108 protein-coding genes and 1 riboswitch (2 of these 109 running past the window's edge) are annotated in these 112,073 nt (G+C 72.5%); of the genes, 43 read left to right on the top strand and 65 right to left on the bottom strand.

Annotated elements, in window-relative coordinates; all coding sequences use genetic code 11:
- Positions 1-366 carry the 5' portion of an NfeD family protein gene (locus OG904_RS24495; protein WP_405494405.1) on the bottom strand. It extends 66 nt beyond the left edge of the window, so 366 of the gene's 432 nt are visible here — the first part of the coding sequence; its start codon is at positions 364-366; the stop codon falls past the left edge of the window.
- A gap of 95 nt (positions 367-461) precedes the next feature.
- Entirely contained in the window at positions 462-1,256 is a 795-nt protein-coding gene (locus tag OG904_RS24490; RefSeq protein WP_405494403.1) for an ABC transporter ATP-binding protein, read from the bottom strand.
- A gap of 144 nt (positions 1,257-1,400) precedes the next feature.
- On the opposite strand from OG904_RS24490, the gene OG904_RS24485 reads away from it, so the two are divergent.
- Positions 1,401-2,180 (top strand): hypothetical protein, encoded by a 780-nt coding sequence (locus tag OG904_RS24485; RefSeq protein ID WP_405494401.1) that lies wholly within the window; start codon positions 1,401-1,403, stop codon positions 2,178-2,180.
- A 320-nt stretch (positions 2,181-2,500) separates the two neighbouring features.
- Here OG904_RS24485 and OG904_RS24480 read toward each other — a convergent pair whose 3' ends face one another.
- The 3 genes from OG904_RS24480 to OG904_RS24470 all read right to left on the bottom strand — a co-directional run bounded on the left by OG904_RS24480 (position 2,501) and on the right by OG904_RS24470 (position 4,653).
- Positions 2,501-2,746: a chaplin gene (locus tag OG904_RS24480; protein WP_405498232.1), complete on the bottom strand. Its 246-nt coding sequence runs from the start codon at positions 2,744-2,746 to the stop codon at positions 2,501-2,503.
- A gap of 112 nt (positions 2,747-2,858) precedes the next feature.
- Positions 2,859-3,518 carry a response regulator gene (locus OG904_RS24475; RefSeq protein ID WP_405494399.1) on the bottom strand — a complete coding sequence of 220 codons (660 nt, stop codon included), beginning with the start codon at positions 3,516-3,518 and terminating at the stop codon, positions 2,859-2,861.
- On the bottom strand, positions 3,511-4,653 hold the full coding sequence (locus OG904_RS24470; RefSeq protein WP_405494397.1) for a GAF domain-containing sensor histidine kinase: 1,143 nt from the start codon (positions 4,651-4,653) through the stop codon (positions 3,511-3,513). The genes OG904_RS24475 and OG904_RS24470 overlap by 8 nt, the downstream gene beginning before the upstream one ends.
- A gap of 158 nt (positions 4,654-4,811) precedes the next feature.
- Between OG904_RS24470 and OG904_RS24465 the strand changes: the two genes are divergently transcribed.
- From OG904_RS24465 to OG904_RS24455, 3 genes are all read left to right on the top strand, one after another.
- The gene (locus OG904_RS24465) at positions 4,812-5,537 is read left to right on the top strand and encodes an SDR family NAD(P)-dependent oxidoreductase (protein ID WP_405494395.1); all 726 of its coding nucleotides are present in this window, start codon (positions 4,812-4,814) and stop codon (positions 5,535-5,537) included.
- Entirely contained in the window at positions 5,534-6,637 is a 1,104-nt protein-coding gene (locus tag OG904_RS24460) for an S-adenosylmethionine:tRNA ribosyltransferase-isomerase (RefSeq protein ID WP_405494393.1), read from the top strand. Before OG904_RS24465 ends, OG904_RS24460 begins: the two co-directional genes overlap by 4 nt.
- Positions 6,638-6,942: 305 nt before the next feature.
- The gene (locus tag OG904_RS24455; RefSeq protein WP_405494391.1) at positions 6,943-7,614 is read left to right on the top strand and encodes a transglycosylase SLT domain-containing protein; all 672 of its coding nucleotides are present in this window, start codon (positions 6,943-6,945) and stop codon (positions 7,612-7,614) included.
- A gap of 153 nt (positions 7,615-7,767) precedes the next feature.
- On the opposite strand, the gene OG904_RS24450 is transcribed toward OG904_RS24455, so the two are convergent.
- Complete coding sequence (locus OG904_RS24450; RefSeq protein ID WP_405494389.1) at positions 7,768-10,272, bottom strand: FHA domain-containing protein; 2,505 nt, start codon at positions 10,270-10,272, stop codon at positions 7,768-7,770.
- 374 nt (positions 10,273-10,646) lie between these two features.
- Between OG904_RS24450 and serB the strand changes: the two genes are divergently transcribed.
- Positions 10,647-11,852, top strand: a complete 1,206-nt coding sequence (gene serB, locus OG904_RS24445; RefSeq protein ID WP_405494387.1) for a phosphoserine phosphatase SerB — start codon at positions 10,647-10,649, stop codon at positions 11,850-11,852.
- A gap of 79 nt (positions 11,853-11,931) precedes the next feature.
- On the opposite strand, the gene OG904_RS24440 is transcribed toward serB, so the two are convergent.
- The 4 genes from OG904_RS24440 to OG904_RS24425 all read right to left on the bottom strand — a co-directional run bounded on the left by OG904_RS24440 (position 11,932) and on the right by OG904_RS24425 (position 14,455).
- Positions 11,932-12,450: a SixA phosphatase family protein gene (locus OG904_RS24440; RefSeq protein ID WP_405494385.1), complete on the bottom strand. Its 519-nt coding sequence runs from the start codon at positions 12,448-12,450 to the stop codon at positions 11,932-11,934.
- Between the two features lie 166 nt (positions 12,451-12,616).
- Complete coding sequence (locus OG904_RS24435) at positions 12,617-12,832, bottom strand: hypothetical protein (RefSeq protein ID WP_405494383.1); 216 nt, start codon at positions 12,830-12,832, stop codon at positions 12,617-12,619.
- A 172-nt stretch (positions 12,833-13,004) separates the two neighbouring features.
- The gene (locus OG904_RS24430; protein ID WP_405494381.1) at positions 13,005-13,124 is read right to left on the bottom strand and encodes an SGM_5486 family transporter-associated protein; all 120 of its coding nucleotides are present in this window, start codon (positions 13,122-13,124) and stop codon (positions 13,005-13,007) included.
- 5 nt (positions 13,125-13,129) lie between these two features.
- The gene (locus OG904_RS24425; RefSeq protein ID WP_405494379.1) at positions 13,130-14,455 is read right to left on the bottom strand and encodes a CynX/NimT family MFS transporter; all 1,326 of its coding nucleotides are present in this window, start codon (positions 14,453-14,455) and stop codon (positions 13,130-13,132) included.
- Positions 14,456-14,533: 78 nt separating this feature from the next.
- Here OG904_RS24425 and OG904_RS24420 point away from each other — a divergent pair, with 78 nt between their 5' ends.
- Positions 14,534-15,277 carry a FadR/GntR family transcriptional regulator gene (locus tag OG904_RS24420; protein WP_405494377.1) on the top strand — a complete coding sequence of 248 codons (744 nt, stop codon included), beginning with the start codon at positions 14,534-14,536 and terminating at the stop codon, positions 15,275-15,277.
- Here OG904_RS24420 and OG904_RS24415 read toward each other — a convergent pair.
- The 3 genes from OG904_RS24415 to fabG all read right to left on the bottom strand — a co-directional run bounded on the left by OG904_RS24415 (position 15,258) and on the right by fabG (position 17,404).
- Positions 15,258-15,689, bottom strand: coding sequence for a hypothetical protein (locus tag OG904_RS24415; RefSeq protein WP_405494375.1), 432 nt, complete (start codon positions 15,687-15,689; stop codon positions 15,258-15,260). The genes OG904_RS24420 and OG904_RS24415 overlap by 20 nt on opposite strands.
- 216 nt (positions 15,690-15,905) lie before the next feature.
- Positions 15,906-16,679 carry an enoyl-ACP reductase FabI gene (fabI, locus tag OG904_RS24410; RefSeq protein ID WP_328297920.1) on the bottom strand — a complete coding sequence of 258 codons (774 nt, stop codon included), beginning with the start codon at positions 16,677-16,679 and terminating at the stop codon, positions 15,906-15,908.
- A 5-nt stretch (positions 16,680-16,684) separates the two neighbouring features.
- Positions 16,685-17,404 (bottom strand): 3-oxoacyl-[acyl-carrier-protein] reductase, encoded by a 720-nt coding sequence (gene fabG, locus OG904_RS24405; protein WP_328297921.1) that lies wholly within the window; start codon positions 17,402-17,404, stop codon positions 16,685-16,687.
- Between the two features lie 185 nt (positions 17,405-17,589).
- Here fabG and OG904_RS24400 point away from each other — a divergent pair, with 185 nt between their 5' ends.
- From OG904_RS24400 to tyrS, 3 genes are all read left to right on the top strand, one after another.
- Complete coding sequence (locus tag OG904_RS24400; RefSeq protein WP_405494372.1) at positions 17,590-19,113, top strand: TldD/PmbA family protein; 1,524 nt, start codon at positions 17,590-17,592, stop codon at positions 19,111-19,113.
- On the top strand, positions 19,113-20,507 hold the full coding sequence (locus tag OG904_RS24395; RefSeq protein WP_405494370.1) for a metallopeptidase TldD-related protein: 1,395 nt from the start codon (positions 19,113-19,115) through the stop codon (positions 20,505-20,507). The genes OG904_RS24400 and OG904_RS24395 overlap by 1 nt, the downstream gene beginning before the upstream one ends.
- 121 nt (positions 20,508-20,628) lie before the next feature.
- Positions 20,629-21,894 carry a tyrosine--tRNA ligase gene (tyrS, locus tag OG904_RS24390; RefSeq protein WP_405494368.1) on the top strand — a complete coding sequence of 422 codons (1,266 nt, stop codon included), beginning with the start codon at positions 20,629-20,631 and terminating at the stop codon, positions 21,892-21,894.
- 89 nt (positions 21,895-21,983) lie between these two features.
- On the opposite strand, the gene OG904_RS24385 is transcribed toward tyrS, so the two are convergent.
- A complete protein-coding gene (locus OG904_RS24385) occupies positions 21,984-22,262 on the bottom strand; it encodes a GlsB/YeaQ/YmgE family stress response membrane protein (protein WP_405494366.1) in 279 nt (92 codons plus the stop codon).
- 232 nt (positions 22,263-22,494) lie between these two features.
- Here OG904_RS24385 and OG904_RS24380 point away from each other — a divergent pair, with 232 nt between their 5' ends.
- Together OG904_RS24380 and OG904_RS24375 are read left to right on the top strand one after the other, a co-directional pair.
- Positions 22,495-22,773, top strand: a complete 279-nt coding sequence (locus OG904_RS24380; protein WP_405494364.1) for a DUF3099 domain-containing protein — start codon at positions 22,495-22,497, stop codon at positions 22,771-22,773.
- Between the two features lie 136 nt (positions 22,774-22,909).
- Positions 22,910-23,191, top strand: coding sequence for a hypothetical protein (locus OG904_RS24375; protein ID WP_405494362.1), 282 nt, complete (start codon positions 22,910-22,912; stop codon positions 23,189-23,191).
- A gap of 35 nt (positions 23,192-23,226) precedes the next feature.
- Here the strand turns inward: OG904_RS24375 and moaA are convergent, their stop codons facing one another.
- The 3 genes from moaA to OG904_RS24360 form a co-directional block, all read right to left on the bottom strand.
- Entirely contained in the window at positions 23,227-24,216 is a 990-nt protein-coding gene (gene moaA, locus OG904_RS24370; RefSeq protein ID WP_405494360.1) for a GTP 3',8-cyclase MoaA, read from the bottom strand.
- A gap of 196 nt (positions 24,217-24,412) precedes the next feature.
- Entirely contained in the window at positions 24,413-26,068 is a 1,656-nt protein-coding gene (locus OG904_RS24365; RefSeq protein WP_405494358.1) for a cation acetate symporter, read from the bottom strand.
- The gene (locus OG904_RS24360; protein ID WP_405494356.1) at positions 26,065-26,430 is read right to left on the bottom strand and encodes a DUF485 domain-containing protein; all 366 of its coding nucleotides are present in this window, start codon (positions 26,428-26,430) and stop codon (positions 26,065-26,067) included. The genes OG904_RS24365 and OG904_RS24360 overlap by 4 nt, the downstream gene beginning before the upstream one ends.
- A gap of 256 nt (positions 26,431-26,686) precedes the next feature.
- On the opposite strand from OG904_RS24360, the gene OG904_RS24355 reads away from it, so the two are divergent.
- A complete protein-coding gene (locus OG904_RS24355) occupies positions 26,687-28,237 on the top strand; it encodes a S8 family peptidase (protein WP_405494354.1) in 1,551 nt (516 codons plus the stop codon).
- A gap of 99 nt (positions 28,238-28,336) precedes the next feature.
- Here the strand turns inward: OG904_RS24355 and OG904_RS24350 are convergent, their stop codons facing one another.
- The 3 genes from OG904_RS24350 to OG904_RS24340 are packed head-to-tail and all read right to left on the bottom strand — an operon-like array spanning position 28,337 to position 31,053.
- On the bottom strand, positions 28,337-29,380 hold the full coding sequence (locus OG904_RS24350) for a zinc-dependent alcohol dehydrogenase family protein (protein WP_405494352.1): 1,044 nt from the start codon (positions 29,378-29,380) through the stop codon (positions 28,337-28,339).
- 18 nt (positions 29,381-29,398) lie between these two features.
- A complete protein-coding gene (locus OG904_RS24345; RefSeq protein WP_405494350.1) occupies positions 29,399-30,142 on the bottom strand; it encodes a lysoplasmalogenase in 744 nt (247 codons plus the stop codon).
- Entirely contained in the window at positions 30,139-31,053 is a 915-nt protein-coding gene (locus tag OG904_RS24340) for a sterol desaturase family protein (protein ID WP_405494348.1), read from the bottom strand. Before OG904_RS24340 ends, OG904_RS24345 begins: the two co-directional genes overlap by 4 nt.
- 127 nt (positions 31,054-31,180) lie before the next feature.
- Between OG904_RS24340 and OG904_RS24335 the strand changes: the two genes are divergently transcribed.
- Positions 31,181-34,525: an NACHT domain-containing protein gene (locus OG904_RS24335; protein ID WP_405494346.1), complete on the top strand. Its 3,345-nt coding sequence runs from the start codon at positions 31,181-31,183 to the stop codon at positions 34,523-34,525.
- Between the two features lie 96 nt (positions 34,526-34,621).
- Here OG904_RS24335 and OG904_RS24330 read toward each other — a convergent pair whose 3' ends face one another.
- From OG904_RS24330 to OG904_RS24315, 4 genes are read right to left on the bottom strand one after another with little or no spacing between them, the layout of a single operon-like run.
- Positions 34,622-35,875, bottom strand: a complete 1,254-nt coding sequence (locus OG904_RS24330) for an amidohydrolase family protein (RefSeq protein ID WP_405494344.1) — start codon at positions 35,873-35,875, stop codon at positions 34,622-34,624.
- Positions 35,872-37,164: an amidohydrolase family protein gene (locus OG904_RS24325; RefSeq protein WP_405494342.1), complete on the bottom strand. Its 1,293-nt coding sequence runs from the start codon at positions 37,162-37,164 to the stop codon at positions 35,872-35,874. The genes OG904_RS24330 and OG904_RS24325 overlap by 4 nt, the downstream gene beginning before the upstream one ends.
- Positions 37,165-37,176: 12 nt before the next feature.
- Positions 37,177-38,061, bottom strand: coding sequence for an SDR family NAD(P)-dependent oxidoreductase (locus OG904_RS24320; protein ID WP_405494340.1), 885 nt, complete (start codon positions 38,059-38,061; stop codon positions 37,177-37,179).
- A 1-nt stretch (position 38,062) separates the two neighbouring features.
- Positions 38,063-38,860, bottom strand: coding sequence for an acetoacetate decarboxylase family protein (locus OG904_RS24315; RefSeq protein ID WP_405494338.1), 798 nt, complete (start codon positions 38,858-38,860; stop codon positions 38,063-38,065).
- Between the two features lie 125 nt (positions 38,861-38,985).
- Between OG904_RS24315 and OG904_RS24310 the strand changes: the two genes are divergently transcribed.
- From OG904_RS24310 to OG904_RS24290, 5 genes are all read left to right on the top strand, one after another.
- Entirely contained in the window at positions 38,986-39,609 is a 624-nt protein-coding gene (locus tag OG904_RS24310) for a TetR/AcrR family transcriptional regulator (RefSeq protein ID WP_405494336.1), read from the top strand.
- A gap of 166 nt (positions 39,610-39,775) precedes the next feature.
- Positions 39,776-40,756, top strand: a complete 981-nt coding sequence (locus tag OG904_RS24305; protein WP_405494334.1) for a DEDDh family exonuclease — start codon at positions 39,776-39,778, stop codon at positions 40,754-40,756.
- A gap of 148 nt (positions 40,757-40,904) precedes the next feature.
- Positions 40,905-41,138, top strand: a complete 234-nt coding sequence (locus tag OG904_RS24300) for a hypothetical protein (RefSeq protein ID WP_112453882.1) — start codon at positions 40,905-40,907, stop codon at positions 41,136-41,138.
- A 133-nt stretch (positions 41,139-41,271) separates the two neighbouring features.
- Positions 41,272-42,102: an SURF1 family protein gene (locus OG904_RS24295; protein ID WP_405494331.1), complete on the top strand. Its 831-nt coding sequence runs from the start codon at positions 41,272-41,274 to the stop codon at positions 42,100-42,102.
- A gap of 9 nt (positions 42,103-42,111) precedes the next feature.
- Entirely contained in the window at positions 42,112-42,867 is a 756-nt protein-coding gene (locus OG904_RS24290; RefSeq protein ID WP_405494329.1) for an SDR family oxidoreductase, read from the top strand.
- A gap of 27 nt (positions 42,868-42,894) precedes the next feature.
- Here OG904_RS24290 and OG904_RS24285 read toward each other — a convergent pair whose 3' ends face one another.
- The 8 genes from OG904_RS24285 to OG904_RS24250 form a co-directional block, all read right to left on the bottom strand.
- Positions 42,895-43,443, bottom strand: coding sequence for an alkaline shock response membrane anchor protein AmaP (locus tag OG904_RS24285; RefSeq protein WP_405494327.1), 549 nt, complete (start codon positions 43,441-43,443; stop codon positions 42,895-42,897).
- A complete protein-coding gene (locus OG904_RS24280; protein WP_405494325.1) occupies positions 43,440-43,970 on the bottom strand; it encodes a DUF6286 domain-containing protein in 531 nt (176 codons plus the stop codon). The genes OG904_RS24285 and OG904_RS24280 overlap by 4 nt, the downstream gene beginning before the upstream one ends.
- Positions 43,967-44,335, bottom strand: a complete 369-nt coding sequence (locus tag OG904_RS24275) for a hypothetical protein (protein ID WP_405494323.1) — start codon at positions 44,333-44,335, stop codon at positions 43,967-43,969. The genes OG904_RS24280 and OG904_RS24275 overlap by 4 nt, the downstream gene beginning before the upstream one ends.
- Entirely contained in the window at positions 44,332-44,562 is a 231-nt protein-coding gene (locus tag OG904_RS24270; RefSeq protein WP_405494321.1) for a hypothetical protein, read from the bottom strand. Before OG904_RS24270 ends, OG904_RS24275 begins: the two co-directional genes overlap by 4 nt.
- 10 nt (positions 44,563-44,572) lie before the next feature.
- Positions 44,573-45,007 (bottom strand): Asp23/Gls24 family envelope stress response protein, encoded by a 435-nt coding sequence (locus OG904_RS24265; RefSeq protein ID WP_405494319.1) that lies wholly within the window; start codon positions 45,005-45,007, stop codon positions 44,573-44,575.
- 230 nt (positions 45,008-45,237) lie between these two features.
- Complete coding sequence (locus OG904_RS24260; RefSeq protein WP_405494317.1) at positions 45,238-46,017, bottom strand: enoyl-CoA hydratase/isomerase family protein; 780 nt, start codon at positions 46,015-46,017, stop codon at positions 45,238-45,240.
- 172 nt (positions 46,018-46,189) lie between these two features.
- Positions 46,190-46,411 carry a helix-turn-helix domain-containing protein gene (locus tag OG904_RS24255; RefSeq protein ID WP_204357858.1) on the bottom strand — a complete coding sequence of 74 codons (222 nt, stop codon included), beginning with the start codon at positions 46,409-46,411 and terminating at the stop codon, positions 46,190-46,192.
- Positions 46,412-46,786: 375 nt separating this feature from the next.
- Positions 46,787-48,385: an ABC-F family ATP-binding cassette domain-containing protein gene (locus tag OG904_RS24250; RefSeq protein ID WP_405494314.1), complete on the bottom strand. Its 1,599-nt coding sequence runs from the start codon at positions 48,383-48,385 to the stop codon at positions 46,787-46,789.
- A gap of 295 nt (positions 48,386-48,680) precedes the next feature.
- On the opposite strand from OG904_RS24250, the gene OG904_RS24245 reads away from it, so the two are divergent.
- On the top strand, positions 48,681-49,571 hold the full coding sequence (locus OG904_RS24245; protein WP_405494312.1) for a neutral zinc metallopeptidase: 891 nt from the start codon (positions 48,681-48,683) through the stop codon (positions 49,569-49,571).
- 70 nt (positions 49,572-49,641) lie between these two features.
- Entirely contained in the window at positions 49,642-50,037 is a 396-nt protein-coding gene (locus OG904_RS24240) for a VOC family protein (protein ID WP_405494310.1), read from the top strand.
- Between the two features lie 33 nt (positions 50,038-50,070).
- Here OG904_RS24240 and OG904_RS24235 read toward each other — a convergent pair whose 3' ends face one another.
- The gene (locus tag OG904_RS24235; RefSeq protein ID WP_405494308.1) at positions 50,071-51,489 is read right to left on the bottom strand and encodes a hypothetical protein; all 1,419 of its coding nucleotides are present in this window, start codon (positions 51,487-51,489) and stop codon (positions 50,071-50,073) included.
- A gap of 153 nt (positions 51,490-51,642) precedes the next feature.
- Entirely contained in the window at positions 51,643-52,785 is a 1,143-nt protein-coding gene (locus OG904_RS24230; RefSeq protein WP_405494306.1) for an alpha/beta hydrolase family protein, read from the bottom strand.
- Positions 52,786-53,202: 417 nt separating this feature from the next.
- Here OG904_RS24230 and OG904_RS24225 point away from each other — a divergent pair, with 417 nt between their 5' ends.
- From OG904_RS24225 to OG904_RS24195, 7 genes are all read left to right on the top strand, one after another.
- Positions 53,203-54,477, top strand: coding sequence for an anion permease (locus tag OG904_RS24225; protein ID WP_405494304.1), 1,275 nt, complete (start codon positions 53,203-53,205; stop codon positions 54,475-54,477).
- A gap of 28 nt (positions 54,478-54,505) precedes the next feature.
- Positions 54,506-54,727: a hypothetical protein gene (locus OG904_RS24220; protein ID WP_328297956.1), complete on the top strand. Its 222-nt coding sequence runs from the start codon at positions 54,506-54,508 to the stop codon at positions 54,725-54,727.
- Between the two features lie 161 nt (positions 54,728-54,888).
- Positions 54,889-55,039: riboswitch (cobalamin riboswitch) on the top strand.
- Between the two features lie 38 nt (positions 55,040-55,077).
- Positions 55,078-56,052, top strand: coding sequence for a cobalamin biosynthesis protein (locus OG904_RS24215; protein WP_405494302.1), 975 nt, complete (start codon positions 55,078-55,080; stop codon positions 56,050-56,052).
- The gene (locus OG904_RS24210; RefSeq protein WP_405494300.1) at positions 56,049-57,569 is read left to right on the top strand and encodes a cobyric acid synthase; all 1,521 of its coding nucleotides are present in this window, start codon (positions 56,049-56,051) and stop codon (positions 57,567-57,569) included. The genes OG904_RS24215 and OG904_RS24210 overlap by 4 nt, the downstream gene beginning before the upstream one ends.
- 61 nt (positions 57,570-57,630) lie before the next feature.
- Positions 57,631-59,769: a putative cobaltochelatase gene (locus tag OG904_RS24205; protein WP_405494298.1), complete on the top strand. Its 2,139-nt coding sequence runs from the start codon at positions 57,631-57,633 to the stop codon at positions 59,767-59,769.
- Positions 59,769-60,368, top strand: a complete 600-nt coding sequence (gene cobO / locus OG904_RS24200; protein WP_053678569.1) for a cob(I)yrinic acid a,c-diamide adenosyltransferase — start codon at positions 59,769-59,771, stop codon at positions 60,366-60,368. Before OG904_RS24205 ends, cobO begins: the two co-directional genes overlap by 1 nt.
- Positions 60,369-60,379: 11 nt before the next feature.
- Positions 60,380-61,741: a cobyrinate a,c-diamide synthase gene (locus OG904_RS24195; protein ID WP_405498230.1), complete on the top strand. Its 1,362-nt coding sequence runs from the start codon at positions 60,380-60,382 to the stop codon at positions 61,739-61,741.
- Positions 61,742-61,803: 62 nt separating this feature from the next.
- Here OG904_RS24195 and OG904_RS24190 read toward each other — a convergent pair whose 3' ends face one another.
- On the bottom strand, positions 61,804-62,550 hold the full coding sequence (locus tag OG904_RS24190) for a ZIP family metal transporter (protein WP_405498228.1): 747 nt from the start codon (positions 62,548-62,550) through the stop codon (positions 61,804-61,806).
- Between the two features lie 257 nt (positions 62,551-62,807).
- Here OG904_RS24190 and cobC point away from each other — a divergent pair, with 257 nt between their 5' ends.
- Both cobC and OG904_RS24180 read left to right on the top strand, forming a co-directional pair.
- Entirely contained in the window at positions 62,808-64,232 is a 1,425-nt protein-coding gene (gene cobC / locus OG904_RS24185) for an Rv2231c family pyridoxal phosphate-dependent protein CobC (protein ID WP_405494295.1), read from the top strand.
- A 108-nt stretch (positions 64,233-64,340) separates the two neighbouring features.
- A complete protein-coding gene (locus OG904_RS24180; RefSeq protein WP_405494293.1) occupies positions 64,341-65,576 on the top strand; it encodes a CapA family protein in 1,236 nt (411 codons plus the stop codon).
- A 144-nt stretch (positions 65,577-65,720) separates the two neighbouring features.
- Here OG904_RS24180 and OG904_RS24175 read toward each other — a convergent pair whose 3' ends face one another.
- A complete protein-coding gene (locus tag OG904_RS24175; RefSeq protein WP_405494291.1) occupies positions 65,721-66,623 on the bottom strand; it encodes an SCO1860 family LAETG-anchored protein in 903 nt (300 codons plus the stop codon).
- Positions 66,624-66,918: 295 nt separating this feature from the next.
- Positions 66,919-68,034: an amidohydrolase family protein gene (locus OG904_RS24170; RefSeq protein WP_405494289.1), complete on the bottom strand. Its 1,116-nt coding sequence runs from the start codon at positions 68,032-68,034 to the stop codon at positions 66,919-66,921.
- Between the two features lie 87 nt (positions 68,035-68,121).
- On the opposite strand from OG904_RS24170, the gene OG904_RS24165 reads away from it, so the two are divergent.
- Positions 68,122-69,231 carry an aminotransferase class V-fold PLP-dependent enzyme gene (locus tag OG904_RS24165; RefSeq protein WP_405494287.1) on the top strand — a complete coding sequence of 370 codons (1,110 nt, stop codon included), beginning with the start codon at positions 68,122-68,124 and terminating at the stop codon, positions 69,229-69,231.
- Between the two features lie 49 nt (positions 69,232-69,280).
- On the opposite strand, the gene OG904_RS24160 is transcribed toward OG904_RS24165, so the two are convergent.
- The 8 genes from OG904_RS24160 to OG904_RS24125 all read right to left on the bottom strand — a co-directional run bounded on the left by OG904_RS24160 (position 69,281) and on the right by OG904_RS24125 (position 77,454).
- Positions 69,281-70,339, bottom strand: a complete 1,059-nt coding sequence (locus OG904_RS24160; RefSeq protein ID WP_405494285.1) for an aminotransferase class V-fold PLP-dependent enzyme — start codon at positions 70,337-70,339, stop codon at positions 69,281-69,283.
- Between the two features lie 83 nt (positions 70,340-70,422).
- Entirely contained in the window at positions 70,423-71,133 is a 711-nt protein-coding gene (locus tag OG904_RS24155; RefSeq protein WP_405494283.1) for a DsbA family oxidoreductase, read from the bottom strand.
- Between the two features lie 58 nt (positions 71,134-71,191).
- Positions 71,192-71,701, bottom strand: coding sequence for a GNAT family N-acetyltransferase (locus OG904_RS24150; RefSeq protein ID WP_405494281.1), 510 nt, complete (start codon positions 71,699-71,701; stop codon positions 71,192-71,194).
- Between the two features lie 112 nt (positions 71,702-71,813).
- Positions 71,814-73,268, bottom strand: coding sequence for a penicillin-binding transpeptidase domain-containing protein (locus OG904_RS24145; protein WP_405494279.1), 1,455 nt, complete (start codon positions 73,266-73,268; stop codon positions 71,814-71,816).
- Positions 73,269-73,330: 62 nt separating this feature from the next.
- Complete coding sequence (locus OG904_RS24140; protein WP_405498226.1) at positions 73,331-73,954, bottom strand: response regulator; 624 nt, start codon at positions 73,952-73,954, stop codon at positions 73,331-73,333.
- A gap of 50 nt (positions 73,955-74,004) precedes the next feature.
- Positions 74,005-75,399, bottom strand: a complete 1,395-nt coding sequence (locus OG904_RS24135) for a sensor histidine kinase (RefSeq protein WP_405498224.1) — start codon at positions 75,397-75,399, stop codon at positions 74,005-74,007.
- A 57-nt stretch (positions 75,400-75,456) separates the two neighbouring features.
- A complete protein-coding gene (locus tag OG904_RS24130) occupies positions 75,457-76,356 on the bottom strand; it encodes a hypothetical protein (RefSeq protein ID WP_405494277.1) in 900 nt (299 codons plus the stop codon).
- A gap of 315 nt (positions 76,357-76,671) precedes the next feature.
- The gene (locus OG904_RS24125) at positions 76,672-77,454 is read right to left on the bottom strand and encodes an IclR family transcriptional regulator (RefSeq protein WP_405494275.1); all 783 of its coding nucleotides are present in this window, start codon (positions 77,452-77,454) and stop codon (positions 76,672-76,674) included.
- Positions 77,455-77,620: 166 nt separating this feature from the next.
- On the opposite strand from OG904_RS24125, the gene OG904_RS24120 reads away from it, so the two are divergent.
- The 4 genes from OG904_RS24120 to OG904_RS24105 all read left to right on the top strand — a co-directional run bounded on the left by OG904_RS24120 (position 77,621) and on the right by OG904_RS24105 (position 81,064).
- Positions 77,621-79,144, top strand: a complete 1,524-nt coding sequence (locus tag OG904_RS24120; protein ID WP_405494273.1) for an aldehyde dehydrogenase (NADP(+)) — start codon at positions 77,621-77,623, stop codon at positions 79,142-79,144.
- 85 nt (positions 79,145-79,229) lie between these two features.
- The gene (locus tag OG904_RS24115; RefSeq protein ID WP_405494271.1) at positions 79,230-79,454 is read left to right on the top strand and encodes a hypothetical protein; all 225 of its coding nucleotides are present in this window, start codon (positions 79,230-79,232) and stop codon (positions 79,452-79,454) included.
- An 80-nt stretch (positions 79,455-79,534) separates the two neighbouring features.
- A complete protein-coding gene (locus OG904_RS24110) occupies positions 79,535-80,794 on the top strand; it encodes a TerD family protein (RefSeq protein WP_405494269.1) in 1,260 nt (419 codons plus the stop codon).
- A gap of 102 nt (positions 80,795-80,896) precedes the next feature.
- Positions 80,897-81,064 (top strand): hypothetical protein, encoded by a 168-nt coding sequence (locus OG904_RS24105; RefSeq protein WP_243338429.1) that lies wholly within the window; start codon positions 80,897-80,899, stop codon positions 81,062-81,064.
- 112 nt (positions 81,065-81,176) lie between these two features.
- Here the strand turns inward: OG904_RS24105 and OG904_RS24100 are convergent, their stop codons facing one another.
- Both OG904_RS24100 and OG904_RS24095 read right to left on the bottom strand, forming a co-directional pair.
- Positions 81,177-82,646, bottom strand: coding sequence for an alkaline phosphatase PhoX (locus tag OG904_RS24100; protein ID WP_405494267.1), 1,470 nt, complete (start codon positions 82,644-82,646; stop codon positions 81,177-81,179).
- A 165-nt stretch (positions 82,647-82,811) separates the two neighbouring features.
- A complete protein-coding gene (locus OG904_RS24095) occupies positions 82,812-84,356 on the bottom strand; it encodes a hypothetical protein (RefSeq protein ID WP_405494265.1) in 1,545 nt (514 codons plus the stop codon).
- A gap of 216 nt (positions 84,357-84,572) precedes the next feature.
- Here OG904_RS24095 and OG904_RS24090 point away from each other — a divergent pair, with 216 nt between their 5' ends.
- Positions 84,573-86,414, top strand: coding sequence for an endonuclease/exonuclease/phosphatase family protein (locus OG904_RS24090; RefSeq protein WP_405498222.1), 1,842 nt, complete (start codon positions 84,573-84,575; stop codon positions 86,412-86,414).
- A 371-nt stretch (positions 86,415-86,785) separates the two neighbouring features.
- On the top strand, positions 86,786-87,040 hold the full coding sequence (locus OG904_RS24085) for a hypothetical protein (protein WP_405494263.1): 255 nt from the start codon (positions 86,786-86,788) through the stop codon (positions 87,038-87,040).
- A gap of 94 nt (positions 87,041-87,134) precedes the next feature.
- Here OG904_RS24085 and dapD read toward each other — a convergent pair whose 3' ends face one another.
- Together dapD and OG904_RS24075 are read right to left on the bottom strand one after the other, a co-directional pair.
- Entirely contained in the window at positions 87,135-88,115 is a 981-nt protein-coding gene (gene dapD / locus OG904_RS24080; protein WP_328297985.1) for a 2,3,4,5-tetrahydropyridine-2,6-dicarboxylate N-succinyltransferase, read from the bottom strand.
- A gap of 9 nt (positions 88,116-88,124) precedes the next feature.
- Positions 88,125-89,459 carry an MFS transporter gene (locus OG904_RS24075; RefSeq protein WP_405494260.1) on the bottom strand — a complete coding sequence of 445 codons (1,335 nt, stop codon included), beginning with the start codon at positions 89,457-89,459 and terminating at the stop codon, positions 88,125-88,127.
- Positions 89,460-89,567: 108 nt separating this feature from the next.
- On the opposite strand from OG904_RS24075, the gene OG904_RS24070 reads away from it, so the two are divergent.
- Complete coding sequence (locus OG904_RS24070; RefSeq protein WP_405494258.1) at positions 89,568-90,443, top strand: winged helix-turn-helix transcriptional regulator; 876 nt, start codon at positions 89,568-89,570, stop codon at positions 90,441-90,443.
- A gap of 10 nt (positions 90,444-90,453) precedes the next feature.
- Here the strand turns inward: OG904_RS24070 and OG904_RS24065 are convergent, their stop codons facing one another.
- From OG904_RS24065 to OG904_RS24005, 13 genes are all read right to left on the bottom strand, one after another.
- The gene (locus tag OG904_RS24065; protein ID WP_405494256.1) at positions 90,454-90,972 is read right to left on the bottom strand and encodes a TetR/AcrR family transcriptional regulator; all 519 of its coding nucleotides are present in this window, start codon (positions 90,970-90,972) and stop codon (positions 90,454-90,456) included.
- Entirely contained in the window at positions 90,972-91,295 is a 324-nt protein-coding gene (locus OG904_RS24060) for a DMT family transporter (RefSeq protein ID WP_405494254.1), read from the bottom strand. Before OG904_RS24060 ends, OG904_RS24065 begins: the two co-directional genes overlap by 1 nt.
- Positions 91,296-91,405: 110 nt before the next feature.
- On the bottom strand, positions 91,406-92,746 hold the full coding sequence (locus OG904_RS24055) for a DUF3616 domain-containing protein (RefSeq protein WP_405498220.1): 1,341 nt from the start codon (positions 92,744-92,746) through the stop codon (positions 91,406-91,408).
- Between the two features lie 56 nt (positions 92,747-92,802).
- Positions 92,803-94,230, bottom strand: a complete 1,428-nt coding sequence (locus OG904_RS24050; RefSeq protein ID WP_405494252.1) for a hypothetical protein — start codon at positions 94,228-94,230, stop codon at positions 92,803-92,805.
- 172 nt (positions 94,231-94,402) lie between these two features.
- Positions 94,403-94,747 (bottom strand): metal-sulfur cluster assembly factor, encoded by a 345-nt coding sequence (locus OG904_RS24045; protein ID WP_215020285.1) that lies wholly within the window; start codon positions 94,745-94,747, stop codon positions 94,403-94,405.
- Positions 94,744-95,205, bottom strand: coding sequence for a Fe-S cluster assembly sulfur transfer protein SufU (sufU, locus tag OG904_RS24040; protein WP_405494250.1), 462 nt, complete (start codon positions 95,203-95,205; stop codon positions 94,744-94,746). The genes OG904_RS24045 and sufU overlap by 4 nt, the downstream gene beginning before the upstream one ends.
- 28 nt (positions 95,206-95,233) lie before the next feature.
- Positions 95,234-96,490 (bottom strand): cysteine desulfurase, encoded by a 1,257-nt coding sequence (locus tag OG904_RS24035; RefSeq protein ID WP_405494248.1) that lies wholly within the window; start codon positions 96,488-96,490, stop codon positions 95,234-95,236.
- Entirely contained in the window at positions 96,487-97,254 is a 768-nt protein-coding gene (sufC, locus tag OG904_RS24030; RefSeq protein ID WP_327307359.1) for a Fe-S cluster assembly ATPase SufC, read from the bottom strand. Before sufC ends, OG904_RS24035 begins: the two co-directional genes overlap by 4 nt.
- A 7-nt stretch (positions 97,255-97,261) precedes the next feature.
- Positions 97,262-97,579 (bottom strand): bifunctional 3-phenylpropionate/cinnamic acid dioxygenase ferredoxin subunit, encoded by a 318-nt coding sequence (locus OG904_RS24025; RefSeq protein WP_405494245.1) that lies wholly within the window; start codon positions 97,577-97,579, stop codon positions 97,262-97,264.
- Positions 97,579-98,757 (bottom strand): Fe-S cluster assembly protein SufD, encoded by a 1,179-nt coding sequence (gene sufD / locus OG904_RS24020; RefSeq protein WP_405494243.1) that lies wholly within the window; start codon positions 98,755-98,757, stop codon positions 97,579-97,581. Before sufD ends, OG904_RS24025 begins: the two co-directional genes overlap by 1 nt.
- Before the next feature lie 58 nt (positions 98,758-98,815).
- Positions 98,816-100,231 carry a Fe-S cluster assembly protein SufB gene (gene sufB / locus OG904_RS24015; RefSeq protein ID WP_328297992.1) on the bottom strand — a complete coding sequence of 472 codons (1,416 nt, stop codon included), beginning with the start codon at positions 100,229-100,231 and terminating at the stop codon, positions 98,816-98,818.
- On the bottom strand, positions 100,228-101,007 hold the full coding sequence (locus OG904_RS24010; RefSeq protein ID WP_405494240.1) for a helix-turn-helix transcriptional regulator: 780 nt from the start codon (positions 101,005-101,007) through the stop codon (positions 100,228-100,230). The genes sufB and OG904_RS24010 overlap by 4 nt, the downstream gene beginning before the upstream one ends.
- 101 nt (positions 101,008-101,108) lie before the next feature.
- Entirely contained in the window at positions 101,109-101,900 is a 792-nt protein-coding gene (locus OG904_RS24005; RefSeq protein WP_405494238.1) for a formate/nitrite transporter family protein, read from the bottom strand.
- Positions 101,901-102,033: 133 nt separating this feature from the next.
- Between OG904_RS24005 and OG904_RS24000 the strand changes: the two genes are divergently transcribed.
- The 4 genes from OG904_RS24000 (at position 102,034) to OG904_RS23985 (ending at position 105,949) form a co-directional block, all read left to right on the top strand.
- Positions 102,034-102,960 carry an ABC transporter ATP-binding protein gene (locus OG904_RS24000; RefSeq protein WP_405494236.1) on the top strand — a complete coding sequence of 309 codons (927 nt, stop codon included), beginning with the start codon at positions 102,034-102,036 and terminating at the stop codon, positions 102,958-102,960.
- A complete protein-coding gene (locus OG904_RS23995) occupies positions 102,957-103,739 on the top strand; it encodes an ABC transporter permease (RefSeq protein ID WP_405494234.1) in 783 nt (260 codons plus the stop codon). Before OG904_RS24000 ends, OG904_RS23995 begins: the two co-directional genes overlap by 4 nt.
- A gap of 79 nt (positions 103,740-103,818) precedes the next feature.
- Complete coding sequence (locus tag OG904_RS23990; RefSeq protein WP_405494232.1) at positions 103,819-104,955, top strand: hypothetical protein; 1,137 nt, start codon at positions 103,819-103,821, stop codon at positions 104,953-104,955.
- A 25-nt stretch (positions 104,956-104,980) separates the two neighbouring features.
- Positions 104,981-105,949 carry a COX15/CtaA family protein gene (locus OG904_RS23985; RefSeq protein ID WP_405498218.1) on the top strand — a complete coding sequence of 323 codons (969 nt, stop codon included), beginning with the start codon at positions 104,981-104,983 and terminating at the stop codon, positions 105,947-105,949.
- A 113-nt stretch (positions 105,950-106,062) separates the two neighbouring features.
- Here the strand turns inward: OG904_RS23985 and OG904_RS23980 are convergent, their stop codons facing one another.
- The 3 genes from OG904_RS23980 to OG904_RS23970 form a co-directional block, all read right to left on the bottom strand.
- On the bottom strand, positions 106,063-107,196 hold the full coding sequence (locus tag OG904_RS23980) for an amidohydrolase (protein ID WP_405494230.1): 1,134 nt from the start codon (positions 107,194-107,196) through the stop codon (positions 106,063-106,065).
- 131 nt (positions 107,197-107,327) lie between these two features.
- Entirely contained in the window at positions 107,328-107,678 is a 351-nt protein-coding gene (locus OG904_RS23975) for a hypothetical protein (RefSeq protein WP_405494228.1), read from the bottom strand.
- An 84-nt stretch (positions 107,679-107,762) separates the two neighbouring features.
- Positions 107,763-108,704 (bottom strand): heme o synthase, encoded by a 942-nt coding sequence (locus tag OG904_RS23970; protein WP_405494226.1) that lies wholly within the window; start codon positions 108,702-108,704, stop codon positions 107,763-107,765.
- Positions 108,705-108,978: 274 nt separating this feature from the next.
- Between OG904_RS23970 and tkt the strand changes: the two genes are divergently transcribed.
- Together tkt and tal are read left to right on the top strand one after the other, a co-directional pair.
- The gene (gene tkt / locus OG904_RS23965; RefSeq protein WP_405494224.1) at positions 108,979-111,066 is read left to right on the top strand and encodes a transketolase; all 2,088 of its coding nucleotides are present in this window, start codon (positions 108,979-108,981) and stop codon (positions 111,064-111,066) included.
- Positions 111,067-111,101: 35 nt separating this feature from the next.
- Positions 111,102-112,073, top strand: partial view of a transaldolase gene (tal, locus tag OG904_RS23960; protein ID WP_405494222.1) — the 5' portion only. It continues 147 nt past the right edge of the window; only the first 972 of its 1,119 coding nucleotides appear in the window; it begins with the start codon at positions 111,102-111,104; its stop codon lies off the right edge, out of view.

Here is a 112,073-nt window from a genome sequence, read left to right as displayed (position 1 = left end):
GCTCTCCGCGTCGAAGGACCGGGCCGACCAGATCTCGCCGGCGAGCTTGATCCGGCCGCCTCCCCCGGAGTCGACCCGTTTCAGGACCACGGCGCTGCGGCCCTTCAACGCGTCGATTCCGCTGCGGTGTTGGGGCCTCTGGTTGCGGTGGCGGTTGGCGATCGGCCGGACGACCGCGATGAGCGCGACCGACACGATCACGAAGACCAGGACCTGTGCGACCACTCCCCCGCCGAGGGCCGCCGTGACGGCGGCCGCCACGGCGCCGACGGCGAACATGCCGAACTCGGGCATCGCGGTCAGGACGAGGGGAATCCCCAGTCCGACCGCGCCGATGAGCCACCACACCCACGCGTCGATGTCCACATGGTCATGGTAGGTCCGGTGGGCGCGGTCAGGACAGGGTGCGGGGGCCCCGGCTGGTGGCGGGAGCCGAAGGGGTGGTCCAGGCCCGGGTCGGCCTAGCGCAGGGGCAGGCCCTGGGCGGTCCAGCGGTCGTTCCCGTTGCGCTCGACGACCAGCGGCAGCCCGAAGCAGAGGGAGAGGTTGCGGGAGGTCAGCTCGAGGTCGATGGGGCCGGCGGTGATCACCTTGCCCTGGCGGATCATCAGCACGTGGGTGAAGCCGGGGGCGATCTCCTCGACGTGGTGCGTGACCATGATCATCGACGGGGCGAGCGGATCGCGGGCGAGCCGGCCGAGGCGGCGCACCAGGTCCTCGCGGCCGCCGAGGTCGAGACCGGCGGCGGGCTCGTCGAGGAGGAGCAGCTCGGGGTCGGTCATCAGCGCGCGGGCGATCAGGGTGCGCTTGCGCTCGCCCTCGGAGAGGGTGCCGAACTTCCGGTCGAGGTAGTCCGTCATGCCGAGGCGGTCGAGGAAGGCGCGGGCCCGCTGCTCGTCGACGTCCTCGTACTCCTCCTGCCAGGTGGCCGTCATGCCGTACGCGGCGGTGAGGACGGTCTGCAGGACGGTCTGGCGCTTCGGGAGCTTGTCGGCCATCGCGATGCCGGCGACGCCGATGCGCGGGCGCAGATCGAAGACGTCCACCTTGCCCAGGGTGCTGCCGAGGATGGTGGCGGTGCCCTTGGTGGGGAAGAGGTAGCTGGAGGCGAGGTTCAGCAGCGTGGTCTTGCCGGCGCCGTTGGGGCCGAGGATCACCCAGCGCTCCCCCTCCTTCACCGACCAGGAGGCCTGGTCCACCAGAGCCCGGCCCTCGCGGACCACGGATACGTCCACCAGCTCCAGAACATCGCTCATGAGCGTGTTGTCTCCCCTTGCAGTGTCGGTTCGTCTGTGCGCGCCTCCCTGCCGTTCGGCGCAGCCCCAGGGGAAAACCTACGCCACTCGGGGAGAGCTCTGGGCCCGGCCCCGGGTCGGAGGGCCGATCCGTAAAGTAGGGGGATGCTTTTCGAACCACGTTCAGGGCGGCTGGCCGCCTGGGGGAACGCTCTGCTGGCCGGTCTCGTCTCGCCCGACGAGGCCGTGTTGTCGATCGTGGGCGAGGACGCCGTGCACCGGGTGGAGGGGCTGCCCGGGGAATCCGGACCGGTCGGGCTCACGCTCGCGCTGGGCCGGATGCGGGCGCTGGGGGTGACCGGGCTGCGGATCGCCCTGCCGGCGCCGGGGCATCCGCTGGGGCTGAGCGGGCCGCCGGAGTTCAACGCGCGGGCGCTGGACGCCGAGGAGGCGGTGGTCGCGGTGGGCGCGGCGGTCGGGCTGGTGCCGGAGGTCGCGGAGGCGGGCCCGGCCGGGGACTTGCACGTCTCGGTGACCTGGCACTGCCTGCCGGTACGGGAGGCCCCGCCGGCGGACGTGCCGTCGCTCGGCGAGGCGGAGCGGGAACTGGCGGAGGCGCTGCGCGAGGCCACGGTGGTGCTGACCCGGCTGGACGTGGCGGGGTCCGGGCCGGTGGCGGACGCGGCGCTGTCCGCGTACCGGGCGCGGACGGAGGCCGGACGGGACGCGCTGGCGCCGGGGTATCCGGCGCGGGCGGTACGGGTGCTCTCGCTGGCGCAGCGGGTGGACCTGATGGTGTCGCTGGCGTACGAGCGGGGGCACGGGGCGGCGGTGGCGGCGTCGGAGATGGCCGCGCGGGCGGAGGCCCTGCGGCCGGTGGAGCGGGTTGCCCGGCGGGCGTTGGTCGCGGCGTACAACTCGGCCGTCGAGGAGCGGCTCCGCTAGCCGCGGGGTGCGGGTATCGGCCCGGGCTCGGCTGCGCCGGTGCCTGCGGCAGTGGGCGGGGGCCGGGTGCGGCGCCGCGGCGCGAGCGGCCCCGGCCGCGCCGGGCTTTCCGGGGCTCCGCCCCGTACCCCGCGCCTCAAACGCCGGCGGGGCTGGAATTGCCCGGCTGCGCTGGAGTCGGGTGTGGCACCGCGCGAGCGGCCCCGGCTCCGGCGGGGCTGAATGTGCCCCGCGGGCAGCGCAGGGCGGAGCGGCAGTCGGCCCCGCTTCCCAGGGAGAGGGGGGAAGCGGGGCCGAGGGCCGTATCGGGGAGCGGAGCGTCAGTTGTTGACGCCCGTGTTGCCGAAGGCGCCGTTCAGCAGGCCGATCACGTTGACCGTGTTGCCGACGACGTTCGCGGGGACGTGGACGGGGAGCTGGAGCTGGTTCCCCGAGGCCACGCCGGGCGAGTTCAGGGCCTCGCCCTCCGCCGACGCACCGCCGTGCGCCGACGAGACACCCGCGCCGGCGGCGAGGAGGCCACCCGCGATCATGGTGACGGCGGTGGCCTTCTTGAAGTTCTTCACGTTCTCGTCCTCCAGTACGTCTGCCGCGGCCAGCCGCCGCGGCACGTCATGAAGAACGGTCATCCGACGAACGGGATACGCCATGTGGGCGACATACACCCGACCGTATGAATCATCCCGCGACACCGTGTCTGACCGCCCACAGCGCCGCCTGGGTGCGGTCCGCCAGGTCCAGCTTCATCAGGATGTTCGAGACGTGCGTTTTGACCGTCTTCTCCGACAGGACCAGCACGCGGGCGATCTCCCGGTTCGAACGGCCGTCCGCTATGTGGTGCAGCACCTCGCGTTCGCGGTCCGTGAGGTTGCCCCCGCGACCCGGTGACGGGCCCGTGCCCTCGCCCGAGAGCAGGGCTCCGGCCACCTCCGGCTGGAGCAGGACGTGGCCGGCGTGGACCGAGCGGATGGCGGCGGCGAGGGCGTCGGGGTCTATGTCCTTGTACACGTAGCCCGCGGCGCCCGCGCGCAGGGCGGGGATCACGGTCCGCTGCTCGGTGAAGCTGGTGACGATCAGCACGCGCGCCGGGTTGTCCAGCCCGCGCAGTCTGCGCAGGGCCTCGATGCCGTCGGTGCCCGGCATCTTGATGTCCATGAGGATCACGTCGGGGCGCAGTTCCCCGGCGCGGTCGATGCCCTCGTCGCCGTCGGCGGCCTCGCCGACCACCTCGATGTCGTCCTGGATCTCCAGGAACGTGCGCAGGCCCCGCCGTACGACCTGGTGGTCGTCCACGAGCAGGACCCTGATGCGGCCGCTACGGCCCGGTGTGTCAGCCACCGGGTACCTCCAGTTCGATCGTGGTGCCCGTGCCGGGCTCGGACCGCACGGTGAGGCGGCCGCCGACGCCGGCCGCCCGGTCCCGCATGGAGACCAGGCCGAGGTGCCGGCCGGCCCTGCGGACGGTGGGCGGGGAGAAGCCCGCTCCGTCGTCGGTCACCCGCAGCACCGCTCCCCCGGTCTCCCGGCGGGTCAGGGTGACCTCGATCCGCTCGCCCTGCGAGTGGCGCAGGGCATTGTGCAGGGCTTCCTGGGCGACCCGCAGCACGGCCTCCTCCTGGGCCGCGGGCAGGGCCCGTACGCCGTCGCAGGTGAAGGTGACTTGTGCGGTGTGGGCCCGGTCCAGGACGCGGACCTGGCCCCGGAGGGTGGCGATCAGGCCGTCCTCGTCCAGGGCGGCGGGGCGGAGCTCGGTGACGGCCGCGCGCAGTTCGTCGGCCGCTTCGGCGGCGAGGGTGGCGACCTGCTGGAGCTCGTCCTTGGCGCGGGCCGGGTCGCGGTCCACGAGGGCGGCGGCGGCCTGGGCGGTCAGGCGGAGCGAGAAGAGCTTCTGGCTGACCGCGTCGTGCAGCTCGTGGGCGAGGCGGGAGCGCTCCTCGGCGATGGTCAGCTCGCGGCTGCGCTCGTAGAGGCGGGCGTTGGTGAGGGCGATCGCCGCGTGCTGGGCGAGGAGGGAGAGGAGGTCCTCGTCCTCGTCGGTGAAACCGTGGGGACCGCGCTTGTTCGCGAGGAAGAGGGCGCCGAGCGTCTCCTCCCCGTCCCGGATGGGCAGTCCGAGGAAATCGGACATGTCGGGGTGGGCGGCGGGCCAGCCCTCGAAGCGGGGGTCCTTGCGTACGTCGGCCAGTCGCTCGGGGGCGTCCTGGTGGAGCATCGCCGCGAGGATGCCGTGCTGGCGGGGCAGCGGGCCGATCGCCCGCCACCGTTCCTCACTGATGCCGTCCACGACGAACTGGGCGAAGCCGCCGTGGTCGTCCGGAACCCCCAGGGCGGCGTACTCGGCGTCGAGCAGCTCGCGGGCCGAGGCGACGATCGTGCGCAGGACGTCGCGGACCTCCAGCCGGCGGCTCATGGCGAGTAGCGCGGTGCTCACGGCGGCCAGGCCGCTGCGGGGTCCTCGGGGGCCGGCATCCATGGCCTCACCGTACTCGGGGCGCCCCGTGGCGGGGATCGGGCCCGGGACCTAGGGCCAAGGGACCTGGCGGGGTGCGCCCCGCGGCCGAGGCGCTGGGGGCGGCCGGGTTCCTACGTTGGGGGCATCTGCTGATCGGTACGGAAGGTGCGGGTGGGGTCATGTCTGTGGCGGTGGTGACGGGATCGTCGAGGGGGCTGGGGCGGGCGCTGGCCGGGGAGCTGGCGGCCGGGGGCTGGGACCTGGTGCTGAGTGCGCGCGGTGCGGAGCCGCTGGAGCGGGCGGCGGCCGCGCTGCGGGCGACGGGCTCGCGGGTCACGGCGGTGGCCGGGGACGTGTCCTCGGCGGCGCACCGTGCCGAGCTGGTGGCGGCGGCGCGGGCGCTGGGCGGGGTGGACCTGCTGGTGAACAACGCGGGGGTGCTGGGGGCGGAGCCGCTGCTGCCGCTGGCGGAGCACCCGCTGGTCGGGCTGCGGGAGGCGTTCGAGGTGAACGTGGTGGCGCCGCTGGGGCTGGTCCAGGAGGCACTGCCGCTGCTGCGGGCGGCGACGGCCGGTGCGGTGCTGAACATCAGCTCGGACGCGGCGGTGGTGGCGTACGGGACGTGGGGTGCGTACGGGGCGACCAAGGCGGCGGGTGACCTGATGTCGGCGGTACTGGCCGTCGAGGAGCCGGGGCTGCGCGTGTGGTGGGCGGACCCGGGGTCGATGCGGACGCGGATGATGGCGGCGGCCGGGCCCGGGGAGGACCTGGCGGGGCTGCCGGCCCCGGAGGAGGTGGCTCCGGTGCTGCTGCGGCTGGTGGCGGAGCGGCTGCCGAGCGGGCGGTACACGGCGGAGGGACTCGCCGGGGCGGAGGGGCCCGTGGCTGCCGGGGTGCGGCCGTGAGCGGGGAGGGGGTTCGGGGGGTACGGGAAAAGGGACTGCATATAAGGGACATTCCGCCAGGTCTTTCAGCCCGGGTTCCGGCCGAGCAGCGCGGGCCGGGGCTGGGCCGGGACTCCGTGCGGCTGCTGGTCTCGCGGGGCAGCCGGGAGGTGTCGCTGCACGCCTTCCGGGAGCTGCCGGGGCTGCTGCGGGCCGGGGACCTCCTGGTGGTGAACACCTCGCCGACGCTGCCGGCCGCCGTGGACGCGCGGCTCGGCGGCGAGGAGCTGGTCGTGCACTTCTCCACCCGGGGCGAGGACGGCCGCTGGGCGGTGGAGCTCCGCGACCGGGACCGGGTCGCACGGGGGACGACCCGGCCCCGGCCCGGGGGGCCCGCCGGGGCCGGGGTGGAGCTGCCGGGCGGCTGGAGCCTCGTACTGGAGGAGCCGCTGGCACCGGGGGCGGACCGGCTCTGGTGGGCGCGACCGTCGGCGGACGGGGTGCCGGCGCTGCTGCGCTCGTACGGGCGGCCGATCCGGTACGCCCACACGGAGCGGGACCAGCCGCTGTCGGCGTACCAGACGGTCTTCGCGGTGGCGGGCGCCGACGGGGCGGGTTCGGCGGAGATGCCGAGCGCCGGCCGGCCCTTCACGGCGGAGCTGGTGGCGGAGCTGGTGCGCCGGGGGGTGGGGCTCGCCCCGCTGACCCTGCACACGGGGGTGGCCTCCCAGGAGGCGCACGAGCCGCCGTACCCGGAGCGGTACGAGGTGCCCGCGGCCACGGCCCTGCTGGTGGACGCCGCGAGGGCCGCGGGCCGGAGGGTGATCGCGGTGGGGACCACGGCGGTGCGGGCGCTGGAGTCCGCCGCCGGCCCGGACGGGGTGGTGCGGGCCGCCGGGGGCTGGACCGGTCTGGTCGTGACGCCGGAGCGCGGGGTACGGGTGGTGGACGGGCTGCTGACCGGGTTGCACGAGCCGCAGGCCTCGCACCTGCTGATGCTGGAGGCGGTCGCCGGGCGGGAGGCCGTACGCCTCGGGTACGCCGAAGCCGTAGCGAGACTGTGCCTTTGGCACGAGTTCGGGGACCTTCATCTGCTACTCAAGGATGAGATCGCTCACTGAATGAATTGCCTACGCAACGCTCGGTGAGATTGATACGCGCCCGATGTGAGCCCGCACATAGGACGCAGATCACTTACGAAGATGCTTAGTGGACGCATAAAGAGCTCGTCAGTGCTGCTCCACCTAGCGCCGGGCCCGGAATTCCGGGCCCGGCGCAATGGCGTGATCCACTAAGCAGGATCGTACGTCACACCTTTGCCACAGGTTTTTGCCACCGCTAAGAATTGCTCTCGCCGCACAGCGCCGCGGATCTCGGATCCGAGGCGCTTTCCTGTGGCCCCCGCTATTCGAAGAGGTTGCTACGCATGTCCGAGACCAGCACTCCCGGCCACAGTCGTCTGACGAAGGCGCACAAGCTTTCCATCGCCGGTGTAGCCACTCTGGGCGCCGCCGCCCTCGCCTTCTCCCTCGTCCCGGCCGGATCCGGTGAGGCGCAGGCCACCACCGTGGCCGCCGCCCCCGTGGCCTGGGCCCAGGTAGTCGAAGGCGTGCAGGCGAAGGCCGTGCAGCAGCACCTCACCATTCAGCAGGTCGTCGCCGACAAGCAGGCCAAGGACGCCGCGAAGGCCAAGGCCGACGCCGCCGCTGCCGCCGCGAAGAAGGACCGCGAGGACAAGGTCGCGGCGAGCCGCTCCGCGACCCGCACCCCGGTCTTCGCGAACAACCTCGACGGCTGGATCAAGGAGGCCCTCTCCATCATGAAGAAGGAGGGCATCCCCGGCACGTACGCCGGTATCCACAAGAACATCATGCGCGAGTCGAGCGGCAACCCCCGCGCGATCAACAACTGGGACATCAACGCCCAGAACGGCATTCCGTCGAAGGGCCTGCTCCAGGTCATTCAGCCGACCTTCGCCGCGTACCACGTCAAGGGCACGAAGTTCGACCTGTACGACCCGGTCGCGAACATCGTCGCCGCGTGCAACTACGCCGCCGACCGCTACGGCTCGATGGACAACGTCAGCAGCGCCTACTAGGCCACTGGCGTCCCCCACGCTCCCCCGTGCGCCTCAGGGCGGCCCCGGTGTTCCGGTGCCGCCCTGAGGCGTTTCGCGTGCCGTAGGCGCTCGTACGTGCCCGTACGTGCCCGTACGTGCCGTGTGGCGGTGTGAGGTGTCAGGCGTCAGGTGCTACTTGCGCATGACCTCGGGCTCGTGGCGGCGCAGCAGGCGCGCGACCAGGAAGCCGCAGGCGACGCCGAGGAGGACCAGGACGATGATGTCGAAGCTCCACTGGCCGACCGTGGCGTCCCAGAGCGGGTCGGTGTTCTCCGGGTGGTCGCGGTCCCACGGAGCCATGAGCTTGCCGAGGTGCAGGGTGGTGCCGGCGGCGGCGACGGCCCAGCGGGACGGCATCAGCCAGGCGACCTGCTCCAGGCCCGGGGAGTCGTAGACCTGGAAGAGGATGCCGGTGAAGACCACCTGGACGATCGCGAACATGACCAGCAGCGGCATCGTCTTCTCGGCGGTCTTCACCAGCGAGGAGATGACCAGGCCGAACATCATCGAGGTGAAGCCGAGCGCGGTGATCGACAGGCAGATCTCGACGGCCGGAGGCATGAACAGGCCCTCGGTCGGCATGTCGCGCGGGAAGAAGCCGATCCCGCAGATGATCACGCCCTGGATGGCCGTGATGAAGCCGAGGACGATCACCTTCGACATCAGGTAGGCCGACCGGGACAGGCCGGTCGCGCGTTCCCGCTCGTAGATCACCCGTTCCTTGATCAGCTCACGGACCGAGTTGGCGGCGCCCGAGAAGCACATGCCGACCGCGAGGATCAGCGTGATCGTGCCGGCCGCGCTGTTGAACATGGACGGCGGCTTCGGGGGTGCGAGGCCGAAGGTCGCCGGGATGACCGTGGAGACCACGCCCAGGACCGCCGGGAGGATCAGCATCAGCCCGATGAATCCCTTGTCGGACGCGATGACCGCCGTGTAGCGGCGGATCAGCGTCCAGAGCTGGGAGCCCCAGCCCTGCGGCTTGGGGGGCCGGGTCTGCTGCACGGCGGGCTGCACCGACTGCGGGGCGACCGCGTCGATGTCGGCGGCGTACAGCTGGTAGTGCTGGGAGCCCTTCCAGCGGCCGGCCCAGTCGTAGTCGCGGTAGCTCTCGAAGGCGGAGAACACGTCGGCCCAGGTGGAGTAGCCGAAGAAGTTCAGCGCCTCGTCCGGCGGGCCGAAGTAGGCCACCGAACCGCCCGGGGCCATGACCAGCAGCTTGTCGCAGATGGCCAGCTCGGCGACCGAGTGGGTCACCACCAGGACCGTGCGGCCGTCGTCGGCGAGGCCGCGCAGCAGCTGCATGACGTCGCGGTCCATGCCCGGGTCGAGGCCGGAGGTCGGCTCGTCCAGGAAGATCAGGGACGGCTTGGTCAGCAGCTCCAGGGCCACGGACACGCGCTTGCGCTGACCACCCGAGAGCGCGGTGATCTTCTTGTCCTTGTGGATGTCGAGCTTGAGCTCGCGCAGCACCTCGTCGATGCGGGCGGCGCGCTCGGACTCGGTGGTGTCCGCCGGGAAGCGGAGCTTGGCCGCGTACTTGAGGGCGGTGCGGACCCGCAGCTCCTTGTGCAGGATGTCGTCCTGCGGGACCAGGCCGATGCGCTGGCGGAGCTCCGCGAACTGCTTGTACAGGTTGCGGTTGTCGTAGAGGACGTCGCCCTCGTTGGCCGGGCGGTAGCCGGTCAGCGCCTTGAGCAGCGTCGACTTGCCGGAGCCGGAGGGGCCGATGACACCGATCAGCGACTTCTCCGGGACGCCGAAGGTGACGTCCTTGAGGATCTGCTTGCCGCCGTCGACCGTGACCGTGAGGTGACGGGCCGAGAAGGAGACGTCACCGGTGTCGACGAACTCCTCGAGCCGGTCGCCGACGATCCGGAAGGTCGAGTGGCCGACGCCGACGATGTCGTTCGGGCCGAGCAGCGCGGTGCCGGACTTGGCCAGCGGCTGACCGTTGACGTAGGTGCCGTTGTGGCTGCCGAGGTCGCGGATCTCGAAGCGGCCGCCCGGCATCGAGCGGAACTCCGCGTGGTGGCGGGAGACCTGGAGGTCGGAGACCACCAGCTCGTTCTCCAGCGCACGGCCGATCCGCATGACGTGGCCCAGCGCGAGCTGGTGGAACGTCGTCGGGCTGCGGTGGTCGCCGTAGCCCGGGGTGCCGCCGCCGCCCTGCTGCTGCGGGAACGGCTGGGCCTGCGGCGCCTGCGGTGCCTGCTGGTGCGGCACCTGCTGCGGCTGCTGTTCCCAGGACGGCTGCGGCTGGTGCTGGGGCTGGGCCTGCGGCTGCTGCGCGTACGCCTGTGCGGGCGACTGCTGCGCCACGGCCGGCTGCGGCGCCGGGGCGGCCGCGGCGACGGGATTCAGCCTCGGCCCGTCGGTGGCGTTGCCCAGGTACACCGGCGTGCCGGGGGCGAGCTCGGCCTGCTGGACCCTCGCCCCGCGCACGTAGGTGCCGTTGGTGCTTCCGTGGTCCTCGATTCCCCAACCCCGCCCGTTCCAGGCGATGGTGGCGTGCCGCCACGACACCCGGGCGTCATCGATCACCACGTCTCCCTGGGGATCGCGCCCCAGCGAGTACGACCTGGACGGATCGAGCGTCCAAGTTCTTCCGTTCAATTCCAGTACGAGTTCCGGCACTCCAGCCCCACTTAAGTCCCCCGAGAATCCCCCATGACGTCAGGGAGTCTAGGGATGGCGAACATCCGGGGGAACTATTTCAGGCGTACGGCCACAAGGGGAATCCGGGCCTGTCCGCGGGTGCTCCCGAGGCCGTCCTGAGGGGTGGAAAGCCGCCCGGAGCACCCGATTCCGGACTTCCCGCCCGCTCTCGCGCCCACTCCCGCCCCGCCCCGCGCCGGGTCCGGCGGCCGGCCCCGGGCCCACCGGACCACGCCGGAGGGGCGCGGCCGGTGCTCCGTGGCGGCGGCTCCGGCGCCGTAGGGGGAGAAACGATTCCGCCAGATGGGACGGGGCTCCGTGCGCGCAGGCCGGGGAGATACGGTGAAGGCACCATGAGCGCTTCGCCTTCGCAGACCTCCGACGTCCCCACCCTCCTCGTCAAGATCTTCGGCAAGGACCGCCCCGGGATCACCGCCGGGCTGTTCGACACCCTCGCGGCCTACTCCGTCGACGTCGTCGACATCGAGCAGGTCGTCACCCGGGGGCGCATCGTCCTGTGCGCCCTCGTCACCCACCCCACCGCCGGTACCGAGGGCGAGCTGCGGGCCACCGTCCACAGCTGGGCGGAATCGCTCAGGCTGCAGGCCGAGATCCTCTCCGGCACCGGTGACAACCGGCCGCGCGGCAGTGGACGTTCGCACGTCACGGTGCTCGGACACCCGCTCACCGCCGAGTCCACGGCCGCCATCGCCGCACGGATCACCGCGACGGGCGGCAACATCGACCGCATCTTCCGGCTCGCGAAGTATCCGGTGACGGCCGTGGAGTTCGCCGTCTCGGGCACCGCGACCGAGCCGCTGCGCACCGCCCTGGCCACGGCCGCCGCGCAGATCGGCGTCGACGTGGCCGTGGTCTCGGCCGGGCTGCACCGGCGGGCCCAGCGCCTCGTCGTCATGGACGTGGACTCGACGCTGATCCAGGACGAGGTCATCGAGCTCTTCGCCGCGCACGCCGGCTGCGAGGCCGAGGTCGCCGAGGTGACCGAGCGGGCCATGCGCGGGGAGCTGGACTTCGAGCAGTCCCTGCACGCCCGGGTCGCGCTGCTGGCCGGACTGGACGCCTCCGTCGTGGACAAGGTCCGCTCCGAGGTGCGCCTCACCCCGGGGGCCCGGACCCTGATCCGCACCCTCAAGCGCCTCGGCTACCAGGTGGGCGTGGTCTCCGGCGGGTTCACGCAGGTGACGGACGATCTGCGGGAGCGGCTCGGGCTGGACTTCGCGTCGGCCAACACCCTGGAGATCGTGGACGGGAAGCTGACGGGCAAGGTCACCGGCGAGATCGTGGACCGGGCGGGCAAGGCCCGGCTGCTGCGCCGCTTCGCCGCGGAGGCCGGCGTACCGCTGGCCCAGACGGTGGCCATCGGCGACGGTGCCAACGATCTGGACATGCTGAACGCCGCCGGGCTGGGCGTGGCCTTCTGCGCCAAGCCGGTGGTCCGCCAGGCGGCGCACACCGCCGTGAACGTGCCCTTCCTGGATGCCGTGCTGTACCTGCTGGGCATCACCCGCGAAGAGGTCGAGGCCGCCGACCTGGCGTGATGAGACCTCCCCCTACGACGGAGCGGGCCCCGGCACTGTGAAGTGCCGGGGCCCGCTCCGTGGTGGGTCACGGCACTGGTCAGCCGTGCGGGGTCCAGAAGTCCAGCAGGGTTCCCACGCCGTGCTCCACGGATTTCCACGAGCCGGTGAAGGAGACGACGGCGATTCCGGAGGTCGGGAAGCCGCTGCGGTTCATCCGGGCCAGTGCGTCGCCCTGCGCGCTCCCGGACAGGGCGTCGGCGAGGGCGTGCATGCCGGGGTTGTGGCCGATGACCAGGAGGTTGCCGACCTCGTCGGAGGTCTCGCTGAGCAGCGCGATGAGCTCGCCCAGCGAGGCCTCGTAGAGCCGTTCCTCGTACGTGGTCTTCGGCCGGTGCGGCAGCTCCTGGACGGCGAGCTTCCAGGTCTCCCGGGTCCGGGCCGCGCTGGAGCAGAGGGCCAGGTCGAAGGTGATGCCGGTCTGGGCCAGCTTCTGGCCGGCGGCCGGGGCGTCGTGACGGCCGCGCTCCGCCAGGGGGCGGTCGTGGTCCGTGCCGTCCGACCATTCGGCCTTGGCGTGCCGGAGGAGGACGATCCTGCGGGGTGTGTCGGCGCTCATGGCTCCCAGCTTCGCATGAATCGAGCCACGGGGCGCAGGGTGTTGAGGGGGCTCACCCCCAGGTGTGGGGCACGCTCCGGCGCGTCGCGGCGTGCCCGGCCGCACGGCTGGCCGCGCAGCCCGGCCGCCCGGCCGCACGTGCGGGGTCCTGCCGTCTGGTGCGCCGTCAGCCGACGACGCGCAGCAGCCGTTCGGTGACGTGGACGAGCGCGGAGCCTTCGCCGGAGGCGGCGTGGGCCTCACCCGATCCGGTGAGGAGGACGAGCAGGAGGCCGAAGGCGAGGGCGGGCAGGGCGAGGCCCCACCAGGGCAGCCGGGCGTCGGCCCCGACGGCTCGGGGAGCGGACGGGTGCGTGGGTGCCAGGTGTGTGGGGGCCGACATGGCCGCCTCCGTGGGTGCGCGTGGGACGGGCTCGCTCTTGTTCTTCGAATCTAAGGATTCGAGCCTGCGGATCCCATCGGGGACGCACCCCACTTGACCCTGAGCCTGACCCCCTAGGGGATGGGGGGATAACCCCACCACCGGGGGTCCGGAGCGGCGCCCGGCCGGGACGCTACGGCGAGGCGAGCGTCGCGATGATCGCGATGATGACGGTCACCAGGAGCATCGCGCCCAGCACGAGGCCGAGCTTCCGGTGGCCGTTCTGGGGGTTCGGTTCAAGTACGGGCGACATGCCGATCAGTCTCGCATGCCGCATTCGTCCTCGATCGTGCGGTCCCGGCCCGCCAGCAGGCCGAGCGCGATCTGCGGGACGAGCAGTCCGGCCATCAGGGCGAGGGGCAGGTCCCAGCCGCCGCTGTGCTGGTAGAGGGCGCCGATGACGAGGGGGCCGGGGATGGAGATGAGGTAGCCGGTGCTCTGTGCGAAGGCGGAGAGCTTGACCACGCCCGCCGGGGACTTGGCGCGCAGGCCGATCATCGTGATGACGAGCGGGAAGGCGCAGTTGGAGACGCCGAGCAGGATGACCCAGGCCCACGCGCCCGCGGCGGGGGCGAAGTAGAGCCCGAGGTAGCCGGCGAGGCCGAAGAGGCCGAGGACGGCGGCGATGGGGCCCTGGTTCCTCATCCGGCCGGCGATGCCGGGGATGACGAAGGCCAGCGGGACGCCCATGACCATGGTGACGGCGAGCAGGATCCCGGCGGTGGAGGCGGAGACCCCGGCGTCGCGGAAGATCTGCGGGAGCCAGCCCATGGTGATGTACGCGCCGGTGGCCTGGAGGCCGAAGTAGCTGGCGAGTGCCCATGCCGTGCGGCTGCGGACGACGCGCGGTCCGGTGTCGGCGGCCGCGCGGGCGGCTGAGCCCGACGGGTCGGCGGCGGCCTTCTCCTTGCGGGCCGCGGCGGCGATGGGCAGCCAGGGCAGGACGGCGGCCGCGGCGAGGAAGGCCCAGACCAGCAGGCCGGTGCGCCAGCTGCCGCCGAGGGCCTGGGTCATCGGGACCGTCGTGGCGGCGGCGAGGGAGGTTCCGGCGGCCAGGGCCATGGAGTAGAGGCCGGTCATGGTGCCGACCCGGTCGGGGAACCAGCGCTTGACGATCACCGGGAGGAGCACGTTGGTCAGGGCTATGCCGGCCAGGCTCAGCGCACTGGCGGCGAGGAATCCGGCGGCGTTGCTCGCGAAGGGCCGGATCAGCAGGCCCGCGGCGACGGCGGCCATGCCGGCGCAGACCACGGCGGCCGGGCCGAAGCGGCGGGAGAGCCGGGGCGCGGTGACGCCGAAGACGGCGAAGCAGAGGGCGGGTACGGAGGTGATGAGTCCGGCGACGGTGCCGCTCATGCCGAGGCCGGTCCGGGTCTCCTCGAAGAGGGCGCCGAGGCTGGTGATGGCGGGCCGCAGGTTGAGGGCGGCCAGCACGATGCCGACGAGGAGCACGGGTCCCAGCCAAGCCGGCTGCGGGGCGGCGTCGGTGGTGCCGAGGCTGCCGGAGGTGGCCGTGCGGGGCTGCGGGGAGGCCGTGCGCGCGGCCCGGGGCCGGTTCAGGGTCTGGATTTCTTCGTCGGACATTCCACCATCATAGAATCATGGGATGATTGGTTGTCCAGTGCGCTTCCCGTTCTGCGTCCGGAAAGGAACCCCGACCGCATGCCGCTGACCTCGCCCCGCCGATCCGCCCTCGTCGACCAGGTGATCGCCCAGCTCAGGAACCAGATCACCACCGGCGAATGGCCCGTCGGCTCCCGCATCCCCACCGAGCCCGAGCTCGTGGAGCTGCTGGGCGTCGCCCGCAACACCGTGCGCGAGGCCGTCCGGGCGCTCGCGCACAACGGCCTCCTCGACATCCGCCAGGGTTCGGGTACGTACGTCCTGGCCACCAGCGAGCTGGCCGGGGTGATGCACCGCCGGTTCGCCGGCGCCGACCCCCGGCACATCGCGGAGCTGCGCTCGACGCTGGAGTCCTCGGCGGCCCGCCTGGCGGCGGAGCGGCGGACCGCGCGGGACCTCGTACAGCTGGACGCGCTGCTGGCGCGGCGCGAGGAGGCGTGGGCGGGCGGGGACGCGGAGGTGTTCGTCGCGGCGGACGTGGCCCTGCACATGGCGGTGGTGGCGGCCTCGCACAACGACGTGCTCATCGAGCTGTACGCGGACCTCGGGGACCTGGTGGCCGACTGGCTGCGCACCGACGTGGGCACGGACCTCGATCCGGCCTCGCACCTGGACCACGAGCGGCTGATCGAGGCGGTCCGACGCGGGGACGGGGACGCCGCGGCCTCGGAGGCGGCCGGCTATCCGTTCGCCTGTCTGGGCAAGGAGGCCCGGTCCGCCGGGCCCGCCCCGGCCGGGGCACCCGCCGCCGGGACCCCGCGGGTCACTGCCGCTGGTGGCTGACCCAGGCCGAGCGGACTTCCTTCCAGCAGCGGCTGGTGAGCTCAACCCGGCCGGCCGGGCCGACGGCCAGGGCGGCGCCGTCACCGTCCACGTCCCACCAGCGGTCGCATTCGACGTGCAGCCGGACCAGATCGGTCTGCGGATAGCCGTTGTGGCAGTACGCGACCACCTGCGAGCCGTTGATCTCCGTGTCGCAGTCGGCGCCGAAGAGCTCCCGGGTGGCGGGCGGCGCGGGCTGCACGGGCGGCTCGGCCGGGATCTGGGCCAGGTCGACGACGGCCGGGGCCTGGGCCTCCGTACCGGGTGCGGGATCGCCGCCCTCCCCCTGCGCGGTGGCCCCGGGGAGCAGGAATCCGGTCAGGACCACCGAGGTGACCAGCAGGGATACCGCTCGGCTCCGCCTCGCGCGCACTCCCGTACCCCCTCCCCGCAGGAGCCGGGAAGATCCCGACCTGGTCAGTTTGCAGGCAAATGTCCTGATTCTCGACTCGGGAAGAGCCCGCCGGACGGCGAAAATCTGATCGAGTGACCCCGTACGCTCCCCGTCCCCCAAGCCAAAACGGCGGCGGCCGCGCCTCCCGGAAGGGAAGGCGCGGCCGCCGCCGTACGGCTGGAGAAGAACCCGCGATCAGGCACCCATCGCGTGCAGGCCGCCGTCCACGTGGACGATCTCGCCGGTGGTCTTGGGGAACCAGTCCGACAGCAGGGCGACGACGCCCCGGCCCGCCGGCTCCGGGTCCGACATGTCCCACTCCATCGGGGAGCGCTGGTTCCAGATGTCCGCCAGGTCGGAGAAGCCCGGGATGGACTTCGCGGCCATCGAGCCGATCGGACCGGCCGAGACCAGGTTGCAGCGGATCTTCTCCTTGCCCAGGTCGCGGGCGAGGTAGCGGCTGGTGGCCTCCAGCGCGGCCTTGGCCGGGCCCATCCAGTCGTACTGCGGCCACGCGTACTGCGCGTCGAAGGTGAGGCCGACGACCGCGCCGCCCTCGTTCTCCGGGAAGAGCGGCTTGCACGCCATGGTCAGCGACTTCAGCGAGAACGCCGAGACGTGCATGGCGGTGGCGACCGACTCGAACGGGGTGTTCAGGAAGTTGCCGCCGAGGGCGTCCTGCGGCGCGAAGCCGATGGAGTGGACGACGCCGTCGAGGCCGCCGAGCTCCGCGCGGACGAGGTCCTCCACGCGGGCCAGGTGCTCGTCATTGGTGACGTCGAGCTCGATCACCTTGGCGGGCTTGGGCAGCTTGCGTGCGATGCGCTCGGTCAGCGTCGGCCGCGGGAACGCGGTGAGGATGACCTCGGCGCCCTGCTCCTGGGCCAGCCGGGCGGTGTGGAAGGCGATGGACGACTCCATCAGCACCCCGGTGATGAGGATGCGCTTTCCGTCGAGAATTCCGCTCATGGTGATCAGTGACCCATGCCCAATCCGCCGTCAACGGGAATGACGGCTCCTGTGATGTACGCGGCGTTGTCGGACGCCAGGAAGCTGACGGCGGCCGCGATCTCCTCGGGCTGCGCGTAACGGCCCAGGGGCACCTGGCCGACGATGCCGGCCCGCTGCTCGTCGGTGAGCACCTTCGTCATGTCGGTGTCCACGAAGCCCGGGGCGACGACGTTGAAGGTGATGTTGCGGGAGCCCAGCTCACGGGCGAGGGAGCGGGCGAAGCCGACCAGCGCCGCCTTGGAGGCGGCGTAGTTGGCCTGGCCGGCCGAACCGAGCAGTCCGACGACCGAGGAGATCAGGACGACGCGGCCCTTCTTGGCCCGGAGCATGCCGCGGTTCGCGCGCTTGACCACACGGAACGTGCCGGTCAGGTTGGTGTCGACGACCGAGGCGAAATCGTCCTCGGACATGCGCATCAGCAGCGTGTCCTTGGTGATGCCGGCATTGGCGACGAGGACCTCGACCGCGCCGTGGGCCTCCTCGACCTCCTTGTACGCCTGGTCGACCTGGTCGGAGTCGGTGATGTCGCAACGGACCGCCAGCACGCCCAGAGCCGTGAGCTCCGCCGGGGGCTCGCCCGACCGGTACGTGATCGCGACCTTGTCTCCGGCCTCCGCGAAGGCTCGGGCGATGGCGAGGCCGATGCCCCGGTTTCCTCCGGTGACGAGAACCGAGCGGCTCAACGGATCACCCTTTCGACTAGCGGTCTGAATACCAAAAACCTATAGGTCATGTACCCCATACGGAGAATCGACCTCCGACAGGGCCTCGGTACGGGCTCTGTCGAGTCCCTACAGAAAGATGTAGGCACGGCAAGCCGCGGCGCGACATGATCGTGCCATCTGCCCCGACTCCGGGAGGACCCTCCGTGCCCCATTCCATCGACGCGGCCTTCACCGCGCTGCCCTTGCGGGCGCTCGCCGACGCGGCGCTCGCCCGGGCCCGCGCGCTGGGCGCCGACCATGCCGACTTCCGCCTGGAGCGCATCCGCAGCGCCTCCTGGCGGCTGCGCGACGCCAAGCCCTCAGGCGGCTCCGACACCACCGACATCGGCTACGCGGTCCGCGTGGTGCACGGGGGCAGCTGGGGGTTCGCCTCCGGTGTGGACCTGACCATGGACGGCGCCGCCAAGGTGGCCTCGCAGGCCGTGGCCATGGCCAAGCTCTCCGCCCAGGTCATCAAGGCCGCCGGCTCCGACGAGCGGGTCGAGCTCGCCGACGAGCCGGTGCACGCCGACAAGACCTGGATCTCCGCCTACGACGTGAACCCCTTCGAGGTGCCGGACACCGAGAAGGCCGCGCTGCTCGCCGATTTCAGCGCGCGCCTCCTGGCGGCCGACGGGGTGGCCCACGTGGACGCCTCGCTCCTCGCGGTCCACGAGAACAAGTTCTACGCCGACACCGCGGGCACCTCCACCACCCAGCAGCGGGTGCGCGTCCACCCGCAGCTCACCGCCGTCGCCGTGAACGCCACCACCGGCGAGTTCGACTCGATGCGCACCATCGCCCCGCCGGCCGGGCGCGGCTGGGAGTACCTGACCGGCACCGGCTGGGACTGGAACTCCGAGCTGGAGTCGATCCCCGGGCTGCTCGCCGAGAAGATGCGGGCGCCGGGCGTCGAGGCCGGGCGCTACGACCTGGTCGTGGACCCGTCCAACCTGTGGCTCACCATCCACGAGTCCATCGGCCACGCCACCGAGCTGGACCGGGCGCTGGGCTACGAGGCCGCGTACGCCGGGACCTCCTTCGCCACCTTCGACCAGCTGGGCAAGCTCGCCTACGGCTCCCCGATCATGAACGTGACGGGCGACCGGACGGCCGAGCACGGGCTGGCCACCATCGGCTACGACGACGAGGGCGTCGAGGCCCAGAGCTGGGACCTGGTCAAGGACGGCACCCTGGCCGGCTACCAGACGGACCGGCGGATCGCGAAGCTGACCGGCCTCGGCCGCTCCAACGGCTGCGCCTACGCCGACTCCCCCGGGCACGTGCCCGTGCAGCGCATGGCGAACGTCTCGCTCCAGCCGGATCCGGGCGGGCTCTCCACCGAGGACCTGATCGGCGGGGTGGAACGCGGGATCTACGTGGTCGGCGACCGCTCCTGGTCGATCGACATGCAGCGCTACAACTTCCAGTTCACCGGGCAGCGCTTCTTCCGCATCGAGAACGGCAAGCTGGCCGGGCAGCTGCGCGATATCGCGTACCAGGCCACGACCACGGAGTTCTGGGGCTCGATGGAGAAGGTCGGCGGTCCGCAGACCTACGTCCTGGGCGGCGCCTTCAACTGCGGCAAGGCCCAGCCGGGCCAGGTCGCGGCGGTCTCGCACGGCTGCCCCTCCGCGCTGTTCCGCGACGTGAACATCTTGAACACCACGCAGGAGGCCGGACGCTGATGTCGACGAGTCGCACGAACCCCCACGAGATCGTCGAGCGGGCCCTGCAGCTGTCCACCGCGGACGGCTGCGTCGTCATCGCCGACGAGAACTCGACGGCCAACCTGCGCTGGGCGGGCAACGCGCTCACCACGAACGGCGTGACGCGCGGCCGGACCCTCACGGTCATCGCCACCGTCGACGGCAAGGAGGGCACGGCCTCGGGGGTCGTCTCGCGCTCCGCCGTCACCGCCGGGGAACTGGAGCCACTGGTCCGGGCCGCCGAGGCGGCCGCCCGCGGGGCCGGTCCGGCGGAGGACGCGCGGCCGCTGGTCACCGGCACCCCGTCCTCGCCGGACTTCACCGACGCGCCGGCCGAGACCTCCTCGGCGGTGTTCGCGGACTTCGCCCCGGCACTCGGCGAGGCCTTCGCCCGGGCCCGCACGGGCGGCCGCGAGCTGTACGGCTTCGCCAACCACGAGCTGGTCTCCACGTACATCGGGACCTCCACGGGGCTGCGCCTGCGCCACGACCAGCCCAACGGCACCCTGGAGCTCAACGCCAAGTCGCCGGACCGGCAGCGCTCCGCCTGGGCCGGCCGCGCGACCCGGGACTTCAAGGACGTGGACCCGACCGCGCTCGACGCGGAGCTGGCCGTACGCCTCGGCTGGGCGGAGCGGAAGATCGAGCTGCCCGCCGGGCGGTACGAGACGCTGCTGCCGCCCACCGCGGTGGCCGACCTGCTGATCTACCAGATGTGGTCGGCGGCGGCCCGGGACGCGGTGGAGGGCCGGACGGTCTTCTCCAAGCCCGGCGGCGGCACCCGGATCGGCGAGCGGCTCTCCGGGCTCCCGCTGACCCTGCGCAGCGACCCGAACGCACCGGGCCTGGAGTCCGCGCCGTTCGTGATCGCCCACAGCTCCGGCGACGACGCCTCCGTCTTCGACAACGGTCTGCCGGTCCCGCCGACCGAGTGGATCAAGGACGGCGAGCTGGCCCGGCTGACCACGACCCGGCACAGCGCGGAACTGACCGGGCTGCCGGTCTCCCCTTCGTTCGGGAACCTCATCCTGGACGCGGGCGGCGAGAAGTCGCTGGAGGAGATGGTGGCCGCCACGGAGCGGGGGCTGCTGCTGACCTGCCTCTGGTACATCCGCGAGGTGGACCCGGCGACGCTGCTGCTCACGGGGCTGACCCGGGACGGCGTCTACCTGGTGGAGGACGGCCAGGTCGTCGGCGAGGTCAACAACTTCCGGTTCAACGAGTCCCCGGTGGACCTGCTCTCGCGGGCCTCCGAGGCCGGCCGGACCGAGAAGACCCTGCCGCGCGAGTGGAACGACTGGTTCACCCGGACCGCGATGCCGGCGCTGCGCATCCCGGACTTCAACATGAGCTCGGTCAGCAAGGGGGTCTGATCGGCAAGGGGGTCTGATCAACAAAAAGGCCGAGGTCCGCGCCTTCCCCGCCTAGACTGGCGGGGAAACACCCCAGCTTTCTGTTTCATCCGTTCCATCTCGTTCAAGGAGACCCAGAACCGTGACGGACATCGTCGACGAACTGAAGTGGCGCGGGCTCTTCGCCCAGTCCACCGACGAAGAAGCGCTGCGCAAGGCGTTCGCGGACGGTCCCGTCACGTTCTATTGCGGCTTCGACCCGACGGCGGCCTCGCTGCACGTGGGTCACCTGGTGCAGGTCCTGACCGTGCGCCGGCTCCAGCAGGCGGGCAACCGTCCGCTGGCGCTGGTCGGCGGGGCCACCGGGCAGATCGGTGACCCGCGGCCGACCGCCGAGCGCACCCTGAACGACCCGGAGACCATCGCGAACTGGGTGACGCGCCTGCGCACCCAGATCGAGCCGTTCCTGTCCTTCGAGGGCGAGAACGCGGCGGTCATGGTGAACAACCTGGACTGGACGGCGGGCATGTCCGCCATCGAGTTCCTCCGGGACATCGGCAAGCACTTCCGCGTCAACAAGATGCTGACGAAGGACTCGGTCGCCAAGCGCCTGGAGTCCGACCAGGGCATCAGCTACACGGAGTTCAGCTACCAGCTGCTCCAGGGGATGGACTTCCTGGAGCTGTACCGGCGCCACGGCTGCGTGCTCCAGCAGGGCGGCTCCGACCAGTGGGGCAACCTGACGGCCGGTCTCGACCTGATCCACCGGGTGGAGCCGGAGGCGCACGTCCACGCCATCGCGACCCCGCTGATGGTCAAGGCGGACGGCACCAAGTTCGGCAAGTCGGAGAGCGGCGCCGTCTGGCTCGACCCGGAGATGACCACCCCGTACGCGTTCTACCAGTTCTGGCTGAACGTGGACGACCGGGACGTCTCCACCTACATGCGCATCCTGTCCTTCCAGACCCGTGAGGAGCTGGAGGCGCTGGAGGCGCAGACCGCCGAGCGGCCGCAGGCGCGCGCCGCCCAGCGGGCGCTCGCGGAGGAGCTGACCACGCTGGTGCACGGCGCGGACCAGTGCGCCGCCGTGATCGCGGCGTCCAGGGCGCTGTTCGGCCAGGGCGAGCTGGCGGACCTGGACGAGGCCACGCTGGCCGCGGCCCTGTCCGAGCTGCCGCACGCGCGGGTCACCGAGCCGGGTCTGGTCGTCGACCTCCTCGCGGAGACGGGTCTGGTCGCCAGCAAGTCGGCGGCCCGCCGGACCGTGAAGGAGGGCGGTGCCTACGTGAACAACGTGAAGGTCGCCTCCGAGGACGCCGTCCCGGCCAAGGAGGACCTGCTGCACGGGCGCTGGCTGGTGCTGCGCCGCGGCAAGAAGAACCTGGCCGCGGTCGAGGTCACCGGCTAGCCGGGACCGGGCGAACACGGAGCAGGGGCCGGTCCGGACGCACTGTCCGGACCGGCCCCTGCTCCGTGTTCCGTGTTCCGTGCGTCCGGCTAGGTCATCTGCCGCTTGTTGCCGCGGATCGAGCTGTAGATGAGGTCACCGAGCCCGACGATCACGACGGCTCCGGCAAGCTGCAGCAAGTGCCGGATCCAGTCGATGCCCTTGGTCTCGTTGACTCCGATCCACGTGGCCACCGCGTTGCCGAGCACGGCACCGAGGATGCCGAAGACGGTGGTCAGCCAGAGGGGCTGGTGCTGCTTGCCCGGCAGGATCGCCCGGGCTATCAGTCCCAGCACAAAACCGACGATGATCGCCCACAACCAACCCATGTCGAGCCTCCTCCTGGCGCGTTGTGCGCATGTGGGCCCAGTCTCGACCCGTCCGGCCCACGCCGCATTTCGGACGGCTCCATTCGGGGGACACCCCCTCTGCCCGGTTCGTGAGGGGCGGCGTACCGTGGGAGCGTCCGGACCGGGGAGTGTCCGGCGGTCGATCGGGTGGTGGGTTGTGGAGCGGACGAAGCGGAACGGAGCCGAGGTCTTCCGGATCACGGGAGCGCGGATGAGCCTCGCCGAGGACGTGCGGGGACGCCAGCGCCGGTACGTGATCTCGATGGGGATCAGGACCCTGTCGGTCATCGCGACGGTCGTGCTGTGGAACGTGCAGCGGCCCGTGGCCATGGTGACGCTCGCGGCGGGGGCGTTGCTGCCGTACATCGCGGTGGTCATCGCCAACGCGGGTCGCGAGTCGACGCCCTCTCTCCCGTCGCACTTCATTCCGACTCCTGTGCACCCGGCACTGGGCGACGGAAACCTCAAGAAAAGCTCAGATCAATCATGAAGTTCCAGTGCACCGTACCGGGTCCTGCGTGACATACTGCCTACGCGCTCCGCATCCCCCGTCGGAGCGACGGACCGACGCCGGGCAGCTCCCCCCGTGGCTGCTCGGCGTCGCCATTCCGTCTTAGGGTTGAGCCGTGACTCCCCTTGACGAGACCTCCGAGAACTCCGGGACCTCCCCGAACGAAGCGCCCCGCGCGGACGCGCCCAGCTGCTCCGCCAAGGGCTGCCGTGAGGCGGCCTCCTGGGTCCTGGCGTGGAACAACCCGAAGCTGCACACCCCCGAGCGCCGCAAGACCTGGCTGGCGTGCGAGGAGCACCGCGAGCACCTGTCCCAGTTCCTGGGGGTCCGCGGTTTCCTCAAGGACGTGGTGAAGCTCGACGAGTGGGTACAGCCCGAGGGCTCGGAACGGATCTAGCCGTTCCGAGCCCCCGGTCCGTGCGGTCGCGGCGGTCAGCCGCCGATCGCCGACATCGGGCGGTCGGGCTGCAGGAAGGTCGGGTCGTCGAGGCCGGACCCGGCCTTCTTGCCCCACATCGCCACCTTCCACAGCCGGGCGATCTCCTCGTCCGGGGCGCCCGAGCGCAGGGCGGCGCGCAGGTCCGATTCCTCGGTGGCGAAGAGGCAGGTGCGGATCTGGCCGTCGGCGGTGAGGCGCGTACGGTCGCAGGCTCCGCAGAAGGGGCGGGTGACGGAGGCGATGACGCCGACGGTGGCCGTGCCGCCGTCCACGACCCAGCGCTCGGCCGGGGCGCTGCCGCGCTCGTCGGCGCCTTCCTCGGTGAGGGTGAAGCGGGTGCGCAGGGATTCCAGGATGTCACCGGCGGTGATCATGCCGTCGCGCTTCCAGCCGTGCTGGGCGTCGAGGGGCATCTGCTCGATGAAGCGGAGCTCGTACTCGTTCTCCACGGCCCAGGCGAGCAGGTCGGGGGCCTCGTCGTCGTTCAGCCCGGGCATCAGCACGGCGTTGACCTTGACGGGGGTGAGGCCGGCCTCGCGGGCGGCGGCCATGCCCTCGATGACGTCCTTGTGGCGGTCGCGCCGGGTGAGGGTCTTGAAGACCTCGGGCCGCAGGGTGTCCAGGGAAACGTTCACCCGGTCCAGGCCGGCGGCCTTGAGGGCCTGCGCGGTGCGCTTGAGGCCGATGCCGTTGGTGGTCAGGGACATCTTGGGGCGGGGCTCCAGGGCCGCGCACTGTTCGACGATCCCGACCAGTCCGGGGCGCAGGAGCGGCTCGCCGCCGGTGAAGCGGACCTCTTCGATCCCGAGCTGGGTCACCGCGATGCGGATCAGCCTGACGATCTCGTCGTCGGTGAGCAGATCGGACTTCCCGAGCCACTGCAGACCCTCCTCGGGCATGCAGTAGGTACAGCGCAGATTGCACCGGTCGGTGAGCGAGACGCGCAGGTCAGTGGCCACGCGGCCATAGGTGTCGAGAAGCACTGTAAGCCCCCTCCCCTGTCCGGTTTGTAGAGGTTTGCGCCGCGATGGGTGAGACTACGAGCGCTACTGACGAGCCTACGCGAAGGCCGTGGCATGTAGGGGTGCCCAAAGGAACGAGACGGGGCATGGCCGTGTCGTAGGGAAATACGACACGGCCACGCCCTGTGCTCGGAGGATCCCGGTCAGCCGCAGGCCGTCAGTGCGCGCCGGTTCCGGTGAGTGAGCGGACTTCCAGCTCCGCGAATTTCTGCGGGTCGGCCTTCTCCTTGGAGAGGACGGTTCCCAGCCACCCCAGCAGGAAGCCGAGCGGGATGGAGATGATGCCGGGGTTCTCCAGGGGGAACCAGTAGAAGTCGGCCCCCTTGAACATCGAGGTGGGCTTCCCCGACACGACCGGGGAGAAGAGCACCAGGACGACCGAGGAGACCAGACCGCCGTAGATCGACCACAGCGCTCCCTGGGTGGTGAAGCGCTTCCAGAAGAGGCTGTAGAGGATCGTCGGCAGGTTGGCGGAGGCCGCGACCGCGAAGGCGAGGGCGACGAGCCCGGCCACGTTGAGGTCGCGGGCCAGGGCGCCCAGGCCGATGGCGACGGCGCCGATGACCACGGTGGACCAGCGGGCCGCCCGCACCTCCTCCTTCTCGGTGGCCTTGCCCTTGCGGATCACGTTCACGTAGATGTCGTGGGCGAAGGACGAGGAGGAGGCCAGCGTCAGGCCCGCGACGACCGCGAGGATGGTGGCGAAGGCCACCGCGGAGATCACGGCGAGCAGCACCGCGCCGCCGGTGGAGTCCGCGCCGCCGCCGATCTCCTGGGCGAGGAGCGGGGCCGCGGTGGTGCCGGCCTTGTTGGAGGCGATGATGTCGGCCCGCTTGAGCAGCGCCGCGGCGCCGAATCCGAGCACGATCGTCATCAGGTAGAAGGCGCCGATGATGCCGATGGCCCAGTTCACGGACTTGCGGGCGGCCTTGGCCGTGGGGACCGTGTAGAAGCGGATCAGGATGTGCGGCAGGCCCGCGGTGCCGAGGACCAGGGCGAGGCCCAGGGAGATGAAGTCGAGCTTCGTGATCGAGTCCTTGCCGTACTTCAGGCCCGGCTCCAGGAACTTCGCCCCCTGCCCGCTGTTGTCGGCGGCCTTGCCCAGCAGGTCCGAGATGTTGAAGTTGAACTTGACCAGCACCAGGAAGGTGATCAGCAGCGTGCCCGCGATCAGCAGGACGGCCTTGATCATCTGGACCCAGGTGGTGCCCTTCATTCCGCCGATGGTGACGTAGAGGATCATCAGGAGGCCGACCAGCGAGACGATCACGATCTTGCCGAGGTCGCTGGTGATGCCGAGGAGCAGCGAGACGAGCACGCCGGCTCCGGCCATCTGGGCGAGCAGGTAGAAGATCGAGACCACGATGGTGGAGGTGCCGGCGGCGGTCCGCACGGGGCGCTGGCGCATCCGGTACGCGAGCACGTCGCCCATCGTGTAGCGGCCGGAGTTGCGCAGCGGCTCGGCGACCAGGAGCAGCGCCACCAGCCAGGCGACCAGGAAGCCGATGGAGTAGAGGAAGCCGTCGTAGCCGAAGAGCGCGATGGCTCCGGCGATGCCGAGGAAGGACGCGGCGGACATGTAGTCGCCGGAGATGGCCAGGCCGTTCTGGAAACCGGTGAACTGGCGGCCGCCCGCGTAGAAGTCGGCGGCGTCCTTGGTCTGGCGGCCGGCCCAGACCGTGATGACCAGGGTGGCCACGACGAACAGCCCGAACAGGGTGATGATCAGCGGGCGGTGCTCGGTGGCTCCGGCGGCGGTGGTCGTACCCGCCGTGGCCGCCGCGCCGACGGCCACGTACAGCGGGGCGCTCATTCGCCCGCCTCCATCCGTGCCTTGATGGCCGAGGCCTTCGGGTCGAGCTTGGCCGCCGCGTGGCGCGAGTACAGCCAGGCGATGAGGAAGGTCGTCGCGAACTGGCCGAGGCCGAGCACGAGGGCGACGTTGATGTTGCCGAAGAGCTTCGTCCCCATGAACCCGCCCGCGTAGTTGGAGAGCAGGACGTAGAGCAGGTACCAGGCGATGAACGCCGCGGTGAGCGGGAAGGCGAAGGAGCGGTGGGCGCGGCGCAGGTCGGCGAACTCCGCGCTCTGCTGGACGCGTACGAACTCTTCGGCCGCGGGGCCCGCCGGCGGCGTTCCCGCGCTGCCCGGGGGCGGCGCTGCTTCGGTGGTCACGGGGGACTCTCCTTGTGACGCGGGTGCGGTGGGGACGACGGACAAAACAACCTCCGTGTGGGGGGACGGTGGCGCTGATCCCCCCTGTCAACGGCACGGCCGGCGCGTCGGGACGGTTCAACACCCTTTGTTTCTCTGGGAACTGATTTCTCGAACTGATGGCGCAGAGTCGAACGGCGGCACTAGGTTCCGGTGACATGCACCCGTCGGGCGCGACCGCGCCCGCACGGCTTTTTCACGATGATGTGGAGAACCCATGGCTCATCTGGGAACCGGTCACCGGCGGCGCGCCCTCGCCGTTCCGGTCGGACTGGCGCTCACCGCCTCGCTCGCCTTCCTGCCCTCGGTCGCGGCCTCCGCCGCCCCGGTCGGCACGACGGCGGACGCGGTGGCGACCGCCAAGCCGGACACCTCCGGCCCCAAGCTGTCGTACGTGGCGAACCTGACCGCCTACGGCACGGTGAAGCAGGCGAAGAAGGCCATCGAGCGGGCCGGCGGCACGGTGGTGATCGCATATGAGCAGATCGGCGTGGTCGTCGCCCACTCCCAGAACCCGGAGTTCGCCAAGCAGCTCCGTGGCCAGCGCAGCCTGTTCGTGTCGGTCGGCGCCACCCGGACCGCTCCCCTCTCGGTGGTGCAGACCACCGAGGAGGGCACGACGCAGCGGCTGAGCGACGCGGACGCCGCCAAGGCCGCCGCGCAGGCCGAGCCCGGGCAGGAACCCCTGGAGTCCAACCAGTGGGACCTTCGCGCGATCAAGGCCGACCAGGCTCACAAGATCAACGATGGCAGCCGGAACGTCACGGTGGGTGTCATCGACACGGGTGTCGATGACACCCACCCGGATCTCGCCCCGAACTTCTCCAAGGAGCAGTCCGCGAACTGCGTCGGCGGCGTCGCCGACACCACGGAGGGCGCGTGGCGTCCGTACGCGGACGGCAGCGACCACGGCACCCACGTGGCGGGCACCATCGCGGCCGCGCGCAACGGGATCGGCATCAGCGGTGTGGCGCCCGGCGTCAAGGTCGCCGCGATCAAGGTGAGCGAGCCCACGACCAGCCTCTTCTTCACCGAGGCGGTCGTCTGCGGCTTCATGTTCGCCGCCGAGAAGGGGATCGAGGTGACCAACAACAGCTACTACGTCGACCCCTGGCTCTACAACTGCAAGTCGGACGACGACCAGAAGGCGCTGGTGGAGGCCCTCACCCGGGCGACGAAGTACGCCGAGCGCAAGGGCGTGCTCTCCGTGGCCTCGGCCGGCAACTCCAACCACGACCTGGCGTCGAACGCCATCGTGGACGACACCAGCCCGGACGACGTGCCGACCCCGGTCACCCGCACGATCGACCCGCACGTCTGCCTGGACCTGCCCACCCAGCTCCCGGGCGTGGTCACGGTGAGCGCGAACGGCGACCAGGGCATCAAGTCGTACTACTCCAGCTTCGGCCTGGGCGTCGTCGACGTGGCGGCCCCCGGCGGCGACAAGTGGCAGGTCCCGGCCACCCCGGACGCCAACGGCCGCGTTCTGTCCACCCTCCCGGGCGGCGGCTACGGCTACAAGCAGGGCACCTCGATGGCCGGCCCGCACGTGGCCGGTGTCGCGGCCCTGCTCAAGAGCGCGCACCCGTGGGCCACGCCCGCGCAGCTCCAGGCGATGCTCAAGGGCCAGGCGACGAAGGTCGCCTGCCCCGAGAAGGTCTACGACGCCACGGGCGCACTGGTCGACGCCACCACCTGCAACAGCAAGTGGGGCCAGACCGGCTACTACGGCTACGGCGTGGTCGACGCTCTGAAGGCCGTCAAGTAGCCCGGGCCGTCGGTTAGCCGGGCCGTCGGGCAGCCGGGCCGTCGGGCAGCAGTGAGGGGCCGGGCGGGGATCACCCCGCCCGGCCCCCTCACGCCCGGATCAGGGCTTGATCATGACCTTGAGCGCGCTGCGGTCGTCCATCGCCCGGTAGCCGTCCGGGACCTCGTCGAGGGAGACGGCCCGGTCGAAGACGGGCGACGGGTCGATCGCGCCGCTGAGCACGTCAGCCAGCAGCTCCGGGATGTACGCCCGGACCGGTGCGACCCCGCCGCGCAGGGTGATGTTGCGGTCGAACATGACACCCAGGTCGAGGCCGGTGCCGCTGCCGTGCGGGACGCCGACGTAGCCGATGGCCCCGCCGTCGCGCGAGATGTTCACGGCGGTGCGCATGGACTGCTCGGTGCCGACCGCCTCGATGACCGAGTGGGCGCCCTGGCCGCCGGTGAGCTCGCGCACGGCCGCCTCGGCGGCCTCGCCGCGCTCGGCGACCACGTCGGTGGCCCCGAAGAGCTTGGCGATGTCCGTACGGACCGTGTGGCGGCCCAGTGCGATGATCCGGTCGGCGCCGAGGCGCTTGGCCGCGAGGACCCCGCACAGACCGACCGCGCCGTCGCCGACGACGGCGACCGTGGAGCCCTTCCGCACACCCGCGCCGAGCGCGGCGTGGTGGCCGGTCCCCATGACGTCGGAGAGCGCGAGCAGCGCGGTCAGCAGGTGGTCGTCGGAGGCCGCGTCGGCCGGCAGCTTCACCAGCGTGCCGTCGGCGTGCGGGACGCGGACGGCCTCGCCCTGGCCGCCGTCGTGGCCGACCGAGCCCCAGAAGCCGCCGTGCTCGCAGGAGGTGTACAGGCCCTCGGAGCAGTAGGCGCAGGTGCCGTCGGACCACATGAAGGGGGCGACGACGAGATCGCCGGCGCGCAGGCCGGAGACGGCGGAGCCGGTCTCCTCGACGATGCCGAGGAACTCGTGGCCGATCCGCTGGCCCGGCTGGCGCTCGGCCTCGCCGCGGTAGGCCCACAGGTCGCTGCCGCAGATGCAGGCACGCAGGACGCGGACGACGGCGTCCTCGGGCCGCTGGATCGCAGCGTCGGGCACCTCCTCCACGCGGATGTCGTGCGGGGCGCGGATGACGGTGGCGCGCATGGTGGTGCAGCCCTCCGGTTAGGAAATGGTTGAGCCCTGTAGGGCCTCCCTACCGTACGCCCGCTCCGGCGCGAGTGTTCCCGTGGCCAGCAGGTACTGGGCCGCCACGTACGTGGCCATGATCCAGAAGTCCGGGCGGGGCGGCTGCGGCCACTCGGCGACCCCGGTGGCGATCAGCGTGTCGGAGAGCAGGAACAGCGCCCCGCCGATCCCCGCCCGCAGTCCGGGGGCGCCGGAACGCCAGGCCATGGCGGTGAGCAGCAGGCTGTACCCGGCGACGGGCACGCGGAGGTCGGCGGGCAGGTCGCCCCAGAGCAGCGTGACGGTGGAGACGAGCGCGAGGGCGTACGCGGCCCCGAGCGCGGGACTCGGACGCCCGCGGCCGAAGAGCACGAGGTAACAGACGTGCCCGGCGGCGAAGGAGCCCATGCCGATCAGGAAGGCGGGATCGGCGTCGAAGAGCAGGGCCAGGTCGCCGCCCCAGCCGAACAGCAGGGCCGCGATCAGCAGCCGGGGGGCGCGGCCGGTGGTCGCGCGGGCCCGGTACACCACGTACCCGACGAGCAGGGGCATCAGGAACGGCTTGGCGATGAGGTGTCCCGGGTGCCAGCCCGCCAGCAGCGATCCGAGGTCCAGGGCGGTGGCCACGGCGAAGGCGCCGAGCAGCACCCCGGCGGCGGGGCCCGCGCCCGCGGGGACGGCGGGGCGCGCCCAGGACGGCGTACGCAACGCCGCGCGCGCGGTGGGACCGGCGGCGCTCACGCGGCGTGCTCGGGGGCGGACGCGTGCTCGGGGGCGGGCGCGGGCGCCTGGGCGGGCGCGGGCGCCGCGGCCGTTGCCGCCTGGGCGGGCTGCCAGCCGGGGCCGCGGAAGACGCGGCCGGCCCGCTCGCGCCAGGTCGCGGCCCCGCGCACGTCACGGGCGATGGAGGCGTACTCGTGGGTGGCGACGCGCAGCGGGTTGTGGGTGCTGATGTTCTTGGTGAGGCCGAAGACGGGCTTGTCGGTCTCGCCCACCCAGGAGCCGAAGATCCGGTCCCAGACGATCAGGATCCCGCCGAAGTTCCGGTCCAGGTAGCCGCCCTGGGAGGCGTGGTGGACACGGTGGTGGGAGGGCGAGTTGAAGACGAACTCGATCGGCCGGGGCAGCTTGTCGATGCGCTCGGTGTGGATCCAGAACTGGTAGACGAGGTTGACCGAGTAGCAGAAGGCGATGGCGGCCGGGTGCACCCCGAGGGCGATCATCGGGAGGTAGAACGGCCAGGAGGTGGCGCTGGTCCAGGGCTGGCGCAGGGCGGTGGTGAGGTTGAACTTGCGGCTGCTGTGGTGGACGACGTGGCAGGCCCAGAGGATGCGGATGACGTGGTGGCCGCGGTGCTGCCAGTAGTAGAAGAAGTCCTGGGCGAGCAGCATCAGCGGGATGGTCCACCACAGGAGCGGCACGCGGAGCGGGGTGAGCTCGTAGACCGCGGTGTAGATGGCGAGGATCGGGATCTTCCAGAGGAAGTCGAAGACGAGGCTGCCGATCCCCATGCCGAGGCTGGTGACGGCGTCCTTGGTCTCGTACCCGGCGGCGTCCTCGTCGGGATGGATGCGGTAGCTCACCAGCTCGATGACGGTGAGCAGTACGAAGGCGGGTATGGACCACAGCACGACATCGGGCAGGTTCGGCATGTCCGCACCATAGAGGCGGCCTCGGGGGCTCGGCTAGAGGTTGTTACCGATCGGTATCCATCGGTGTTACCGACGGTTCACGAGATGCTTCGGGTGAGGGTGTCCGGGCCGAGGGGAAGGCGTGGGGATGGCGGACTTCGGGGCGGGTGTGGAGGCGGTCGCCTTACGGGCGGCGCGGGCGGTGGCGCTGGCCCTGGCGAGGTCCCGGCCGGGGCCGCGCCGGCTCGGGCCGCTTAAGTCGGGCGACGCGGGCGGGCGGCGCCTCACGGGCGAGCTGGCGGCCCGGCTGGCCGGGGCGGGCGCGGGGCTCCCCGAGCCGGACCGGCTGGCGGCGGTGGCCGCGGTCGGCGAGGCGTTCGCCGCGCTGGGTCCGAAGGAGGCCCGGGCCCTCTTCGCGCCGGGCCCCGGCCCCGCGGCGGCCGGGGCTCCCCCGCCGGGAGTCCCCCTGAGCCCGGCGGCGGAGGCCGCCTACCGGGAGCTGTTCGCACTGTGCCGCACGCTCGCCGCGGCCGACCCGCCGGGCGGGGCGGGCGAGGTGGCCGGGACGGGCGGGGCGATCGGGGCCGACCCGGCGGGCGAGGCGGGACCGGCCGGCGCGCAGGGTCCGGCCGGTGGAGCGGCGCAGGGCCCTGCCGACGGAGCCGCGGCGCAGGGTCCGGCCGGTGGAGTGGCGCAGGGCCCTGCCGACCCGGTGGGCGAGTCGGGCCGGGACGGCGCGCAGAGCCCGGCCGGCGCGCAGGGCCCGGCCGGTGGAGCGGCGGCGCAGGGTCCGGTCGGCGGTGCGGCGCAAAGCCTGCCCGGCGGTGCGGCGCAAGGCCCGGCCGGCGGAGCCGCGGCACAGGGTCCAGCCAGCGGAACGGCGCAGAGCCCGGTCGGCGGAGCGGCGCCGGGTCCGGCCGAGCGGGCGGCGCGGGGGTTCGAGGAGCAGTACGCCCACTACGTGGCCAGGGCCCAGGCCCGGGTCCAGCTGTTCGGGCTGACCTTCAGCCAGGCCCGCCAGGACTGGCCGCTGGACCTCGCCTACATCAGCCTCGCGGTCAGCGGCGCGCAGCTCCTGGAGGAGCCCGGCCTGCAGACCCCGGTCAAGGCCGAGGCGGCCCTGGACGCGGCGGAGCGGGTGCTGCTGCGCGGCCCGGCCGGCTCGGGCAAGAGCACCCTCGTCCAGTGGCTGGCCCTGAACGCCGCCCGCCGCAGCTTCGGACCCCAGCTGCGCGACTGGAACACCCTGGTCCCCTTCGTCCTGCCGCTGCGCTCCTTCAACTCCCCCGCCGGGCTTCCCGCGCCCGCGGACTGGCTGACCGCGACCGGCGTACCGCTGCGGGCCCCGGAGGGCTGGGTCGAGGAACTCCTCTCCGCCGGGCGGGCGCTGGTGCTGGTCGACGGGGTCGACGAGGTGCCGCCGCGCCTGCGCAGCAGGACCGAGTCCTGGCTCCGGGAGCTGCTCACCGCCTATCCGGCCGCCCGCTTCGTGGTCACCACCCGCCCCTCGGCCGTACCGGAGGACTGGCTGACCGCCCAGGGCTTCTCCGCGCTCGCCCTGCTGCCGATGGAGCGCGACGACGTCGGCGCCTTCATCACGCACTGGCACGACTCCGCGCGCGCGGAGGCCGACGGGGAGGGCGCGGGCCGGGAGCGGGAGCTGCTCGACCGCTACGAGAAGGCCCTGCTCCAGGCGGTGGGCTCGCGCCGGGACCTCGGCCGGCTCGCCACGAACCCGCTGATGTGCGCCCTGCTGTGCGCACTGAACCGGGACCGCCGGATGCACCTGCCCCGCGCCCGCAAGGAGCTCTACGACGCCGCGCTGGACATGCTGCTGATCCGCCGGGACAGCGAGCGGGACATCTCGGGGGTCGAGGGCGTCTACCTCAGCCGCGACGAGCAGACCCTGCTGCTGCAGCGGCTCGCGTACTGGCTGATCCGCAACGGGCAGGTGGAGGCCTCCGCCGCCGACGCGATCGGGATGATCGCTGAATCCCTCGACGCCATGCCGCAGGTGAAGGCGCAGGGCAGCGCGGAGACCGTCTTCCGGCACCTGCTGATCCGCAGCGGGCTGCTCCGGGAGCCGGTGCCGGGCTCGGTGCTGTTCGTGCACCGCACCTTCCAGGACTACCTCGGCGCCAAGGCGGCCGTGGAGGCCCGGGACTTCGGCGTGCTGGTGCGCAACGCGCACGAGGACACCTGGGACAACGTGGTCCGGATGGCGGTGGGCCATGCCCGTCCCGACGAACGCGCCCAGCTGCTGCGTCAGTTGCTGCACCGGGCCGACCAGAGCGAAGGCGACCGCAGCCGGCTGGTGCTGCTCGCGGCCGCCTGTCTGGAGCACGCGCCGGAGCTCGACCCGGAGGTCTGGCGCGAGGTGGAGGCCCGGACGGCCCGGCTGCTGCCGCCGCGCTCCCCCAGTCAGGCCGGGGAGCTGGCCAAGGCGGGCGAACTGGTGCTGGAGCTGCTGCCCGAGCCGGCCGGGCTCAGCGCGGACGAGGCGGCCGCGGTGATCCGTACGGCGGCCCTGGTCGGCGGCGACCGGGCGCTCCAGGTGATCGCGGGCTTCCGCACGGACGACCGCTACGAGGTGGGCCGCGAACTGTCCGACGCCTGGGGGCGGTTCCCCGTGGACGCCTACGTGGACGCGGTGCTCGCGGACGCCCCCGTGCACGCGGCCCACCTGCACGTGCGCACCGCCGGACAGCTCCGGGCCCTGGACCGGCTGCCGCACGTCAACCGGCTGCACATCAGCTGGGACGGCCCGGTACCACGGGAGATATCGGAGCGGCGGGACCTGGAGTCGCTGATCCTGCACCGCAACGCGCGGCTGACCGACCTGTCCCCGCTGGCCGGGCAGTCCTCGCTGCGGCACCTGGGCGTGCTGGACTGCCCGAAGGTCACCGGGATCGAGGTGGTGGGCGAACTGCGCGCGGACAGCCTCGCCTTCGGCTACCTGCGGGACGACCTCTCGCTGGCCCCGCTGGCGGGGGCGGCCGGGCTGCGCTCGCTGGTCATCGGTTTCGAGCCGGAGCAGCGGCGGATCGGGGACGTTCCGGCGGCCGGCACGCTGACCGCGCTGCACCTGTGGCAGGGCGCCCGCCGGATGACGCTCGACGGGATCGAGCGGTGGCCGGGGGTGCGGACGCTGACGGTCGCCGGGAGCGGCCAGTACCGGCAGCTGGTGCGCTCGCTGCCGCTCAGGGGCCTGACCGGCCTGCAGATCCGGCACGCGGGGCCCGTGTCCGCCGGGGCGCTCCTGCCGTACGAACACCTCGGCCGGCTCGTCCTGATCCGGTGCGCCATGGAGGGGACCCTGGAGGCGCTGCGCGAACTGCCGGAGCTGCGCCGGCTGGTGCTGAGCGAGTGCCTGGGGACCGTGGACCTGGCTCCGCTCGCGCCCCTGGAGGAGCTCGTCATCGAGCTGCGCCGGGGCACGCACGTGAGCGGGACGGAGCTGATCCCGCCGGAGCGGCTCGTCCGCAGGGACTGAGCCGCTCCGCCGGGCCTCCCGGTCAGCGGGCCGTACGCCTGCCGGGCCCGCGGCTACGGGGCTTGCGGCGGCGGGGCGTTCGCGCGCCCCGCCGCGTCACCAGACCCGGACCGACGCGCCCCGGGCGAAGGCCGGGCTGGTGGCGCCCGCCGGGACCTCCGTCAGGGGCTGCGCGACCTCCGAGACGAGGGGGCCGTGCTTGGCGGCCACCGCGTCCAGGAGGGCGAGGTCGAAGCCGTACACGCGGGCGGCGTTGCCGCCGACCATCGCGGCGACCTCCTCGCGCGGCAGGCCCGCGTAGGCGATGCGCAGGCCCTCCCGGGAGAAGGGGGTGGTGCCCTCGTCGTGGGGGTAGTCGCTGCCCCACATGATCTTGTCGAGGCCGATCCGGTCCCGCAGCGGGACCTCGTGGGGGCGCATGAAGCTCGCTCCGACGAAGCAGTTGTCCCGCCAGACCTCGCTGGGTCCCTTGCCCATGGACTCCGCCAGGCCGGCCCCGAACTTGGCCTCGGCGGTGGCCGAGGCCGCCACCAGGCGGCCGTGGTAGTAGTCCAGCATCTCGATCACGCCCGGGATCCAGCCGGAGCCCTGTTCCGTCAGGACCAGTTTCAGCCCGGGGTGGCGGCGGAAGGCCCCGCCGAAGATGAGGTGCCACAGGGCCCGGTGCGAGAACCAGGTGGTCTCCACCATGAAGACGGCCCGCGCCGCCGGCTCGTCGCCCAGCGGCGGCGACGCCGATCCGCCGTGGTGGTTGACCGGGACGTCCAGCTCGTCGCAGACCGCCCAGATCGGGTCGTAGACGGCCGAGTAGAGCTCCGGCACGGTGGAGCCGGGCGGGACGCCGGGCAGCAGGATGCCGCCGGTCAGACCCGCCTGCCGGGTGCGGCGGATCTCCTTGACCGCCGCGTCCACGTCGTTGAGCAGGATCTGGACCACGCCCGCCCGGCGGCCCGGCGCGTCCGCGCAGAAGTCCGCCAGCCACCGGTTGTGGGCCTGGAGCCCGGCCCAGCGCATCTCGTACTCGGCCGCCGTCGGGGGCTGGGCCATCAGCGAGGCCTTGGGGAAGAACGGCGGGATGGTGTTCGGGAAGAGGACTTCCGCGACGATCCCGTCGGCTTCGAGCTCGGCCAGCCGGCGCTGGGAGTTCCAGTTCCGGTCCGCCGTGTCCGCGAGGAGGTCCTCGTACGGGTTCACGTAGGTGGCGGCCCAGGCGTCGAAGTCCTCGTGGTGGCGCTTCTCCAGGTACGGCCTGTAGTCCAGCAGGTCGGCGCCCGCGTGGCAGTCCGCCGAGATGACCGTGTAGCGGTCCGGGGCTCCGGCCGTGTCGGTCGTGTCGGTCGTGTCGGTCACGGGTTGACCCCCAGGACCGGGAAGTCGTTGTCCGTCAGCCAGTGCCGGCCCACCTCGCGCGAGCGGCCCCAGGAGGCTTCGACGGCCGCCTGGTCCTCGCTCTGCCCCAGCTCCGCCGGGGTGGGGCCGATGCGGCGGGCGATCGGCGCCAGCTTCCCGGTGTCGAAGCCGAAGACGTCCGCGGCCGCCAGGCCCAGCATCCGGCGGGTCTCCCCGACCGGGATGTCGTGGAAGGTGTTCTTCAGCCAGTTCCGGGTGTTGGGCCAGGTCCCCTCCGGGTGCGGGAAGTCCGAGCCCCACAGGATGTTGTCCACGCCGATCTCGTAGCGCTGGGCGAGCTCGCGCCGCTTGGTGTTGGTGGCGCAGATGAACACCTGACGGTCCAGGTACTCGCTCGGCGGCCGCTTCAGCTCCGCGAACGGCGAGAGCTTCTTGCCGCCGTGCGCGCCGAGGTAGAGCCGGTCCATGAACCACAGCTGGTTCGGCAGCCACCAGCAGCCCGACTCGGCGACGCCGAACTTCAGCCCCGGGTGGCGCTCGAAGACCCCGGACCAGAGCAGGAACCAGAGCGGGCGGGCCGGCCACCAGGTGACCTCGGAGACGTAGATGCCCAGGTGGTCCCCGTACTCGTGGCGGGGCGCGGCCCCCGAGTGGGTGACGATCGGCATCGCCGTCTCGGCGGCGGCCGCCCAGACCGGGTCGTAACGGCGGTCGTGGTAGGGCGCCTTGTCCACCCACATGGAGGGGATCATCAGCGCGCCGAGCCCGGATTCCCTGGCGCGGTGGATCTCGGCGACGACCTTGTCCGGTTCGCCGGTGATGGGCAGCAGGGCGACCCCGCAGTGCCGCTCGGGGTTCTCCGAGACGAACTCGGCGAGCCACCGGTTGTGGGCCTGGGCGCCGGCCATGCCGAGCTCGGGGTCCTGGTCGCCGGAGAGCCCGAGGCCGACCCCGAAGGGGGCCGCGGTCTGGCTGTCCACGGCGTCGGCGTCGGGGAAGACGACCTCGGCGGCCACCCCGTCGCCGTCGAGCTCCTTGAGCCGCTGCGTGACGTCCCAGCCGCCGCGCAGGCCTTCCTCGTGGTCGTGGAACCACTTCTGGGCGAAGGCCTCGTTGCGGACGCCCAGGCGGGTGGCCTCGGCGCGGCGGGCGTCGCGCTGGCCCAGGAAATCGTCGAACTGCGGGTGGAACGCGCTGTCCAGGTAGGGGCGGTACTGCTCGGTCGGCAAGCCCGCGTGGCAGTCGGAGGAGATGATCAGATAGGGATCTTCGTACGGTGTGTCACTCACGACGGACTCTCCTCAGTCGAGGATGAAGCTTTCGAGGTAGGCGGGGTTGGCGCGGTCGAGCATCGACTGCGAGCGGGCGCGGATCTGCCGGTCGCTGTGCTCGCTGTCGGGGAGCATCCAGAACCGGTCGGCGCGGATGCCGTCGACCACGTGGTCCGCGACGTCCTCGACCGGGGTGAAGTTCACCTCGTGGCCGGCCTGCTTCATGGCGGCCTCGTACTGGTCGAGGCTGCGGTACGGGCTCTTGCGCGGGCGCTCCTTCGCGTACCGGTCGGGCCGGTTGCGGTGCGACTCCCACAGTCCGGTGCGCAGCATGTGCGGTCCGGGGAAGAGGACGGAGGCGCCGATGGCCGCGCCCTCCGCCTTGAGGTGGGCGTAGAGCGACTCGGTCATGGTGACCACGGCCGCCTTGGTGACCGCGTACACGGAGGCGGTGGGCAGCGGGGCGATGCCGCCGTCGCCGGAGGAGGTGTTGACGACGTGGCCGGGGCCGCCGCCCGCGATCATGCGGGGGACGAAGGCCTGGATGCCGTGGAAGACGCCCCAGACGTTGACGGAGAAGGCCCACTTCCAGTCGTTGGGCTCGTGCTCCCACATGCGGCCCTCGGCGCCGGAGCCGACGCCCGCGTTGTTGCAGAGCACGTGCACGGCGCCGAAGGTCTCGTACGCGGCGTCGGCGAGCGAGAGCACCGAGTCGCGGTCGCTGACGTCGACGAGCTTGGCGAGCACCTCGGTGCCCTCCGCCGCGAGTTCGTCGGCGGCCTCGCGCAGGGCGCCCTCCTCCACGTCGGCGAGGACCACCTTCAGTCCCTCGGCGGCGAAGCGGCGGGCCATGGCGCGGCCGATGCCGCTGGCGGCTCCGGTGACGACGGCCACCTGTCCCGGTTCGAGTCGCATGTCAGACGCTCCCCTCGGGCGGCCCGTCGAGGATCTGCATGGGGTCGTCGTAGCGCTGGTGGATGTACGGGAGCAGGGCCTGGGCGCTGACCCGTTCGACGACCCTGCCCCGCTGGTCGGTGGTCTTCTCGCCGATGGTGAGCTCGACGAGACGGCGTACGGGGAGGTCGGCGACGGGGTCGTACATCGACTCCCGGAGCACCACGTCTCCGGTGATGTGCTCCAGCTTGCGGACCTTCTCGTTGCGCGTGCAGTGCACGAGCACCGGGTCGGCGTCGAAGCCCGAGCCGTCCACCGCGGGGAGGAACTTGAAGTAGAAGTCGGTCTTCGTGGTGGGCTCGGGCAGCGGCAGCTCGCGGTCCACCGCTCCGCGCACCTCCACGAAGGCGATCCCGTGCCGGGCGAGGGCGGCCCTGACGACGATGCCGTCGCGTTCTACGGTGACCTCGCCGAGCTTCTTCGGTTCGCCGAAGACCTCGCGGCCGCCGGTCAGCGCGCGCTCCATGGTCATCGGCATGACCAGCGGGTACCAGCCCTCGACGCCGCCGTGCTGGGCGGCGACGGCCACTGAGCCGGCGCCGAGCGGGTAGCCGGGCAGGTCGACCTTGCTGATGTTGGCCCGCACCAGGGGCCGGTCGGCGGGCTTCAGCGGCGGCGGCAGGACCGCCGCCACCACGTCCGGGTCGCTCTCCCAGACGGCCACCACGCCGGTGGACCAGATGTCGGGGAGCTTGGAACTCTTCTCGCGCGACGCCGCGATCTCGGCCTCGGTCCGCGCTCCGTACCGTACGCGTGCCATCTATCGCACCATCCCTCGTCTAGGACGCAGTCGGTTCTGTAACACAGTTACACCGGGACCGATGAAGGGTAAAGACCCCTGCACGTACCTGATCTGACGGATCGACAGAAAGTTGGGACGGATCGATGACCAGAACCACGCTGACCCGCGCGGAGGTACTGGACGCCGCCGCGTCCCTGGTCAAACAGCACGGCCCCGCCGCCCTCACCATGCGCAAGCTCGCCGCCGAGCTGGGCACCGCCGTGACGTCCATCTACTGGCACGTCGGCAACCGCGAATCGCTGCTCGACGCCCTCGTGGAGCGCACGGTGGAGGACATGGGCGCGATCCGGCCGGCCGGCCGCACCCCGGCCGAGCGGATCGTGTCGGTGGCCCGGATCCTGCGCCGGGAACTGCGCGAGCGCCCGCACCTGATCGCGATGGTCCACGAACGCGGCCTCACCGACCGGATGTTCCTGCCCGCGCAGCAGGCCATGGTCCACGAGGTGCACGCGGCCGGCCTGCGCGGAGCCCGGGCCGCCGACGCGGTGCGCGCCATCCAGTTCCAGATCATCGGCTTCGTCCTGCTCGAGCGCAATCGCGAACGCTCCCCCGCCCAGTCCCCCGCCGAGAGCGAACTCTGGGACCCTGCCGACGCCCCGCACGACCCGCAGCTGGCCCGCGCCCTGGCCCGCCCGGTGGACCCGGAACGGCTGTTCCAGCTGTCCGTACGGGCCCTGGTACGAGCCCTGTTGACGCCGGGTGGGTAAGTCCCCTCGCCCTCCGGGGGCGCCCGTGACGGGACCGTCGGACACGGGCGCCCGAGGCTCCGGGCCCCGCCCGGGACCGGCCCTGCGCAGACCCGGACCGGAACTGCCCGGCCGGGGACCTCGGGGGCCGGCGGGCCGTGGGTGTCGGCGCGGGCCGATATCCTCTGTGACCATGCTCGCCGACCGTACGACCGCAGAGACGATGTGGCCGACCGCGTACCCACAGGGGTACGCGGTCGTCGACGTGGAGACCACCGGGCTCGCTCGCGACGACCGGATAATCTCCGCCGCCGTCTACCGGCTCGACGCCCGGGGCAATGTCGAGGACCACTGGTACACGCTGGTCAACCCGCTCCGGGACCCCGGACCCGTGTGGATCCACGGTCTGACCAGCGACATGCTCCAGGACGCCCCGCTCTTCAAGGACATCGCCGAGGAGTTCGCGGGCCGCCTCGCCGACCGGGTGCTGGTCGCGCACAACGCGATCTTCGACTGGCAGATGATCGCCCGCGAGTACGCACGGGCCGACACGACCGCGCCGGTGCGTCAGCGGCTGTGCACCATCGCCCTGTCGAAGGAACTGAACCTCCCGCTGTCCAACCACAAGCTGGAGTCGCTCGCGGCGCACTTCGGCGTGGTCCAGCAGCGCGCCCACCACGCGCTCGACGACGCCCGTGTCCTCGCGGAGGCGTTCCGTCCGTCCCTGCACGCGGCCGCGCGGGACAACGTACGGCTCCCCCTGCTGGAATGCCGGCCGCTGACGGAGTGGTCGGACACCCCCGCCGCCCCGCGCGTCGGGTACCAGGCTTCCTACGGCGCGAGTTCGAGCTGGCGGCCCTCGCGCAAGCGGCCGCCGTGCCCGTACCCCAACCCGGGGCGCTGGGCGGACGGCACGCCGCTCAGGCAGGGGATGCGGATCGCCTTCTCCGGCGACACCTCGGTGGACCGGGAGCTGCTGGAGGACCGTGCGGTCGAGGCGGGCCTGCACATCGCGACGAGCGTGTCCCGGCTCACGAGCCTGCTCGTGACGAACGACCCGGACTCCTCGACCTCCAAGACGGTCAAGGCGAAGTCCTTCGGCACTCCGGTCGTCGACGAGGCGGCCTTCACCCAGCTCCTGCGGGACGTGGCACCGGCACAGGGCTGAGCCGCCGCGGGCCCGGCGGGCCCCCGGCGGGCCCCGGCCGGGCGGGCGGGGACCTGCGGGGCCGCCCGTTGGGCCGGCCGGGTGCAGGCGCGGCGACTCACCCCGGTGGATCTTGTTCCGGTGCGCCGCCCTGCGCAGCATGCGGCCCATGGCACGTTGCGAAGTCTGCGGGAACGATTACGGCATGTCCTTCGAAGTGCACGCGCAGGGCGCCGTGCACGTCTTCGACTGCTTCTCCTGCGCCATTCACCGCATGGCGCCCATCTGCGAGCACTGCCGGGTCCAGATCATCGGGCAGGGCGTCGAGGTCGAGGGGCAGTGGTTCTGCGGCGGACACTGCGCCCGCGCGGAGGGGAAGGTGGGAATCACCGACCGCGTTTGAGGGCCCTCACGGTCCCCGACCCCTCGCTCCCCCTCTCCTCCTCCCCGCCCGGCCTCCCCCTCCCCGCTCGTCCACGACCCCGGACGGCCACCCGGCCGCCGGGGTCCTCGCCGCTGGGGGTACCGTCGTGGGCGTGTACCGCTTTGTACTGACCCGGCAGTGGGTGTGCCTCACCCTCATCGGCCTCGTCCTCATCCCCGCGATGATCAAGCTGGGGTTCTGGCAGTTCCACCGCCATGAGCACCGGGTCGCGCAGAACGAGCTGATCGCCGCCAACCTGCGGGCGGAGCCGGTCCCGATGAGCGGGGTCACCTCCCCCGGCCACGTGGTCCCGCGCGCCGACTACTGGCGCGCCGTGACCGCCACCGGCACCTACGACTCCGCGCACGAGGTCGTCGTGCGCATGCGCACCTCCAACGACGACAAGGTCGGCTTCCACGTCATCACCCCGCTGGTGCTGGCCGACGGCCGGGTCGTGCTCGTCAACCGCGGCTGGGTGGCGGGCGGCGACGACCCGCGCGCCTACCCGCCGGTGCCGGTCGCACCCACGGGCGAGGTCACGGTGACCGGCCGGCTGAAGGCCGACGAGACGAGCGGCGGCAGCGGGATCAAGGACCGCAAGGGCCTGCCGGACCGCCAGGTGATGCTGATCAACAGCGCGCAGCAGGAGCAGTACCTGGGCAAGCCGGTCCTCGGCGGGTACCTGGAACTCACCGCCCCCGTCCCGGCCGACGGGATGCCCGAGGTGGTCGCCGAGCCCGACCACGACTCCATCGGGCCGCACATGGCGTACGCCGTGCAGTGGTGGCTCTTCACCTTGGCGGTGCCGGTGGGCTGGATCGTCCTCGTACGGCGCGAGAAGCGCGACCGCGAGGCGGCCACGGCCGGGGACGGCGGGGATGGCGGAGACGGCGGGGACGGCGGGAATTCCCCTTCGCTGCCGGAGCCGGCGACGACCGCGTAGCGTATCGGCATGGATCTTGGACTGAAGGACCGTGTCTACGTCGTCACCGGCGCCACCAGGGGCCTCGGCTACGCTTCCGCCCGCGAACTGACCGCCGACGGCGCCCGGGTGGTGCTCACCGGCCGGGACGCGGGGCGCGCGCAGGCCGCGGCCGCCGCGCTGGGCCCGAACGCGGCCGGTGTGGCCGCCGACAACTCCGACCCGCAGGCCGCCGCCCGGCTCATCGCGACGGCCCGGGAACGTTTCGGCCGCTTCGACGGCATCCTCATCAGCGTGGGCGGCCCGACGCCGGGTTCGGCCGCGGACAACACCGACGAGCAGTGGACGGCTGCCTTCGAGTCGGTCTTCCTCGGCGCGGTCCGCCTCGCCCGGGCGGCCGCCGCAGAGCTCTCCGAGGGCGGGGTCATCGGCTTCGTCCTGTCCGGCTCCGTCCACGAGCCGATCCCGGGCCTCACCATCTCCAACGGGCTCCGCCCGGGGCTGGCCGGATTCGCGAAGTCCCTCTCGGTGGAGCTGGGCCCGCGCGGCATCCGCGTGGTCGGCCTGCTGCCCGCCCGCATCGACACCGACCGGGTCCGCGAGCTCGACGCCCTGTTCGGGGACGCGGACGCGGCCCGCTCCGGGAACGAATCGCGGATCCCGCTGCGGCGTTACGGCACCCCGGAGGAGTTCGGCCGCTCGGCGGCCTTCCTGCTGTCCCCGGCGGCCTCCTACCTGACCGGCATCATGCTCCCGGTGGACGGCGGCTCGCGGCACGGCTTCTGAGCCCGGGGCCGGACACCACCGCGCGCCTCACGTCACCCGCCGCGCCCGGCGGGGGGTGACGTGCAGCCGGGCCTCCGTCGGGAGCGCCGGGAGCGCCACCGATCCGCGGGCCCGGGCCAGCACCGGCCCGGCGAGGGCCTCCAGCACGTCGGCCGGCACGGCGTGCGGCTCCAGTTCCAGGACGAGCCGCAGGGCGGGGGCCCCGCGCCGCCCGCGCAGCGCCACCCGGCACCGGGCCACGCCCTCCACGGCCTCCCGGACATCGGCCGCCACGGCCTCCTCCAGGGCCCGCCCCCGCAGTACCGCGAACGCCCCGTCCCCGGTGTCCACGAGCACCGCCGGCAGCCGTCCGCGCCGCAGTTGGGACAGCAGCCACCACAGCGCCAGCAGGACGCACGCGCCGAGCCCGGCGAGCACCGCCCACCAGGGCGGCGGCCAGCTCCGGGCCCCCGGCGCCAGCAGGGGCTCGTGGCGGCCCCCGAGCGGCCGGGACGCGGTGAGCACCGCCGCCCCCGCCGCCAGCAGGGCCAGCCCGAGCAGCGCGAGCAGGACCCGGTTCACCACCGCGAGGGTCACCGACGGTTCACCCGTACCCTCGGCCGGAGCGCGTGCGCCAGGCCCAGCTCGTCGACCCCGACGGCCAGTACGGCGTCCAGGTCGGCCCGTACGTCGTCCAGTTCGCGGAAGTGCGAAACGGCCCGGACCCCGACGTGGGCCCGGCCCACCCTGACCCGGACCGACCGCACCCCGGACACCTCCATCGCCCGGTCCCGCAGCACCTGTGCGGCGGCCCTGCGCTCCAGCCCGGCCCGGACCTCCGGGTGTGCGGCCCGCATCGTGAGGATGCCCCGCCGCCCCGGAGCGAGGGCGTACAGCAGCAGCAGGGCCCCGGCCGCGGCCAGGAGCCCGCCACCGATCAGGACCCAGGGGTCCGCAGGGGTGTGCCGCTCCAGGGCGTGGCCGAGGCCGCGGCGCCAGCGCATGCCCGGGCGGTGGGCCCGTACCGCCGCCAGGTCGTACAGGAACAGCCCCGCCACCCCGAGCACGGCGAGCGCCGCCAAGGCCGCCGGGACCCGCCGGGGCGACCGGAAGCGGGCGCTCACCGCAGCCGCCGCTCCCGTCCCGCGGCGGGGCGGGCCCGCGCGGGACGCAGCTGCTCGATGTCGACGTCCACCTCGGGTACGGCCATCTCCGCGTACTCCTCGACGCGGAGGGCGACCTGGCGGCGTACGGCCGCGCACTGGGCGGCGAGGTCGGAGGGGTAGGCCAGCTCCAGGACCACCCGTACCCGGGCGATGTCGTGGTGCACGGTCACGGTGGCGTGCGGCGGGGCCCCGTCCGGAGCCGGCCGGGTGAGCGCCTCCCGCGCGGCCCGGGCCGCGATCTTCGCCACGACCCGGTCGGCGATACGGGTGGCTCCCCGCTCGGCGGCGGGCACGCGGGGCGGCGTGGGCCTGGGGGTGCTCACCGGTCGCGGTCCCGGTCGCGATCCGAGTCGCGATCGCGGCCCTGGCCGCGGCCGTGTCCGCGGGGCCGGAAGAAGTCACCGGGCTCCAGGTCCCCGTCGAGGAACCTGCCGGCGACGAAGCCGATGGCGCCGAGCGCCGCCACCACAAGGAAGGCCCCGAAGCCGCCGAAGTACCCGGCGAACCCCAGTGCCATGCCGGCCACCAGGCCGACGACCGCCATGCTCATCCGGGCTCCTCTACTGCAGTCGGGACTCCGGCTCCTCGTCGTCCTCGTCGGGCAGCTTGACGTCGCTGACCGCGATGTTGACCTCGACGACTTCCAGGCCGGTCATCCGCTCCACCGCCGAGACGACGTTCTCACGGACGGCCCGGGCCACGTCCCGGATCGACACGCCGTAATCCACGACGATCTCCAGGTCGAGGGCGGTCTGCGTTTCGCCGACCTCCGCCTTGACGCCCCGGCTCACGGCGGACTTGGCCCCGCCGGGGACGCGGTCGCGGACGGCGCCGAAGGTACGGGAGAGGCCGCTGCCGCTGCCCATGGCGTGGACGCCGACCACCTCGCGGGCGGCCAGGCCGGCGATCTTCTCGACGACTCCGTCGGCGATGGTCGTCCGGCCGCGGTCGGCGGGGGGCTTGGCGGCGCTGCCGCCCGGTGCGGACTCGCTCATCTGGGGATCCCTTCTCGGGTGCGGGCTCCCGACCAACGTTAAGCCGGGAGCCCCCCGCCCGCTCTCCCCGACGCGGCCGCGCGCGTCTGCCGCTGCGCGGGTCAAGTCCCCTACCCGCCCTTCGCCCGTTCCCCGGGCTCCGCCCGGACCCCTCCTGGGGCTCCGCCCCAGACCCCGCTCCTCAAACGCCGGTGGGGCTGGAATGGCCGCTGCGCGGGGGATCTCCGCGGCTAGTCGGAGAGGCCGGCCAGGTCACGCAGGCGGCGGCCCTGCGCGGCACGCTCCGCCGCGCGCTGGGCCTCGTACGTCCGCCCGCCCGCCCCCTGGAGCAGCGCCTTCGTCTCGATCACCGCGTCCCGCGGCGCCGCCAGCAGCGCCGTGGTGAGGTCCTGGACCGCCGCGTCGAGTTCGCCGGCCGGGACGACCAGGTTGGCGAGGCCGACCCGCTCCGCCTCCTCGGCATGCACGAAACGGCCCGTCGCGCAGATTTCGAGCGCGCGGGCGTAGCCGACGAGCGAGGTCAGCGGCTGGGTGCCGCCGAGGTCGGGGACCAGGCCCAGCCCGGTCTCGCGCATGGCGAACTGCACGTCGTCCGCGACGACGCGCAGATCGCACGCGAGGGCAAGCTGGAAACCGGCACCGATCGCGTGCCCCTGTACGGCGGCGACGGAAACGATGTCATTGCGCCGCCACCAGGTGAACGCCTCCTGGTACTCGGCGATGGTGGAGTCGAGCAGTTCCTCGGAACCGCGCGCCAGGTCGAGGAAGGACGGCTCGCCCTCGAAGCCTTCGGGGGTGAACGCCTGCCGGTCGAGCCCTGCGGAGAAGGACTTCCCTTCGCCGCGCAGCACGACGACCCGGACGGTGCCCGGCAATGACCTTCCAGCCTCCGCCAACGCCCGCCAGAGCGCGGGGGATTGAGCGTTTCGCTTGGCCGGATTGGTCAGTGTCACCGTGGCGACCGTGTCGTCGACGGTGAGCCGTACGCCGTCCTTGTCGAGCAGAGCCATCTGTGTGCCTCCGGTGGGTTGTGCCGTCGTTCGGCCGTGGTGTCGACCTAAGTGACTGCACAGTAACCACCCAGCCGGCCATGGAGCCGACCGGGGGTCACCGAAGGACGGTGGAACTGGAACCGGTAAAGCTGAATACGGAAAACCGCCGGAACCAAGTGGAACCAAGTGGTCAGGCCGTAGCCGCCTTCTTGCCGCGTGTCGCGCCACCGCGACCGCGCAGCGTGACTCCGGACTCGCTGAGCATCCGATGGACGAATCCGTAGGACCGGCCGGTCGATTCGGCCAGCGCCCGGATACTCGCACCGGAGTCGTACTGCTTCTTCAGGTCTGCCGCGAGCTTGTCGCGCGCGGCGCCGGTTACCCGGCTGCCCTTCTTCAGAGTCTCGGCCACCCGTGCCTCCTCTATGGGAAGTGCGCTCTGGACTTCTCATGATCACCCCTCCCCGGCTTCCTGGCCACCCATTCAGCAAGGTCGGTACGACGGCATTTCCCGAGGGGTGGACGCCCGAGCAGAACGGAATCTTCTCTTCCGCTGCATGACCTCCGTCACATTCGCGCTCCCCCGGCATGAATCGCCAGGTCAGGGGCCGGAGCGGAAAAACGGAAGACCCCGGCCGCGCATCCGTCGGGATGCGGCCGGGGTCGTCATCGAGCGTGGAGCGGTATGAGACCGACTCACTCAGATGATGGATCACGCCTGAGCCGAATGATCCATAAGCAACTGGATCACCTTCGGCCCGGACGCCGGAGCGGAAGCGGAACCGCCTCAGGCGAGCGCCACGAGGTCCCGGTAGTCCGGGCCCCACAGGTCCTCGACGCCGTCCGGAAGCAGGATGATCCGCTCCGGCTCCAGCGCCTCCACCGCGCCCTCGTCGTGCGTGACGAGGATGACGGCGCCCTTGTACGTGCGCAGGGCGCCCAGGATCTCCTCGCGGCTGGCCGGGTCGAGGTTGTTGGTGGGCTCGTCGAGCAGCAGCACGTTCGCCGAGGAGACGACCAGGGTCGCCAGGGCCAGCCGGGTCTTCTCGCCACCGGACAGGACGCCCGCGGGCTTGTCCACGTCGTCGCCGGAGAAGAGGAACGAGCCGAGCGTCTTGCGGACGGCGACCAGGTCCAGGTCCGGGGCCGAGGAGCGCATGTTCTCCAGGACCGAGCGCTCCGGGTCCAGGGTCTCGTGCTCCTGGGCGTAGTAGCCGAGCTTGAGGCCGTGGCCGGGGACGACCGAGCCCGTGTCGGGCTTCTCGGTGCCCGAGAGCAGACGCAGCAGCGTGGTCTTGCCGGCGCCGTTGAGGCCGAGGATGACGACGCGGGAACCCTTGTCGATGGCCAGGTCGACGTCGGTGAAGATCTCCAGCGAGCCGTAGGACTTCGACAGGCCCTCGGCGGTGAGCGGGGTCTTGCCGCAGGGCGCCGGGTCCGGGAAGCGGAGCTTGGCGACCTTGTCGGAGGCGCGGACCGCCTCCAGGCCCGCGAGCAGGCGGTCGGCGCGCTTGGCCATGTTCTGCGCGGCGACGGTCTTCGTGGCCTTGGCGCGCATCTTGTCGGCCTGCGAGTTCAGCGCCGCGGCCTTCTTCTCGGCGTTCTGGCGCTCGCGCTTGCGGCGCTTCTCGTCGGCCTCGCGCTGCTGCTGGTAGAGCTTCCAGCCCATGTTGTAGACGTCGATCTGGGAGCGGTTGGCGTCCAGGTAGAACACCTTGTTGACGACCGTCTCGACCAGGTCCACGTCGTGGGAGATCACGATGAAGCCACCGCGGTAGGTCTTGAGGTAGTCGCGCAGCCACACGATGGAGTCGGCGTCGAGGTGGTTGGTCGGCTCGTCGAGGAGGAGGGTGTCGGCGTCCGAGAAGAGGATCCGGGCGAGCTCGACGCGGCGGCGCTGACCACCGGAGAGGGTGTGCAGCGGCTGGCCGAGCACCCGGTCGGGCAGGCCGAGGGCGGCCGAGATGGTCGCGGCCTCGGACTCGGCGGCGTACCCGCCCTTGGTGAGGAACTCGGTCTCCTGGCGCTCGTACTGGCGCAGCGCCTTCTCGCGGGTGGCGCCGGCGCCGGAGGAGATGCGCTCCTCGTTCATCCGCATCTTCTTGAGCAGGACGTCCAGGCCGCGCGCGGACAGGATCCGGTCGCTGGCCAGCACGTCGAGGTCGCCGGTGCGCGGGTCCTGCGGGAGGTAGCCGACCTCACCGGAGCGGGCGATGCTGCCGGCGGCGGGCTGGCCCTCACCGGCGAGGCACTTGGTGAGGGTGGTCTTGCCGGCTCCGTTGCGGCCGACGAGGCCGATCCGGTCGCCCTTGGCGACGCGGAAGGAAGCGTTCTCGATGAGGATGCGGGCGCCGGCGCGCAGCTCGATGCCGGTGGCGGTGATCACGGAAATACTCCAGGGCGGTCGGGACGGCGGAAGGGGGGCAGGACGCGATGCTTCGACGCCGCTAATCCGCGAGGAGATTTGCCATGGAAGTCATTCTACCGGGGGCCCGCAACTACTTTCGGGCCCGGCCGCCCCCCGCCGGACGGACCGCACCCCCTATCCCGCGTCCCCCGTTCGGCCCAGGGGATACGTCTGCGGACCGCGGGGCGTATGAGGATGAACGGGTTGATACTCGCCGCAGGGGCGGACACGTGACCCGTAGCCCCCTTGCCGCAGGAATGGAGGGCGGTGCGGGATGCAGTTCGACGACAACGCCAATCTGGACACTTCCGAGGTCAAGGATGTGCGCGGCAGCCGCGTCCCGGGCGGGCGGGCCACCATCGGCGGCGGCATCATCGGTTTCATCGCACTCGTCATCGGGCTCGTGTTCGGGGTGGGCCCGGAGCAGCTGGGCCTGTCCGACGGGAGTCCGGAGCCCTCGTCGACCTCCTCCTCCGTCGCCCAGGTCCAGCAGTCCTGCAAGACCGGGCACGACGCGAACGCCAAGGAGGACTGCCGGCTGGTGGCGGTGATCAACAGCACCCAGGACTTCTGGAAGCAGGAGTTCGCCAGGCGCGGCTCGCAGTACACCCCGGCGCAGACGGTGTTCTTCACCGGGAAGGTGGGCACCGCCTGCGGGGCGGCCACCTCGGCGGTCGGACCGTTCTACTGCCCCGGTGACCGGCAGGTCTATCTGGACCTGGGCTTCTTCAACGAACTGCGCACGAAGTTCGGGGCGAGCGGCGGGCCCTTCGCCCAGGCGTACGTGGTGGCCCACGAGTACGGGCACCACATCCAGAACCTGACCGGCACCCTGCAGAAGGCCCAGGACGGCCGGCAGGGCGCGAACAGCAACGCGGTCCGGGTCGAGCTGCAGGCCGACTGCTACGCCGGCGTCTGGGCGCACAACGCGACGAAGACCCCGGACGAGTCCACGGGCCGGCCGCTGATCACCAGCCTGACCGACCAGGACATCAAGGACGGCCTGGACGCGGCGGCCGCGGTCGGTGACGACCGGATCCAGGAGAAGTTCCAGGGCCGGGTGACCCCGGAGTCCTGGACGCACGGCTCGGCCGAACAGCGCCAGCAGTGGTTCTACCAGGGCTACCGCACGGGCGACATGGCCCAGTGCAACACCTTCCGCTGACTGTCAGTGGTGCCTGCCATGCTGTGACGTGGGTCACCGTTCACACACGGCACAAGAGGGAGTGATCGTCATGGCAGGCGTTCCGACCGTCTATCCGACACTGCTGTACACCGACGCCAAGGCCGCCATCCAGCAGCTCACGGAGGCATTCGGCTTCACCCAGGTCGCGGCGTACGAGGGGGAGGACGGCGCCGTGATGCACGCGGAGCTGTCGTACGGGAACGGCATGGTGATGCTCGGCAGCAAGGGCCGCGGCGGCGCCTTCGACAAGGCCATGGAGGCGGCCGGCCCCGCCGGGGTCTATGTGGTCGTCGGTGACGTGGACGCCCACCACCGCCGGGCCGTCGAGCACGGCGTGGAGATCCTGATGGAGCCGGCCGACCAGGACTACGGCTCGCGGGACTACATGGCGCGCGACACCGAGGGCAATGTGTGGAGCTTCGGGACGTACGCACCGCAGGTCTGAGCCGCGGCGCGTACGCCCTCACCCGTACGGGCGCTACGCGCCGCCGGTGTGCACCTGGAAGGCCGCCCGGCGTACCGCCTTGGCCAGGGCGGGGTCCGGGTGGGCGGCGGCCAGCGCGACCAGCACCTGCACCGTGCGGGGGTGGCCGACGGCGCGGACCTCGTCCAGCAGCCGGGGAACCGTGGTCCGCACGGCCGAGTCCAGGTGCCGGGCCAGCAGCTCGGCTTCGCCGTGGTCGGCGATGGCCGCCGCGGTGTCCACCCAGAGCCAGGTCTGCTCCTCGGCGGTGAGCACGTCCTGCGCCTCGTCGGGGTCCACCCCGTCGTGCTCGGCGAGCCAGAGCAGGGCGTAGGGGCGCAGGGTCCCCTCGCGGGAGGCCTTGCGCACCTCGGGCTCGGCGGGGGCTCCGACCACGCGCAGCGCCTCGAAGGCGAGCCCGCGCAGCAGGGCGTCCTCGCCGCGGGCCGCGTGCAGCAGCTCCGAGACGGCGTGACCGACGGGCCGGGCGGCCAGCCAGGCCTGGTACTCGGCGCGGGCCGGGCCCGGGGTCAGCCGCGCGCAGCCGTGGAGCATGGCGGCGGCGGACTGCTCGATGTTGCCGGCCGGGCTCTGCGCGGCGACGCAGATCTGTTCCAGCTTGACCCAGACGGCCCAGCTGCCGAGGGGGGTGAGGGTGGCCCGGGCGGGGCCGAGGGTGACGGCGTCCACGGCGGCGAGCCCGCCGAGCGCCCAGCGCAGCAGCCGGGCGAGCGGGACGGGCGGCGCGGGGTCGGCCTCGCCGTGGCCGGCCGCGTGCGCGGCGGCCTCGTAGGGGACTTCGCACCGCTCGTCGCGCAGTTCGTCCACGCGCTGCCCGAGCAGGTCCAGCAGATCGGGGACGGTCACGGGACCGGCGGAGAGCTGGAGCAGGGAGAGCAGCTGGGGCATGGCCTCGACGACCTCGGCGACGACCGCGGGGGCGATGTCGGCGGGGGCCGGGTGGACCAGTGACCAGGCGTCGAAGAGGGCGACCCAGCCGCGCAGTACGGCCGTGTCGTCCCGGTCCCAGGCGCGCAGGCGCCAGCCGGGGCGGGCATGGCCGCCGTGCATCTCGATCAGGCCGGAGAGCCGGGCCCGGTCCCAGCCGACCCGGATCTGGCCGGGTGTCAGATTCAGCTGGGCGGCGGCGCGTTCGGCGTCGGCCGCGGGCAGCGCACCCGTCGGGGCGGGCCTGTCGCCGCCCCCCGCGCCGAGGTGGAGCTCGGCCCAGCGGGCGAGCCGCACGGCGTCGGCGAGCGAGGCGCGGGCCCTGTTCGCGAGGTCGGCCGTGGCGGGGGTACCCGCCGGAGGCCTGGGGGCGGTCCGGGTTCGCCGGTCGGTCACCGCCTTGCGGGCCGTGGCGACGGACCGCGGTGAGATGAGTCGGAGTCTGGAGTCGCGAGCCAACTGCTCATCAGGCTTTCGGGACGTCACGTGAGCAGTCTCGCCCGTCACTGGCCGAAAGCCCAAACGGAACCGGCCATTGCCACCTGGCCCGCGAGGGACAGACCGGGACAACCCGCCCTCCCCGTCCCGTCCGGCGCACATTCTTCGGACACCTCGTCCGACGCCCCGTCACACGGCGCGCTACATGAAAGGGGTCAGGAAGCGGCGCAGCGCCTCTTCGTACGCGGCCGGATCGGCGTTCCACATCGCCCCGTGCCCGGCCCCGGGGACGGAGCGCAGGGTGACCAGGTCGGGGCGGGCGGCGGCGAGCCGGCGGGAGGGTTCCCAGGGGGCGAGCGTGTCGTCGGGGCCGTGGAAGATCAGGACCGGAATCCTCAGGGCCCCCGGATCCGCACCCGGAGCCCGTCGGTCCACCCGCAGGCCCGCGCGGCCCTCGGCCGCCTTGACGGCGAACGGGAGGAGCGGGGCGGGGGTGCGGCGGGCCGCGGCGAGGGCGCGCAGGGTGGCGTGCCAGTCCAGCACGGGCGAGTCGAGGACCAGCCCGGAGATCCGGTCGGCCAGGGCGGAGCGCTCGGCGGCGTGCAGGGCCATGGTGGCGCCGGTGGACCAGCCGTGCAGGACGACCCGGCGGGCGCCGTAGCGCAGGGCGTAGCGGATGGCGGCGTCGAGATCGCGCCATTCGGACTCCCCGAGGTGGCCGAGGCCGTCCGGAGAGGCGGGCGCACCGAGGTCGCCCCGGTAGCCGATGTCCAGGACGGGGAGCCGGTGGTGGTGGAGGAAGGGCATGACCACCATCGGGTGCTCCCGGGTGGCACCCAGCCCGTGGACGGTGATCACCCAGGTGTCGCGGGCCCCGGGCACGAACCAGGCGGGCAGTGCGCCGAGCTCTCCCGGAACGTCCACGTCGGCGTGGTCCAGCCCGAGGGCGGTGCCCGGGTTGCCCAGGTGGATCTGGGGGGTGAGGGTGACGCGGGTCCCGGGGTCGAGGCTGCCGTGGGTGACGGCGACGAGCCGGCGCACCACGGTGTCGGGGCCGTGCGGGGCGTCGGGGAGGAGCGGTCCGACCACGGCGTGCACCCCGGGCGCGGTGAGTCCGTACGTACCGGGACGCAGGGAGGCCAGCGAACGGGTCAGCTCCACCCGGCCGGCCGCGGTGGAGTGGACGCTGAGCCGGGGGCTGCCCGGGAGCGGCTGGCCGGGCTCGGTCCGCAGGGCCGCGTCGGCGGCGTACCGGCCGGCGAGCGCGGCGGCGGTCACGGCGGCCGCGCCGGCGCCGAGCAGAGTCGTGGTGACGGCCGCTGCCGTCGCTGTAGCGGTGCGCACCGCTCCAGTGTCGGGTCGGACGTGACGGAGGGCCACCGGAGGACCACGGGTGGACCATGGGAGGCCACGGGAGAACCGGCGGAAGATCGGCGGAAGACCGGCGGAGGAGCCACGGCGGACCGGCGGACCGGCGGAGGGCACGATTCCGATCACGGCCCTCCAGGGGCGGCCCGGGAGGGTGATCTAGATCTCTTCCGCCCTGGCACGCGCGGGGACGCCATGCCACAGGTCCCGGTCCACGAGATGCCGACACCCCGCTGTGACTTGCACTAATGGATGTATCGGCGCCCCTTCCGGGACGAAGGTCCCGATCGGGTGCCGGGTCGATACACCGCATGACCCCTGGCAGTTCACCTTCCGTTCATCCAGGTTGCCTACGGTCCACGAACCACTGACGTCAAACAGAAGCCTGGGTAAATGGAGCACATAACGCTTCTCCTCGGGATCGTGATCATCACCGCTCTCGTGTTCGATTTCACGAACGGTTTTCACGACACGGCCAACGCGATGGCCACCACCATCTCGACCGGCGCCCTCAAGCCCAAGACCGCGGTGGCCATGTCCGCCGTGCTCAACCTCGTCGGCGCTTTCATGTCCGTGGAGGTCGCCAAGACGATCTCCAAGGGCCTGGTCAACGAGGAAGGCATCCAGCCGGAGGTCATCTTCGCCGCCCTGGTCGGCGCGATCCTCTGGAACCTCGTCACCTGGCTGGTGGGACTGCCCTCCAGCTCCTCGCACGCCCTGATGGGCGGCCTGATCGGTGCCGCGGTCGCTTCGGCCGGCATGGGCGCGGTCAACGGCAGCGTCGTCGTCACCAAGGTGCTGATCCCCGCGATCGCCGCTCCGATCGTCGCCGGCGTCGCCGCGTACCTGGCCGCGAAGGTCACGTACAAGGTCGGCAAGGGCATGGGCGAGAAGACCTCGGCCAAGGGTTACCGCGCCGGTCAGATCGCCTCCGCCGGTCTCGTCTCCCTCGCGCACGGCACCAACGACGCGCAGAAGACGATGGGCATCATCACCCTGGCGCTCGTCGCCGGCGGTGCCATCGCCCCCGGCTCCAACCCGCCGGTCTGGGTCATCGTCTCGGCCGGCATGGCCATCGCGATGGGCACCTACCTGGGCGGCTGGCGCATCATCCGCACCATGGGCAGCGGCCTGACCGACCTGCAGCCGCAGCAGGGCTTCGCCGCCCAGACCTCGGCCGCCAGCGTCATCCTCGCCTCCTCGCACCTCGGCTTCTCCCTCTCCACCACCCACGCGTGCTCCGGCGCCGTCATGGGTGCGGGCCTGGGCCGCAAGGGCGGTGTGGTCCGCTGGTCCACCGCCACCCGCATGTTCATCGCGTGGGGCCTGACCCTGCCGGCCGCGGCCCTGGTCGCCTCCGGCGCCGAGCTGGTCATGCGCACCGGGGACATCGGCGTCACCGCCGTCGCGCTCTTCCTGGTCGGCTCCTGCGTCGCCATCTGGTTCATCTCGCGCCGCCAGGTCGTCGACCACACCAACGTCACCGAGGTGGCCCCGGCCGCCGCCGGGGAGCCGGGCGTGGTCACCACGGCCATGGCCGCCGTCGCCGTCCCGCCGATCGCGGGCACCCCCGCCGCCGGCACGACCGCCGCGGTGACCGACGAAGCCTTCAAGGCCACCATCCCGGCCGCCCCGGCGACCCCCGCGGCTCCCGCCGCCGCGGTCTGACCCCGAGAACGACAGAGGAATCCGCAGCATGAAGATCGACTGGGCAGCACTCGGCTCCGTCTTCGGGGTCAGCCTCAGCGCCACCGTCGTCCTCGTGACCCTGTTCACCCTGGGTCTGATGGGCCTGTCCAAGCACGAGGCCGCCACCGAGCGGGGCGGCGCCGCCACCCTGGCCCGCAGCGGCGCCTACGCCTGCTTCGCGCTCTGCGCGGCGGCCGTGAGCTACGGGATCTACCTGATCGTCGCCTGAACCACCCGCGTCGCTCGCGTCACCCGCACCACATGCATCACCTGCGTCACCTGCGTCACCTGATGGCGACGGCTCCCTCCGGGTCCTCCCGGGGGGAGCTTTCGCATGCCCCGGCCCACCCGTCACCACCACCCCACCGCAGGTCAACGGCGAGTTGACGGGCATTCGCGCTGCGTGGTGGACTGCCCGAGCCATTACGGCGGCATGGAGAGGAAGTCCGGTGCGAATCCGGCGCGGTCCCGCCACTGTCACCGGAGCACTCGGCCCGAGTGCGTCCGGGAGCCAGGAACTCTCACCGCCGGACACGTCGAACCAGGGCGCGGACCCTGAGCGAGGACATACCTGCCACCATGCGTGCCGATCGCGTCTTCGCGTACGGCGCCACGGCCGGCCTGATCGGCGACCGGATCCTCGGGGATCCGCGCCGAGGGCACCCCGTGGCCGCCTTCGGACGAGCCGCCGCCGCCGTCGAACGCGCCCTGTGGCGCGACGACCGCGCGCGGGGCGCCCTGCACACGCTGGTGTGCGCCGGGGGTGCGGCCGCCGTCGGCGCGCTCGGCGCCCGCGCCGTGCGCTCCCGGCCCGCGGCCGCCCGTATCGCCCTCACCGCAGCCGCCACCTGGGCCGTCGTGGGCGGCACCTCGCTGGGCCGCGAGGCCCGCACCATCGGCGGAGCCCTGGCCGCCGGGGACGCCGCGGCGGCCCGGGAACGGCTGCCGCACCTGTGCGGCCGCGACCCGCAGGCCCTGGACGAGCAGCAGATGGCCCGCGCCGTGGTGGAGTCCGTGGCCGAGAACACCTCCGACGCGGTGGTCGGGGCCCTGGTGTGGGGCGCCGTCGCCGGCGTCCCCGGGCTGCTGGCCTTCCGCGCCGTGAACACCCTGGACGCGATGGTCGGCCACAAGTCCCCCCGCCACCTGCGCTACGGCTGGGCCTCCGCCCGGCTGGACGACGTCGCGGGCTGGCCGGGCGCCCGGCTGACGGCGCTGGCCGCCGTCCTGGCCGGGCCCGACCGGGCGGGAGCCGTACGGGCCTGGCGCGCGGACGCCGCTAAGCACCCGAGCCCCAACGCCGGACCGGTGGAGTCCTCCTTCGCCGGGGCGCTGGGCGTACGGCTCGGCGGGACCCTCGCCTACGGGGGCCGGGTCGAACACCGGGCCGTGCTGAACGGCGCGGCCGGGCGGCCCGTGGAGGTCGCCGACATCGAACGGGCGGTACGGCTGTCGCGCCAGGTGACCTGGGTGGCGCTGGGGGCCTGTGTGGCCGCCCGGATGCTGGTCTCCCGCATGGCCGGCACTTCCCGTACAGGAAAGGGGCGCGCATGAGCGGCGCGAAGCGCGGCGGGGGACTCCTCGTCGCCGGTACGACCTCGGACGCCGGCAAGAGCGTGGTCACGGCGGGCATCTGCCGGTGGCTGGCCCGCAGCGGTGTGAAGGTGGCCCCGTTCAAGGCCCAGAACATGTCGCTGAACTCCTTCGTGACGAGGGAGGGCGCCGAGATCGGCCGCGCGCAGGCCATGCAGGCACAGGCGGCCCGCGTGGAGCCGACCGCGCTGATGAACCCGGTGCTGCTCAAGCCGGGCAGCGACCGCAGCAGCCAGGTGGTGCTGCTGGGCAAGCCGGTCGGCGAGATGAGCGCGCGCGGCTACCACGGCGGACGCCAGGAACAGCTGCTCGGCATCGTCACGGACTGCCTGGAGCAGTTGCGGGGCACGTATGACGCCGTGATCTGCGAGGGGGCGGGCAGCCCGGCCGAGATCAACCTGCGCCGGACCGACATCGTGAACATGGGCATCGCGCGGGCCGCGCGGTTCCCGGTGGTCGTGGTCGGCGACATCGACCGCGGCGGGGTCTTCGCGTCCTTCTTCGGCACGACGGCGCTGCTCTCGCCGGAGGACCAGTCACTGATCGCGGGCTACCTGGTCAACAAGTTCCGCGGCGACGTCAGCCTGCTGGAACCGGGCATGGAGATGCTGCGGGGCCTGACCGGCCGGGCGACGTACGGCGTGCTCCCCTTCCAGCACGGTCTGGGCATCGACGAGGAGGACGGCCTGCGGGTCTCCCTGCGGGGTGCCGTACGGGAATCCGTGGTCGCCCCGCCCGTGGGCGAGGACGTGCTGCGGGTCGCGGTGTGCGCGGTTCCGCTGATGTCGAACTTCACCGACGTCGACGCGCTGGCGGCGGAGCCGGGTGTGGTGGTGCGGTTCGTGGACCGGGCCGAGGAACTGGCCGACGCGGACCTGGTCGTCGTACCCGGCACCCGTGGCACGGTGAAGGCCCTCGCCTGGCTCCGGGAGCGCGGGCTCGCCGAAGCGCTGGTGCGTCGGGCCGCGGAGGGGCGGCCGGTGCTGGGGATCTGCGGCGGGTTCCAGGTGCTCGGCGAACACATCGAGGACGAGGTCGAATCGAAGGCCGGCTCGGTGCCGGGGCTCGGGCTGCTGCCCGTACGGATCCGCTTCGAGCGGGAGAAGACCCTGGCGCGGCCGGTGGGTTCGGCGCTGGGCGAGCCCGTCGAGGGGTACGAGATCCACCACGGCGTGGCCGAAGTCCTGGGCGGGACCCCCTTCCTGGACGGGTGCCGGGTCGGTTCGGTGTGGGGCACGCACTGGCACGGCTCCCTGGAGTCGGACGGCTTCCGGCGCGCCTTCCTGCGCGAGGTCGCCTCCGCTGCCGGCCGCCGCTTCGTCCCGGCCCCGGACACGTCCTTCGCCACCCTGCGGGAGGAGCAGCTGGACCTGCTCGGTGACCTGATCGAGGAACACGCGGACACCGCTGCGCTGCTCCGCCTGATCGAGACCGGCGCCCCGCCGGCCCTCCCCTTCCTCCCCCCGGGCGCGCCGTGACCCCCCTGCGGGGGCCGTCCCCTGCCCGTACCCGTACCCGAACAGAAGGAGGAGCCACCGCATGAGCACGCCCTACCCCTTCACCGCACTGGTCGGCCAGACCGACCTGCGCCTCGCGCTGCTGCTCAACGCGGTGAGCCCCGCGGTAGGCGGCGTACTCGTCCGCGGCGAGAAGGGGACCGCCAAGTCCACCGCCGTCCGCGCCCTGTCCGCCCTGCTGCCGCAGGTGGACGTCGTCCCCGGCTGCCGGTTCAGCTGCGCGCCCGCCACCCCCGACCCCAACTGCCCCGACGGCCCGCACGAGCCCGGGCCCGGCGCCGCACGACCCGCGCGCATGGTGGAGCTGCCCGTCGGCGCCTCCGAGGACCGCCTGGTCGGCGCCCTCGACATCGAACGCGCCCTCGCCGACGGCGTGAAGGCCTTCGAGCCGGGCCTGCTGGCCGACGCGCACCGCGGGATCCTGTACGTCGACGAGGTCAACCTGCTCCACGACCACCTGATCGACCTCCTCCTCGACGCGGCCGCGATGGGCGCCAACTACGTGGAGCGCGAGGGCGTCTCCGTCCGGCACGCCGCCCGCTTCCTCCTCGTCGGCACGATGAACCCCGAGGAGGGCGAGCTCCGCCCGCAGCTCCTCGACCGGTTCGGGCTGACCGTCGAGGTCGCGGCCTCCCGCGAGCCCGTCCAGCGGGTGGAGGTGGTCCGCCGCCGGCTCGCCTACGAAGACGACCCCGCGGGCTTCGCCGGCCGCTGGGCCGGGGACGAGGAAGAGGTGCGCGCCCGGGTGGTGGCCGCGCGGGCGCTGCTCCCGCAGGTGGTCCTGGGTGACAACTCACTGTTGCAGATCGCCGCGACCTGCGCCGCCTTCGAGGTCGACGGCATGCGCGCCGACATCGTGATGGCCCGCACCGCCACCGCGCTCGCCGCCTGGGCCGGGCGGACCGGGGTGCGCAAGGAGGACGTGCGCCAGGCCGCCCTGCTGGCGCTCCCCCACCGGCGCCGCCGCAACCCCTTCGACGCGCCGGGTCTCGACGAGGAGAAGCTGGACCGGATCCTGGACCAGTTCCCCGACGAGGAGCCGGACCGCGATCCCGAGCCCGATCCCGAGCCCGGCCAGGAGCCCGAGGGCCCGGACGACGGCGGCCCGCACGACAACGGGCCGGACGACGGGGGCCCCGACGGCGGCGGCATACCCCCGCAGGACTCCGGACCCGACGCGCCCGGGACGGAGGAACACCCCGAAGACCGGCCCGAGCAAGAGGCCGAGCCCGACCGGCGTCCGCAGGACCGGCCCTCCACCCAGGAGGACGGGGCGGGCGATGCCGCCGAGCAGGCACCCGTACGGGCCGCCGAGCCGTTCCGCACCAAGACGCTCAGCGTCCCGGGACTCGGCGAGGGCGCCTCCGGCAGGCGCTCGCGCGCCCGCACCGCCCACGGCCGCACCACCGGCGCCACCCGCCCCCGGGGCCAGCTGACGAAGCTGCACCTGGCGGCGACCGTCCACGCGGCGGCCCCGCACCAGAAGGCGCGCGGACGCAGCGGGCGCGGGCTGGTCATCCGCAAGGACGACCTGCGCCAGGCGACCCGCGAGGGCCGCGAGGGCAACCTCGTGCTGTTCCTCGTGGACGCCTCCGGCTCGATGGCCGCCCGCCAGCGCATGAGCGCGGTCAAGGGAGCGGTGCTGTCCCTGCTGCTCGACGCCTACCAGCGCCGGGACAAGGTCGGCCTGATCACCTTCCGGGGCGCCGCGGCCGAGCTGGCCCTGCCGCCCACCTCCTCCGTGGACGCCGCCGCGGCCCGGCTGGAGAAGCTGCCGACCGGCGGCCGCACCCCGCTCGCCGCCGGACTGCTCAAGGCCCACGAGGTGCTGCGGATCGAGCGGCTGCGGGACCCGAGCCGGCGTCCGCTGCTCGTGGTGGTCACCGACGGGCGGGCCACCTCGGCCGGCACCGCCGCCGGTCCGCTCGGCGGCACCCCGCGCGAACTGGCCGGGCAGAGCGCCCGGCTGCTGGCTGCCCAGGGGATCGCCTCCGTGGTCGTGGACTGCGAGTCCGGGCCGGTGCGGCTGGGGCTGGCCGGGGTACTGGCCGCCGACCTGGGCGGCCCCGCCGTGAGCCTGGACGGGCTGCGGGCCGACTCGCTGGCCGGGCTCGTGAAGAACGTACGTACCTCATCCCCGACCCTAAGGAGGGCCGCGTAATGCCGCAGGGACAGCCGTCCGTCGTTCCGGACGACGGACTCACGACGCGTCAGCGCCGCAACCGCCCGCTCGTCTTCGTCCACACCGGGCCGGGCAAGGGCAAGTCGACGGCGGCCTTCGGCCTGGCGCTGCGCGCCTGGAACCAGGGCTGGCCGATCGGGGTGTTCCAGTTCGTCAAGTCGGCGAAGTGGAAGGTCGGCGAGGAGAACGCGCTGAAGGTGCTCGGCGCCTCCGGCGAGGGCGGCTCCGTCGTCTGGCACAAGATGGGCGAGGGCTGGTCCTGGGTCCAGCGCGACGCACAGCTCGACAATGAGCAGGCGGCCAAGGAGGGCTGGGAGCAGGTCAAGCGCGACCTGGCCGCCGAGACGCACCGGCTGTACGTGCTGGACGAGTTCGCGTACCCCATGCACTGGGGCTGGATCGACGTGGACGAGGTCATCGAGGTGCTGCGCAACCGTCCGGGGACGCAGCACGTGGTGATCACCGGGCGCAACGCACCGGAGAAGCTGGTGGAGTTCGCGGACCTCGTCACCGAGATGACCAAGGTCAAGCACCCGATGGACGCCGGCCAGAAGGGCCAGAAGGGCATCGAGTGGTGACCTCGTTCGACATGCCGCGCCTGGTCATCGCCGCGCCGTCCTCCGGCAGCGGCAAGACCACGGTCGCGACGGGCCTGATGGCGGCCTTCTCGGAGCGCGGCCTCGCCGTGTCCCCGCACAAGGCCGGGCCCGACTACATCGACCCCGGCTACCACGCCCTGGCCACCGGCCGGCCAGGGCGCAACCTCGACGCCTTCATGTGCGGGCCGGAGCTGGTGGCCCCGCTGTTCGCGCACGGGGCGGCCGGATGCGACCTGGCGGTCGTCGAAGGCGTGATGGGCCTCTACGACGGGGCCGCGGGGCGGGGTGAACTGGCGTCGACGGCGCAGGTCGCGAAGTTGCTGCGGGCGCCGGTGGTCCTGGTCGTCGACGCGTCCTCGCAGTCGCGGTCGGTGGCGGCGCTGGTGCACGGCTTCGCCTCGTTCGACCCGCAGGTGCGGCTGGGGGGCGTGATCCTGAACAAGGTCGGCTCCGACCGGCACGAGGTGATGCTTCGGGAGGCGCTGGAGGAAGCGGGTATGCCGGTGCTCGGTGTCCTGCGGCGGGCTCCGCAGGTCGCCGCGCCGTCGCGGCACCTGGGGCTGGTCCCCGTCGCCGAGCGGCGCCGCGACGCGGTCGCCTCGGTGGCGGCCCTCGCGGACCAGGTACGGGCGGGCTGCGACCTGGACGCCCTCATGGCCCTGGCCCGGACGGCGCCGCCCTTGGCCTGTGAGGCCTGGGCTCCGGGGGAGTTCGAGGCGCGGGGTCCGGGGCGGAGCCCCAGCAGGCGACCGGTCGTCGCCGTCGCGGGCGGGGCAGCCTTCACCTTCTCCTACGCCGAGCACGCGGAGCTGCTCACCGCCGCCGGAGCGGAGGTCGTCACCTTCGACCCGCTCCGGGACGAGTCCCTCCCCGAGGGAACCACCGGCCTGGTGATCGGCGGCGGGTTCCCCGAGGTGTACGCCCCGGAGCTGTCCGCCAACGAGCCGCTCCGCAAGGCCGTCGCCGCCTTCGCCGCGGCCGGCGGCCCGGTGGCCGCGGAGTGCGCGGGGCTGCTGTACCTCGCCCGCTCGCTGGACGGGAAGCCCATGTGCGGGGTGCTCGACGCCGACGCGCGGATGTCGGAGCGGCTCACCCTCGGCTACCGCGAGGCGGTCGCCGTGTCCGACAGCGTCCTCGCACCGGCCGGAACCCGGCTGCGCGGGCACGAGTTCCACCGGACGGTGATCGAGCCTGGTGCCGGGGCCTGCCCGGCGTGGGGGTTCACGCATCCGGAGCGCCGCGTCGAGGGCTTCGTGGAGAACGGCGTGCACGCCAGTTACCTGCACACGCACTGGGCGGCGGAGCCGTCCGTGGCCCTGCGGTTCGCCGAAGCCGCGGCAGCACATCGGTGAGCCGGAGACGCGGCCGGCCGGGTCGGCCGGGTCGGCCGGTCCCCCCGGCCCGCCCGGTCCGCTCAGTCTGCCAGGCCCACGACCAGCCAGATCCCGGCCACCCCGCCCACCGTGCACATCAGCGTGGACAGCGCGGGGTGCCTGTGGTGGGCCTCGGGCAGGATCTCGGCGGCGGCCAGGTACAACAGGACACCGCCGAAGAACCCGAGGTAGGCCCCGAGGGGTTCCTCCGGAAGGGTGAACAGCAGAGTGGACGCGGCGCCCACGACGGGGGCCGCCGCGTCCGCGAAGAGCATGAGCAGGGCCTTGCGGCGGGCGTTTCCGTACAGCCGGGTGAGCGTGTACGTGTTGAACCCGTCGGCGAAGTCGTGGGTGATGACGGCCAGCGCCACGGCCACCCCCATCCCGCCGCCGACCTGGAACGCGGCGCCGAGGGCCACCCCGTCGGCGAGGCTGTGGCCGACCATGGCGGCGGCCGCCGTCAGCCCGACCTGCGGGACCCTGCCCCCGTGGTCCGCGTGCCCGTCGCCGTTCGTGCCTCCGTGGGAGGCCTGGCGGACGGCCAGCAGGCGTTCCACGCAGTGCGCGGCGAGGAACCCGCCGACGAAGAGCAGCAGGGCGAGCGGGACTCCGAAGAGCTCGTCGCCGGCCGCCCGCATGGCTTCCGGGAGCAGGTCAAGGCCCACGACGCCGAGCATCAGCCCGCCGGCGAGGCCCAGCACGAGGTGGCGGCGGTCGGTGACGCGCTGCGCCGTCCATCCGCCTGCCAGGGTCATCAGGAACGCGCCCAACGCCACGATCACGGCCATGTGCCCCTGCATACCGACTCCTCGCCGCCCGCGCACTTCCGCGTCCGGGTGGCGGAGCACGGACGGTTGACGCACCGGGCGCACCGGGCGCACCGGCGGGGCCGCCCGTCGGACCGGTGGGCCCCGAGGGATGTGCGGGGCCTGTGGGATCTGCGGGATCTGCCAGACCTGCCGGACCTGCGGGACCTGCCGGACGCGAAGACCACGGCCACCAGGACGGCCACGAGCACGAGCACGACCATGACGACGGAGAACGGGTGAACCTGTTGGGCGAGTACGCGACGCAGCTGGTGGTCGGGGTCGGCGGCCGCGCGGGGGTGTCGGTGGCGGAGGTGTGCGCGCTGGTGGAGGAGACCCTGCACGGCGCCGGTCTGTCCGCGGGGGCGGTGACCGCGCTGGCCACGGTGGAGGCGAAGGCCGTGGAGCCGGGGATCGCGGGCGCGGCGGAACGTTTCGGCGTGCCCCTGCTGAGCTACCCCTCCGAGCAGCTGGCTGCCATCGCGGTGCCGCACCCCTCCGACACGGCGCGCGATGCCGCCGGCACCCCTTCGGTGGCGGAGGCCGCCGCGCTCGCCGGGGGCGGGGAACTGCTCGTGCCCAAGCGCCGGTCGGTGGCGGCGACCTGCGCCGTGGCCACGGCCCACACGCACGATCTGCGCCACCACGGGGACGCGGAGGTGGCGGACACCGGGTCGGCGCTGGTCGACCTCGCGGTCAACGTACGGGCGCACACGCCGCCGGACTGGCTGAAGGCCCGGATCGCGGCTTCGCTCGACCTCCTGTCCGCGTATCCCGACGGCCGCTCCGCCCGCGCGGCGGTGGCCCTTCGCCACGGGCTGCCGGTCGAACGGGTACTGCTGACGGCGGGGGCCGCGGAGGCCTTCGTACTGATCGCGCGGGCGCTGGGCGCCGTACGGCCGGTGGTGGTGCATCCGCAGTTCACCGAGCCGGAGGCGGCCCTGCGCGACGCGGGCCACCGGGTGGAGCGGGTGGTGCTGCGGGCGGCGGACGGCTTCCGGCTGGACCCGGCGGCGGTTCCGGAGGACGCCGACCTCGTGGTGATCGGGAACCCGACCAACCCGACCTCGGTGCTGCACCCGGCGGCGGCCCTGGCCGCGCTGGCCCGGCCCGGACGGATCCTGGTGGTGGACGAGGCCTTCATGGACGCGGTCCCCGGCGAACGCGAGGCGCTGGCCGGGCGGACGGACGTACCGGGTCTGGTGGTGCTGCGGAGCCTGACCAAGACCTGGGGCCTGGCCGGACTGCGCATCGGCTACGTGCTGGCCGAGCCGGAGGTGATCGCGAAGCTGTCGGCCGCGCAGCCCCTGTGGCCGGTGTCCACACCGGCGCTGGTGGCGGCCGAGGCCTGCGTGACCCCGGCGGCGCTGGCCGAGGCGGAGGCCGCGGCCCGGCAGATAGCGGTGGACCGGGCGCACCTCCTGGCCGGGCTCGCGGAGTTCGAGGAGATCTCGGTGGCGGGCGCGGCCGAGGGGCCGTTCGTCCTGATCCGGGTCGAGGGCGCGGCGGAGGTCCGCACCCGGCTGCGCGCGCTGGGCTTCGCCGTCCGCCGCGGCGACACCTTCCCGGGCCTGGACCGGTCCTGGCTCCGGCTGGCGGTCCGCGACCGGGCGACGACGGGCCGCCTCCTCCAGGCCCTCGACCTGGCCCTCGCGGCGCGCTGACGAGACCTCACCCGAACGGCCCGTTCCACGGCACGACGCCTGGCACGGACCGTCCGGGTGCGCGAGGATTTCCGCAGGCAGTGGCCATGCGACACCGGGGGTACGGGGATGAAGACAGCCGGGCGAATAGGCGCGGCCGCGGCGGGCCTGGCCCTCGTGGGGGGCGCGGTGTACGGCCTGCCGCACCTGGCGGGCCGGGACGGCGGCCCGGCCGCCGAACAGCGCCTGCGGGCGAAGCCGGGGGCGACCCCGAGCACGGGCGCGAGCCCGGGGCGCGCCACCGAGGCCGCGGTCGCCGCGGAGGGGAAATCGTTCACGCTCGTCGGGACCGGCGACATCATCCCGTACCCGTCCATCGTCCAGCGGGCCGCCGACGACTCCGCGGAGCAGGGCGGCCACGACTTCCGGAAGATGCTCGCCGGGGTGCGGCCCATCGTCTCCGCCGCCGATCTGGCGGTGTGCCACCACGAGATACCGTACGGCCGGCCCGGCGGCCCCTACACCGGATACCCCCTGTTCAAGGCCCCGCACCAACTGGCCGACGCGCTCCGCGAGACCGGGTACGACAGCTGCTCCACCGCCTCGAACCACACCCTGGACGACGGGTACGACGGCCTCGTCCGGGTCCTGGACAACCTGGACCGCGTCGGCATCCGGCACGTGGGCTCGGCCCGCAGCGCCGAGGAGGCGAAGGCCCCGGCGCTGCTCGAAGCCGGCGGTGCCAAGGTCGCCCAGCTGGACTACACGTACGGGACGAACGGCATCCCGCTCCCCTCCGGCAAGCCCTGGGCCGTGAACCTGATCGACGGGGACCGGATCATCGCCGACGCCCGCGCCGCGCGCGCGGCCGGTGCGAACGTCGTCGTCCTCAGCGTCCACTGGGGCTCCGAGTGGCAGACGGCGCCGGACCGGCAGCAGCTGGACCTGGCCCGGACGCTGACCGCCTCGCGCGGAACGGACGGCTTCCCCGACATCGACCTGATCCTCGGCACGCACAACCACGTCCCGCAGCCGTACGAGAAGGTCAACGGCACCTGGGTCGTCTACGGCATGGGCGACCAGGTGGCCAGCTTCTACGAGGCCGCGAAGGCCCGCGGCAACATGTCCTCGATCCCCCGGTTCACCTTCGCCCCGGCGGCCGGCCGGCCGGGCCGCTGGGAGGTGGTGAAGGCGGAGTACCTCACCCAGTACTCGGACATGCGGCCGCCGTTCCGCGTCGTCTGCACCTCGTGCGACTCCCCGGGCTCCTCCGACGGCACCTACGCCGCCGTCGACCGCGAGGTGACGAAGGCCGTGATGTCACGCGGCGCCGCGGGGCAGGGGCTGACCCGCGCCACGCGCTAGCGCGCCGGAGCAGCGCCACACGACGGCGCTACGACCCGGCACGACGCCCCGGCGTCACCGCCCGGCGCTACGGACGGCGTCACCGCCCATCGCTACGGGACGGCGTCACCGCCCGGCGCGAAGACCCGGCGCTGCCGGACCGCGCTACGAGGCCCTGCCGCGCCGGGTCACGAACAGCGCGGCCGCGCCGAGGCCGAGCAGGACCAGCGCGCCGCCCGTCACGTACGGGGTGAGCGAACCGCCCCCGGTCTCGGCGAGGTCGGCCTCGGTCCCGTCGGTGCCCGAGACCACCGTCTGCGTCTTGATCTCGGGCTTCGACGAGGGGCCGGGGGCGGGGGCTCCCGGGGACTCGCAGCGGGCCTCGGCGAGCACGATCTCCCCTTCGACCTCCGCGACGTTCAGGTGGAGCGGGTTCACCGACACCTTGAGCCGCAGCGCGGTCGCGGCGGCCGTGCTGGAGGTGGTCTCCGTGGCGGAGAGCTCCAGGCTGACCAGCCCGACCTCCGGCACCTCGACCTTGGTGGGACCGCCCGCCGAGAGGGTGACCTTCTTGCCGAGGGCGGTCACCGTGCCGAGGACGTTCGAGCTCGCGACCGGCTTGGCGCCCGTCGCGCAGACCGCCTTGGAGGTGACCTTCTCCACCTCGATCAGGGAGAGGTCGGGCAGGCCCGGCACGTGCACCCGGGCCTTGGCGAGGTTCGCCTCGGCCTGGGCCCCGTCCTCGTCGGCGGTGGCCTTGGAGGTGGCGACGTCGGCGCGCAGGACGCTCACCGGCTTTCCGCCCTCGACCCCGTCCAGGGTGACGGTCAGGGCCGTCTTGTCCGCGTCCGCCGGGGCGCTGACCTCGTTGAGGGTCGCCTTCAGCGGGACGTGCACGGTCTTGTTGAGCAGGCCCACGTCCAGTCCGGCGCGCAGGACCACGGCGCTGGCCTTGCCTTCGCCGCCCGGGTGGGAACCGGTGGCGGAGGCGGGCGGAGCGGCGAGCAGGGCGACCGCTCCCGTGGCGAACAGCGCGGCCACGGGCATGCGGAAGGTGTTGCTGTTCAAGGTGGTGGAACCCCCAGGGAGATGGGAGCCGTCGCGCCGCCAATGGGGGACATTGCGCGCGCCGACGGCCTCGACCCCGGAATCTTTACGCACTGAGAGTGAACGGGTGCCAACCCGGCGTGAGTTCACCCCAAAGGGTGGTTTCCACGCATGGGTTCGAATCAATACGCCTCTTGCGGAACGGGAGTTCCCTCCTGTCCCGGACATCGCGGACACCATCCCCCGGGAAAGGCGTTCACAACGACTTCGGGGCCGCCGACGTCACGCCCCGTCAACTTCCCTCCCCCCGGCAGGTTCAGGCCACCACCCTGCCGTTCACCACCACCCTCAGCGGCCGCGCCAGCGCCCGTACGTCGGCCCGCGGGTCGCTCCCGTAGACCACCAGGTCCGCCGGCGCCCCCTCGGTCAGGCCGGGCCGGCCGAGCCATTCGCGCGCGCCCCAGGCCGTCGCCGAGAGGGCCTGGAGCGGCGGGATCCCGGCCTTGACGAGCTCGGCGACCTCGGCGGCGACCAGGCCGTGCGGCAGGGACCCGCCCGCGTCCGTGCCCACGTAGACCCCGATGCCCGCGTCGTGGGCGGCCCGGACGGTGTCGTAGCGCCGCTCGTGCAGCCTGCGCATGTGCGCGGACCAGCGGGGGAACTTGGCTTCGCCGCCCGCCGCCATCTTCGGGAAGGTCGCGATGTTCACGAGGGTGGGGACGATCGCCACCCCGCGTTCCGCGAACAGCGGGATGGTGTCCTCGGTGAGCCCCGTGGCGTGCTCCACGCAGTCGATGCCCGCCTCGACCAGGTCCCGCAGGGAGTCCTCGGCGAAGCAGTGCGCGGTGACGCGCGCCCCGAGGCGGTGGGCCTCGGCGATGGCGGCCTCGACCTCGGCGCGCGGCCAGCAGGCGGCGAGGTCGCCGGCCTCGCGGTCGATCCAGTCGCCGACCAGCTTGACCCAGCCGTCGCCGCGCCGGGCCTCGCGGCCGACGTACTCGACGAGGTCGGCGGGCTCGATCTCGTGGGCGTAGTTGCGGATGTAGCGGCGGGTGCGGGCGATGTGCCGGCCGGCCCGGATGATCTTCGGGAGGTCCTCGCGGTCGTCGATCCACCGGGTGTCGGACGGGGATCCCGCGTCGCGGATGAGGAGGGTGCCGGCGTCGCGGTCGGTCAGGGCCTGGCGTTCGGCGGTGTCCGCGTCCACCGGTCCGTGGGCGTCGAGTCCCACGTGACAGTGCGCGTCGACCAGTCCGGGCAGCACCCAGCCGGTGATCCCGGTGACCTCCCGGGTACCGCGCGGGCGCTCGAAGGTGACGCGCCCGCCGACCACCCAGAGCTCGTCGCGCACCTCCTCGGGCCCGACCAGCACCCGCCCCTTCACGTGCAGCGGCCCCGGCATCGCACTGTCGCCCTTGGCGTCGTCGCTCATGGCGGCACTCTATGTGCGCGCTCGGTAGGCTCTCCAGGTCACCCGGACGATTCCGGACGAACGACCCCGGACGAAGAGAGCACTGCCGTGAGCACTGCCGCGAACGCCGCCGCGAACCACCCCCTGCTGGACCTTCCGCCCCTGACCGCCGCGCGGTTCGCGTCGATCGAGCGGGGGGTCGCGGAGCTGCTCGGGACCCGGGCCGACGTGGTGATCACCCAGGGCGAGGCGCTGCTGCCGCTCGAGGGGTGCATCCGCTCGGGCGCGCGGCCCGGCTCCACCGCGCTGAACGTCGTCACCGGCCCCTACGGGACCACCTTCGGCAACTGGCTGCGCGACTGCGGGGCGGGCGTCGTGGACCTGGCGGTCCCCTTCGACACGGCCGTGAGCGCCGCCCAGGTGGAGGCGGCCCTGGCGGCGCATCCGGAGATCGACTTCGTCTCCCTGGTCCACGCGGAGGCGGCCACCGGGAACACCAACCCGGTCGCGGAGATCGGTGAGGTCGTACGGGCCCACGGGGCGCTGTTCATGCTCGACGCGGTGGCCTCGGTGGGTGCGGAGCCGCTGCTGCCGGACGCGTGGGGCGTGGACCTGTGCGTGATCGGGGCGCAGAAGGCGATGGGCGGCCCGGCGGGCGTGTCGGCGGTGTCGGTCTCCGACCGCGCGTGGGCCCGGTTCGCGCAGAACCCCTCGGCTCCGCGCCGCTCGTACCTCTCCCTGCTGGACTGGAAGGAGCGCTGGATCGACAGCGGCCGGCGGGCACTGCCGCACGCCCCGGCGCAGCTGGAGATGCTGGCGCTGGAGGCCTGCCTGGACCGCGTCGCGGCCGAGGGCCTGACGGCGGTGACGGCCCGCCACGCGGCCGCGGCGGCGGCGACCCGCGCGGGCGCGGCGGCCCTGGGCATCGCCCCGTACGTCGGCCAGGACGCGGCGGCCGCGCCGGTGGCCACCACCCTGCGCGTGCCGGAGGCCTCGCTGGTGGTGGCGAAGGCCCTGGCGGCGGACCCGGAGGTGCCGCTCGTGGCGGGCGGCGGGGCGCTCGCGCAGGAGATGCTCCGGGTCAACCACTACGGCCCGGCGGCCTCCGCGGACGCCGTCGGCGCCTCACTGACGGCGCTGGCCGCGGCCCTGTCCCTCGACCCGGCCGACGCCCTCGCGGCGGCGGCCGCGGCCTGGTCGGCGGCCCTGTCCGGCTGACCGGGGGCGGCACCGGACCGGGGGCGGCACCGGGGCGGGCCGGGGCGGGTCAGCCCTCCAGGGCGTTCAGCAGCCGGTCCACGTCCGCCTCGGTGTTGTAGAGGTGGAAGGAGGCCCGCAGGTTCCCGGCGCGGGCGGCCGTGACCACGCCGGCGGAGAGCAGGGCGCCCTGACGGCCGGCCAGGCCCGGGACCGAGACGATCGGGGCTCCGCCCGGCACGGGCTCGTGGCCCAGCCGGGCGAGGCCGGCGCGGTAGCGGGCGGCCAGGGCGGTGTCGTGGGCGTGCACGGCGTCGATGCCGATCCGCTCCAGCAGGGCCAGCGAGGGCCCGGCGGCGTGGTAGCCGAGGAAGGCCGGGGACTCGTCGAAGCGCCGGGCCCCGTGGGCCAGGCGGGTCAGCGGACCGTAGGTGGAGTCCCACATGGACTCGGCCGCCACCCAGCCGGCGTGCAGCGGGGTCAGGGTGTCCTGGGCCTCCTCCGAGACGGTGAGGTAGGAGACTCCGCGCGAGGCGAGCAGCCACTTGTACCCGGCGGCGACCGTGTACTCGTACGGGCTCGCGTCGAAGGGCAGCCAGCCGGCCGCCTGCGAGGCGTCCACCAGCATCCGCGCCCCGTGCGCGGTGGTCGCGGCGCGGACGCCCGCCAGGTCCGCCGTACGCCCGTCCGCGGACTGCACGGCGCTCAGCGCGACCAGCGCGGTGTCCGGGCCGACGGCATCGGCGAGGGATTCCAGCGGGGCGAAGCGGACCTTGAGGTCGTCGCGCACCATGAACGGGTTGATGACGGAGGCGAAGTCACCCTCGGGGCACAGGACTTCGGATCCGGCCGGGAGCGCGGCGGAGATCAGGCCGACGCTGGTGGAAACGGCGGCGCCGACGGCCACGCGGTCCGTGGCGACGCCGACGATACGGGCGTACGCCTCCCGGACCCGTTCGACACGGTCGAAGTCGCCGAAGCCGGCCGGGATTCCGGCCCCGGCCGCCTCGGCGAGCAGCCGCACCTCGGCGACGGCGTCCCGCGGGAGGACCCCGCAGGTGGCGGTGTTGAGGTACGTGGTGGAGTGCGCGAACTCGCCGCGGACGGCTTCGGCCGGAAGGAGGTCCATGACGCCCACTCTGCGCCAGGAGCAACCCAAAGTCCATTGGCACACTTTGTGCACTCGATCAAAGAACTGCTTATAGTTCCAGCTTACGGCTGCGGTACCGCGCACGCGCCGTCGGGCTCGCACGCCTCTCCCTCGGGAGCGGCGGGGGCGAGGACCTCGCGCCCGGCCCAGGCCTGCTCCAGCGCTTTGGTGAACACCTCGGCGGGCTGGCCGCCGGAGATCCCGTAGCGGCGGTCGAGCACGAAGAACGGTACGGCGTTGGCGCCCAGTTCGGCCGCTTCGTGCTCGTCGGCCCGGACCTCGGCGGCGTAGGCGGAGTCGTCGGCCAGCACGGTGCGGGCCTCCGCCTCGTCCAGTCCGGCCTCCACCGCGAGCGCGACCAGCACCTCGGGGTCGAAGACGGAGCGCTCCTCGCCGAAGTTGGCGCGGTAGGCGAGGTCGAGCAGCTCCTCCTGGCGGCCACGGGCGGCGGCCAGGTGCAGCAGGCGGTGGATGTCGAAGGTGTTGCCGTGGTCGCGACCCTCGGTGCGGTACGTCAGCCCCTCGGCGCGGGCGCTCGCGGCGACGTGCTCCTCCATGCCGCGGGCTTCCTCCAGAGTGCGGCCGTACTTCTTGGCCAGCATCTCCAGGACGGGCGCCACCTGGCCCCGGGGGCCGTTCGGGTCTAGCTCGAAGGAGCGGAAGACGACCTCGATCTCGTCGCGGTGGGCGAACTCGGCCAGCCCCTTGGTGAAACGGGCCTTGCCGATGTAGCACCACGGGCAGGCGATGTCGCTCCAGATCTCGACGCGCATGTTCCTTCTTCTCTCCACGGAATCAACTGTTCCGGGTTCAACCATTCACTGCCCCGTCTCATTCCCCGGACGGTTCGGAGGGTCCGGGCCGTTCCCCGATCACGAGCCAGAGCGTGCGGTGGGATCCGGACTGGGCTCCGGCGGGTTCCGGGAGCCAGCCGTGGGTGGCGTAGAAGGCCTGGGCGCGGAGGTTGTGCTCGTAGACCTCCAGGCGGACCCTGCGGATGCCCGCGCGGCGCCAGACGTCGAGGCAGGCGGCGTGCAGGGCGGTCCCGGTGCCGCGGCGCCAGTGCGCGGGGTCCACGTGGAGCTGGGTGAGGGTGGTCTCGCCGTCGGCGGTGCGGAAGGCCGCCACCCCGGTGAGCTCGCCGTCCCGCTCGGCGCAGAGCACCCCGCCGTCGGCCCCGGCCCGCGCGACGGCGCGGGACCAGCCCTCACGGGTGCGCGCCAGCTCGGCCGCGCCGCCGTAGGACTCCTCGGGGACCCGGCCCCGGTAGTAGGTGGCCCGGGCCCGGGTGTGGAGGGCCGCGATGGCGTCGAGGTCGGCGGAGTGCGCACTGCGGATCATGAGAAAGGGAACGCGCCGGGAACCGTGTCGGTTCCCGGCGCGCATGCCGCGCGTCGCGCACGCACCCGATTCGGCCACGCGTACGAGCCGGCCGCTGCGCCCGCCTCTTCGGCTACCCCTTCAGCCAGGCCTGCATCATCTTCTGGGCGACGGGGGCGGCCAGCTTGCCGCCGCCGATCTCGGAGCGGTCCGTGTCCGACCTGTCGATCACCGCGGCGACGACGATCTGCTTGCCGTTCAGCTTCCCGTACGAGGTGAACCAGGCGAGCGGCGACAGGCTGTTGTTCACGCCGCGCTGGGCGGTACCGGTCTTCGCGCCCACCTCGGCCCCCTGGACCAGGGCGTTCTTGCCACCGCCCTCGGTGGCCACGGTGATCATGGCGTCCCGGATCATCGAGGCGGTCTTCTCCTTCATCACCTGCTCGGACTTGGGGTCCTTGAAGCTCTGCAGCACGTTGCCGTTGGCGTCGGTGACCTCGGAGACCTCGTGCGGGGAGACCAGCTTGCCGCCGTTCTCGATCGCGGCCGTCACCATCGCCATCTGCAGCGGGGTGGCCTGGACGTCGAACTGGCCGATACCGGTCTGCGCGACCTGGTCGACCGACATCTTCTTCTCCGGGTACTTGCTCGTGGGGTTGGTCCACACCGGGACCTTCTGCACCACGTTGAAGCCGAGCTTCTCCGCCATCGCCCGCATCTTGTCCTGGCCCAGCTTGTGGGCGAGCTCCGCGAAGACGTTGTTGCAGGACAGCTTCAGCGCGGTCCGGGGCGACACGTTGTTGCAGGCCGCGTCGCCCGCTTCGCTGGGCAGCTTGGTCCGCGTACCGGGAATCGTGTAGTCGCCCGGGGTCCCGGTGGGCGTGTCGATGTTCGTGACCAGGCCGTTCTCGATGGCCGCCGCCAGCGTGACCAGTTTGAAGGTGGATCCGGGCGCCTGCGGCTTGCGCAGCGCCGTGTTCTCCATCGCCTTGCCCTGGTTGGCGTTGAGCGCGTCCCACGCCTTCTGCTCCGCGTCGCCCGCGCCCGCGATGGAGCCCGGGTCGAAGGACGAGTTGTTCACGACGGCCAGGATCTCGCCGGTGGAGGGATCGACCGCGACCGCGGAGCCCTGCATGCCCTGCAGCGCGTCCCAGCCGGCCTTCTGGACGCCCTTGTCGATCGTGGTCAGCACGTTGCCCGGGGCGGCCCGCTTGTTGGTGAGCGTGTCCATGATGGTCTTGAGGCGGTTGTCGGAGCCGTTGAGGATGCCCTGGTAAACGCCCTCCAGCATGGTCGCCCCGAAGGCCTGCGAGCTGTAGCCGGTGATCGGCGCGTACAGCGGTCCGTCGGTGTACGTCCGCTTGTACCCGAAGTCCTTGCCGCCCGTCGCCGTGGAGCCGGTGATCGCCTCCCCGCCCACGATGATGTTCCCCAACGGGTTCTCGTACTTCCCGATGAGGTTGCGCCGGTTGTTCTTGTCGTCTGCGAGGGCCTGGCCTTTGTATGCCTGCACCCAGGTGACCCGCACCAAAAGGGCCAGCACCAGAAGCAGACAGAAGACCGACGCACGCCTGATCGTCTTGTTCATCCCCCTGAAAGACGTCCCAGCCGCCCCAGCCGTTCCGCTCTGCCCCGATTGTGGCGGAGTTCTCAGCTTTTCTTCATGAGGAACCCTCCCTCGTACGCCGCGATCACCGCCTGGGTCCGGTCCCGGGAGCCGGTCTTGGCCAGGACCGCGGCCACGTGCGACTTGACGGTCTGCGGGCCGACCCCGAGCCGCTCGCTCACCTCGTGGTTGGAGAGCCCGGTCGCCATCAGGCGCAGCACGTCGGCCTCCCGCTCCGTGAGCCGGGCCACCCAGGGCGCGGCGGCCGGGCCCGACCCGGGCGGGGTGTGGGCGGCGGCCAGGGAGCGGACGGCCGCCGGGAAGAGCAGCGAGTCCCCGCGGGCGACGAGCCGGACCGCGGCGGTCAGCTCGTCGGCCCCGGCCCGCTTGAGGAGGAACCCGGCGGCTCCCGCCCGCAGGGCCTCGTACACGTACGCGTCGTTCTCGAAGGTGGTGACCACCACGATCCGGGGCGGCCGCGCCATGGTGGCGAGGATCCGCTCGGTGGCCCGGATGCCGTCCGTCTCCGGCATCCGGACGTCCATCAGCACCACGTCCGGGGCGAGCGCGCGGACCACTGCCACGGCCTCGGCTCCGGTGGCCGCCTCCCCGACGACCTCCATGTCGGGCTCGGCCTCCAGGATGACGCGCAGGGCGGTGCGGACCATCCGCTCGTCGTCGGCCACGACGACGCGCAGCGGCGGCCGGGCCGGCGGGGTCACCGGGCGCCCCCGCCGAGCGGAAGGACGGCCCGCAGCCGCCAGCGGCCCCCGTGCGGCCCGGCCTCGAGGTGTCCGCCGAGCAGCGCGGCCCGCTCGGCGGCCCCGCGCAGTCCGCGGCCCCCGGTGGTCCGGGCCTGCGGCGCGGCGGCCGGATCGTTCGTCACGGTGATCTCCAGTTCCTCGTGTCCGTCGCGGTCCCGTACGAGGATCCGCAGATCGACCGGGCCCGCCCCGTGCCGCAGGGCGTTGCTCAGCCCCTCCTGCACGATCCGGTACGCCTCGCGGGAGGCGATCGCCGGGAGCCGCGCCCACTCCCCGGCCGGTCCCGGGTCCATGCGTGCGGTGACCGGGGTCCCGGAGGCCCGGGTGCGGGCCAGCAGCCCGTCGAGGTCGGCGGCGAGCGTCGGCGCGGGCCCCGCCCCCGGCCCCCCGGCCCCCGCTCCACCACCGGCCCCTCCCCCGGATCCGGCCCCCGCTCCGCCGGCAGCCCCCGCTCCGCCGGCAGCCCCCGATCCGGCTCCCGCCCAGGGGCCGGCCTCCGCTCCGTCGCCCTCGCGCAGCAGGCCGAGGACGGCGTCCAGCTCCCCCACCGTGCGGCGGGTGGTCTCCTCGATCGCGGCCAGTGCCTCCGCCACGAAGCCGGGGTCCGTGGCGAGCACCCGCCGGGCTGCGCCCGCCTGGAGGGTGACCGCGCTCAGCGCGTGGCCGACGGAGTCGTGCAGCTCCCGTGCCAGCCGGTTGCGCACGGCCAGATCGGCGGCCCGCTCCTCGGCCGCCGCCAGCCGGTCCGCCGCCGTCGGCCCCAGCAGCACGGGCGCCAGCCGGGCCAGCAGCGCCCCCGACCCGGCCGCGCACAGAGCGAGCCCGCCCAGCAGCCCGGTACCGAGCACGGGGGCCACGTAGAGCCCGGCCCCCGTGCCGAACCAGCCGAGCCCGAGCGGCATCTCCCGCAGCGCGCTCACGAACGGCAGGGCGATCAGCACCACCGCCATGGGCGGCACCGCCAGGCTCATCCCGCTGACCAGTGCGCCGACCCCCAGGTGCAGGGTCCACCAGGCCGCCGCCCGCCCCCGGGCCGCCCAGCTGCGGGCCGGCCCCTCGGCGAGCCGCTCCCCCGGCACCCCGCACAGCGCCCTCGCCACGGTCACCGACATCGGCCGGACCAGTCCGAACAGCCCGGTCACGGCGACGAGCGGCAGGGCGGCGGCGTAGGCGGCGAAGCTGAGGGGCAGCGAGTCGAGCGCGTTGACCCCACCGGCGAGGACGCCGACCGCCACCTGCGCCAGCAGGAAGTACGGCATCAGCAGGGCCCCGCCGAGGATCAGATGGACCCATCTCAGACGCACCCGGCCCGAACCGCCCCCACGCGGGGACCTCCGGCTCAGTGGCATCCGCTTCGGACGCCGCATCCGCGCCCCCGGTCTCCGCTCCACCCCGCACCGCCCCCCTCAGGCCGCGCGGCGGCCGGCCAGGAACCGTCCCGTGACGGCGGTCGCGAGGAGAGCGGTGATCATCTGGCCAGCGTAGATCAAGTAGCTTGCCGTGGTGGTCCGTTCGTCCGGGCCGGGGTCCCCGCTGGTGAACGCGGCCAGCATCCACATCCCCCAGCACAGGGTCGCCGCGGACCCCGTCCACGCCACGGCCAGCGGCCACCGCGCCCGCCGGACCCCGCCCCGTGCGAGCAGTACCGCCCCCGCCCCGGCCGTCAGCGCGCATATCCCGTGGACGGCGGAGACCACGCCGGCGTCCGAGGAGTACTGCGCGATCTGCGCCGCGTTCCGCCCGGCCGTGCCGCCGGAGGCCCAGTAGAAGTGCGTCCCGGCAACGACCGCTGCCAGTGCCGCCGCGGCTCCCGCCACCACCCCCGTGGGTGACGGGAGCCGCGAGCCGAGGGGGCCCTGCCAGCGCCGGCCCCAGCGCTCCCGCGCATAGGGCACGAACAGGGCGGCCAGGGCCACCGCCTGGACGATGAAGCCCGAGTAGACGACGTCGAAGACCCAGGGATCGAGGAAGGGCTCCTCGGCCGCCCGCGCGGCCGCGTCCGGCCCCAGACCGGCGGCCCTCAGGAGGAGTTGGCCGGGGTATCCGAGGACGATGGGCACGAGCAGGCCGGTGGCGACGAAGGCCGGGACCGTCAGCAGCCAGGACGGAACCCGCTTGCCCCAGGGTCTGGTGAGCACCAGCACGAGCGCGATCACGAGGGCGTCCATGCACACGCTGACGGCATTCGCCACGATGGTGACCGGCGAGGGCTCCAGCAGCACGCTGCCCGCCGGTATCCCGAGGTGACTCCCGGCCAGCCAGACGGTCTTCAGCGTCACGTACGGCACGGTGGCGATGACGGCCACCGCGGCCGGGATCCTGCGCCCGGCCCCGGGGCCGGGGGAAGGCGGCTGCGCTTCGTCGTGGGTCGGTCGTGGTGACCGCGGCGGGTGAACGGCTCGTGTGGTCATGACTCAACGGTCCCGTGTCCGTGCCCCCGCCACCTCCCCCTTGAAGGGGAACCGTCTCCCCCGCCCGGGGGAGGAACTCCTCCCTCCACCCCCCTGCCCGTGGCGACAGCGCCTCCACCCGACCCCGGCCCCGACCCCGGCCCCGGCCCCACCCGCACCCCCAGCCCCACCCGCATCCCCATCCGCACCCCCACCCGCAGCCCCAACCCCCTACATCCGCCGCGTCACCACCGACAGCCGGTCGCGCGCCGCGAACAGCGCCGCCTTGATGCCCCGTTCGTGCCCCGGAGTCAGCCGCGCCACCGGCACCGAGCAGCTCACCGCGTCCCGCGCGGGCGTCCGGTACGGCACCGCCACCCCGAAGCAGCGCAGTCCGAGCGTGTTCTCCTCCCGGTCCACGGCGTACCCCTGCTCCCGCACCAGCGCCAGCTCCTCGATGAGCCGGTCCCGGTCGGTGATGGTGTGCTCGGTGACGGCTTCCAGTCGCCGCGGCAGCAGCCCGCGCACCTCTTCGTCCGTGTGCGTGGCCAGCAGCGCCTTGCCGAGCGCCGTCGAGTGCACGGGCAGCCTCCGCCCGACCCGCGTGAAGGGCCGCAGGTAGTGCTGCGACTGCCGGGTCGCCAGGTAGACCACGCTCGTCCCGTCCATCCGGGCCAGGTGGATGGTCTCCGTCGTGTCGTCGGAGAGCCGGTCCAGCGTCGGCCGCGCCGCCGCGACCACCTCGTCCCCGTCGATGTACGAGCTGCCGACGAGCAGCGCCCGTACGCCGATGCCGTACCGCGTACCCGTCGCGTCCGTCTCCACCCAGCCCAGGTTCACCAGGGTGCGCAGCAGCATGTAGAGGCTGGACTTGGGCAGGGAGAGGTCGCCCTGGATGTCGGCCAGGCTGTGCAGTCCCGGCCGCGCCGCGAAGTGTTCCAGCAACAGGACCGTGCGCACCGCCGACTTGACGGCCGCAGGCGCGCCCGAGCCCCCCGACTCAGCTGCAGTCATTCGCCTTCGTGCCCCTCTGTCGCTTGCTGTCTCTTGTTCTTCACTTGTCACCCGCAAGACACGGAAATAGAGTCCACAGTGGATGTGATCATTCATCCACCGGAACGGCGTTCACAATACTGAACGCATCCGCGCGGGTCAGCGTAGATCCAGGAGGCAGTTCGCCATGGCAGCAACACCAGTCTGGAGTGTGGACCCCCGCACCGGGAAGGACCGCGAGCAGGTTGCGGTGGAGGCCACATCCCGGGAGGTGGACGAAGCCGTACGCGCCGCCCACGCGGCCCGCGGCGCGCTCGCCGACGCCACCGGGCGCGCCGCGTTCCTGCGGGCCGCCGCCGACCTGCTGGACGAGGCCGCCGCCCACGTCATCGAGGCCGCCGACGCCGAGACCGCGCTGGGCCCCGGCCGGCTCACCGGCGAGCTCGCCCGCACCACCGGCCAGCTGCGCGCCTTCGCCGACGCCGTGGACGAGGGCTCCTACCTCGACATCCGCATCGACCGCGCCGACCCCACCACCGCACCGCCCCGCCCCGAACTGCGCCGCTACAAGGTGCCGCTGGGCGTGGTCGCGGTCTACGCCGCCTCCAACTTCCCGCTCGCCTTCTCGGTCCCCGGCGGCGACACCGCCAGCGCGCTGGCCGCCGGCTGCCCCGTCGTCGTCAAGGCGCACCCCGACCATCCCGCCACCTCCGAACTGTGCGTGTCGCTGCTGCGCCGGGCCGCCGTCGCCACCGGGCTGCCGGCCGGGGTCGTCGCCGTGGTCCACGGGTTCGACGCGGGCCTGGAGCTGATCCGGCACCCGCTGATCAGCGCCGCCGGGTTCACCGGATCCATCCGGGGCGGGCGGGCGCTGTTCGACGCCGCCGCCGCACGGCCCGTACCGATCCCCTTCCACGGGGAACTGGGCTCGCTGAACCCGGTGGTGGTCACCCCTGCGGCCGCCGCCGAACGCGCCGAGGAGATCGGCGGCGGGCTGGCGGGCTCGGTCACGCTCGGCGTCGGCCAGTTCTGCGTCAAGCCCGGCCTGGTGCTCGTACCCGAGGGCGCGGACGGCGACCGGCTCGCCGGCGCGCTGACCAAGGCGCTCGGGGAGACCGAGCCCGGGGTGCTCCTCGACCACCGGATGCGGGAGAACTTCGTCGCCGGGGTCCGCGAGCGCGCCGCGCTGCCCGGGGTGGACGCGCCCGTCACCCCCGGCTCGGGCGGCGAGCACACCGTCGGCGCCGGCTACCTGAGCGTCCCCGCACGGACCCTGCTGGAGGGCGGGCCCTACGAGGTGCTGCTGGAGGAGTGCTTCGGTCCCGTCACCGTGCTCGCCCGGTACGCCGGCCAGGGCGAGGCCGCCGCCGTGCTGGGGCGGCTCCCCGGGAACCTCACCGCGACCCTCCAGTTGTCGGCCGCCGAGGCGGACGGCGGCCCGGGGCCTGCGGCGGATCTGATCTCCCAGGTCACGGCGCTGGCCGGACGGGTCGTGGTCAACGGCTGGCCGACCGGTGTGGCGGTGGCCCCGGCCCAGCACCACGGCGGCCCCTACCCGGCGGCGACCTCCCACTCCACCTCGGTGGGCGGCACCGCGATCGAACGCTGGCTGCGCCCGGTGGCCTACCAGTCGGTCCCGGACGCGCTCCTCCCCCCGGAACTCCGCGAGGCCAACCCCCTCGGCCTCCCGCGCCGGGTGACCGGCGACTGAGCCGCCCCACCCGGGGGGGCGGGGGCCGGGCGGCCGGGGCTTAATGCGTTGCCGCCCGCGCCCCGGTCCGGGCAAGCTGCGCCTCATGCCGAAGCCGCACGGATTCTCGTACGAACAACTGGGCGACCGCGTGGTCATCACCCATCAGGGCCGGTCCGCGACCACCCTGCGGGGTGCCCGGGCCGACAAGTTCCTGGCCGAGGTCGAATCCGGTGACGCCCAGCTGGTGATGGCCCGCTGGACCGGCGCCTACAAGTTCGGCAACGAGCGGATGGCCAAGAACCACCCCCGCAACCAGGGGCGCGCCTGAATCCCGGGGAGGGCGGGGAATCCCGGGGGAAAGTAAGGGAACGGCAAAGCACCCTCGGTCGTTCTCCCGGCATGACCGCTATGACCCCTGGTTCCAACCTGCCGCTCAACACCGTCCGCGTGACGGTGGACGTGGCTGCCCCGGTGCGGCTCGACGTGTCCGGGCTGCTCCTCGCCGCCGACGGCAAGGTGCGTTCCGACGCCGATTTCATCTTCTTCAACCAGCCGGCCGGCCCCGGCGTCAGCTATCAGTCCGGCGGCGGCACGGCACCGGACTCGATCACGGTGGACACCGGCTCGGTCCCGGCCGGGATCGAGCGGATCGTCATCACCGCCAGTCCGGACGCGGCGGGGCAGACCTTCCAGGGCATCGAGCCCACGGCCACCGTGCGGGACGCCGTCAGCGGATCGGTGATCTCCACCTTCACCCCGCCCCAGCTGGGCACCGAGACCGCCCTGGTGGTCGTCGAGGTCTACCAGCGCGGCGGCGTCTGGAAGGTGCGCGCGGTCGGCCAGGGTTACGCGAACGGCCTCGCCGGCATCGCGACCGACTTCGGGGTCTCGGTGGACGAGGAGCCCGCGCCGGCGGCCGCCGCCCCCGCGCCCGTCGCCCCGCCCGCGCCCCCGGCTCCCCCGGCTCCGTCCGCGTACCCGGCCTCCCCCTGGCTCGGCGCCGGCGCCGGCGCGCCCGCGCCGGCCCAGGCCCAGGCCCCGGTGGCCGCTCCCGCGCCGGTCGCCGCCGCGGCCCCCGCCCCCGGCGCCGGGAAGATCAACCTCGACAAGGGCCGGGTCAGCCTCCAGAAGAACCAGACCGTGTCCCTGGTCAAGGGCGGCCGGCCGCTGCTCTCCCAGGTCAAGATGGGCCTCGGCTGGGAGCCCGCGTTCCGCGGCCGCGCCATCGACCTGGACGCCTCGGTCATCGCGTACGGCCCGCAGCGCAACCACATCGACAGCTGCTACTTCGGCAAGTTGTCCATCCTGGGCGGCTCCGTCAAGCACTCGGGCGACAACCTCACCGGCGACGGCGCGGGCGACGACGAGGTGATCGTCGTGGACCTCGGCCGGCTCCCCGCCGACGCCACGGGCCTCGTCTTCACGGTCAACTCCTTCTCGGGCCAGAAGTTCACCGAGGTGGCCAAGGCCTACTGCCGCCTCATCGACGCCGCGAGCGGCGAGGAGCTGGTCCGGTTCGACCTCACCAGCGCCGAGCCGCAGACCGGCGTGATGATGGCGAAGCTCATCAAGCAGTTTTCGGGCGAATGGGAGATGACGGCCATGGGCGAGTTTGTGAAGTCGCGCACAGTGCGCGGCATGGTCAAACCCGCCGCGCAGGCACTCTGAGCAGGTGAGCGGGCACATGGAGCGACGGGCGCCCTCCTCGGGTGATCTGTTCCACCCTTAATACGGAGGTGGCTGTCAGTGCCCACCCGTAGCCTTGAACCCATGCACCAGACACTCCAGCCCGCGGGCCCCGCGCGCCCGTCCGCCGCCGAGGCGAACGAGGCGATACGGCAGCTCGTCGAGAGCCGGGTGGACGGCGAGTGGCCCTCCGAGGCGTACGAATTCCTCCTCGAGGAGTGGGCCGCGGCCAGCCGCGCCGAAGCTCAGTGAACCACCCGAAGTGATCCAGCCGAACAGTTGAAGACCACGCACAAGAGCCGCCGGAGCCCCAGGGCCCGGCGGCTCTTCTCATCGCGGTGCGTCCACGGTCAGCGCCCGCGGGTCAGCGCCCGCGCCGCCACGGCCCCGTGATGGCCAGCATGATGCCCGGTTCCTGGATGTTGGCGAACAGCGTCCGCCCGTCCGGCGAGAAGCAGACGCCCGTGAACTCCGAGTACTCCGGCTCCTGCTCCGTGCCCATGTTCATCTCGTTGCGGGCCAGCGGGTACGTCCGTCCCGACTCGGTCGCGCCGAACAGGTGCTGCAGCCCCGAGCCGTCCTCGGCGATGATCAGACCGCCGTACGGGGAGACCGTGATGTTGTCCGGGCCGTCGTACCCGCCGTCCGCCGACGGGTCGGCGTTCACCCCGAGCAGGACCATCAGCCGCACCGTGCGCCGCTTCGGGTCGTAGAACCACACCTGGCCGTCGTGGGCCGTGCCGGGGCTCTCCTCGCGGGCGTAGGAGGAGACGAAGTACGTCCCGCCGTCGGCCCACCACATGCCCTCCAGCTTGCGCGCCCGGGTCACGGCCGAGGCCCCGAACTGCTTGCGGACCGACACGGTGCGCGCGTCGCGGTCGGCCACCGGCACCCAGTCCACCCCGTAGGTGGTCCCGATCTTCGTCGCCCGCGAGAGGTCGTCGACGAACAGGCCGCCGCTGTCGAAGCACTTGGCGGCCGCCAGCACACCGGCGTCGGCGGCGAGCGTACGGAGCCTGCCGCGCCCGTGGCGGAAGCCGCTCGGCGGGGTCCAGCGGTAGAGCAGCCCGTTGGGGCCGGAGGCGTCCTCGGTGAGGTAGGCGTGGCCCTGGCGCGGGTCGATGACGACGGCCTCGTGGGCGTACCGTCCGAAGGCCTTGACGGGCTTCGGGTCGCGGTTGGCGCGGCGGTCGTGCGGGTCCACCTCGAAGACGTAGCCGTGGTCCTTGGTCATGCCGTTCTTGCCGGCCAGGTCCTCGGTCTCCTCGCAGGTCAGCCAGGTGTCCCAGGGGGTGGCGCCGCCCGCGCAGTTGGTCGACGTACCGGCGACGCCGACCCACTCCGCGACCTCGCCGCCGCGCCGGACCTCGACGACCGTGCAGCCACCGGCCGCGGCCGGGTCGTAGACGAGGCCCTCGGTGAGCGGGACGGGGTGCGTCCAGCCCGCGCGCGGGCCCTTGAGCTCGTGGTTGTTGACGAGGAGGGTGACCCCCCGGTGGCCCTCGAAGGCGGCCGTGCCGTCGTGGTTGGACGGGGTGATCTCGCCGGAGTCCAGGGTGGTGACCCCGCTGTGCGTGATCACGCGGTAGGCGAATCCGGCGGGGAGGGCCAGTATGCCGGCCGGGTCGGGGACGAGCGGGCCGTAGCCGGGGCCGTGCTCGTGACCGTGTCCGCGGTCCTGTCCGCCGTGCTCGCCGTGGTCTCCGGCCGCCGTGCTGTCGTCGGCGGCGAGGGCCCCGGGAGCGGTGGCGAGTGCGCCGACCGTTCCCGTGAGCGCGACCCCCGCACCGGCCAGTACGGTGCGGGAGGTGAAGTCTCTGCGGCTGAGCGGCATCGGGTCTCCAGGGGTGGGGAGGTGGTGCGCCTGTCGTGCGGTCGTCGGCGCACACGCTCCCGCCCGCACGTGAACGCCGACTGAACTACCCGGGAAAACGAATCGACCCCTTCCCGGTGTCCCCGTTGGCCGACTCCCACTGGCGAACGGCTCGTTACCGCCGTCTCAGGCGTTGCGGGAACGCGCCTTGAACGCGGCCTTGCGCGCTTCCTTCGCCGCCTTCTTGTCGGGATGCAGCCGCCCCATCGCCTCCAGGACGAAGGCCGTCGCCGGGTGCTCCACCCTCCACGCCTGCTCGAAGAACCCGGCGTGGTGGGCGGTCAGCGACTCGATCAGGAGCGGCAGTTCCCGCGCCTCACCGCCCTCGCCGCCCTCCCCGTCCGCGGCGAGCTGAGCCGCGATGGTGTCGACCGTCAGCCAGAACACCATCTCCTCGTCCGGCGCCGGTACGTCGGTCACCCCGCGCTCGGCCAGCCAGACCCGGGCCAGCCCGCCGAGCTCCGCGTCGTCCAGCACCGCGCGGACGGCCGGCTCGGCCTCCGCTCCGGCCGGTGCGAGGGCCTGCTGGCAGCGCAGCCTGCGCAGCGGCCCGCCCGCGTCGGATCCGCGTGCCGCGGCGAGCAGTTCCGCGACGGCGGTGGGCACGGGGCGGCCGGCCAGCCACTGTTCGATCTCGGCCTGGGCCGCGCTCTCCGAATAGTGGGAGACCGCGTCGAGCAGGACGTCCGCGCCCTTGCCCGCCAGCTCTCCGACGGCCGGGGCCTCGACACCGGCCTCCAGCATGCGTGCCCGGATCCCGTACAGGCCGAGCGGGGTCAGGCGGACCATCCCGTAGCGGGAGACGTCCTCCTCGTCGGGGGCCGCGCCCGGCTCGGCGCCCCCGGCCGCGAGGAACTCTTCGTCCTCGGCATCGGCCATCAGGTCCTCGTCGACGGGGCGGAACTCGACCAGCCCGATGGGCTCCAGCTGCCGGAACTGGTCGTCGAGGCGCATCATCGCGTCCGAGACCTGTTCCAGGACGGCGTCGGTCGGGTCGCCCATGTCGTCCGGCACGACCATCGAGGCGGCGAGCACCGGCAGCGGGACCGGGCCGTCGGCCGCGCCTCCCTCGGCGACGGACAGCAGGTAGAGGTTGGCGAGCACCCCGTCGAGGAAGTCGGCCTCGCGGCGCGGGTTCCAGTCGAGCTGGTCGAAGTCGATCTCGCCACCCGCGTCGAGGGCGTCCACGAGGTCGTCCAGGGCGGGCACCGCCGCGTCGGCGAGGACGGTGTCCAGGGCGGCGAGCCACAGGTCGAGCACGTCGCCGGGGGTGCCGCCGGTGACCAGCGCCAGGTCCTCACCGGGCTCGGCCGTCCCGGACTCCCCCTCGCCGCCGGACTCCCCCTCGCCGTCGGCCGCTTCCTCCGGTCCCGGGCCGTCCTCCTCCGGTTCGGTGACCTCGACGAGCCCGGTGTCGACGGCCACGCGCCAGGCCTGGCTCGCGTGCGCCGCGGAGTCCTCGTCGGCGGGGTCGAGGCCCAGCAGGGCGACGGCCTCGGGGACCTGGGCGGCGACGAGCTCGCCGCCGATGTCCACCCTGGTCTGCGGTCCGGCCCAGCGGGCGAGCCGGACGGCACGGGCGAACAGCGGGGCGGCGAGGGCGTCCCGGGCCAGTTCCGCGTCGGGGAGCAGCCGTACCGGCGGCAGCGTGGGGTGCGAGTCTGCGGACATCGGGTGGTTCTCCTCGCGGGCACGGGTGGTTCGGGTACGGGTCGTTCGGCGCCCCAGCGTAGACGCATTTCGGGCGCCTCCGGCCGGTCATCCCCTTTGGTTCATCCCACAGTCAGCTGCCGTATTCCCTGTAGGGCTTGACAACTTTGCTGACCAAGAAGGAAATTGACGCGCGTAGATATCTGCTTCCTCCTCCACACACCGGAGTTCCTGCCCATGCGCTCCTCGCATCCCCGTTCCGCCGCCGTCGCGGCCCTCGTCGCCACCGCACTGGCCACCGGTCTGCTCGCGGGTACCGCCGAGGCGGCCGAAGGCGCCGCGTCCGCCGATCCGATACGCATCCACGACATCCAGGGCACCACCCGGACGTCCCCGTTCGCCGGCAAGCAGGTCGCCGACGTCGCGGGCATCGTCACCGGCGTTCGTACGTACGGCTCGCGCGGCTTCTGGATCCAGGACCCGGACGCCGACGACGACGCCGCCACCAGCGAGGGCGTGTTCGTCTTCACCAGCTCGGCCCCGACCGTCGCGGTCGGCGACGCCGTCAAGGTCTCCGGCCTGGTCGGCGAGTACATACCCGGCGGCCTCACCTCCGGCAACCAGTCGGTCACCCAGATCTCCAAGCCGGTCGTGACCGTCGTCTCCTCCGGCAACGCCCTGCCCGAGGCCACCGCCGTCAACGAGTACTCGGTCCCGTCCGAGTACGCCCCGGCCGGCGACCCGGCCGCCGCGGGCAGCATCAACGGCCTGACCCTGGAGCCCTCGCGCTACGCCCTGGACTACTACGAGTCGCTGGAGGGCATGAACGTCAAGATCGGCACCTCCCGCGTGGTCGGCGCCACCGACCCGTACGCCGAGCTCTGGGTGACGGTCAAGGGCTGGGAGAACAACACCAAGCGCGGCGGCACGCTCTACGGTTCGTACGACTCCCAGAACACCGGCCGCCTGCAGATCCAGCAGCTCGCGCCGCTGGCGCAGCAGCCGTTCCCGGTGGCCAACGTCGGGGACAAGCTGGTGGGCGCCACCGAAGGCCCGCTGGACTTCAACCAGTTCGGCGGCTACACCCTGGTGGCCCGCACCCTGGGCACGGTCAAGGCGGGCACCCTCGCCCCCGAGAAGACCAAGGCGCAGGCCGCGAACGAGCTCGCGGTCGCCACGTACAACGTCGAGAACCTCGACCCGACCGACCCGCAGGAGAAGTTCGACAACCTGGCCAAGGCCGTCGTCGAGAACCTCTCCTCCCCCGACATCCTCGCCCTGGAGGAGATCCAGGACGACAACGGCGCCAAGAACGACGGCACCGTCTCGGCCGAGGCCACGCTGACGAAGTTCACCGCGGCGATCGCGGCCGCGGGCGGCCCGGCGTACCAGTGGCGCACGATCAACCCCGAGGACAAGAAGGACGGCGGCGAGCCCGGCGGCAACATCCGCCAGGTGTTCCTCTTCAACCCGGCGCGGGTCTCCTTCACCGAGCGCGCCCCGGGTGACGCGGTGACGGCGACCGGTGTGACCACGGAGAACGGCAAGGCCGCCCTGACCCACTCGCCCGGCCGCATCGACCCGGCGAACCCGGCCTGGGTGGACAGCCGCAAGCCGCTGGCCGGCGAGTTCGTCTTCGGCGGCAAGACCGTCTTCGTGATCGCCAACCACTTCGGCTCGAAGGGCGGCGACGAGGGGCTGACCTCCGTGCACCAGCCGCCGGTACGGTCCTCCGAGGCCAAGCGGCTGCTCCAGGCGCAGGCGGTGAACTCCTTCGTCAAGAACATCCTGGCGGTGGACAAGAAGGCCTCGGTCCTCGCGGTCGGCGACATCAACGACTTCGAGTTCTCGGGCACGACGCAGGCGCTGGAGGACGGCGGGGCGCTGTACTCGGCGGTCAAGTCGCTGCCGAAGGCGGAACGTTACTCGTACGTCTACCAGGGCAACGCGCAGGTGCTGGACCAGATCCTGACGAGCCCGGGCATCAAGCAGTTCAGCTACGACAGCGTGCACATCAACGCGGAGTTCGCCAACCAGAACAGCGACCACGACCCGCAGGTCGTGCGCTTCCGCCCGTAGCGGCGGCGCCGAGGGGGCCGGGCCGCACCGCCGCCCGGCCCCTTCGGCATGATCCCGGCATGATCTTCCGCACCGCACCACACCGCACCGCGCCGCGCCGCACTGCACCGCACTGCACCGCACTGCTTCTACGAGCGGCTGGGCTTCGCGCGGAGCCACGAGGGCTTCGGGTTGCCGCTGGACCGAGTCCGGGCCTCTGGCCATAACCCCTGGTCGGAACCCTGGGCGGGACCGCTGATCGGGACCGCCGGGAGCCAAGGAAGGGACCTTTGGCCCTGGCGTGACGCTCAGCACATCTCTACACATTCGGGCGGTTCTGGTGTTGAGTGTCCCCACGCCCGATCTTGCACCGTACTCCTCGGGAGGACCGCGTGTTCCCCTCCATCTCCCTCGCCCAGGAAATCGGCATCGCCGTCCTGCTCGTGGCAGCTCTCGTCTGGCTCGTCGGACTCGGCCACATGCTGTGGGACAGCCGGTTCCACCACCCGGAGCCAGGCGCCTTCGACGGTCTCTCGGTCATCCCGGCCCAGCGCGGCATCTCGATGCACCCGCTGGAGTCGGTGGAGCTGACCGAGGCGGAACAGCAGGCCTTCGCGGGCCTGGTCCGCACGATCCCCCTCCACTGACCACCCCGCACCCGGCCCCCCGGGGCCCCGCACACGCGAACGCCCTCCCCCGCTCGGGTGGGGAGGGCGTCGCTGCCGCCGGGACCGGTGGGGGTCAGTTGTGGCTGTGGAGGACCTCGTTCAGGCCGCCCCAGGCCGCCTTGTACGGGCGGGCCTCGACGGCGCCGGTGACCGAGTTGCGGCGGAAGAGGATGTTGCTGGCGCCGGAGAGCTCCAGGGCCTTGACGATCTGGCCGTCCGGCAGGGTGACGCGGGTGCCCGCGGTCACGTACAGGCCGGCCTCGACGACGCACTCGTCGCCCAGCGCGATGCCGACGCCCGCCTCGGCGCCGATCAGGGTGCGCTCGCCGATCGAGATGATCTGCTTGCCGCCGCCCGACAGGGTGCCCATGGTGGACGCGCCGCCGCCGATGTCGGAGCCGTCGCCGACCACGACGCCGGCCGAGATGCGGCCCTCGACCATGGAGGTGCCGAGCGTGCCGGCGTTGAAGTTGACGAAGCCCTCGTGCATGACGGTGGTGCCCTCGGCGAGGTGCGCGCCCAGGCGGACCCGGTCCGCGTCGGCGATGCGCACGCCCTTGGGGGCGACGTAGTCCGTCATCCGCGGGAACTTGTCGATCGAGGTGACCTGGAGGTGCAGGCCCTCGGCGCGCGCGTTGAGGCGGACGGTCTCGACCTGGTCCACGGCGACGGGGCCGAGCGAGGTCCAGGCGACGTTGGTCAGCAGGCCGAAGACGCCGTCCAGGTTCTGGCCGTGCGGCTTGACCAGGCGGTGACTGAGCAGGTGCAGGCGCAGGTACGCGTCGTGCGCGTCCAGCGGCTTGTCCTCGAGGGAGGCGATCACGGTGCGGACGGCTACGACCTCGACTCCGCGGACCGCGTCCTGGCGGATCGCCTTGGGCGCGGTGGCGCCCAGCAGCTCCACGGCCTGATCGGCGGTGAGGCGCTCGGTGCCGGCCGGGCCGGGCTCGGCGACCAGCTGGGGGGCGGGGAACCAGGTGTCGAGGACGGTGCCGTCGGCGGTGATGGTGGCAAGTCCGGCGGCGACGGCGCCGGTGGTACGCGTAGCAGTCATATCCGAAACCTAACCGGCGACGGCCCGCGGTTGCGAACCGGTCTCATGTGCCGGGCGCGGGTCGTGTCGCACCGCGCCCCCCAGGGCCTCCCCCACGGCGTCCGGCACCGCCTCCGGCTCCGCGCCCTCCACCGCCACCGCCACCGGCACCGGCACCGGCACCGGCACCGGCCGCAGCTCCCGCCCCTCCCGCCCCTCCCGCACCGACATCCACAGCACCGCCCCGCCCGCCCCCGCCGCCAGCACCGCGCACAGCGGCCACAGCAGCCCGGGCGCCACGGAGTACAGGGCGCCGCCGAGCGGCCCGCCGAAGACGACGCCGCTGGCCGAGACCCCCGCGTACAGGCTCTGGAACAGTCCGATGGCGTGCGCGGGCGCCTGGTCGGCGACGTAGGCGGTGGCGGTGGTCTTGTAGAGGATCTCGCCGAGGCTCAGCAGCACCATCATCGAGACGGCGGCCGCGATCCCGGTCCCGAGCAGCAGCGCCCCGTACCCGGCGCCGACGAGCAGCAGGCCGACGCCGACGACGCGCAGCGGCGGGCGGGCGCGCAGGGCGACGGCGGCGGGCAGTTCCAGGAGGAGGATGACGGCGCCGTTGAGGGCGATGATCAGCCCGTAGACGCCGGTGTCCAGGCCGTGGTCGGCGAGGTAGACCGGGAAGGTCGAGTACTGCTGCCGGTAGATGACGTCGACGACCAGGATCGCGCCCAGCAGGACGAGGACGGCGGGCCTGGCCCGCAGTTCCCCCCGTACGCCGCGGCCCAGACCCCCGTCCGGGGCCGCGGCGGGGGTGTTCGCGGCGCCTCGCGCGGGCACGACGCGGGCGGTCCACAGGGCGAAGACCAGGGTGCCGACGCCGTCGGCGACGAAGAGCCAGTCGTAGGACAGGCCGGTCGCGATCAGGGCGCCGAGCGGGGGGCCGAGGGTGAAGCCGCCGTTGGAGACGCAGCGGACGACGGCGAAGGCCTGGCGGCGCGCCCCCTCGGGGACGATCACGGCGACGAGCGCCGAGTTGGCGGAGCGGATCGCCCCCAGGGCGTACTGGGCCGGCGGCAGGGCGAAGCAGAGCCCGGCGGTCGGCAGCGTCGGCAGGAGGACGAGGGCGCCGCCGGCGAGGGCTGAGGCGATGAGCAGGACGCGCCGGTGGCCGTGGCGGTCCCCGAACCCGCCGCCGGTGAAGTTGCCGGCGATCAGGCCGATGCCGCCGATTCCGGTGATCAGGCCGGCCTCGGCGACGGAGAGTCCGCGCGGGCCGGTCAGGTACACGAAGACGAAGACGAAGGTGAAGCTGGACACCGCGTTGACGAACGCACCCGGTGCGAGCAGCCAGACCGCTCTCGGCACCTCTTTGAATCCCTGCAGCAGCTGCACCCTCTGACCCCCGAGTCAGTTCCTTTTGGGAACGGACTATGCCAGCATGACAACCTCGGGTCAACGGACAAAGGAGTGCCCATGGCCCAGCGCACGCCCCTCGACGACGCGGACTGCTCCATCGCCCAGGCCCTCGACGTCGTGGGCGACTGGTGGACGCTGCTGATCGTGCGCGACGCCGCACGCGGCGTGCACCGCTTCGAGGAGTTCCAGCGCGAACTGGGCGTGTCCCGGAAGGTCCTGACGGAGCGGCTGAAGCTGCTGGTCGAGGCGGACGTGCTGACGCGCGAGCCGTACCAGGAGCGTCCGGTGCGCCACGAGTACCGGCTCACCCCGCGCGGCCGCGGGCTGCTGCCGGTCCTGGTCGCCCTCCAGGACTGGGGGGACACCTGGGTACTGGGAGAGGGAGAGATGACGGCAACAGCGGACGAGGCTTCGCGCGAGGCCGTACGGGTCCACGCGCTGCGCGGCACCCGGCTGCCGGAGCTGTCGCTGCCGGACCGCTTCGGCGAGCTCCGCGATCCGGTGGCGGACACGCCGTTCACCGTCCTGTACTGCTTCCCGGGCGCGTATGCCCGGGCCGAGTCCTACCCGCCGGGATGGGCCGGGATCCCCGGGGCGCGGGGGTGCACCCTCGAATCGTGCACGTACCGCGACCAGCTGGCGGAGTTCACGGCGGCGGGGGCGACGGTGCACGGGGTGTCGACGCAGCGGCCCGACGAGCAGCGGGAGTTCGCGCAGGCCGAGGGGCTCCGCTTCCCGCTGCTCTCGGACGCGGAGCTCGGGCTCGTGACGGCCCTGCGGCTGCCGACGTTCCGGGCGGGGGGCGTCAGCCGGCTGAAGCGGCTGACGCTGGTCGTGGACCGGGACCGGACGGTCCGCGAGGTCTTCTACCCGATCCGGGACATCGCGGCGAGCGTGACGGCCGCCCTCGGTGCCGTCCGCGCGGCACGCTGACGGCGCCGGTTCAGGGCCGCATGACCCGGCCCAGGATCTCCGCCGCGGCGGACTCGTCGTACTCCGCCCCGGTCAGCAGCACCTGCAGGCTGAGCCCGTCCAGCACCGCCACCACCGCCCGCGCGGTCGCCGGGTCCACCCGGTCCGCCAGGGCTCCGGCCACGGCCTCGTACCACTCCGCCGCCACCGGTCGCAGGGCCGGGCGGCGCAGGGCGGCCAGGTAGAGCTCGTACTCCAGCTCCGCCCGCGCCCGGTCCCCGGACAGCAGCTCGCCCAGCAGCCGCGCCAGCGACGCGGCCAGGTCCACCCCGGGGGGCAGCACCGGGGTGAACGCCTCGTTCGCCTGCCTCAGCGCCGCCACCAGCAGGTCGTCCAGGGTCGCGAAGTGGTAGGTCGTCGAGCCGAGCGGTACGTCCGCCTCCGCCGCCACGCTGCGGTGACTCAGTCCCGCGATGCCCTTCGCCCCGACCACCCGGATCGCCGCGTCGATGATGCGCTGCCTGCGCTCGGGGTCGTAGCGGCGGGCCATCAGTGCGTGGTCCCGCCGAGGTTCAGCAGCACGACCCCGGCGATCACCAGCACGATGCCGCCGATCTTCGCGGCCGTCGCGGCCTCCCCCATGAAGACCATGCCGATCGCGGCGATCGCGGCGGTGCCGACGCCGGCCCAGATCGCGTAGGCCGTCCCGACCGACATCGACTTCAGCGTCTGCGCGAGCAGGGTGAAGGCGATGAGGTACCCCACCACCGTGATCAGGGAGGGCCACAGCTTGGTGAAGCCCTCGCTGAACTTCATGGCGGTGGTGCCGGCGACCTCGGCGGCTATGGCGGCGGCAAGCAGTACGTAGGGCATGCGTACGACAGTACACACCACTGTGGACACCTGTACACATCCGCGTGTCCGGGCAGTGGACCCACCGGACGGGCGCCTGGCTGCCCCCACAGCCAGGCGGTCCGGGGAGCTCAGTTCAGCGTGAACCAGGCCGCCCGGGCCTTCTTCCACTCGGGGTGGGTGAGGTCCTTGGCCTCGGTGCCGTCCCCGTACAGGTCGGCGGAGCCGCTGTCGGTGATCAGCTGCACGCGCGCGCCCGCGACCGACAGGTCCGGGACGTCCACGATGGCCTCCCAGCCGCCCGGGTCGGTGGTGGGCAGGTCGGCCCGCTTGACCGGGGCGTGGCCCGCGATGCCGTCCCACTGGTAGAGGGCGTAGGGGTCGGAGTTGTCGTCCGCCGCCCAGGAGCCGGCCAGGATCAGGTACTGGTCGGCCGCGTTCTTGCGGATGTCGCGGATCGCGAGACCGCCGAGGTCGAGCTCGATGCCCGCGCCGAAGGTGGCCTTGGCTCCGGTGGAGAGCACCTTGTCGAAGTTGGTCACCGGCACGACCAGCGCCTTGCCGCCGGGCACGGCCGGGGCCAGCGGGGCGCGGAAGCCCAGGTAGGCGGTGGTGGTGGAGCCCGGCGCGAACTCCAGGCCCTCCACGTTGAACCCGTCGATCTGCTTGGGCGCTTCGCCGTCGGCGGTACCGGCCGCGAAGCCGTAGCGGTTCCCGTTCGCCGTGTCCCAGGCCACCAGGTCGTCGCGGAGCTTCTTGTACGAGCGCCCGTACGCGAGCTGCGTACCGGACCCCGAGCCGCTCAGCGTGGTGGTGAACACCGTGTTGCGGGGCGCCTTGTACTCGCCGTCCTTGTTGTTGCCGAGCGAGCCCGTCCAGTAGATGGTGTTGCCGACCAGGGTCGCCCCCTCGATGTCCACCTCCTTGCTGACGCCGAGCTGCGAGCTGAAGTCCCAGGTCCGGACCGGGGCGGCCGAGCGGGAACGGTCGTACAGGCGCAGCACGTTGCTCTCGTCGTCGGCGACCACCGTGTAGCCGCCGCCGACGTCCACGGCGGCCGAGGAGTCGGAGGCGCCCGTGAAGTAGCGCGCGTCGGCCGGGTTCTGCACGGCGGGAGAGGCGGCGTAGTACAGGGTCTTGGTGGCGGTCTTGCCGCCCAGCCCGGTGACCTTGACGGTGAGGTTGGTGTAGCCGCGCCCGCGGGCGGTGACGGCCAGCCGCCGTACGGCGCCGGCCCCGGTGACGCTCACGTCACCCGTCCCGGCGACCGAGGTCTTGCTGGAGGCGGAGGCGCTGACGGTGAGCGCGGAGACGTCCGCGCCGCTCTGCGCCACGGTCACGTCCACCGTCGGGTCGCCGGTCGCGCCGACGGCACCGGACAGGTACGAGGCGGACAGGGCGATGGTGGGCGTGCCGTACGAGACGGCGTGCGCGGACACCAGGGGCGTACCGGCGAGCATCAGGGCCGCCATGCCCGCGATCCCGAGCTTCTTGTACGTCCGCCGCGTCTTCTGTGCCTGCTGGGAATTCAACGGGTGCCTCCACGAATCGTGCCGAGCGTGAACCATGCGGACCGGGACTTCTTCCACTCCGGGTGGACGAGGTCCTTGGCCTCGGTGCCGTCGCCGTACAGGTCGGCGGAGCCGCTGTCGGTGATCAGCTGGACGCGGGCGCCGGGCACCCGCAGGTTGGGTACGGAGACCACGGCTTCCCAGCCGCCGGGGTCGGTGGTGGGCAGGTCGGCCCGCTTGACCGGGGCGTGGCCCGGGACGCCGTCCCACTGGTAGAGGGCGTAGGGGTCGGAGTTGTCGTCCGCCGCCCAGGAGCCGGCCAGGATCAGGTACTGGTCGGCCGCGTTCTTGCGGATGTCGCGGATCGCGAGGCCCCCGAGGTCCATCTCGACCGGTTCGCCGAAGAGCGGCCTGGCCGTACCGGCCACGACCTGGTCGATGTTGGTGACGGGCACGATCAGCGCCTTGCCGCCGGGCACCGCGGGCGCCAGCGGGGCGCGGAAGCCCAGGTAGGCGGTGGTGGTGGAGCCCGGCGCGAACTCCAGGCCCTCCACGTTGAACCCGTCGATGCTCTTCGGGATGCGGCCCGCCGCCGTGCCCGCCGCGAAGCCGTAGCGGTTCCCGTTCGCCGTGTCCCAGGCGATCAGGTCCTCGCGCAGGCCCTTGTAGGCGGAGCCGAAGACCACTTCGGTGGCGGCGCCCGTCCCGGTGAGCCTGGTGGTGAAGACGGTGTTGCGTTCGGCCTTGTACTTGCCGTCCTTGTTGTTGCCGAGCGAGCCCGTCCAGTAGACGGTGTCGCCGACCCGGGCGGCGGCCTCGATGTCGGCTTCCTTCTTGATGCCGAGCGCGGGGCCGAGGTCCCAGGTCTTCACCGGGGCGCCCGAGCGGGAACGGTCGTACAGGCGCAGCACGTTGGTCTCGTCGTCGGCCACCAGCGCGTAGCCCCCGCCCACGTCCACGGCGGCCGAGGCATCGGCGGAGCCGGTGAGGTAGCGGGTGCCGGGGGCGCCGGAGCCCACCCGCGCCGAAGCGGCGTAGGAGAGCGTGGCCGTGGCCGTCCGGCCGCCGCGGCCGGTCACCTGGAGCGTCAGGTCGGTGTAGCCGCGGCCGCGGGGGCGGACGGTCAGCTCGCGGGCGCCGCGGCCTGTCCGCTCGATCCGCACGTCGCCGGGGGCGGCGACCGCCGGGTTGCTGGAGGAGAGGACGGTGACCTTCAGGAAGGAGGCCGGTATCCCTTCCTGCGCGATGTCCACGCCGACGCCCGGGTCGCCGATCGCGCCGACGGCACCGGACAGGTGGCCGGAGGAGAGCGCGATGGTCGGTGCGGGGACGGCGTCCTGCGAGGCGTACGACGCGGGCGCGGTCAGCCCCGCGACCAGCAGGGCCGCGGCCCCGGCGGCTCCCACGGCACCGAAACGGCGTGCCGGTGAAGAACGAACGGTCACTGGTGGTCCTCTCGTGTGCGCCGCCGTGTTGTGGCGGCCGTCGAGAAGATTCGGCCACCGTGGCCAACTCCCGGTGCACGCGGCCCGTCCGCCGGGAAAACAGAGGACCCCCGGCACACCCGTGCCGGGGGTCCTCTGTTCACTCAGCCGTCGGACGGCCGTCGATCTCGGATCAGACGTTGAAGCCGAGCGCGCGCAGCTGCTCGCGGCCGTCGTCCGTGATCTTGTCCGGGCCCCACGGGGGCATCCAGACCCAGTTGATGCGCAGCTCGTTGACGATGCCGTCCGTCGCCGACTTCGCCTGGTCCTCGATGACGTCCGTCAGCGGGCAGGCCGCCGAGGTCAGGGTCATGTCGAGGGTGGCGATGTTCGCGTCGTCGACGTGGATGCCGTAGATCAGGCCCAGGTTGACGACGTCGATGCCCAGCTCGGGGTCGACCACGTCGTAGAGGGCCTCGCGGACCTCTTCCTCGGTGGCCGGCTTGATGGACGCCTCGGGCGTCGCGTTCTCGGTCATGCCGTCTTCCTCTCGGCGTCGCCCAGTGCCTGGGCGGTCGCGTCCTTCCACGCCATCCAGCTCAGCAGGGCGCACTTCACCCGGGCCGGGTACTTGGAGACGCCGGCGAACGCGACCGCGTCCTCCAGCACCTCCTCCATGGCCTCGTCGGGCTCGATCTTGCCCTTGGACTGCATCAGCTCCAGGAAGACTTCCTGGATCTTGCGCGCCTCGCCCAGCTCCTTGCCGACGAGCAGCTCGTTCAGTATCGACGCGCCGGCCTGGCTGATGGAGCAGCCCTGACCCTCGTACGAGATGTCGGTGAGCCTTTCGCCGTCGTACTTCACGCGCAGGGTGATCTCGTCACCGCACGTCGGGTTGACGTGGTGCACCTCGGCGTCGCCGTCGCGCAGGCCTCGCCCGCGCGGGTGCTTGTAGTGGTCCAGGATCAGTTCCTGGTACATCGATTCCAGCTTCACTGCGTCCTCGTCGTCCTCGTCGCCCTGGTCAGCCGAAGAAGTTCCGTACGTGCTCCAGCCCGTCGATCAGTGCGTCGACCTCGGCCGGAGAGGAGTACAGGTAGAAAGACGCTCGCGTCGTCGCCGGAATTCCGTACCGGAGGCAGACCGGGCGGGCGCAGTGGTGACCCACGCGGACCGCGATGCCCTGCTCGTCCAGTACCTGGCCGACGTCGTGCGGGTGGATGTCACCGAGCACGAAGGAGATCGCGGCGCCGCGGTCCTCGGCCGTGGTAGGGCCGATGATGCGCAGGTCAGGGACCTCCGAGAGCCGCTTGATCGCGTACTCGGTGATCGCGTGCTCGTGCGCGGCGATCTTGTCCATGCCGATCGCGGTCAGGTAGTCCACGGCCGCGCCGAGGCCGACGGCCTGGGCGATCGGGGGCGTACCGGCCTCGAACTTGTGGGGCGCGGGGGCGTACGTCGAGGAGTGCATCGAGACGGTTTCGATCATCTCGCCGCCGCCCAGGAAGGGCGGCAGGTCCTCGAGCAGCTCCTGGCGGCCCCACAGGACGCCGATGCCGGTCGGGCCGCACATCTTGTGGCCGGTGAAGGCCACGAAGTCGGCGCCGAGCGCCTGCACGTCGAGCGGCATGTGCGGAGCGGCCTGCGAGGCGTCGATGAGCACCAGCGCGCCGACGTCCTGGGCGCGCCGGACGATCGCCTCGACCGGGTTGACCGTGCCCATGATGTTGGAGACCAGCGTGAAGGAGACGATCTTCGTCTTCTCCGTGATGACCTCTTCGATGTTGGACAGGTCGAGACGGCCGTCGTCGGTGAGGCCGAACCACTTCAGCTTCGCGCCCGTGCGCTGCGAGAGCAGCTGCCACGGCACGATGTTGGAGTGGTGCTCCATCTCCGTGATGGCGATCTCGGTGTCGCGGTCGACCCGGTAGGGCTCGTCCGCCCAGCCGAGCATGTTCGCGACCAGGTTGAGCGACTCCGAGGCGTTCTTGGTGAAGATCACCTCGTTGCGGCTCGGCGCGTTGATGAAGGCGGCGACCTTGTCGCGGGCGCCCTCGTACAGCGCCGTGGCCTCCTCGGCGAGCACGTGCACGCCACGATGGACGTTGGCGTTGTGCTGCTCGTAATACTCGTTCAGCGCGTCGAGCACCTGGCGCGGCTTCTGCGAGGTCGCAGCGTTGTCCAGGTAAACGATCTTCTTCCCGTCGTGGACCACACGATCCAGAAGGGGGAAGTCCTTGCGGATCGCCTCGATGTCGAGGAGGCCAGGCAGCTGTGTCACGCGGTCGCGCCACCCTTCGTGCTGTAGGACTCGTAGCCTTCGGCCTCCAGCTTGTCGGCGAGCTCGGCGCCGCCGGACTCGACGATGCGGCCCTCGGAGAAGACGTGGACGAAGTCGGGCTTGATGTAGCGCAGGATCCGCGTGTAGTGCGTGATCAGCAGGGTGCCGGTGTCGCCGGTCGAGTGAACGCGGTTGACGCCCTCGGAGACCTGGCGCAGAGCGTCGACGTCGAGGCCGGAGTCGGTCTCGTCGAGGATCGCGATCTTCGGCTTCAGGAGCTCCAGCTGCAGGATCTCGTGGCGCTTCTTCTCACCGCCGGAGAAGCCCTCATTGACGTTGCGCTCGGCGAAGGCCGTGTCCATCTGGAGCTGCTCCATCGCGGACTTGACCTCCTTCACCCAGGTACGCAGCTTCGGCGCCTCGCCGCGGATGGCGGTGGCCGAGGTGCGCAGGAAGTTGGAGACCGAGACGCCGGGGATCTCCACCGGGTACTGCATCGCGAGGAACATGCCGGCGCGGGCGCGCTCGTCGACGGACATCTCCAGGACGTCTTCGCCGTCCAGGGTCACGGTGCCCTTGGTGATGGTGTACTTCGGGTGACCGGCCAGCGCGTACGCGAGGGTGGACTTGCCGGAGCCGTTCGGACCCATGATGGCGTGCGTCTCACCCTGCTTGATGGTGAGCTCGACGCCCTTGAGGATCTCGCGGGCGCCGTTCTCGGCCTCGACGGAGACGTGCAGGTCGTGGATTTCAAGCGTTGCCATGGATACCTCAGGACTCCTGGGTGAGGGAGACGAACACGTCGTCCCCTTCGATCTTTACGGGGTATACGGGGACGGGGCGCGTCGCGGGCAGGCCGGACGGCTTGCCGGTGCGCAGGTCGAAGGCCGAGCCGTGCAGCCAGCACTCGATCATGCAGTCTTCGACCTCGCCCTCCGAGAGCGAGACGTTCGCGTGCGAGCAGATGTCGTTGATCGCGAACACCTCCCCCTCGGCGCGCACGATGGACACCGGCGTGCCGTCGAGTTCGACCCGCTTGGGGGCGTTCTCCTCGAGCTCGCTCAGCGCACAGGCCTTGACGTAGGTCATCAGACGGACGCCTGCAGCTCGGTTTCGATCTTCGCGAGCAGTCGCTCCTCGATGTCGTCGACACCGATCTGCTGGACGAGCTCGGCGAAGAAGCCGCGCACGACCAGACGGCGGGCCTCGTCGGCCGGGATGCCGCGCGACTGCAGGTAGAAGAGCTGCTCGTCGTCGAAGCGGCCGGTCGCGGAGGCGTGGCCGGCGCCGACGATCTCGCCGGTCTCGATCTCCAGGTTCGGCACCGAGTCGACCCGCGCGCCGTCCGTGAGGACGAGGTTGCGGTTCATCTCGTAGGTGTCGGTGCCCTCGGCGGTCTTCTCGATGAGCACGTCACCGATCCAGACGGCGTGGGCGTCCTGGCCCTGGAGCGCGCCCTTGTAGACCACGTTCGACTTGCAGTGCGGGGCCTTGTGGTCGACCAGGAGGCGGTGCTCCTGGTGCTGGCCGGCGTCCGTGAAGTACAGGCCGAAGAGCTCGGCCTCGCCGCCGGGGCCCGCGTAGTTCACGCGCGGGTGGAGGCGTACGAGGTCGCCGCCGAAGGTGACCACGATCGACTTGAAGGTCGCGTCGCGGCCGATCAGCGCGTTGTGCTGGGACACGTGGACGGCGGTGTCGTCCCAGTCCTGCACGGAGACGACGGTGAGCTTGGCGCCGTCGCCGACGAGGAAGTCCACGTTGGCGGCGCGCACGCCGTCACCGGTGTGGTCGATGACGATGACGGCCTCGGCGAAGGCCTTCACGTCGAAGACGGTGTGGCCGAAGGTGGTGCCGCCCTCGCCGTGCAGCGAGACGCGCACGGGCTCGGTCAGGACGGCCTCCTTGGGCACGGTGACGACCGTGGCCTTGGCGAAGGACGAGAACGCCTGGGCGGCGATCCGGTCCACCGGGGTGCCGGCCTTGCCGATGCGCGCGTCGCCGCGCTCCACGGACTCGATCGTCACGCCCTCGGGCGCGTCGATCTGGGCCTTCATGGTGCCGTTGGCGACCGCGGTGCCGTCGTGCAGGCCCTTGAGGCGGGCGAGCGGCGTGAAGCGCCACTCCTCCTCGCGGCCGGTGGGCACGGGGAAGTCCGCCACGTCGAAGGACGGGGGGGCACTCATCCGGGTGGCGACGGTGGACTCGGCGGCCACCGCGATCGCGCCGGCGGTGGTCGACCCCGCCGGAATGTTCTGAGCCTCAGCCATGGCTGTCGTGTTGCTCTCTTCCTTAAAGAATCTGCTGTGGGACGTCGGGCGGGCCGGACTAACCGACCGAGCCCTCCATCTGCAGCTCGATCAGCCGGTTCAGCTCCAGCGCGTACTCCATCGGCAGCTCACGGGCGATCGGCTCGACGAAGCCGCGCACGATCATCGCCATGGCCTCGAACTCCGTCAGACCGCGGCTCATCAGGTAGAAGAGCTGGTCGTCGGAGACCTTCGAGACGGTGGCCTCGTGGCCCATGGACACGTCGTCCTCGCGGACGTCCACGTAGGGGTAGGTGTCCGAGCGGGAGATCGTGTCGACCAGGAGCGCGTCGCACAGCACGTTGGACTTGGAGCCGTGGGCGCCTTCGCCGATCTCGACCAGGCCGCGGTACGAGGTGCGGCCGCCGCCTCGCGCCACCGACTTGGAGACGATGTTGGAGGAGGTGTTCGGCGCCATGTGGACCATCTTGGAGCCGGCGTCCTGGTGCTGGCCCTCGCCCGCGAAGGCGATGGAGAGGGTCTCGCCCTTGGCGTGCTCGCCCATCAGGTACACGGCCGGGTACTTCATGGTGACCTTGGAACCGATGTTGCCGTCGATCCACTCCATGGTCGCGCCCTCGTACGCCACGGCGCGCTTGGTGACCAGGTTGTAGACGTTGTTCGACCAGTTCTGGATCGTCGTGTAGCGGCAGCGGCCGCCCTTCTTCACGATGATCTCGACCACGGCGCTGTGCAGCGAGTCCGAGGAGTAGATCGGGGCGGTGCAGCCCTCGACGTAGTGGACGTAGGCGTCCTCGTCGACGATGATCAGCGTCCGCTCGAACTGGCCCATGTTCTCCGTGTTGATACGGAAGTAGGCCTGGAGCGGGATGTCCACCTTGACGCCCTTGGGGACGTAGATGAACGAGCCGCCCGACCACACGGCGGTGTTCAGCGAGGCGAACTTGTTGTCGCCGACCGGGATGACCGTGCCGAAGTACTCCTGGAAGAGCTCCGGGTACTCCTTGAGCGCGGTGTCCGTGTCGAGGAAGATGACGCCCTGCTCCTCCAGGTCCTCACGGATCTGGTGGTAGACGACCTCGGACTCGTACTGGGCGGCGACACCGGCGACGAGGCGCTGCTTCTCCGCCTCGGGGATGCCGAGCCTGTCGTACGTGTTCTTGATGTCCTCCGGCAGGTCCTCCCAGGAAGCGGCCTGCTTCTCGGTGGAACGCACGAAGTACTTGATGTTGTCGAAGTCGATGCCCGAGAGGTCGGAACCCCAGTTGGGCATGGGCTTCTTGCCGAACAGCTTGAGGCCCTTGAGACGGAGGTTCAGCATCCACTCCGGCTCGGACTTCTTCGCCGAGATGTCGCGGACGACCTCCTCGGACAGGCCTCGCTTGGCGACCGCGCCGGCCGCGTCGGAGTCGACCCATCCGTATTCGTAGGTGCCCAGGCCATCGAGCTCAGGGTGAGCAGTCTCCGTGGTCATGCGGGGTTCCTCCCGGCCGTACTTGCAGATACTGATGTGTCGGTCTGTGCGGCGCCTGCGGCACCGGCGCCGCTTCCGCTGCGCGGAATGAACGTCGTGCACACCCCGTCGCCGTGGGCGATCGTGGCGAGTCGCTGCACATGCGTCCCGAGCAAGCGGGAGAAGACCTCGGTCTCCGCCTCGCAGAGCTGCGGGAACTGCTCGGCGACGTGTGCGACCGGGCAGTGGTGCTGGCAGAGCTGTTCACCGCTGTGCGGACCGGGAGCGCTCTTCGCCGTAGCAGCGTACCCGTCTCCGGTCAACGCCCTGGCAAGGGCCTCCGTGCGGTCCGCGGGGGCCGCGGCCTCCACGGCTTCCCGGTAGGTCTCCGCCTGTGCCGCCAGCCTCGCCTTCGCGAAGGCCGTCACCGCCGCCTCCCCCTGCTCGCCGCCACCGGCCGCCTGCGCGATCCAGCGCATGGCGTCAGCGGCGAGCGAGTCGTAGGACTGGTCGAAGGCGTCACGGCCGCAGTCGGTCAGCGCGAAAACCTTGGCGGGCCGGCCCCGGGTCCGCGCACCGTACACGCGCTGCTCACGGGGTTCGACCACGTCGTCGGCGACGAGCGTGTCGAGGTGGCGGCGGACGGCGGCCTGGGTGAGGCCGAGACGCTGGGCGAGGTCGGCGACGGTGGAGGGACCGTGGTCCAGGATCGACCGCGCGACCCGGTTGCGGGTTGACCGCTCCCCGGTCGCGAGTTCGCCCTGGGGGGCCTCGCTCATCCGTTCGCCGTATTTCACAACGCCATTGTTGCGTAATTACTCGGGCCGCGACAAGCCGTGATGGAGACCACCTCCGGTGGCCTCCATCACTAAGGGTTACCTAATTTATCCACGCAGAGTTAAACGGAAGTGGGCTCTCCGCCTTCTCGCAGGGCCCCTCCGGTGAACCAGTAAACGGCTCCCACCAGCAATCCTCCGCCCACGATGTTCCCCGGCACGGTGAACATCAGGTTCCGGAAAAGATCACCGAAACCGGCTGAGCCATCGAGGATCGCGAGGCTGAAAACTGCCATGTTCGCGACGCAGTGTTCGAATCCGACGGCGACGAAAACGGCCACCGGCAGCCACAGGACGAAAATCTTGGCCGCATCGCCGCGGGCCCGGGTGAACATCCAGATGGCCAGGCAGACGAGCATGTTGCAGAGCACCGCGCGCCAGAACAGCTGGCCGCCGCTCAGGGCCGTCTTCCCGTGCACCATCTCGCCGAGCATGGTGCGGGCGGAGGGCGAGGAGGCCACTCCCGAGGCGTGCACCATGGCACCGAAGGCGAAGGCCCCGACCAGGTTCCCGGCCAGCGAGAGGGTCCAGGAGACGATCAGGTCCCGGGGGCCGGTGCGCCCCGACAGGGCGCCGACCAGCATGACCATCACATTGCTGGTGAAGAGCTGGGCGCCGGCGAACATCACGATGGTCAGGGCGATCGGGAAGACCGCGCCCTCCAGCAGTTTCACGGCCGGCGAGCCCTTGGCCACGAACGGCGAGATCGCGACGAGGAGCAGCACCTCACCGACCGCGATGTAGGCGCCCGCGAGCATCGCCGACACGAAGTAGCGCGGCGGATGCGCGAGGTCGTGCGCCTTGTGCTCGGCCTGCCCCGAGGTGGCTTCGACGTTCTGAGCGATGCTGTTCACCATTCGACGTTAGGTCCCGGCCCCCGCCCGGCCCCGACGAAAAGGTCATGAATGCACAGGTCGGTGACCCCGCCGGGGCAGGACCTACGACCCCACCCCGGGGACCTCCCACGGCTCCGTAGACTCACTCCCCATGAGCAACGACCCCGCCGTGGAAATCCGCGGACTGGTGAAGCGGTACGGCCCCAAAACCGCGGTGGACGGCCTGGACCTCACCGTCCGGAGGGCCTCGGTCACCGCAGTCCTTGGTCCCAACGGCGCGGGCAAGACGACCACTGTGGAAACCTGCGAGGGCTACCGGCGCCCCGACGCCGGATCCGTCCGCGTCCTCGGCCTGGACCCCGTCACCCAGGCCCACGCCCTGCGCCCGCGCATCGGCGTGATGCTCCAGTCCGGCGGCGTCTACTCCGGCGCCCGCGCCGTGGAGATGCTGCGCCACATGGCCAAGCTCTACGCAGCCCCCCTGGACGTCCCCACCCTGGTGGAACGCCTCGGCCTCGGCAGCTGCGGCCGCACCCCCTACCGCCGGCTCTCCGGCGGCCAGCAGCAGCGCCTGGCCCTCGCCATGGCCGTCGTGGGCCGCCCCGAGCTGGTCTTCCTGGACGAGCCGACCGCGGGCCTCGACCCGCAGGCCCGCCGCGCGACCTGGGAACTCGTACGGGAACTGCGCGCCGACGGGGTCACCGTCGTCCTCACCACCCACCACATGGACGAGGCCGAGCAGCTCGCGGACGAGGTGGCCATCGTCGACGCCGGCAAGGTCATCGTCCACGGCACCCCCGAGCAGCTGTGCCGGGGCGGCGCCGAGAACACCCTGCGCTTCACCGGCCGCCCCGCCCTCGACCTCGCCTCGCTGCTCAAGGCGCTGCCCGACGGCACCCAGGCCGCCGAGCTCACCCCCGGCACCTACCGGGTCACCGGCGGCGTCGACCCCCAGCTGCTGGCCACCGTCGCGTCCTGGTGCGCGCAGCACGGGGTGATGCCGGACAGCCTCTCGGTGGAGCGGCACACCCTCGAAGACGTCTTCCTCGAGCTCACGGGCAAGGAGCTGCGCGCATGAGCGCCGGTACGTTCACCCCGAACCCGGGGGCGGCTCCCGTCTCCCGCATGATCATGGCGCAGACGGCCCTGGAGACCCGGATGCTGCTGCGCAACGGGGAGCAGCTGCTGCTGACGGTGATCATCCCCTCGCTGCTGCTGGTGCTGTTCTCGGCCGTGGACATCATCACCGTGCCCGTCGAAGAGGGCGGCTCGGGCAAGTCCGTGGACTTCCTGGCCCCCGGCATCCTGGCGCTGGCCGTGATGTCCACCGCCTTCACCGGCCAGGCCATCGCCACCGGCTTCGACCGCCGCTACGGGATCCTCAAGCGGCTCGGGGCCTCACCGCTGCCGCGCTGGGCGCTGATGGCCGCCAAGACGCTGTCCGTGCTGGTCACCGAGGTGCTCCAGATCGCGCTGCTGACGGCGATCGCCTTCGCCCTGGGCTGGTCGCCGCACGGGAACCCGCTGTCGGTCGCCGCGCTGATCCTGCTCGGCACCGCCGCCTTCTCCGGACTCGGCCTGCTGGTGGCCGGCACCCTCAAGGCGGAGGCGACCCTGGCCGCGGCCAACCTGGTCTTCCTGCTGCTACTGGTCGGCGGCGGGGTGATCGTGCCGCTGGAGAAGTTCCCCGGAGCCGTGCAGTCCGTCCTCGGCCTGCTCCCGATCTCCGCGCTCTCCGACGGGCTGCGCGAAGTGCTCCAGCACGGGGCCGCGCTGCCCTGGGGCGACGCGGCGATCCTGGCCGGCTGGGCGGTACTCGGTCTGGGCGCCGCCGCGCGGCTGTTCCGCTGGGAGTGAATCCCTTCCCCTGAGCGTTGTCGGGGCAGGAGGATGAGCGCCTCCACACGACACGCACCACAGACGCCGGGGGGCGGGCATGGCGCAGCGGGAGGCCGTTCTGCGGCTGGACGAACAGTGGGCGCGGGTCCGGTCGGGCGCGGCGCAGGCGGAGCCCGCGGAGGCCGACGCCCTGCTGGCCGAGCTCATCGGAGCCCTGCGCGAGCCGGCCGCCACCGACGCCGAGTGCGCGGCCCGGCTGGGCCTGCGGCTGAGCGACCTGGCGGCCCGCCGCTTCGCGGGCGGCGACCGCGGCGGCGCCCTGGCCGCCATCGAGGAGGGGCTGCGGTTCTCGCAGCAGGCGGCCGCGCACTCCGCCGAGTACGCCCGCTGGTACGCCCGGGGTCTGATCAACCAGGGGGTCTGGCTCTCCTGGCCCCTCAGCGACGGGGAGCGGCTGCCCCGGCACCCCCTGGGCCCCGGTTCCGAGAACGGCCCGAGCGCCATGGAGCGGGCGGCCGGCGAGCGCGCCCGGGACCTGACGCGCGGGGCCGTGGAGGTCTGGGCGGCCCTGGACCAGGAGGATCCGGTCAATCAGCGGGGCCTCGCGCAGGCGAAGGTGTTCCTCGGTGACCGGCTCGCGGAGCTGGGACTGGCCGAGGACTCGGTGGCCTGGGCGGTGGACGCGGAGGGCTCCTTCCGGCGGCTGCTGCTGGCCGGCCCCGGTTCGGACGAGTCCCAGGAGGCCGAGGAGGCCCTGGACCACATCGGCCGCCAGCTCGAACTGCGGCTGCGCTTCCTGACCTTCGGTTCCCTGGTGGCCCTGCGCTCGCGGGGGCTGCTGCCCGAACGGCTGCTGCCCCAGGCCGTGGTGGCCGCCCGGATCCAGGGAGTCCCCGAGCCGGAGATCGCCGCCCGGCTGCGGCTGGAGGCCGATCAGGTCCGCACGATGCTGGAGGTGACCCCCTGGTTCGCGGTGTGGCGCGTCGAGGTCCGCGGCTCCGACGGGTTGTGGAACGTACAGCCACATCCCTGGCACAGCGGTGCGGAAGCGAGAAACAGGACAGCGGAGGACGTAGGCGCCGAATTGGTACGGGGCTTCGCGGCCTCGCCCGACTACCCGGGCGATGGCGCGCATTGGCGGATCCGCGTCTGGTGGCACTCGGAGGGCGAACCGGCCGGAGCCCGGTTCCGGCTGGTCATCGGCCCTGAGGCACCGGCCGCCACCCCCTCGTGAAACTTTGCACAAGTGTCCGCGTACGATAAGGGCCGTGTTGACCCCCCTCTCGTATCTCGCCCGCCGCTGGACGCCGTCACCCCGGACCGTCCAGCGGGCCGCGTTCGCAGCGGTGCTCATGAGCGTCGTCATCGTCGTCACCGGCGGTGCGGTGCGGCTGACCGGATCCGGCCTCGGCTGCGACACCTGGCCCAAGTGCACCGGCGACAGCCTGATCGTGACCCAGGAGCAGGGCTTCCACGGCGCCATCGAGTTCGGCAACCGCATGCTGACGTACGTGCTCTGCGCGGCCGTTGGCTGGGCGATCACCGCCGCCCGCTGCGCCAAGCCGTGGCGCCGCTCGCTGACCCGGCTCGGCTGGCTCCAGTTCGCCATCGTGATGGGCAACGCGGTCCTCGGCGGCATCACCGTGCTGACGGGGCTCAACCCCTACAGCGTGGCCGGGCACTTCATGCTCGCCACCTCGCTGATCACCGTGACGACGATCACCTGGCAGCGCACCCGCGAGGGTGACGGCCCCGCGCGGCCGCGCGTGCCCTCCCCCGTACGCAAGCTCGCGTGGGCCCTGGTCGCGGCCACCCTCGTCCTGATCGCGGCGGGCACCGTGGTCACCGGTTCCGGACCGCACGCCGGAGACAGCAGCGAGATCAAGCGGATGCCGTTCGACTGGTCGGCCACCGCCCACGTCCACGCCTTCTCCGCCTGGGTGGTGTGCGCGCTCGGCATCGCCATGTGGCTGGTGCTGCGCGTGGTCGACGCCCCCGCCGACACCCGGGCGCGCGCCCGGGACCTGCTGATCGTGCTGCTCTCCCAGGGCGCCATCGGCTACGTCCAGTACTTCACCAAGGTTCCCGAGGCCCTGGTCGCCGCCCACATGCTCGGCTCCTGCCTGGTGTGGATCGCGGTGCTCCGGGTCGCGCTGAGCCTGCGCGAGCGCCCGGCGGAGCAGGCCGGGATCCCGGCCCAGGCCGACGCCCGGCTCGCCGCGGTCTGACGCGCGGACGTGGCTTCGGACGTACCTTCCGGGCGTCAGCACGGGACAGCGGCCGCGGACATCGAGCCCGGACTGCATCCCCGGACTGCATCCCCGGACTGTAGCCCCCGGCGTCAGCCCCGTTCGTCCAGCCGGTAGACGCGGCGGGCATTGCCCGCCGCGACCATCGCCGCCACCCGCTCCGCGTCGCGCCAGGACCAGGACCCGTCGGCCACCCAGCCGCCGAGGACCCGGCCGAGCGCCTCCCGGAAGGCCAGCGCGCCCACCGCGTGCAGTTCGGGCAGCTGCCGTCCGCCGCCGGCGAACATCAGTTTTCCGAATGGCGCGGTCTCCAGGCACTCCGCGAGCACCGCGGCCGCCCGCGCGCCGGAAGCCCCCGGTGCCGCGCCCACGTCGGCGTGGACGTGCGGGAAGAACGCGGCCAGCCGTGCCGCCTGCCGGTGGTGGGGGTACCCGCCGAGCAGCACCAGCCGTACGCCCGTGCCCGCGGTCTCCCGCATGAACCGGGTCAGCCGCTCCGGTTCCCCCGATTCCCCGCCCGTGTGCAGCTGGAGCGGCAGCCCGGACGCCACCGCGCTCCACGCCAGGTGCCGCAGGAGTACGGGATCGCGTACGGCCCCGCCCTTGTCCCGCCCGGCCAGCCACCGCGCGGCCGCGCCCCGCACCTCCCCCGGACCGGGCGGCTCGGGCCCGGCCTCCAGGGCTGCGCCCCAGGACCGCGCCGCGGAGCCGGAGCGGGGGCCGGAGCCGGATCCGGAGCCACAGGTGAAGGCCACGGCCCCGGAGGCCGCGTGGTGGACGGCTCCGGCGAGGTTGGCCAGGAAGGCGGCCACGGTCCCGGAGGTGTCGGCCGCCTGCTCGGCCAGCAGCTCCAGCCCGGCCAGCTCGAAGGTCTCCGCGTCACCCGCCAGGGCCAGCTCCTTGGTCCCGGTGAGGTCCCCGGGCACGGCCGTGTCCACGAGCCGGGTGGCGACCCCGGAGCCCCTCAGCAGTCTGCGGGCCGTCTCGGCCGCGCCCAGCTCGCGCCGCCGGGCGAGGTAGCGGACGGGCGCGCAGTGCGGTTCGAGGCCGAGCAGCGGGGGGCACCAGCGGCGCAGCGCGAAGCCGGTCTGGCTGTCGAAGAAGGTGGTGCCCGCGGCGGGCGGGCCGGCCGAGGCGGTCAGCTGGGCCTCGAAGGTGGCGAGGCCGAGCTCCGTGCGGAGCACTCCCTGGCAGTACTGGTCCACCAGGGGCGGCGTTTCGATCATCCGGGCATCCCGTTGCGGACGTGGGGAAGGTGCTTCCACACGTCCTAACGGGTGAGCGGGGTGTGAGGTGTTGCTCGCGCTGTTGACCGATAGGGTGACGCGGCAGCGATCAAGCCGTTCAACGGCCGGGATCAGGCCGCCGGGTTCGCCGGTCCGCCGAGCTGGATTCCGGCCATGCGGGTCCACTCGTACGGGCCCGTCCTGACGCGCGCGGCGAACTCGCCGTCGAACTCCTCGTGGAGGGTCAGCCCGGCCTTGCCGGCCGCGAGCCGCGCGGTGTCGTAGGTCGGGGCCACCAGGTCGCCCCAGCCGCCGTCCGTGCCCACGAGGACGATCCGGGTACCGGCCTGGCCGATGTGCGCGAGCTGGCCCTCGGCGCCGCCGTGCTGCCTGGCGAACGCGCCGATCTGCTTGGCCAGCTTCGCGGCCGTACGGTCCTGCTTCTTGTCCGCCGTCGCGGCGGTCTCCTCGGTGTCTGCCATGGAAGGCATGCTACCGGCCGGTAATGAGCGGAGGAAGGACGAACGGGGGAAGGATCGCCCGGCGAAGGGCCGGCCGGGGAAGGATCAGCGCAGGAAGGGGTCCACGGCCACGGCGACGAAGAGCAGCGAGACGTAGGTGATCGACCAGTGGAACAGCCGCATCTCCTTGAGCTTCGCGCCCGTCACACCCGACTTGGCCCGCGCGTTCAGCGAGTGCGCCTCCCACAGCCACCAGCCGCCGGCCACCAGCGCGACCGAGGTGTAGAACCAGCCGGTGTACCCCAGTGGGGTCAGCAGCAGCGAGACCGCCACCATCACCCAGCTGTAGAGGACGATCTGCTTGGCCACGGCCTTGTTGCCCGCCACGACCGGCAGCATCGGCACGCCGACCCGCGCGTAGTCGTCCTTCACCTTCATGGACAGCGGCCAGTAGTGCGGCGGCGTCCAGAAGAAGATGACGAGGAAGAGGATGACCGCGGCCCAGGAGACCTCGTTCTTGACGGCCGACCAGCCGATGAGCACCGGCATGCAGCCCGCGATGCCGCCCCAGACGATGTTCTGGGAGGTGCGCCGCTTCAGCAGCATCGTGTAGACCACGACGTAGAAGAGGAGGGCGCCGAGCGAGAGCGCCGCCGACAGCCAGTTGATCAGCAGGCCGAAGAACAGCGTGGAGACGACGCCCAGCGTGATGCCGAAGACGAGGCACTCGCGGGGGCTGACCATGCCGGTCACCAGCGGGCGTCCCGCGGTCCGGTCCATCAGCGCGTCGATGTCGCGGTCGATGTACATGTTCAGGGCGTTGGCGCCGCCCGCGGACAGGTAGCCGCCGAAGCAGGTCGTGAGGACCAGCCACAGTGACGGCACGCCCCGTTCGGCGAGGAACATCACCGGGACCGTCGTGATGAGCAGCAGCTCGATGATCCGAGGCTTGGTCAGTGCCACGAATGCCATGGCCCGGGCCCCGAACGGCCGGTGACCGGAGCTCGTCCCGAGCACTCCCGCTGGACGGGAATCGACGGCCGTCACGCACACCCCTGAGAGAGAATCCAGCAAGTCCGACGCGGGCCCTTTTAAACATGAAGGCCCGGTAAAGGCTTGCGCGTACCACGCCACTCTAGACGTAGCCATTGGCTCGCCCCGCGCGGGGGTCACCCCGTGTTGGTCCGATCGGCGCTCAGACGTCACAAGCGGACCGCGGGTACTCGAATAGCTGCACGCTGTGGCGGGGGTAGGCTCGGAATCGCGCCGGTGCACCGTTCGTCACCGGGACTAGACATGTGGAGAGGAGCCCTGACCCACGGTGAGCACCAAGCCGACGACCACAGAGCTCGACTGGACCGAACTGGACCAGCGTGCTGTCGACACCGCCCGGATCCTGGCCGCCGACGCGGTCCAGAAGGTCGGTAACGGCCACCCCGGTACGGCGATGAGCCTGGCCCCCGCCGCGTACACCCTCTTCCAGAAGGTGATGCGGCACGACCCGGCGGACCCGGAGTGGGTCGGTCGCGACCGTTTCGTGCTCTCCGCGGGGCACTCGTCCCTGACCCTCTACACCCAGCTGTACCTCGGCGGGTTCGGGCTCGGTCTGGACGACCTGAAGGCCTTCCGCACCTGGGGTTCGAAGACCCCCGGTCACCCGGAGTACGGCCACACGACCGGCGTGGAGACCACCACCGGCCCGCTGGGCCAGGGCATCGCCAACGCGGTGGGCATGGCCATGGCCGCCCGCTACGAGCGCGGCCTGTTCGACCCCGAGGCCCCCGCGGGCGCCTCCCCGTTCGACCACATGGTCTACGCGATCGCGGGCGACGGCTGCCTCCAGGAGGGCATCTCCCACGAGGCGTCCGCGCTGGCGGGCCACCAGAAGCTCGGCAACCTGGTGCTGCTGTGGGACGACAACCACATCTCCATCGAGGGCGACACGGAGACGGCCGTCTCCGAGGACACCCTCAAGCGCTACGAGGCGTACGGCTGGCACGTCCAGCGCGTGGCCCCGCAGACCAACGGCGACCTCGACCCGAAGGCGCTGTTCGCGGCCTTCCAGGCCGCCAAGGCCGAGACGGAGCGCCCCTCCTTCATCGCGGCCCGCTCGATCATCGCCTGGCCGGCCCCGCACGCCCAGGGCACCGAGGCCTCGCACGGCTCGGCCCTCGGCAACGACGAGGTCGCCGCCACCAAGCGCGTGCTCGGCTTCGACCCGGAGCGGACCTTCGAGGTCTCCGACGAGGTCATCGCGCACACCCGCGCCCTCGGCGAGCGCGGCCGCGAGGCCAAGGCCGCCTGGGAGAAGGAGTTCTCCGCCTGGCGCACCGCCAACCCGCAGCGCGCCGCCGAGTTCGACCGCATCAACGCCAACGAGCTGCCCGCGGGCTGGGAGGACAAGCTCCCCGTCTTCGAGACCGGAAAGGGCGTCGCCACCCGCGCGGCCTCCGGCAAGGTGCTCGAGGCGCTCGGCGCGGTCATCCCGGAGCTGTGGGGCGGCTCGGCCGACCTGGCCGGCTCCAACAACACCACCATCGACAAGAACTCCTCGTTCCTGCCGGTGGGCAACCCGCTGCCGGGGGCCGACCCGTACGGCCGCACCATCCACTTCGGCATCCGCGAGCACTCCATGGCCGCGGCCATGAACGGCATCGCCCTGCACGGCCACACCCGCATCTACGGCGGCACCTTCCTGGTGTTCTCCGACTACATGCGCAACGCCGTCCGCCTGTCCGCGCTGATGCACCTGCCGGTGACCTACGTGTGGACGCACGACTCCATCGGCCTCGGCGAGGACGGCCCGACCCACCAGCCGGTGGAGCACGTCGCCTCGCTGCGCGCCATCCCGGGCCTGAACGTGGTCCGCCCGGCCGACGCGAACGAGACCGCCATCGCCTGGCGCGAGATCCTGCGCCGCCACACCAAGGTGTTCGGCAAGGGTGCCCCGCACGGTCTGGCGCTGACCCGCCAGGGCGTGCCGACGTACGACCGCAACGAGGACGCCGCCAAGGGCGGGTACGTGCTCTTCGAGGCGGACGGGGGCGACGCCCGGGTCGTCCTCATCGGCACCGGCTCCGAGGTCCAGCTCGCGGTCGCCGCGCGCGAGGCGCTGCAGGCCGAGGGCGTCCCGGCCCGGGTGGTCTCGATGCCGTCCGTCGAGTGGTTCGAGGAGCAGGACCAGGAGTACAAGGACAGCGTCCTGCCGCCTTCGGTCAAGGCGCGTGTCGCGGTCGAGGCCGGCATCGGCCTGACCTGGCACCGCTACGTCGGCGACGCCGGCCGGATCGTCTCGCTGGAGCACTTCGGTGCCTCGGCCGACGGTGCCGTGCTGTACCGCGAGTTCGGACTGACCGCCGAAGCCGTGACCGCCGCCGCGCACGAGTCGCTCGCCGCCGCCGCGCGCTGACGCCCGTACCCAGACCAGTAGGAGATGCAATTCCCATGACAGACGCACTGAAGCGCCTTTCCGACGAGGGCGTGGCGATCTGGCTGGACGACCTGTCCCGCAAGCGCATCACGTCCGGCAACCTGGCCGAGCTCATCGACCAGCAGCACGTGGTCGGTGTCACCACCAACCCGGCGATCTTCCAGAAGGCGATCAGCGGCGGCGAGGGGTACGAGCAGCAGCTCGCGGACCTGGCCGCCCGCAAGGTCACCGTCGAAGAGGCGATCCGCATGATCACCACGGCGGACGTCCGCGACGCCGCCGACATCCTGCGCCCGGTCTACGACGCGACCGAGGGCCAGGACGGCCGGGTCTCGATCGAGGTCGACCCCCGGCTGGCCCACAACACCCCGGCGACCATCGCCGAGGCCAAGCAGCTCGCCTGGCTGGTGGACCGCCCGAACACGCTCATCAAGATCCCGGCGACCAAGGCCGGCCTGCCGGCGATCACCGAGGTCATCGGCAGGGGCATCAGCGTCAACGTGACGCTGATCTTCTCGCTGGAGCGCTACCGCGAGGTCATGGACGCCTACCTGGCGGGTCTGGAGAAGGCGAAGGCCGCCGGCCTGGACCTCGCCAAGATCCACTCGGTCGCCTCCTTCTTCGTGTCCCGCGTGGACTCCGAGATCGACAAGCGCCTCGACTCCCTCGGCACCGACGAGGCCAAGGCCCTCAAGGGCAAGGCGGCGCTCGCCAACGCCCGACTGGCCTACGAGGCGTACGAGGAGGTCTTCTCCACCGAGCGCTGGGCCGCCCTGGACAAGGCGCACGCCAACAAGCAGCGCCCGCTCTGGGCCTCGACCGGCGTCAAGGACCCCGCGTACAAGGACACCCTGTACGTGGTGGACCTGGTCGCCCCCGGCACGGTCAACACCATGCCGGAGGGCACCCTGGAGGCCACCGCCGACCACGGCGAGGTCTCCGGTGACACCATCCGCGGCACCTACGAGCAGTCGCGCGCCGAGCTC

Source organism: Streptomyces sp. NBC_00096, from assembly GCF_045041305.1.
Classification (GTDB): Bacteria; Actinomycetota; Actinomycetes; order Streptomycetales; family Streptomycetaceae; genus Streptomyces.
Note: the sequence above shows the minus strand (reverse complement) of the source record. Positions and strands in the feature narration are given on the sequence as shown.

What these genes read in the sequence shown, in the direction of transcription:
- OG904_RS24490 (WP_405494403.1), bottom strand. Translation starts at nt 1,256, where the DNA reads ATGAGCGATGTTCTGGAGCTGGTGGACGTATCCGTGGTCCGCGAGGGC.
- OG904_RS24485 (WP_405494401.1), top strand. Translation starts at nt 1,401, where the DNA reads ATGCTTTTCGAACCACGTTCAGGGCGGCTGGCCGCCTGGGGGAACGCT.
- OG904_RS24470 (WP_405494397.1), bottom strand. Translation starts at nt 4,653, where the DNA reads ATGGATGCCGGCCCCCGAGGACCCCGCAGCGGCCTGGCCGCCGTGAGC.
- OG904_RS24465 (WP_405494395.1), top strand. Translation starts at nt 4,812, where the DNA reads ATGTCTGTGGCGGTGGTGACGGGATCGTCGAGGGGGCTGGGGCGGGCG.
- OG904_RS24455 (WP_405494391.1), top strand. Translation starts at nt 6,943, where the DNA reads ATGTCCGAGACCAGCACTCCCGGCCACAGTCGTCTGACGAAGGCGCAC.
- serB (WP_405494387.1), top strand. Translation starts at nt 10,647, where the DNA reads ATGAGCGCTTCGCCTTCGCAGACCTCCGACGTCCCCACCCTCCTCGTC.
- OG904_RS24440 (WP_405494385.1), bottom strand. Translation starts at nt 12,450, where the DNA reads ATGAGCGCCGACACACCCCGCAGGATCGTCCTCCTCCGGCACGCCAAG.
- OG904_RS24435 (WP_405494383.1), bottom strand. Translation starts at nt 12,832, where the DNA reads ATGTCGGCCCCCACACACCTGGCACCCACGCACCCGTCCGCTCCCCGA.
- OG904_RS24430 (WP_405494381.1), bottom strand. Translation starts at nt 13,124, where the DNA reads ATGTCGCCCGTACTTGAACCGAACCCCCAGAACGGCCACCGGAAGCTC.
- OG904_RS24425 (WP_405494379.1), bottom strand. Translation starts at nt 14,455, where the DNA reads ATGTCCGACGAAGAAATCCAGACCCTGAACCGGCCCCGGGCCGCGCGC.
- OG904_RS24420 (WP_405494377.1), top strand. Translation starts at nt 14,534, where the DNA reads ATGCCGCTGACCTCGCCCCGCCGATCCGCCCTCGTCGACCAGGTGATC.
- fabI (WP_328297920.1), bottom strand. Translation starts at nt 16,679, where the DNA reads ATGAGCGGAATTCTCGACGGAAAGCGCATCCTCATCACCGGGGTGCTG.
- OG904_RS24395 (WP_405494370.1), top strand. Translation starts at nt 19,113, where the DNA reads ATGTCGACGAGTCGCACGAACCCCCACGAGATCGTCGAGCGGGCCCTG.
- OG904_RS24385 (WP_405494366.1), bottom strand. Translation starts at nt 22,262, where the DNA reads ATGGGTTGGTTGTGGGCGATCATCGTCGGTTTTGTGCTGGGACTGATA.
- OG904_RS24380 (WP_405494364.1), top strand. Translation starts at nt 22,495, where the DNA reads ATGAGCCTCGCCGAGGACGTGCGGGGACGCCAGCGCCGGTACGTGATC.
- OG904_RS24365 (WP_405494358.1), bottom strand. Translation starts at nt 26,068, where the DNA reads ATGAGCGCCCCGCTGTACGTGGCCGTCGGCGCGGCGGCCACGGCGGGT.
- OG904_RS24355 (WP_405494354.1), top strand. Translation starts at nt 26,687, where the DNA reads ATGGCTCATCTGGGAACCGGTCACCGGCGGCGCGCCCTCGCCGTTCCG.
- OG904_RS24350 (WP_405494352.1), bottom strand. Translation starts at nt 29,380, where the DNA reads ATGCGCGCCACCGTCATCCGCGCCCCGCACGACATCCGCGTGGAGGAG.
- OG904_RS24340 (WP_405494348.1), bottom strand. Translation starts at nt 31,053, where the DNA reads ATGCCGAACCTGCCCGATGTCGTGCTGTGGTCCATACCCGCCTTCGTA.
- OG904_RS24335 (WP_405494346.1), top strand. Translation starts at nt 31,181, where the DNA reads ATGGCGGACTTCGGGGCGGGTGTGGAGGCGGTCGCCTTACGGGCGGCG.
- OG904_RS24320 (WP_405494340.1), bottom strand. Translation starts at nt 38,061, where the DNA reads ATGCGACTCGAACCGGGACAGGTGGCCGTCGTCACCGGAGCCGCCAGC.
- OG904_RS24315 (WP_405494338.1), bottom strand. Translation starts at nt 38,860, where the DNA reads ATGGCACGCGTACGGTACGGAGCGCGGACCGAGGCCGAGATCGCGGCG.
- OG904_RS24310 (WP_405494336.1), top strand. Translation starts at nt 38,986, where the DNA reads ATGACCAGAACCACGCTGACCCGCGCGGAGGTACTGGACGCCGCCGCG.
- OG904_RS24300 (WP_112453882.1), top strand. Translation starts at nt 40,905, where the DNA reads ATGGCACGTTGCGAAGTCTGCGGGAACGATTACGGCATGTCCTTCGAA.
- OG904_RS24290 (WP_405494329.1), top strand. Translation starts at nt 42,112, where the DNA reads ATGGATCTTGGACTGAAGGACCGTGTCTACGTCGTCACCGGCGCCACC.
- OG904_RS24270 (WP_405494321.1), bottom strand. Translation starts at nt 44,562, where the DNA reads ATGAGCATGGCGGTCGTCGGCCTGGTGGCCGGCATGGCACTGGGGTTC.
- OG904_RS24265 (WP_405494319.1), bottom strand. Translation starts at nt 45,007, where the DNA reads ATGAGCGAGTCCGCACCGGGCGGCAGCGCCGCCAAGCCCCCCGCCGAC.
- OG904_RS24260 (WP_405494317.1), bottom strand. Translation starts at nt 46,017, where the DNA reads ATGGCTCTGCTCGACAAGGACGGCGTACGGCTCACCGTCGACGACACG.
- OG904_RS24245 (WP_405494312.1), top strand. Translation starts at nt 48,681, where the DNA reads ATGCAGTTCGACGACAACGCCAATCTGGACACTTCCGAGGTCAAGGAT.
- OG904_RS24240 (WP_405494310.1), top strand. Translation starts at nt 49,642, where the DNA reads ATGGCAGGCGTTCCGACCGTCTATCCGACACTGCTGTACACCGACGCC.
- OG904_RS24225 (WP_405494304.1), top strand. Translation starts at nt 53,203, where the DNA reads ATGGAGCACATAACGCTTCTCCTCGGGATCGTGATCATCACCGCTCTC.
- OG904_RS24220 (WP_328297956.1), top strand. Translation starts at nt 54,506, where the DNA reads ATGAAGATCGACTGGGCAGCACTCGGCTCCGTCTTCGGGGTCAGCCTC.
- OG904_RS24215 (WP_405494302.1), top strand. Translation starts at nt 55,078, where the DNA reads ATGCGTGCCGATCGCGTCTTCGCGTACGGCGCCACGGCCGGCCTGATC.
- OG904_RS24210 (WP_405494300.1), top strand. Translation starts at nt 56,049, where the DNA reads ATGAGCGGCGCGAAGCGCGGCGGGGGACTCCTCGTCGCCGGTACGACC.
- OG904_RS24205 (WP_405494298.1), top strand. Translation starts at nt 57,631, where the DNA reads ATGAGCACGCCCTACCCCTTCACCGCACTGGTCGGCCAGACCGACCTG.
- cobO (WP_053678569.1), top strand. Translation starts at nt 59,769, where the DNA reads ATGCCGCAGGGACAGCCGTCCGTCGTTCCGGACGACGGACTCACGACG.
- OG904_RS24195 (WP_405498230.1), top strand. Translation starts at nt 60,380, where the DNA reads ATGCCGCGCCTGGTCATCGCCGCGCCGTCCTCCGGCAGCGGCAAGACC.
- OG904_RS24190 (WP_405498228.1), bottom strand. Translation starts at nt 62,550, where the DNA reads ATGGCCGTGATCGTGGCGTTGGGCGCGTTCCTGATGACCCTGGCAGGC.
- OG904_RS24180 (WP_405494293.1), top strand. Translation starts at nt 64,341, where the DNA reads ATGAAGACAGCCGGGCGAATAGGCGCGGCCGCGGCGGGCCTGGCCCTC.
- OG904_RS24170 (WP_405494289.1), bottom strand. Translation starts at nt 68,034, where the DNA reads ATGAGCGACGACGCCAAGGGCGACAGTGCGATGCCGGGGCCGCTGCAC.
- OG904_RS24160 (WP_405494285.1), bottom strand. Translation starts at nt 70,339, where the DNA reads ATGGACCTCCTTCCGGCCGAAGCCGTCCGCGGCGAGTTCGCGCACTCC.
- OG904_RS24155 (WP_405494283.1), bottom strand. Translation starts at nt 71,133, where the DNA reads ATGCGCGTCGAGATCTGGAGCGACATCGCCTGCCCGTGGTGCTACATC.
- OG904_RS24150 (WP_405494281.1), bottom strand. Translation starts at nt 71,701, where the DNA reads ATGATCCGCAGTGCGCACTCCGCCGACCTCGACGCCATCGCGGCCCTC.
- OG904_RS24145 (WP_405494279.1), bottom strand. Translation starts at nt 73,268, where the DNA reads ATGAACAAGACGATCAGGCGTGCGTCGGTCTTCTGTCTGCTTCTGGTG.
- OG904_RS24140 (WP_405498226.1), bottom strand. Translation starts at nt 73,954, where the DNA reads ATGGTCCGCACCGCCCTGCGCGTCATCCTGGAGGCCGAGCCCGACATG.
- OG904_RS24135 (WP_405498224.1), bottom strand. Translation starts at nt 75,399, where the DNA reads ATGCCACTGAGCCGGAGGTCCCCGCGTGGGGGCGGTTCGGGCCGGGTG.
- OG904_RS24125 (WP_405494275.1), bottom strand. Translation starts at nt 77,454, where the DNA reads ATGACTGCAGCTGAGTCGGGGGGCTCGGGCGCGCCTGCGGCCGTCAAG.
- OG904_RS24120 (WP_405494273.1), top strand. Translation starts at nt 77,621, where the DNA reads ATGGCAGCAACACCAGTCTGGAGTGTGGACCCCCGCACCGGGAAGGAC.
- OG904_RS24115 (WP_405494271.1), top strand. Translation starts at nt 79,230, where the DNA reads ATGCCGAAGCCGCACGGATTCTCGTACGAACAACTGGGCGACCGCGTG.
- OG904_RS24110 (WP_405494269.1), top strand. Translation starts at nt 79,535, where the DNA reads ATGACCCCTGGTTCCAACCTGCCGCTCAACACCGTCCGCGTGACGGTG.
- OG904_RS24105 (WP_243338429.1), top strand. Translation starts at nt 80,897, where the DNA reads ATGCACCAGACACTCCAGCCCGCGGGCCCCGCGCGCCCGTCCGCCGCC.
- OG904_RS24100 (WP_405494267.1), bottom strand. Translation starts at nt 82,646, where the DNA reads ATGCCGCTCAGCCGCAGAGACTTCACCTCCCGCACCGTACTGGCCGGT.
- OG904_RS24095 (WP_405494265.1), bottom strand. Translation starts at nt 84,356, where the DNA reads ATGTCCGCAGACTCGCACCCCACGCTGCCGCCGGTACGGCTGCTCCCC.
- OG904_RS24090 (WP_405498222.1), top strand. Translation starts at nt 84,573, where the DNA reads ATGCGCTCCTCGCATCCCCGTTCCGCCGCCGTCGCGGCCCTCGTCGCC.
- dapD (WP_328297985.1), bottom strand. Translation starts at nt 88,115, where the DNA reads ATGACTGCTACGCGTACCACCGGCGCCGTCGCCGCCGGACTTGCCACC.
- OG904_RS24070 (WP_405494258.1), top strand. Translation starts at nt 89,568, where the DNA reads ATGGCCCAGCGCACGCCCCTCGACGACGCGGACTGCTCCATCGCCCAG.
- OG904_RS24065 (WP_405494256.1), bottom strand. Translation starts at nt 90,972, where the DNA reads ATGGCCCGCCGCTACGACCCCGAGCGCAGGCAGCGCATCATCGACGCG.
- OG904_RS24060 (WP_405494254.1), bottom strand. Translation starts at nt 91,295, where the DNA reads ATGCCCTACGTACTGCTTGCCGCCGCCATAGCCGCCGAGGTCGCCGGC.
- OG904_RS24055 (WP_405498220.1), bottom strand. Translation starts at nt 92,746, where the DNA reads ATGGCGGCCCTGATGCTCGCCGGTACGCCCCTGGTGTCCGCGCACGCC.
- OG904_RS24045 (WP_215020285.1), bottom strand. Translation starts at nt 94,747, where the DNA reads ATGACCGAGAACGCGACGCCCGAGGCGTCCATCAAGCCGGCCACCGAG.
- sufC (WP_327307359.1), bottom strand. Translation starts at nt 97,254, where the DNA reads ATGGCAACGCTTGAAATCCACGACCTGCACGTCTCCGTCGAGGCCGAG.
- OG904_RS24025 (WP_405494245.1), bottom strand. Translation starts at nt 97,579, where the DNA reads ATGACCTACGTCAAGGCCTGTGCGCTGAGCGAGCTCGAGGAGAACGCC.
- sufD (WP_405494243.1), bottom strand. Translation starts at nt 98,757, where the DNA reads ATGGCTGAGGCTCAGAACATTCCGGCGGGGTCGACCACCGCCGGCGCG.
- sufB (WP_328297992.1), bottom strand. Translation starts at nt 100,231, where the DNA reads ATGACCACGGAGACTGCTCACCCTGAGCTCGATGGCCTGGGCACCTAC.
- OG904_RS24000 (WP_405494236.1), top strand. Translation starts at nt 102,034, where the DNA reads ATGAGCAACGACCCCGCCGTGGAAATCCGCGGACTGGTGAAGCGGTAC.
- OG904_RS23995 (WP_405494234.1), top strand. Translation starts at nt 102,957, where the DNA reads ATGAGCGCCGGTACGTTCACCCCGAACCCGGGGGCGGCTCCCGTCTCC.
- OG904_RS23990 (WP_405494232.1), top strand. Translation starts at nt 103,819, where the DNA reads ATGGCGCAGCGGGAGGCCGTTCTGCGGCTGGACGAACAGTGGGCGCGG.
- OG904_RS23980 (WP_405494230.1), bottom strand. Translation starts at nt 107,196, where the DNA reads ATGATCGAAACGCCGCCCCTGGTGGACCAGTACTGCCAGGGAGTGCTC.
- OG904_RS23975 (WP_405494228.1), bottom strand. Translation starts at nt 107,678, where the DNA reads ATGGCAGACACCGAGGAGACCGCCGCGACGGCGGACAAGAAGCAGGAC.